The 115,343-nt window shown below is 38.7% G+C and carries 81 protein-coding genes (1 of these 81 running past the window's edge); 58 read left to right on the forward strand and 23 right to left on the reverse strand.

All coding sequences use genetic code 11. The features are described 5' to 3' along the window. The 3 genes from BM207_RS12380 to BM207_RS12390 form a co-directional block, all read left to right on the forward strand. The coding region (locus BM207_RS12380; RefSeq protein WP_218155055.1) for a transposase at window positions 1-419 on the forward strand (419 nt) is incomplete at its 5' end. Between the two features lie 29 nt (window positions 420-448). Then, a complete protein-coding gene (locus BM207_RS12385; protein WP_090992497.1) occupies window positions 449-1,339 on the forward strand; it encodes an IS3 family transposase in 891 nt (296 codons plus the stop codon). A gap of 333 nt (window positions 1,340-1,672) precedes the next feature. Further along, window positions 1,673-2,371 (forward strand): DUF1826 domain-containing protein, encoded by a 699-nt coding sequence (locus BM207_RS12390; protein ID WP_090994453.1) that lies wholly within the window; start codon window positions 1,673-1,675, stop codon window positions 2,369-2,371. Here BM207_RS12390 and BM207_RS12395 read toward each other — a convergent pair. Genes BM207_RS12395 through BM207_RS12405 form a run of 3 tightly spaced genes read right to left on the reverse strand, consistent with a single transcriptional unit; the run spans window position 2,328 to window position 5,808 of the window. Further along, window positions 2,328-3,119, reverse strand: coding sequence for a LytR/AlgR family response regulator transcription factor (locus tag BM207_RS12395; protein WP_090994455.1), 792 nt, complete (start codon window positions 3,117-3,119; stop codon window positions 2,328-2,330). The genes BM207_RS12390 and BM207_RS12395 overlap by 44 nt on opposite strands. After that, window positions 3,116-4,534: a sensor histidine kinase gene (locus BM207_RS12400; RefSeq protein WP_090994457.1), complete on the reverse strand. Its 1,419-nt coding sequence runs from the start codon at window positions 4,532-4,534 to the stop codon at window positions 3,116-3,118. Before BM207_RS12400 ends, BM207_RS12395 begins: the two co-directional genes overlap by 4 nt. A 32-nt stretch (window positions 4,535-4,566) precedes the next feature. Beyond that, window positions 4,567-5,808 (reverse strand): TlpA family protein disulfide reductase, encoded by a 1,242-nt coding sequence (locus BM207_RS12405; RefSeq protein WP_090994459.1) that lies wholly within the window; start codon window positions 5,806-5,808, stop codon window positions 4,567-4,569. Between the two features lie 183 nt (window positions 5,809-5,991). On the opposite strand from BM207_RS12405, the gene BM207_RS12410 reads away from it, so the two are divergent. Together BM207_RS12410 and cysM are read left to right on the forward strand one after the other, a co-directional pair. Continuing rightward, window positions 5,992-6,798: a serine O-acetyltransferase gene (locus BM207_RS12410; RefSeq protein ID WP_090994461.1), complete on the forward strand. Its 807-nt coding sequence runs from the start codon at window positions 5,992-5,994 to the stop codon at window positions 6,796-6,798. A gap of 8 nt (window positions 6,799-6,806) precedes the next feature. Beyond that, a complete protein-coding gene (cysM, locus tag BM207_RS12415; protein WP_090994464.1) occupies window positions 6,807-7,679 on the forward strand; it encodes a cysteine synthase CysM in 873 nt (290 codons plus the stop codon). A 2-nt stretch (window positions 7,680-7,681) separates the two neighbouring features. Here cysM and BM207_RS12420 read toward each other — a convergent pair whose 3' ends face one another. Next, window positions 7,682-8,443, reverse strand: a complete 762-nt coding sequence (locus BM207_RS12420; RefSeq protein ID WP_090994466.1) for a response regulator transcription factor — start codon at window positions 8,441-8,443, stop codon at window positions 7,682-7,684. Window positions 8,444-8,527: 84 nt separating this feature from the next. Here BM207_RS12420 and BM207_RS12425 point away from each other — a divergent pair, with 84 nt between their 5' ends. The 3 genes from BM207_RS12425 (at window position 8,528) to BM207_RS12435 (ending at window position 11,796) form a co-directional block, all read left to right on the forward strand. Further along, the gene (locus BM207_RS12425) at window positions 8,528-9,250 is read left to right on the forward strand and encodes a DUF3667 domain-containing protein (RefSeq protein ID WP_245768095.1); all 723 of its coding nucleotides are present in this window, start codon (window positions 8,528-8,530) and stop codon (window positions 9,248-9,250) included. 79 nt (window positions 9,251-9,329) lie between these two features. Beyond that, on the forward strand, window positions 9,330-10,136 hold the full coding sequence (locus BM207_RS12430) for a helix-turn-helix domain-containing protein (protein WP_090994468.1): 807 nt from the start codon (window positions 9,330-9,332) through the stop codon (window positions 10,134-10,136). Between the two features lie 67 nt (window positions 10,137-10,203). Continuing rightward, window positions 10,204-11,796, forward strand: a complete 1,593-nt coding sequence (locus BM207_RS12435) for a serine hydrolase domain-containing protein (protein ID WP_090994469.1) — start codon at window positions 10,204-10,206, stop codon at window positions 11,794-11,796. Window positions 11,797-11,807: 11 nt separating this feature from the next. On the opposite strand, the gene BM207_RS12440 is transcribed toward BM207_RS12435, so the two are convergent. Continuing rightward, complete coding sequence (locus BM207_RS12440; protein WP_090994471.1) at window positions 11,808-12,515, reverse strand: PRC-barrel domain-containing protein; 708 nt, start codon at window positions 12,513-12,515, stop codon at window positions 11,808-11,810. 185 nt (window positions 12,516-12,700) lie between these two features. Here BM207_RS12440 and infC point away from each other — a divergent pair, with 185 nt between their 5' ends. Together infC and BM207_RS12450 are read left to right on the forward strand one after the other, a co-directional pair. After that, window positions 12,701-13,270, forward strand: a complete 570-nt coding sequence (gene infC / locus BM207_RS12445; RefSeq protein WP_090994473.1) for a translation initiation factor IF-3 — start codon at window positions 12,701-12,703, stop codon at window positions 13,268-13,270. Window positions 13,271-13,299: 29 nt separating this feature from the next. Beyond that, entirely contained in the window at window positions 13,300-14,352 is a 1,053-nt protein-coding gene (locus BM207_RS12450) for a mechanosensitive ion channel family protein (protein WP_090994475.1), read from the forward strand. A gap of 3 nt (window positions 14,353-14,355) precedes the next feature. Here BM207_RS12450 and BM207_RS12455 read toward each other — a convergent pair whose 3' ends face one another. Then, a complete protein-coding gene (locus BM207_RS12455) occupies window positions 14,356-16,581 on the reverse strand; it encodes a bifunctional alpha,alpha-trehalose-phosphate synthase (UDP-forming)/trehalose-phosphatase (RefSeq protein WP_090994478.1) in 2,226 nt (741 codons plus the stop codon). Window positions 16,582-16,816: 235 nt separating this feature from the next. Here BM207_RS12455 and BM207_RS12460 point away from each other — a divergent pair, with 235 nt between their 5' ends. Further along, a complete protein-coding gene (locus tag BM207_RS12460; protein ID WP_143095954.1) occupies window positions 16,817-17,011 on the forward strand; it encodes a hypothetical protein in 195 nt (64 codons plus the stop codon). On the opposite strand, the gene BM207_RS12465 is transcribed toward BM207_RS12460, so the two are convergent. After that, window positions 16,998-18,119 (reverse strand): PepSY-associated TM helix domain-containing protein, encoded by a 1,122-nt coding sequence (locus tag BM207_RS12465; protein WP_177217114.1) that lies wholly within the window; start codon window positions 18,117-18,119, stop codon window positions 16,998-17,000. The two genes, BM207_RS12460 and BM207_RS12465, sit on opposite strands and share 14 nt — an antisense overlap. A 2-nt stretch (window positions 18,120-18,121) precedes the next feature. Next, window positions 18,122-20,581, reverse strand: a complete 2,460-nt coding sequence (locus BM207_RS12470; RefSeq protein WP_090994484.1) for a TonB-dependent receptor — start codon at window positions 20,579-20,581, stop codon at window positions 18,122-18,124. Window positions 20,582-20,778: 197 nt separating this feature from the next. On the opposite strand from BM207_RS12470, the gene BM207_RS12475 reads away from it, so the two are divergent. Then, the gene (locus BM207_RS12475) at window positions 20,779-22,794 is read left to right on the forward strand and encodes an FUSC family protein (RefSeq protein ID WP_177217115.1); all 2,016 of its coding nucleotides are present in this window, start codon (window positions 20,779-20,781) and stop codon (window positions 22,792-22,794) included. A 7-nt stretch (window positions 22,795-22,801) separates the two neighbouring features. On the opposite strand, the gene BM207_RS12480 is transcribed toward BM207_RS12475, so the two are convergent. Then, window positions 22,802-23,779 (reverse strand): GlxA family transcriptional regulator, encoded by a 978-nt coding sequence (locus tag BM207_RS12480; RefSeq protein ID WP_090994486.1) that lies wholly within the window; start codon window positions 23,777-23,779, stop codon window positions 22,802-22,804. Window positions 23,780-23,921: 142 nt separating this feature from the next. On the opposite strand from BM207_RS12480, the gene BM207_RS12485 reads away from it, so the two are divergent. From BM207_RS12485 to BM207_RS12500, 4 genes are read left to right on the forward strand one after another with little or no spacing between them, the layout of a single operon-like run. Further along, window positions 23,922-24,344: an SRPBCC family protein gene (locus BM207_RS12485; protein WP_090994487.1), complete on the forward strand. Its 423-nt coding sequence runs from the start codon at window positions 23,922-23,924 to the stop codon at window positions 24,342-24,344. 3 nt (window positions 24,345-24,347) lie between these two features. Further along, on the forward strand, window positions 24,348-24,746 hold the full coding sequence (locus tag BM207_RS12490) for a DoxX family protein (RefSeq protein ID WP_090994488.1): 399 nt from the start codon (window positions 24,348-24,350) through the stop codon (window positions 24,744-24,746). Between the two features lie 26 nt (window positions 24,747-24,772). Then, on the forward strand, window positions 24,773-25,219 hold the full coding sequence (locus tag BM207_RS12495) for an SRPBCC family protein (protein ID WP_090994489.1): 447 nt from the start codon (window positions 24,773-24,775) through the stop codon (window positions 25,217-25,219). A gap of 1 nt (window position 25,220) precedes the next feature. Continuing rightward, complete coding sequence (locus tag BM207_RS12500; protein ID WP_245768096.1) at window positions 25,221-25,604, forward strand: glyoxalase; 384 nt, start codon at window positions 25,221-25,223, stop codon at window positions 25,602-25,604. A gap of 6 nt (window positions 25,605-25,610) precedes the next feature. On the opposite strand, the gene BM207_RS12505 is transcribed toward BM207_RS12500, so the two are convergent. Further along, a complete protein-coding gene (locus BM207_RS12505) occupies window positions 25,611-26,456 on the reverse strand; it encodes a sugar phosphate isomerase/epimerase family protein (protein WP_090994491.1) in 846 nt (281 codons plus the stop codon). A 246-nt stretch (window positions 26,457-26,702) separates the two neighbouring features. Here BM207_RS12505 and BM207_RS12510 point away from each other — a divergent pair, with 246 nt between their 5' ends. From BM207_RS12510 to BM207_RS12550, 9 genes are all read left to right on the forward strand, one after another. Beyond that, entirely contained in the window at window positions 26,703-27,629 is a 927-nt protein-coding gene (locus BM207_RS12510; RefSeq protein WP_090994492.1) for a hydroxypyruvate isomerase family protein, read from the forward strand. 82 nt (window positions 27,630-27,711) lie between these two features. Next, a complete protein-coding gene (gene ligD / locus BM207_RS12515; RefSeq protein WP_090994493.1) occupies window positions 27,712-30,429 on the forward strand; it encodes a DNA ligase D in 2,718 nt (905 codons plus the stop codon). A gap of 90 nt (window positions 30,430-30,519) precedes the next feature. Further along, window positions 30,520-30,996: a GbsR/MarR family transcriptional regulator gene (locus BM207_RS12520; RefSeq protein ID WP_090994494.1), complete on the forward strand. Its 477-nt coding sequence runs from the start codon at window positions 30,520-30,522 to the stop codon at window positions 30,994-30,996. A gap of 99 nt (window positions 30,997-31,095) precedes the next feature. After that, complete coding sequence (locus BM207_RS12525) at window positions 31,096-31,719, forward strand: TetR/AcrR family transcriptional regulator (protein ID WP_090994495.1); 624 nt, start codon at window positions 31,096-31,098, stop codon at window positions 31,717-31,719. A gap of 21 nt (window positions 31,720-31,740) precedes the next feature. Next, complete coding sequence (locus BM207_RS12530) at window positions 31,741-33,084, forward strand: TolC family protein (protein WP_090994496.1); 1,344 nt, start codon at window positions 31,741-31,743, stop codon at window positions 33,082-33,084. Window positions 33,085-33,086: 2 nt separating this feature from the next. Then, window positions 33,087-34,154, forward strand: a complete 1,068-nt coding sequence (locus tag BM207_RS12535; RefSeq protein WP_090994497.1) for an efflux RND transporter periplasmic adaptor subunit — start codon at window positions 33,087-33,089, stop codon at window positions 34,152-34,154. A 25-nt stretch (window positions 34,155-34,179) separates the two neighbouring features. Continuing rightward, a complete protein-coding gene (locus BM207_RS12540) occupies window positions 34,180-37,371 on the forward strand; it encodes an efflux RND transporter permease subunit (protein ID WP_090994498.1) in 3,192 nt (1,063 codons plus the stop codon). Between the two features lie 122 nt (window positions 37,372-37,493). After that, the gene (locus tag BM207_RS12545) at window positions 37,494-40,421 is read left to right on the forward strand and encodes a DEAD/DEAH box helicase (protein WP_090994499.1); all 2,928 of its coding nucleotides are present in this window, start codon (window positions 37,494-37,496) and stop codon (window positions 40,419-40,421) included. A 54-nt stretch (window positions 40,422-40,475) separates the two neighbouring features. Continuing rightward, the gene (locus tag BM207_RS12550; RefSeq protein ID WP_090994500.1) at window positions 40,476-40,766 is read left to right on the forward strand and encodes a hypothetical protein; all 291 of its coding nucleotides are present in this window, start codon (window positions 40,476-40,478) and stop codon (window positions 40,764-40,766) included. 20 nt (window positions 40,767-40,786) lie between these two features. On the opposite strand, the gene BM207_RS12555 is transcribed toward BM207_RS12550, so the two are convergent. Together BM207_RS12555 and BM207_RS12560 are read right to left on the reverse strand one after the other, a co-directional pair. Next, on the reverse strand, window positions 40,787-43,204 hold the full coding sequence (locus BM207_RS12555; RefSeq protein ID WP_090994501.1) for an outer membrane beta-barrel family protein: 2,418 nt from the start codon (window positions 43,202-43,204) through the stop codon (window positions 40,787-40,789). 165 nt (window positions 43,205-43,369) lie between these two features. Then, window positions 43,370-44,764, reverse strand: a complete 1,395-nt coding sequence (locus BM207_RS12560) for an arginine decarboxylase (RefSeq protein ID WP_090994502.1) — start codon at window positions 44,762-44,764, stop codon at window positions 43,370-43,372. 125 nt (window positions 44,765-44,889) lie between these two features. On the opposite strand from BM207_RS12560, the gene BM207_RS12565 reads away from it, so the two are divergent. Then, window positions 44,890-45,921, forward strand: a complete 1,032-nt coding sequence (locus tag BM207_RS12565) for a GntR family transcriptional regulator (protein WP_090994503.1) — start codon at window positions 44,890-44,892, stop codon at window positions 45,919-45,921. Between the two features lie 15 nt (window positions 45,922-45,936). Here the strand turns inward: BM207_RS12565 and BM207_RS12570 are convergent, their stop codons facing one another. Together BM207_RS12570 and BM207_RS12575 are read right to left on the reverse strand one after the other, a co-directional pair. Next, entirely contained in the window at window positions 45,937-46,623 is a 687-nt protein-coding gene (locus tag BM207_RS12570) for an NUDIX hydrolase (RefSeq protein ID WP_090994504.1), read from the reverse strand. A gap of 2 nt (window positions 46,624-46,625) precedes the next feature. Further along, a complete protein-coding gene (locus tag BM207_RS12575; RefSeq protein ID WP_090994505.1) occupies window positions 46,626-47,297 on the reverse strand; it encodes an HAD family hydrolase in 672 nt (223 codons plus the stop codon). Between the two features lie 101 nt (window positions 47,298-47,398). On the opposite strand from BM207_RS12575, the gene BM207_RS12580 reads away from it, so the two are divergent. Continuing rightward, the gene (locus BM207_RS12580; protein ID WP_090994506.1) at window positions 47,399-48,547 is read left to right on the forward strand and encodes an aldose epimerase family protein; all 1,149 of its coding nucleotides are present in this window, start codon (window positions 47,399-47,401) and stop codon (window positions 48,545-48,547) included. Between the two features lie 88 nt (window positions 48,548-48,635). On the opposite strand, the gene BM207_RS12585 is transcribed toward BM207_RS12580, so the two are convergent. Genes BM207_RS12585 through BM207_RS12595 form a run of 3 tightly spaced genes read right to left on the reverse strand, consistent with a single transcriptional unit; the run spans window position 48,636 to window position 51,103 of the window. Further along, window positions 48,636-49,457, reverse strand: a complete 822-nt coding sequence (locus BM207_RS12585; RefSeq protein ID WP_090994507.1) for an amidohydrolase family protein — start codon at window positions 49,455-49,457, stop codon at window positions 48,636-48,638. 2 nt (window positions 49,458-49,459) lie between these two features. Further along, complete coding sequence (locus tag BM207_RS12590; RefSeq protein WP_090994508.1) at window positions 49,460-50,311, reverse strand: fumarylacetoacetate hydrolase family protein; 852 nt, start codon at window positions 50,309-50,311, stop codon at window positions 49,460-49,462. A 27-nt stretch (window positions 50,312-50,338) separates the two neighbouring features. Continuing rightward, the gene (locus BM207_RS12595) at window positions 50,339-51,103 is read right to left on the reverse strand and encodes an SDR family NAD(P)-dependent oxidoreductase (RefSeq protein WP_090994509.1); all 765 of its coding nucleotides are present in this window, start codon (window positions 51,101-51,103) and stop codon (window positions 50,339-50,341) included. A 453-nt stretch (window positions 51,104-51,556) separates the two neighbouring features. On the opposite strand from BM207_RS12595, the gene BM207_RS12600 reads away from it, so the two are divergent. The 7 genes from BM207_RS12600 (at window position 51,557) to BM207_RS12630 (ending at window position 66,288) form a co-directional block, all read left to right on the forward strand. Next, entirely contained in the window at window positions 51,557-54,313 is a 2,757-nt protein-coding gene (locus tag BM207_RS12600) for an alpha-d-galacturonidase (protein ID WP_090994510.1), read from the forward strand. Further along, on the forward strand, window positions 54,313-55,851 hold the full coding sequence (locus BM207_RS12605) for an MGH1-like glycoside hydrolase domain-containing protein (protein WP_177217116.1): 1,539 nt from the start codon (window positions 54,313-54,315) through the stop codon (window positions 55,849-55,851). Before BM207_RS12600 ends, BM207_RS12605 begins: the two co-directional genes overlap by 1 nt. An 8-nt stretch (window positions 55,852-55,859) precedes the next feature. After that, on the forward strand, window positions 55,860-57,425 hold the full coding sequence (locus tag BM207_RS12610; RefSeq protein ID WP_090994511.1) for a glycoside hydrolase family 28 protein: 1,566 nt from the start codon (window positions 55,860-55,862) through the stop codon (window positions 57,423-57,425). Then, window positions 57,425-60,232 carry a glycoside hydrolase family 95 protein gene (locus tag BM207_RS12615; protein WP_090994512.1) on the forward strand — a complete coding sequence of 936 codons (2,808 nt, stop codon included), beginning with the start codon at window positions 57,425-57,427 and terminating at the stop codon, window positions 60,230-60,232. Before BM207_RS12610 ends, BM207_RS12615 begins: the two co-directional genes overlap by 1 nt. Next, a complete protein-coding gene (locus BM207_RS12620) occupies window positions 60,229-63,669 on the forward strand; it encodes a malectin domain-containing carbohydrate-binding protein (RefSeq protein WP_090994513.1) in 3,441 nt (1,146 codons plus the stop codon). Before BM207_RS12615 ends, BM207_RS12620 begins: the two co-directional genes overlap by 4 nt. 98 nt (window positions 63,670-63,767) lie before the next feature. Next, a complete protein-coding gene (locus BM207_RS12625) occupies window positions 63,768-65,324 on the forward strand; it encodes a sodium:solute symporter family protein (RefSeq protein WP_090994515.1) in 1,557 nt (518 codons plus the stop codon). 31 nt (window positions 65,325-65,355) lie between these two features. Next, a complete protein-coding gene (locus BM207_RS12630) occupies window positions 65,356-66,288 on the forward strand; it encodes a dihydrodipicolinate synthase family protein (protein WP_090994516.1) in 933 nt (310 codons plus the stop codon). Here the strand turns inward: BM207_RS12630 and BM207_RS12635 are convergent. From BM207_RS12635 to BM207_RS12650, 5 genes are all read right to left on the reverse strand, one after another. After that, a complete protein-coding gene (locus BM207_RS12635) occupies window positions 66,279-67,031 on the reverse strand; it encodes a tetratricopeptide repeat protein (RefSeq protein ID WP_177217117.1) in 753 nt (250 codons plus the stop codon). The two genes, BM207_RS12630 and BM207_RS12635, sit on opposite strands and share 10 nt — an antisense overlap. A gap of 55 nt (window positions 67,032-67,086) precedes the next feature. Further along, window positions 67,087-67,521 carry a DUF1801 domain-containing protein gene (locus BM207_RS12640; RefSeq protein WP_090994519.1) on the reverse strand — a complete coding sequence of 145 codons (435 nt, stop codon included), beginning with the start codon at window positions 67,519-67,521 and terminating at the stop codon, window positions 67,087-67,089. Window positions 67,522-67,585: 64 nt separating this feature from the next. After that, window positions 67,586-67,717, reverse strand: a complete 132-nt coding sequence (locus tag BM207_RS19380) for a hypothetical protein (protein WP_262497207.1) — start codon at window positions 67,715-67,717, stop codon at window positions 67,586-67,588. 159 nt (window positions 67,718-67,876) lie between these two features. After that, entirely contained in the window at window positions 67,877-68,356 is a 480-nt protein-coding gene (locus BM207_RS12645; RefSeq protein ID WP_090994522.1) for an SRPBCC family protein, read from the reverse strand. Window positions 68,357-68,390: 34 nt separating this feature from the next. Continuing rightward, window positions 68,391-69,257: an AraC family transcriptional regulator gene (locus BM207_RS12650; protein ID WP_090994525.1), complete on the reverse strand. Its 867-nt coding sequence runs from the start codon at window positions 69,255-69,257 to the stop codon at window positions 68,391-68,393. A gap of 239 nt (window positions 69,258-69,496) precedes the next feature. Between BM207_RS12650 and BM207_RS12655 the strand changes: the two genes are divergently transcribed. From BM207_RS12655 to BM207_RS12750, 20 genes are all read left to right on the forward strand, one after another. Further along, entirely contained in the window at window positions 69,497-71,128 is a 1,632-nt protein-coding gene (locus tag BM207_RS12655; protein WP_090994527.1) for a fucose isomerase, read from the forward strand. A 55-nt stretch (window positions 71,129-71,183) separates the two neighbouring features. Further along, window positions 71,184-71,810, forward strand: a complete 627-nt coding sequence (locus BM207_RS12660; RefSeq protein WP_245768097.1) for a DUF3826 domain-containing protein — start codon at window positions 71,184-71,186, stop codon at window positions 71,808-71,810. A gap of 20 nt (window positions 71,811-71,830) precedes the next feature. After that, window positions 71,831-74,983, forward strand: a complete 3,153-nt coding sequence (locus BM207_RS12665) for a SusC/RagA family TonB-linked outer membrane protein (protein WP_245768098.1) — start codon at window positions 71,831-71,833, stop codon at window positions 74,981-74,983. Between the two features lie 12 nt (window positions 74,984-74,995). After that, window positions 74,996-76,807 (forward strand): RagB/SusD family nutrient uptake outer membrane protein, encoded by a 1,812-nt coding sequence (locus BM207_RS12670; RefSeq protein WP_090994533.1) that lies wholly within the window; start codon window positions 74,996-74,998, stop codon window positions 76,805-76,807. Window positions 76,808-76,829: 22 nt separating this feature from the next. Continuing rightward, complete coding sequence (locus BM207_RS12675) at window positions 76,830-78,353, forward strand: DUF5123 domain-containing protein (RefSeq protein WP_090994535.1); 1,524 nt, start codon at window positions 76,830-76,832, stop codon at window positions 78,351-78,353. A gap of 281 nt (window positions 78,354-78,634) precedes the next feature. Next, complete coding sequence (locus tag BM207_RS12680; protein ID WP_090994537.1) at window positions 78,635-80,287, forward strand: polysaccharide lyase; 1,653 nt, start codon at window positions 78,635-78,637, stop codon at window positions 80,285-80,287. Window positions 80,288-80,298: 11 nt separating this feature from the next. Next, a complete protein-coding gene (locus tag BM207_RS12685; RefSeq protein ID WP_245768099.1) occupies window positions 80,299-81,963 on the forward strand; it encodes a pectate lyase family protein in 1,665 nt (554 codons plus the stop codon). 177 nt (window positions 81,964-82,140) lie between these two features. After that, a complete protein-coding gene (locus BM207_RS12690; RefSeq protein WP_090994539.1) occupies window positions 82,141-85,320 on the forward strand; it encodes a DUF6298 domain-containing protein in 3,180 nt (1,059 codons plus the stop codon). A 2-nt stretch (window positions 85,321-85,322) separates the two neighbouring features. Next, window positions 85,323-86,726, forward strand: coding sequence for a glycoside hydrolase family 140 protein (locus BM207_RS12695; protein ID WP_090994541.1), 1,404 nt, complete (start codon window positions 85,323-85,325; stop codon window positions 86,724-86,726). Continuing rightward, the gene (locus tag BM207_RS12700; RefSeq protein ID WP_218155056.1) at window positions 86,723-87,655 is read left to right on the forward strand and encodes a glycoside hydrolase family 43 protein; all 933 of its coding nucleotides are present in this window, start codon (window positions 86,723-86,725) and stop codon (window positions 87,653-87,655) included. Before BM207_RS12695 ends, BM207_RS12700 begins: the two co-directional genes overlap by 4 nt. A gap of 150 nt (window positions 87,656-87,805) precedes the next feature. Further along, complete coding sequence (locus tag BM207_RS12705) at window positions 87,806-89,641, forward strand: sialidase/neuraminidase family protein (RefSeq protein ID WP_090994542.1); 1,836 nt, start codon at window positions 87,806-87,808, stop codon at window positions 89,639-89,641. Between the two features lie 38 nt (window positions 89,642-89,679). Further along, window positions 89,680-92,460, forward strand: a complete 2,781-nt coding sequence (locus BM207_RS12710) for a glycoside hydrolase family 2 protein (protein WP_090994544.1) — start codon at window positions 89,680-89,682, stop codon at window positions 92,458-92,460. An 8-nt stretch (window positions 92,461-92,468) separates the two neighbouring features. Beyond that, complete coding sequence (locus BM207_RS12715) at window positions 92,469-95,186, forward strand: glycoside hydrolase family 78 protein (protein WP_245768100.1); 2,718 nt, start codon at window positions 92,469-92,471, stop codon at window positions 95,184-95,186. Between the two features lie 19 nt (window positions 95,187-95,205). After that, a complete protein-coding gene (locus BM207_RS12720) occupies window positions 95,206-95,853 on the forward strand; it encodes a DUF3826 domain-containing protein (RefSeq protein ID WP_090994548.1) in 648 nt (215 codons plus the stop codon). Between the two features lie 4 nt (window positions 95,854-95,857). After that, complete coding sequence (locus BM207_RS12725; protein ID WP_090995032.1) at window positions 95,858-96,988, forward strand: sialidase family protein; 1,131 nt, start codon at window positions 95,858-95,860, stop codon at window positions 96,986-96,988. Next, window positions 96,985-99,258: a sugar phosphate isomerase/epimerase family protein gene (locus BM207_RS19280; RefSeq protein WP_245768101.1), complete on the forward strand. Its 2,274-nt coding sequence runs from the start codon at window positions 96,985-96,987 to the stop codon at window positions 99,256-99,258. The genes BM207_RS12725 and BM207_RS19280 overlap by 4 nt, the downstream gene beginning before the upstream one ends. Before the next feature lies 1 nt (window position 99,259). Beyond that, window positions 99,260-101,785: an L-rhamnose mutarotase gene (locus BM207_RS12735; RefSeq protein ID WP_090994550.1), complete on the forward strand. Its 2,526-nt coding sequence runs from the start codon at window positions 99,260-99,262 to the stop codon at window positions 101,783-101,785. Between the two features lie 62 nt (window positions 101,786-101,847). Continuing rightward, window positions 101,848-102,918 carry a Gfo/Idh/MocA family protein gene (locus BM207_RS12740; protein ID WP_090994552.1) on the forward strand — a complete coding sequence of 357 codons (1,071 nt, stop codon included), beginning with the start codon at window positions 101,848-101,850 and terminating at the stop codon, window positions 102,916-102,918. Between the two features lie 10 nt (window positions 102,919-102,928). Continuing rightward, window positions 102,929-104,515 carry a sodium:solute symporter family transporter gene (locus BM207_RS12745; protein WP_090994554.1) on the forward strand — a complete coding sequence of 529 codons (1,587 nt, stop codon included), beginning with the start codon at window positions 102,929-102,931 and terminating at the stop codon, window positions 104,513-104,515. Window positions 104,516-104,579: 64 nt separating this feature from the next. After that, on the forward strand, window positions 104,580-106,703 hold the full coding sequence (locus BM207_RS12750) for an alpha-L-rhamnosidase-related protein (protein WP_245768102.1): 2,124 nt from the start codon (window positions 104,580-104,582) through the stop codon (window positions 106,701-106,703). A gap of 6 nt (window positions 106,704-106,709) precedes the next feature. On the opposite strand, the gene BM207_RS12755 is transcribed toward BM207_RS12750, so the two are convergent. After that, window positions 106,710-107,498, reverse strand: a complete 789-nt coding sequence (locus BM207_RS12755) for an IclR family transcriptional regulator (protein WP_245768103.1) — start codon at window positions 107,496-107,498, stop codon at window positions 106,710-106,712. A gap of 235 nt (window positions 107,499-107,733) precedes the next feature. On the opposite strand from BM207_RS12755, the gene BM207_RS12760 reads away from it, so the two are divergent. The 4 genes in view from BM207_RS12760 to BM207_RS12775 are tightly spaced (at most 22 nt apart) and all read left to right on the forward strand, a layout consistent with a single transcriptional unit that may run on beyond the window. Further along, the gene (locus BM207_RS12760) at window positions 107,734-111,546 is read left to right on the forward strand and encodes a family 78 glycoside hydrolase catalytic domain (protein WP_245768104.1); all 3,813 of its coding nucleotides are present in this window, start codon (window positions 107,734-107,736) and stop codon (window positions 111,544-111,546) included. Window positions 111,547-111,550: 4 nt separating this feature from the next. Beyond that, a complete protein-coding gene (locus BM207_RS12765; protein WP_245768105.1) occupies window positions 111,551-114,049 on the forward strand; it encodes a glycoside hydrolase family 2 TIM barrel-domain containing protein in 2,499 nt (832 codons plus the stop codon). Between the two features lie 22 nt (window positions 114,050-114,071). Beyond that, a complete protein-coding gene (locus BM207_RS12770) occupies window positions 114,072-115,226 on the forward strand; it encodes an ABC transporter substrate-binding protein (RefSeq protein ID WP_245768106.1) in 1,155 nt (384 codons plus the stop codon). Continuing rightward, window positions 115,223-115,343, forward strand: partial view of a CaiB/BaiF CoA transferase family protein gene (locus BM207_RS12775; protein ID WP_090994653.1) — the start only. The gene runs 1,031 nt beyond the window's last position; the window shows 121 of its 1,152 coding nt (coding positions 1-121); its start codon is at window positions 115,223-115,225; the stop codon falls past the right edge of the window. The genes BM207_RS12770 and BM207_RS12775 overlap by 4 nt, the downstream gene beginning before the upstream one ends.

Genomic DNA, 115,343 nt, shown 5'->3' on the forward strand with positions numbered 1-115,343 from the left:
TGTCTTATCCGTCTATAGCTTTACAGTTTTTTTGGATACACCATTCACTGTCAATGAAAGAAGAAGCAATTGCAAGATTTGATTATCCTGAAGAACTTAAGGAAAAATTGGTAGAGCTGGTTGTTTACCAGAACTATTCAAAAGAAGAAGTAGCTAAAAAGTACGGTGTGGCAAATACCTACATCCTCACCAACTGGATTAATTTGTACAAGAAGAAATTAGAGAAAGGAGCCGTAACTTTAGCTCCTATGGAAAAGCCAAAGACTAAAGATGCCGCTGAGCTGAAGAATCGGATAAAGGATCTGGAGAAGGCATTGGAGAAGGCCAATGTACTTATCTACGGTCTGAACTCTATGATTGACCATGCTGAAAAGGCGCACAAAGTTCCCATTAGAAAAAAGGGTGGTACCAAACAGTAAAGCTGATCAAGGAGAAACGCATTACAAGGATGGGCGTCGGGCCACTTTGTAGACTGTTTGGTAAGAGCCGACAAGCATATTATGATCATCTCAGGCATTACTCCCGGCAGGAGGAGCAGGAAGAAATCGTCATTGAGATGGTCCATCAGGTTCGCAGGGAGCTCCCGGGATTGGGAGGTCATAAGCTCTATAAGTGCCTTTATACGCCCTTTCAGAGCCATGGGATAAAAATTGGAAGAGATAAGCTTTATACCATTTTGGGGAAACACAAGCTTTTGATAGATAGAAAAAGAAGAAGCCCCAGGACAACCCAGTCCAATCATTGGTTTAGACGATATCCCAATTTGATAAAGGAGATGGAGATAGTCCGTAGTAACCAGTTATGGGTCTCTGACATCACTTATATTTGCATAGGTTACGATTTCAATTACCTTTCGCTGATTACCGATGCCTATTCAAGAAAAATCATGGGCTATTGCCTTCATTCTTATCTGAATGCCCAAGGATCGGTGAATGCGCTGAAAATGGCCCTTAAAGATCGAAACTCGGAGGCTCCGCTGATCCATCACTCCGACAGGGGTGTGCAATACTGCAGCTATGATTACACATCATTGCTTCGAAATAATGATATTTCCATTAGTATGACCGAAAACGGAGAAGCATACGAAAACCCCATAGCCGAAAGAATAAATGGGATTCTTAAAACAGAGTTCAAGCTTAATAGGGTATTTCAATCCAGAACCCAGGCAATGTTGGAAGTAACCAAGAGTATTGAATCCTATAATCATCTTCGACCCCACATGAGCTGTAATTACCTCACACCAACTGTAGCGCATACAACTAAGGAACCGTTAATCAAGCGGTGGAAGAACTGTAGGAAAAAGTATAAAAGAACTAATAAAAAACTATTAACTTTATAATTATTAACCCTTCCAAAACTGTAAAGGGAAACCCGTATCAGACCAACTGTAAACCTATATTAGTAGAAGACACGCGAAAGTTCAATATTTTTTCTTTTTTTAACGCTTTCTCGCTAATATAATTTTTGCTTTTTTATTTAATTAGTAGTTAAATATTAAGCGTTGTTTTACAGACAGTTTTGAAGAGCATATCAAAGGCCTTTTGTAATCGTTTATGCTAAAATCGGTTGGCTTCCCGCTAGCCGGACAGTTGGTATTGTTGACAGGTCTATTTTCATAATGCTTTGTAATCTTCTCTTTTAAATTAATTGGTTAAATTGCAAGATTACAAATATGCACAACAAATTTACCGATAACAACCAAATTGGATTGGTTTCAACATTTGAAGAACTTGTAACAACAAAATTTGTGGGAGCCATAAACGCCATTTGCTGGCACAGAACGCTTGTTGGAGATTTCCAAGAAGTGGTTGCCAAACTTCAATTAAAAGAAAATGTTACAGACATTTCAGCAAAAACGCTTTTGGCCTTGCATTTATCTCAGGAAGGTAGCATAGCCAGAAATATTGTCTTAAACGACCTGAAATTATTGGAGGATTTTGGCGCATCACCTTCCCTTAATTTACTTAAAAGTTACGAACGCGATGAAGAATTTGATTTCATTTCCACTGATGTATATTCTTATCACGTAGATCGCTCACCCATTGCTGCCGATACCTTTTTATGTACCTATTACGGGGCTGCAAGCGAAATTTTACCTAACAACCAGGTTGAACAGAAAGTTTTAATTCCTGAAGTTCGGCAAAAGCTTTGGGATTTGTATAAGGGTTCGGAACCAGGATTTGAAGACTTTTTGAAAGAATATTTCTTCGATCTGCATTATCAGCCTACACCCCATGCTAATCCTTTAAATCTAGGAGTAGGTCATCTGTGGAAATTGGCAGTCGATCATCCCGAACAAAGTGTTTTACCATGTGTTCATCGGGCACCTAAAGAAAATGACGGTGAATATCGCCTGCTTTTGATTTGTTGACAATCAACGACTCTTTAACCTGTGCTTTTCTTTGCTTTGCAATGGGGATTTTTTTCGAGGTGAAACTCATCATTAAATAGCCTGAATCTTCATTTAAAATACTCAAAACATATGTTTTGTTTACCAAGTGGGATTGATGGCACCTGATAAACCCATAAGGTGATAGCATCTCATCATATTCATACAATGGCTTAGAAATTACGTGCGCTATACCATTGGTTAAAAAGAAAGTAGTGTAATTGTTGGATGATTCGCAGCGAACGATTTCATTAATCGGTACCAAATGCGTTTCCTTTTGAGTAGCCAAGGCTATTTTCTGGTCTTCATATGGTTGTGGATGCGCTAATAAATGTAGCAGATTGTCTAATTTTAAGTGCTGTTTTTTCGCAACTAGAGATTGCTTTATTTTTTTGACTGTATTTTTAAGCTCTTCAATGTTAATAGGTTTTAAGAGATAATCGAGCGCTGAAAATTTAACAGCGGCAATTCCATAAGAATCATAGGCGGTGACAAATACAACGGCAAAGTCTGGATTTTGAAAGGATTTGAGCAAATCAAAGCCATTTTTATCTGGCATTTCGATGTCTAAAAATACTACATCAGGTTTTAATGCTAAAATTTGCGACCTTGCTTCATCAACACTAGTGGCGGTATCAATTACCTTAATTTCTTTGCAATGCTTGGACAGCAATGCATTTAAATTGCTGTTATTGATAGGCTCGTCGTCAACTAGTATAGCAGTAATCATTGTTTGTCGATCCAGTTATAAAACGTTAAAATAGCACTTGTACCAATTTGTTTCTCGAAATGGAGCATAATTTTTTGACCATTTTTAATTTTGTTGACGGTAGCAATTCTCTCTTCAGTTAAAGAGAGTCCATAACCTGTCTTGTGTTTGTTTACCCAAGTACCGTTATCATTTACGGCAATTACAAAACTATTCTTTTTTTGTCCTGGCGCACAAACAATCTGCAATTTACCCTGATCTCCCATTTTAGCCAAACCATGCTTAATCGCATTTTCTATCAGCGGCTGTAATAATAAGGTAGGTATTTCGAGCTCTGCAGGGTTCAAGGCTTCGCTAACGGTTATCTCCCACGAGAAATTAAAACGGAAAGCTTCAATCTTCATATAGAGCCTCATCATTTCCAATTCTTGGTCAAGCGTAGTGTAAAGCTGCTTACTTTTAGTCAATGTTTGTCTTAATAGCGAACTAAATTCCTGAAGATATTGATTGGCCTCATCTATTCGTTCTGTATTCATCAAACCCTGGACAGTACTTAAAGCGTTAAAAGTAAAATGAGGATTGAGTAACGATTGTAAGCGAGTTGCCGCCTGTTCCAATTTCTGCTGCTCGTTTTGGGTAGATCTTATTTTCTTTTTAAGTGTTATGGTGAGCATTAAGATCCCAATGGCTGTGAGCAGGATTAAAAATATCACATAAGTAATGGGCGATTGATACCAATACGGTTTTACCTTGACGTAAATAGTGCACACACTTTCTTTCTGAGCAACATAGTTAAAACGAAGTTCATATGCTGTATTTGCTTCAAACTTTAAGTTTTTGAAGTTGTATTTGCTACTTCCTCTTTGGATACGCTTGGTTTTTAGGTTACGAAGGGAAAGCTCGACCTCCATGTCATTGAAATCCATAGGCTGAACTATGTCGAGCCTGATTTTTTCGCCGGGCGATAAATTTAATTCATTTTCAATCCCATCCGTTTTTGAGGTATAAAAATGATGGTTATGATCGTAAAATTTGATTTTAGGAAAAAGTATTGGTCGGCGAAGGATATATCGTTTAACTAGTTTTTGGGTGGACTGTTCAAATACATCAATAAAATATTCTTTTCCGGGTAAGAGGTACAGGCTTCCGTTAAAGTTTTTTCCCTCCTTTTTGTCATGATAATATGCATGGAAATTTAGGTCGCCCGTTCTTTTAAAGGCATCTGTAGGGTAAATGTTTACATACCCCCCTGTGGTAAAAACATTTTCGGTTTTGCCCTTTGTGAAAGTTGTAATTTGGCTGCCCGAAACGCCTTTAGCTTCAAATTCAAAGTAGGACGTTGAGTGCTGAGCGTAACCAGTTGAAATGCTAAAAAATAATAGCATGTAAACACACCGTATTATAGCTGTAACAGGTTTTGTCGAATTTGAACTCATGATGGAAGGCTAATATAATATTAATATAAAAATTATTGCGCTTTGGCAAGATTAATCATTGTTTCAAGCTCATTAATTAGTTCTGAGTCGGATAAATAGCCCTCAGTTACAAACCTTATTTTACCTTTCCTATCTATCACCACCTTCGTAGGAATACCTTTTATTAAATAAGCCGAGGCCGTCGTAGATGATGCATCCAGTAACACGTTAAGCGGAAATTTATTTGTATCTACGTAATTTCTCACTTTTGTAGTTGGGGCTATTCCTGTTTCCTGTGTGGCTATATATAAGAAAACTACTTCTGGGTGTCGACCACTAATTTCTTTCATTGCCGGCATAGAAGCAACGCAGGGAGCACACCATGTGGCCCAAAAATCGAGTACCACTATTTTTCCCTTAAAACTGTCAAGAGACACTGTTTTTTCATTCAAATCTAACAGCTTAAAAACAGGGGCAACTTTGTTGCTAATCATCTTTTGTGCGACTTCTAGTGCATACTGTTGCTTTATGGTGCGCTGTAGCGAATCCAGAAATACAGTTACTTTCCCATCACTACCTAATTTTTGTAAAGCCAGTTTCTTAAAGAGGGTAGTCATTTTTATACTCGCCTTTCCCATGGCTACCGTTTTTAAGAGTAGATCATACGCCTTATCAGTTTGTCCATCAGCTACCAATAAAGCACTATAAAGTTCAATAGATGATTGCAGGAGATTTTCATTTCCAAGTAAGGCCTTTTCTTCATAGAATAATGCTTTTTTGTATTGGCCTTTTTGATGGAGTACGGTTGCGTAGCTCTCGTAATAAGGGTAAGCTGCCATTTTCATAAATCTGTTCCAATCTTCGAGGGCGAAGTTATTCGGTTTAGCAGATGGGTCATCTTTATAGGATTCATATAACTCAATCGTTTTTTTTGCCAGAACTGCCGCATAATTAAAAGCCTCGATTTTTATCAGGTTGGAAACGGCCATATTGAGGAAGGAAGTTTGGTTGAACTTGTTTTTGATTTTTCGGATATAAGCTTCGAAATGAGTATAGTTACCGGCATTGAGGAATGATAAGGCGACGTTTCCCTTTAACAGATCTATCTCTTCCACATTCTTACCTGTATCTAATTTGAAAACTTTGATGATGTTATACATCGTATGGATGTTTTTTTGAGGATTTTTTTCTGCATGCATTAACTGAATGCGTTTATTTAAAGCCTCTGTTTGTTGTGCATTCGTCTGCAAAACAATGCAAAAGATGATGTTGAATATTAATGTGACGATTTTCATAAAGATTATTTGAAGGCAAAATTAACCAGCTTGTACCAGGAATAATTATGCAAATGTGAGCAGCTACCTTATGCCTGTGAATTTGGTGTAGTGTGCTTAATTTAAACTAGTTTTTATATTATTGAATACAAAGACTACCTTTATAGTAGTTTATTCGCAAGATCATTGCAAAAACAAACATACATGGACGACGATTTCTTTAAGTATCTATTTGATAAACAAGTAAAAGCAGTTAGGCTTCCGGCAAATGATTTCATATCAGAATGGGCAATCAGGCTTATTAACCTATTGTACCCAGAAAGTAGGAACAGCAATTTTGAAGAACTGAATGCCGTACAGGAACAAGGAGAGCAGCTCAAGTTAGAATTGGTCAACCTGCTTCGTGCCAGCAGCCAAACCATCAACTCCGATCAAATCGCTGAAGATTTTTTCGATGGACTTCAAGCATTATATCATATCCTTGATACAGATATTGCTGCAACCTATGATGGCGATCCAGCGGCTATTTCAAGATTGGAAATTATCCGTACTTATCCGGGTTTTTATGCCATATGTTTTTATCGGATTGCCCATTTACTTCACCAGCAAAATGTACCGTTAATTCCCCGGATTTTGACAGAACATGCACATAGTAGAACAGGAATAGACATTCATCCAGGTGCAACAATCGGAGAATATTTTCATATAGATCATGGAACAGGAGTAGTAATTGGTGAAACTACCAAAATTGGTCGCCATGTAAAAATTTATCAGGGGGTTACGTTAGGCGCATTAAGTGTTAACAAGGATTTAGCAGGGAAAAAACGGCATCCGACGGTGGAAGATGGAGTGGTTATCTATGCGGGTGCAACTATATTAGGGGGAGAAACAATTATAGGTCATGATAGTATAGTAGGTGGAAATGTATGGCTCACAGAAAGTATTCTCCCTTATGCGACGGTGTATCATTCTCCGGTTATTACTATTAGAAATATCAACGAACTTAACTAAATTCAAATATGGCAAGCCTAATCGAATTAATTGGAAATACTCCAATGGCAGAACTTCAAAAATTGAATCCCAATCCAAATGTTAGAATATTCGCCAAATTGGAAGGGAACAATCCAGGGGGTAGTGTTAAGGATAGAACATCCTTAAATATGATTCGTAGCGCAATGGAACGGGGTGAAATTAAACCTGGAACAAAATTAGTGGAAGCTACCAGTGGAAATACTGGAATAGCTTTGGCGATGATCTCCGGGCTTTATAATTTAGAAATTGAATTGGTGATGCCTGCTAATTCTACGCGAGAAAGGAAAGTAACCATGGAGGCCTATGGTGCTAAGGTAACTTTGCTGGAAAGCATTGAGGTTTGCCGCGACTATGCCTTAGAAAAAGGTGCACAATCTGGTTACTTCCTTCTTAATCAGTTTGCAAACAGTGATAATTATATGGCCCATTACAAGACCACTGGTCCAGAGATATGGAGAGATACGGCAGAAAAAATTACTCATTTTGTGAGCGCAATGGGTACCACTGGTACAATAATGGGCTGTTCGAGATTTTTTAAAGAAAAAAACTCCGCTATTGAAATTATAGGATGCCAGCCTACAGAAGGATCGTCTATTCCGGGAATACGTAGATGGCCGCCGGCATATCTGCCTGAGATTTTCGAGGCAGAAAGAGTAGATCGAGTAATGGATATTGCGGAAGAGGAAGCGGTGCAAATGGCCCGTAAACTGGCGAAAGAAGAGGGTATTTTTGCAGGAATGAGTTCTGGTGGCGCCTGTGCGGCGGCGGTTAAGCTTGCAAATGAAATTGATCAGGGAACAATTGTTTTTATCACTTGTGATAGAGGCGATAGGTATTTGAGCAGCGAACTTTTTGGGTAGTATTAAATTTGTTTACTGCTAACCGCATAGGAAAGTGCTTCTACCATATTGCTAACACCAAAGCGCTCAAAAATTCTCCTTCTATAGTATTTAACGGTATCGGTAGCTACAAATATTTTCTCAGCTATTTGATTAATGGTAAGTCCCTGGGCATGTAAACGCAAGATCTCTATTTCTCTTTTTGTAAGTTGTGGTTTTATAGACTTATGCCAAATGCTGGTTCCTAAACTTAACTCCCATTTTTGTTCAGAACCTTGTTTATAGATAACAACATGGCCGGCATTCTTATGATGCGAAATAGAAACGATACAGATCGCCTTCCACATTCTTCCATCACTTGTTAAAAAGAGTGGGGTTAGTTTATGATTTATCAAAATCTTTCTGCCATCCTTATTAACTAAATGAAAATCGTAAGTGATACTATATTGTCTTTTGTCACTAGCGGGCAGGTTCTTAAAAAAATCAAAACCTGCTTCATTTATCTGATCCAAGAGTTTTAAGTCCTGCTCTGGAACATGTTGAAAGTAAAATTGATACCCTAAGTTGAGTACTTCTGCAGCCGAATGTCCGCATAAGAACAATGGATTGTCTGAAACATATTCAAAAGCCATTTTTTCGTAATCGATCACATAAATGCTCTCGTAGGTTAATTGCGAAAACGCTTTTACAGCTTCGAGATAGTGAGTCTGTTGAACCCGATCTTCTTCCGGTACTTCTCTTACAATATTTTTGCTAAGCAGACTTGAGTCAATCTTATCTTTCATATCCTGTTCTAGCTAACAAAACTACACTAATGTGTAGGCTTTGAAAATAATTTTATAGAGATTTTTGTATAAATTTTTAAATACATGCCTAATACCACCATGAAATGCTCAAGCTGTAAAAATACAGTAAATGGTAATTTTTGTAGCAGTTGTGGTCAACCAACGCAGCTTAAGAGAATAGACCAGCACTATGTGCTACATGAAATTCAACATATTTTGCACTTTGAAAAAGGCATTCCCTACACCATCAAAGAGCTATTAATTGCTCCGGGCAAGAATGTTAAAGAATTTTTAAAAGAGAATAGAAGCAGACTGGTTAAGCCAATTCTTTTTCTCGTACTTAGCTCTTTAATGTACACAATCATTAATAACGTGTTTCATATAGAACAGGGATATGTAGATTTTAAGGAAGAGAAACATACAGCTTTAGGTTCAATTTTTTCTTGGATTCAAAATCATTACGGCTATGCGAACATCCTTATGGGAGTTTTTATTTCTGCATGGATAAAGGTGTTTTACAAAAAGTATGACTACAATTTTTTTGAAGTATTAATTCTGCAATGTTTCATTTTGGGAATTTCCATGCTGGTTATTTCTTTATTTGCGCTACTGGAAGGATTATTGCAAGTAAATTTAATGCAGATTTCTGGAATATTCAGTGTTGCTTATTGCATTTGGGGAACAGGACAGTTTTTTGATAAAAGCAGTGTAGCAAGCTATTTGAAAGCACTAATTTGTTATTTATTGGGAATGATTACCTTCCTTACGTTAGCAATAATGCTGGGGCTTTTTATTGATGCATTATAAGTTGAAACTTTCGTCTCTTTTTATACTGACTTTAATTATAACCTGTAACAACTCCCGCATTGATGATTCTAAATGAGGTATGGAAAAATTGGGTTCGGGAGAGTTCTTCGGCGTAACAAATCAAACACTGGAAACAGGTGGACTGATTTTAACGAATACCGCCTATACCCACGAGTATGTGGACTGGCACTACCATGAAAATGTGTATTTCACTTTTATGCTCAAAGGAAGAGTAATCGAAGGCAATAAAAAAGACAAACTTCACCTCTCGGCAGGAAGCTTGTTATTTCACAATGCTCAGGAATCCCATTATAATATCAAACCACCTGGAGAAACCAAAGGGATGCATCTTGAAATTGAAAACCGTTGGATTAGGGAAATATATCCTAATGCGGATATTAATGAGGGGAGCTATGAAGTGACTTGCCCTAAAACTAAAATCTTGTTTTATAGACTTCTAAAGGAAAGTCAGGTAGCCGATAATCTGACAATACTTGGGATTCAAAATTTGGTAATCGAAGCAGTTGATCCATTTTTTAAAAGCCAAGCTGAATCAAGGTCCAGACCTCCTTGGGTTGATAAAGCAGGCGAGCTGTTACAAGACATGTATCTCAGTCCTCCAGGACTTCGGGAAATGGCCTCAGAAATTGGTGTACATCCTGTCCATTTATCGAGATCGTTTACCAAGTACTACTGCTGTTCAATTGCCGAATATGTCCGGCTGTTAAAAGTTGAAAGAGCATTTTCCGAATTCTCGATAAGGGAAAATTCTCTTAGTACTATTGCCCACCGCTGTGGATTTGCAGATCAAAGTCATATGATAAGGTGTTTCAAGGAATTTAGCGGAAATACCCCATCATTTTTTAAACGACTTATTAATTCGTAGCTAGATGTTAATCTTGTTCTATTTTGTGCGATCATGCTGCTTTACCTTTGCATAAAACAAATTCATAATGCGAAAATTTTGTACAATAACCCTTCTTTTTTCACTAACACTTTTTAAGCTGCAATCCCATGCACAGAAAATGGCTTTTTTTGATTTCAGACCGCTAAGAGACAGTGTAAATAAACCTCTTGCCTTTTCTTATAATATCGGTTCAGATAAGGACCTGTATTTGTTATTATCACCCGATGTTTCTCTTCAGACTGAACTTGCTAAGTTAGCTCCACACATAAAAACCGAAGAACTTTTAGCTATTGGTAATTATAGTTTTGATTTTTATATAGATGGGAAAAAAGCTTATACCGAAAATCTGGGGCCAGGCGCTATCTTGCCACAAGATAAGGTTACTAATCGTCCATTGGATATTGTGTTAATCAGCTCAAACAGGTCGGGCTTATGGAGCATCAACCTCTGGGATCGTTTCATGGCAAATGCTGGGATGTCTCTCTTGGGTAGAGAGCCAAAAGTGCTGGAAATAGAAATCAGTGCGTATGTTAAGCAAAACGAAGTTAAATACAGTGGAAGGCTGGCAAAAACACAAATCAATATCACAAGGATTCCTAAGATAGTAGATCCGTTGAAAATGAAACCCCAGCTGATAGCTGAAGGAAGTGGTTTTAAACTTTCCAAAGCGAAGCTGAACAAAGAGTTGATTGTTAGGCTGAATACCAGGATCGCTGAACAGACCTATCGCATGATTAACGGTATAGTGGTGCTGAAGAATGGGGAATTACTTTTAGAACAGTATTATAACGGGGAAAAAAGGGAAACATTCCACGATCCAAGGTCAGTTACTAAATCTATCACCTCCACCCTTACTGGGATGGCAATTGACGATGGATTTATTAAGTCTGAAAACCAGATGCTAAAGGAATTTTATTCGCTTCAAAAATACGCTAACTATAGTACGAAGAAGGATAGTGTAAGACTTGTAGATTTATTGAGCATGAGTGCCGCATTTGATGGTGATGATGAAGTCGAAATCTCTCCCGGAAATGAAGAAAATATGTACCCTACGACTGATTATACAAAATTTACGCTTGATTTACCAATGGATCCAAATAGGAGAAATGGGGCAGGTTGGACCTATTTTACGGCGGGTACCAATTTAGTAATGGATGTGCTCGATAAAAATATACCGGGTGGTGTAGAGTTATATGCCAATAGAAAATTGTTTACGCCTTTGGGTATTGCTAAATTTGAATGGGCACGAACCCCACAAGGCAAGCCTTTTGGTGGTGGAGGGCTTCGGTTACGTGCACTAGATTTTGCAAAGTATGGTCAGCTTTATTCAAATGGGGGTATATTTAATGGCGAGCGGTTGGTTAAAAAGTCTTGGGTAGAAAAAAGTCTGTCGCCAATACAAGTTCTGCCGGCTGATAAAGCCGGGTTTTACGGACTTCTTTTTTGGAGTAAGACTTTTAAGGTAGCTGATAAATCGCACGAAGTTTATTATAGCAGTGGAAATGGCGGTAACAAGATCTATATATTTAAAAATCTGCCCATTGTGATAGTTATAACTGCGTCAGCATATGGCAAGGCATTCGCACATCTTCAAGCTGATGAGATTGTAGAAAAGTACCTACTGCCCGCAATTTTATGATTTATTTTATATTAAATTTTCCCCTCACTGTCATTTGAGAAGAATCCTTCCGCATTCATAATGGGGGCCTTCTTTAAATCTTCCTGACTATTAGCAATTTTTAACTTCGACGTAGGCCAATCGATAGAAAGGATATTGTTAGGGGTAATCACCACGCTCTCTTTAGCGGAAGTGAACACATCATCTATTAGTAAATAGGAAACAGACCAGTTGGATATGTCGATGCCTATATTCTTTACAAGTCCTACGCGGCCCTGTTGGTTGTGGACTTCGTATTTCGCAATTTGATGGAAACTTCGCAAATGTGGATCAAATTCTTGTTTAGGTTCTGCACTGCTAACCAAAGCTGACGCACCCTTTACCATTCCTGTTGTTGGCCAGCCCATACCGGCTCCACCAATCGAAGGCCAGGAATAATGGTCAAATAGACTTGATTCTTGTTGACGTGATACGGGTTTGTCCATGTCTATAGGAGGACTATTTTTAATTTGTTGTTTGGTAAGCTTAATGCTTAAAACGCTACTTGAGGTATCTTTAATAGCGCTAATAGCTGCCGGCGAAATTAGTACCTTGCGCTTAAAAAGCCAGTTCCCGGTTTCTATTACGAGGTACCTCACAACCCAGGAATGGTCGTCGAAATAAATATCCTTCACGGAACCTATTTCTCCATCTAAAGCAGCTATGGAGAATCCAAGAAGTTCTTTTGCATGTAGTAACATAATTCCTGTAGTTTACCTAAACAACAAAACCGAAAGAGGATTGTTGTAAATAGTTAAAATTCTCTCTGGATATCTAAGCGTAATGTCATCAAAACAACTTTATTGCTCAGTTTAGGGTAGAAAAGACTATCTTATGGCAAGCGCCGACTAAAAGGTGCATTTTGTTACACTAAAATTTTACGAATTTGGCATTAAAAAAAGCAGGATTTAACAGGGGATTACGTATGCCCTTCAAGAAAAAAGAACCAGAACATAAAATTAACCATTTCATAACTTCCAGTGAGGTGCGTGTATCTGGAGAGAACATTGAACCGGGAATTTATCCCCTAGCAAAGGCCATAGAACTGGCCGAAACACAATCGCTCGATTTGGTGGAGATAGCTCCAAAGGCAATTCCGCCAGTATGTAGGATTATCGACTACAGCAAATTTCTATACGAGCAGAAAAAAAAGCAGAAGGAAATCAAAGCAAACGCTAAACAGACAGTGATAAAAGATATTCGGTTTGGACCGAATACAGACGACCATGATTTTCAATTTAAGCTTAAGCATGCATCTTCATTTCTAGAAAGCGGCGAAAAAGTACGAGCATTTGTACATTTCAAGGGCCGCTCCATTGTTTACAAAGACAGAGGGGAGATTTTGCTGCTTAAATTTGCGCAGGCGCTTGAAGAAATAGGAAAAGTAGAACTTCTTCCAAAGCTTGAAGGCAAGCGTATGTTTTTGACACTCGCGCCAAAAACAACTAAAAAATAGCTTAGTTTATCTCATTCAAACACTTATAAATGAACAAATTTTCAGAAAGGCTCATTTGGGGAAATACAACCTCTGAATGGGCCATTGCCATTGCGATTATTCTTGGTCTTTTTATCCTCATTAAACTTTTTAAATCTGTTGTGCTACAACGCCTTAAAAAATGGACGAGTGGTACAGAAAACAATTGGGATGATTTTATAGTAACAATGGTAGAAAACTCCATTTTACCTCTTTTATACATCAGCTCTTTTTATTTCGGCATTAAAACTTTATCCCTTAATGATAAAGTAGACAACATAATCCATATTGCCTATCTGGCAGCATTTACCTTCTTCGTCCTCAAAATGATTAGTGCCGCATTCAGAAAATTTGTTTACTCATTTATTAAACGAGATGATAAGAGCGGTGACAAGGAGAAACAGGCGGGAGGATTAATAGTCATCGCTAATGTACTGATTTGGATTATTGGTTTGATCTTTTTCATAGATAATCTCGGCTACAACGTTACCACCCTGATTGCTGGTCTAGGAGTGGGAGGTATTGCGATTGCATTAGCTGCACAAACTGTGCTTGGTGATCTTTTTAGTTACTTTGTCATCTTTTTTGACCGTCCATTTGAAATCGGTGACTTTGTTGTCATAGGGGATAAGAATGGGACGATAGAGTACATTGGAATTAAGACCACGCGTATCAGAACCCTAAGTGGCGAACAGCTTATTTGCTCAAATACTGACCTAACAAATTCGAGACTACATAATTTCAAGAGAATGGAGCGTAGAAGAATTGTGTTTTCTCTGGGATTAACTTATCAGGCAACCAGTCAGCAGTTAAAAGAAGTGCCTGAGTTGGTAAAGGAGATTATCTCCACTAAACCGAAACTCCAGTTTGATAGAGGACATTTTTCTGGCTATGGTGATTTTAGTCTGAATTTTGAATTCGTCTATTTTGTTTTGGATTCGGATTACAATGTCTTTATGGATTATCAACAAGCTGTGTACCTTGATATTTTTACCGCATTTGAAGAACGTGGGATAGCATTTGCATACCCAACCCAAACTTTATTCATGGGCGACCAAAGTTAAAAATTATATCAGATGATCTCCTGTCTGAAACTGCATGGAGTCTAATAAGGAGGATACTAAGAACGGAGTACTGAGATTAAACTTTGCAAAGGAAGCTTGGTGGCCGACTTTAATGGTATATGCACCATTTACATTTGCTAAGATTTTAAACATATCTTCATCTGTCTGGTCGTCGCCTATGCACAAGATGAAGTCGTACACGGCCACATCTAAAAGTTTAGCAATAGCAATCCCCTTATTAACTCCACTATTCCTCACTTCAATAACTTTGTGTCCATTAAGTACATCTAATGGCATTTGTATGGTGTATTCTACGAGTTCTTCATGGAGATTTCTGGATCTCTTTTCGGCCAGATAAGGATCGGCATTGCGATAATGCCAGGCAATAGAAAAATCTTTTTCCTCTACAAATGTGTTCGGACTTCTGAATACGTAGTGGTCCATCATCTTTCTAATCTTCGTTTTCCAGGTAGTAGATTCAGCTAACGCTTGGTTTAGCCATTTACTGCCTTTATCACGGATTTTGGCTCCATGTTCGGCGATAAGCCCAATCGGTAAATGGCCCAACCATTTTTCAAGTGTATGGCTATCTCTACCGCTTACAATGTAGATGTCATTATTTTCAGATTCTGAGAGCTGTCTTAACAACTCAAGAAGTTCGCTATTGGGAGCAGCTTTGGCCGGATCTTTAGAAAAGTTGACCAACGTGCCATCGTAATCTAACAACAGTAGGTTTTTTTTGCTGGATGTATAATCAGAAAGTAATTCTTGACGAGCAAAGTTGTCAAGGAATTTTACTTCGAATTTCAATTGCTGGGATTTTATCTGGTTCAGTTTTTCAAAAAAATCAACAGTCCAGGTATTTATATCATAATTTTTAACAATGTTCCGAATATTCTTCATGCGCAAGCGCTGTTCATCGGAGGTCATTGCTAACCCTTGGGCAATTTTCTCTGTAATTTCATCAATATCGTTAGGATTTATAAGCAACGCATCTGTTAACTCTGCAGCTGCACCGGCCATTTCGCTTAAAATTAATACTCCCTGTTCATCCTTACGGCTAGCTACAAACTCCTTAGCTACTACATTCATGCCATCTCTGAGCGGAGTAACGAGTGCAATGTCACAAGCGGTATACAACCCACATAATTCATGAAAGTCTAAATGGTTATAATGATAAATAACGGGTTGCCAAGTGATGCTGCCTATCGTACTGTTCAGTTTTCCTATATATTCGTCGATCTTTTTTTTGCGTTCACTATATTTAGAACTAACATCCCGCGAAGGAACTATGATCAAAATGAAAACGATATGGCCAATATATGCTGGATTAAGATGAAGAAATTTCTCATAAGCGAGTAGCTGATTGTAAATTCCTTGGTGATAGTCGAGCTGGTCGACCGAAAACAGCATTTTGTTACTGCTTTTAAGTTTCAGGTAGTTTTGTCTGAATAAACCTACTTCCGGGTGAGTGTAAGCATTATTAAATCCATTGAAATCGATGCTCATAGGAAATGAATCCACTTGTACTTGGCGGTTTCCCCATTGGATATATTGGTTGTCATGTTCAACCTTAAGTGACATGTCGACTGTTTTAAGAAAATGTGCAACATACTCCGAGGTATGGAATCCAATTAGGTCTGCACCTAGCATCCCTTCTAAAATCTGTTTTTGCCATCGCTTGGGAATAATTCTGAACAATTCGTAAGATGGAAATGGAATATGTAGAAATAATCCGATAGTAATATTCGGGAATTTTGCCCTAAGCATTCCTGATAGGGGCAACAGGTGATAATCGTGTATCCAGATAACGTCTTCAGGGTGAATTATTCCGCTGAGTTCGTTTGCAAATGTCTCGTTTATCTTTTGATATGCTTCAAAAAAAGAAGGGTCATATTCAGCTAACGACGGCGAATAATGAAATAGAGGCCAAAGTAAAGAACTACAAAATCCTTTATCATATTTTTCATATTCTTGGTCATCTTTTGCAAATACGGGCAAATATTGATCATTAGACTGCCCTGTATCTAGTTTCTCCCAAGTTTTACGGTCGCAGTTTGGTGTGCCTATCCAAATGCGTTCAGAAAATACGCTACTCCCGCTACTTAATAGATAAGCTTCAACTGCCGAGATTATGCCGCCAGAGGATTGATGAGTAGTGTATGATCCATCTTGGTTTTCAATAGTTATAGGCAATTGGTTGGAGACTATCAGTAATCTTTTCTGCATAATTAAGGTGTTTTTCCTAGCGTGAGAGGCATAAATTTGCCAAGAGTAATTCTCTAGGACATTGGGAAAAATAATGTTTTCTGATTCTCAGAAGATGTTACAAAGTTATAAAAAATATTTTTAACCAGATTTTTGAAAAGGTTGAAGCGATGTAAACGACAGCCTGCTTAGTAGATAAATAAAATAAACATTTTTTTACCAAGCCTGTTTCTTAATGAGACTAAAATATCAAACAATGTCAAAGAAACAGCATACAACTGATCAGGTAACTCCTAGGGATGGACTCGATAATACAGGCACGCAGGGTTATGATTCATTAAGTGATGATGCCTTCACCGGGTCTTCCGAAAAACCACTCGAAAATCCCGATAACCATGAAAGTGGAACTGGAAGCTCCTCAGAAGATTTTCCTGATATTAAGGTTGAGTAAGTTGCTTTTTTTCCATTTTCTTCCCTTTTTTTAACCAGATGATTAAACCGGTTACCGGGAGTGCAGCGGCAATGAGGCTAACGATGAAAGCGACTAATTTCCCAACTAATCCAAAGGCAGTTCCTGTATGCAGGTCGTAGTTTAGTGCGATAAGTTTTGTGGTAATTTTGGAACTTGCAACAGGGCGGGCTGATTGGAGCAGTTTACCATTGTATTGATCAAAACGATATTGCATGCGGTCATAAAGGTGGTGGTGGTGTTGATACGCAGATAGGTTAACCGTGCCACTTTTTGCAGCTGGAAAATTATATAGAAAATATGCAGTTTTAGGAGCCTGATGTAAGGCTTGTTTTAATATATCATCTGCAGAAGCCTTGGTACTCAAAGTAGTATCTGAAAGTACTTTCGATTTTGCTTCAGTTGTGAGATCGAAAGACCAAGCTAAGCCGGTTAGGGCAATAATGAGCAGCAAAAGCATAGCGTAAAAACCTAGCACGTTATGTAGGTCGTAGTTCAACCTTTTAAACTTACTGTTCCATTTTATGGTGAGGCTTTTTTTAAGCTGCTTGTGTTTCCATTTTTTTGGCCACCAGAGCACAAGGCCAGATAGTAACAATATAACGAAGCATACAGTAGACCATTTTACTATAAAATGTCCCAGACCTTCTCCCAGCAGTAAATTCATATGAAGGGCAAGTACAACAGTAAAAAATTCTTGTGATGCGTCTTCCATAAATATAACCTTTCCTGTATATGGGTCAAGATATACTTTTAGATAATAATCGTAATAGTTCCAATAGCCAGTTGCTTTTTTATTAATTTTAAATGCACGAAACATAAAGCTCCGGGTAGGATCCTGCGAAATCTCGGCCCTGGTAATACGGTGTTCTTTACCAAGCGATTTCCGAGCTATCTCTAAAAGGGTGTCTAAAGGAAGTTTTTCACGATGAGGTACGGCACTTACAAAACGCCTGTCTTTATAAATCACATCTTTGATCTCATTAGAAAAGGCATAGATTGCGCCAGTGAGACCTAATATAAACACCACTAGCCCGGATGCTAATCCGAGCCAGAGGTGCAATTGTGTGATAAGTTTCTTAATTTTCAAGTTTAAAATTTAAAAGTTAAGCCCGCGGCAACTGTTCTTGGTGGCTGAGCAGTTAAAGTTCCCTGTCCGGTGAAGTAGCGCTCGTCCCTAAGATTGTCTACTTTCAAACCTATTCTATATTTTGGCCTGTCGTAGAAAAGGGTGGTGGTTATCAAAGTGTAACTAGGTAACGTAAATACACCTGTTACCGCCGAATTTCCAGTCATGTGCTTTCCGATGTAATTTACGCCTGTCCCCAAACCAAGCCCCTGAAGGCTACCCGTAGGAATTGTATAGCTGATCCAGGAATTGATCAGTGTAGCTGGACCGGCCGATGCGGGACGTCTTCCTTCTAGTGCAGCTGTAGATTTAGTAAGCTTGCTGTCGTTATAGCTATAACCTGCGATAACATTTAATCCGCTAACTGGGTTCGCAATCACTTCGAATTCTATCCCCTTACTTTGCTGAGTTCCATTCTGCACCGTTACTACATAATTTGTTCCACCCACGTTAACTTCTTCCGGACGGGTCATATTGCTGACTGAAATGTCGTAATAGCTGGCGGTGAAGCTCAGTTTTCCTTCGAAAAGATCTGTTTTTATCCCTCCTTCATACTGGTTGGCATGTTGTGGCTTAAGGGTTCCTGAAACATTTGAGCCTGCAGGTTGAGTTACGGGTTGGAGATTCGAGAAACCATTCATATAATTTCCGAATATGGAAATGCGATCTGGAAGAATTTGGTAAACGAGACCGAATTTTGGCGATATAGCGGTTTGCATATATTTTGAATTAGCTACAATACTGTTGCTTGCCTGATTTAAAGTGCCGCGGTTTTGAAAACGGTCTACACGAAGACTTAACATCCCCATTAACCGATCAGTGAAGTTCAGGACGTTGGAAGCATAGGCACTATAGATATTGCTCTTAGTACCGTTCTTAGTAGGTGCTGCCGCTGATGCCGCAAGCTTGCTTTCTACTGCAGTTCTAGAAATTTTTACATAATTAGGGTCGGCAGGATTGCGGCCACTAACATTATCGAAAACAATATATGGAGAGTTGTCATTATTAATAGTCTGGTTTAGATAGTCGAGCCCCACCACCATTCTATTGCGCAAGCCTAATACCTTAAAGTCGCCGATAAAGTTCTGTTGGAAATCTGTTGCTGTATTAACCGAATTTTGTAGGGATATGTTACGCTCGAGCATCTCATCTGTTGCAGCACCTCTTATGAATGAATAAAGATAGAACCCTTCCGAGCGACGGTTATTAGCTGAGTAGATTGTTTGCGAGGTCCAGCTATCTGATAGCTTATAGGTAATTTGCCCCTTCATATTCACTGTTGGGTTTTTCATCACCAGATCATTGCTGGTGTAAGAGCGCTTCCAGTTAAAGTTTAGTTCCGAAGGGTTAGTCGCAATATAAGGACGTACACGGTTAAGGAATATCGTTGAAGGACTGGTACCTTCAAGCGAGTAGAAGCTTGCGGTTAAGCTGATATTTAATCGCTCGCTGGCACGGTATTCTATGGTGGGTGCAACGAAAATAGATCTTTTGAAGCCTGCGTCTTGAAAGCTTCCTTGGTTCTGATAGGCCGTATTCAATCGGAAAAGTAATTTTTTGTCGTCATTTACCGGTCCATAAACATCAGCACTTAGTCGATTTAAGCCGTAGCTGCCAGTCGTAAAGTTCACCTCACCGCCAAGTGTATCAATAGGCTTTTTAGTAACGATGTTGATTAATCCTCCGAAAGAAACTACTGCACCGCCAAATAGCGTTCCAGAAGGGCCTTTGATCAATTCAACGCGCTCTATGTTAGCGGGTTCAATCTCGCCATTGGTTTGAGATGGAACACCGTCAACGAAAGCTGCTTCAGTCCTAAATCCACGCATGGCATAGAATGATGCGCCATCACTATTGATCCCTCTATTATTTTGGAGCTTATAAACCCCCGGAGAATTCTTCAGTGATAAACTGAATTCCGTTACCATTTGTTCGGTTAAAAGCGTTTTTGGAATGGTAGTGTAAATTTGTGGGTTCTCTAAGTTACCCAATGGCATTTTTGCCGAGGTTGTTGTCTTTTTTACAGAGAATTTGTTTGTACTTCCTCCATTAATTACCACCTCTTCTAATTGTTGGTTGCTCTCTGAAAGGGTAAAATCTTGGATTTGAGTTTCACCATCTCTTAAAACAATTTGACGTTGCTGTTCCCCTAATCCAACATAGCTGGTGATAAGTGTATAACTGCCTGCTTTTAGTTCCTTTAACGCGTAATGCCCCTTGGCATCCACCTGAGCGGTTTTGCCACCCTTAATGGCAACGGTTACAAATTCAGCCGGCTTTCCATCTTTTGTTTTAACAGTTCCACTAACTACGGCACTACCGGGACTTTGTTGGGCTTGTACGGTGAAATGGCCAATAACAAAACAAATGGCCATGAAGAGACTGAATGCTTTTTTTCTTTTTAAGGTACAAGATTTGTACATACTTTTGCAATTGTTAATTAATGATAAATTGGTTGACAATACTACCCGGTGTAAAGGTTTGGCGACTGAGCACCGGGTTTTTTAGTTTTTATTTCTTTTGCAAAAGTATAATTTTAATTGGACTCATTCTAAATAATAAAAAATTTTCTTTAATCGGTTTTTTGGTAAGCTCTGATTTAGTCCTACATTTGCGCGAGATGGCAAATAGGAAGGGCAAAGAGATTAGGTTATTTTTTGCGGAGCTTGGTGGCGAAGAGCTTAGTGATGCGTTGCGTAATACTATGGCTATCATAATGCCACTTTTGGTTTTCTTTTACCTAGGTATGCCTCAACTTGCCATCGGTATTGCAACTGGGACATTGTTAATTGCTAATGCCGACTTGCCTGGAAATCGAAGTGACAAGTTGCAAGGTGCCTGGTTAGCGATTCTACTATTTCCAACTGTAGCGATTGTTACCGTGTTATGCCTTTCACAGATTATCCTGCTTTCTGTATGGATTGGGCTTTTAACGTTTTCGTTAATGATGACAAGTGTTTTTGGACAACGCATCGGAGCCATAGGTTTGTTAAGTGTAATTTTAGCAACCTTCACCATCGGCTTGCATCCGGCTTCGGCATTGAACTATGGTTTCTATATCTTTCTTGGCGTAATCTGGTACCATTTGGTTAGCCTCACGCAAATTATGCTTCTGCCTTACCGATCATTGACGAGGGCATTACGAAAATGTACTAAGCAAACGGCTGCGCTCATGGAGCTTCGCGCAAGTGGTTATGATCCCACTGCTCCTTTAAGTGGTTTCAATGAACGAAACATTCGATTACATCTAAAAGTTAATGCAAGTCATGAATTAATTAGGCGGCTCCTTTTAAGCGATAATTTAGCCATGAGGGAAGAGAGCATTAAAGGTAAAAAGATGTTGGCGAAATCGATGGCGCTGATTGATCTATATGAACAAGCGAGCGCAGTGCACCATGATTATCCATATCTGAGAGCGACCTTAGCTGGCAGTAACGCCCTCGAACTAATAGGAGATTCTATTATTTGCCTAGCAAAACAACTTGATAAAGGCGTAACGGAAAATAAAGAATTATTGGACGATAAAATTGCAAAACTTGTAAGATTGTCTCAAGGTAGTGATGAAAAAAGCGAACTCATTGGCAAACTGCTTGCCAATCTACGTCAGACAAGGTTATTGGTTGAAAAGGTAAATGGCCAGAAACACACTGTTGGCGATCCGAGCATTCTACGGTTTCAAGAGTTTATTTCGGAAGAAGGTTTCAATTGGGAGCTATTGTTAAAAGAACTTAACATAGATTCGCCTATATTTAGGTTTGCTTTACGCTTAGCGATATTGCTTGCTTTTAGTATAGTAATTTTGTTTGTTTTTCCGGGCGACCGTTACGGGTATTGGTTGCCATTAACCCTCATAGTGGTTAGCAGACCTAGCTATGGCCCAACTAAAAAAAGGAATATAGAACGGATAGTGGGAACGTTAATCGGGCTTGTTGTTGGTTGGGGAGTGTTAGTAATGACTGATTCTAATACTTTTCAGTTGCTCTTTGCTGCAGCATTTCTGTATTCTTTTTTTGTATTCTTTAATTCTCGCTACTGGCTAAGTGCGATGGGAATCACTGCAGCTGTGGTACTAAGTCTTGCAGTTTATCACGGACATCCACTCAATATACTCTCAGATAGACTATTGTTTACACTAATGGGTTGCACAATGGGCGTATTCGCTACTTTTTTGTTTCCTATCTGGCAATCAGGAAGACTGAAAGACCTATTTGTGAAAGTGCTTATAGCCAATCGGGATTACCTATATCAAGTTTCTATTGCGGATGAAGAAAATGGAATGCATCAAGTGCGACTAGCTAGAAAGCGAGCCTATCAGACATTATCTGTATTGAGTGAAGCTATGTTGTTAAGTGCCACTGAACCAAAATGGAAAAGAGTAGAACTCGGTGCGGCACGACAAATTCAGCTGCTGTGTTTTCAATGTAATGGACTAATTGCAGCAATGAGCAGTGGAAAAGACAACAGAAGTGCCCCTTATGACCAGCATTTACTAGATGGGATGGATCAATGCATTGCGCAATGTATTAAGTCTGATTTGCCTAACTGGAAAGCAGTTGGTTACGCAACAACAGCATCAGAGCAACCTATGGAGATTAGCGGTGTTATTACAAAATTATATACCTGCTTCAGTAAATAACACTTAATTAAACTTCATTTGTGACCCTAGCAAATTTATTTCTATATTCAATGGGCGTAAGTCCGGTAATCTTTTTGAAGATATCCCTAAATGATTTCGTATCGGTATAGCCCACATCAAACATTATTTCTGATACGTTTTTTCTGGATGCTTCGAATTTCTTTTTCGCAGCCTCGATCCTTACTCTTTGTATATACTCTATAGAAGTATTGTTAGTAGCCTCTTTGAATCTCCTTTCAAAAGTTCTACGACCCGTATTGATTAAGCTTGCTAAAGATTCAATAGTTATTTTATCTTCATAATGTTTTTCAATATGATCTTGTACTTTTTGAATTTCCTCATCCCCATGGTTTCGCTGACCTCTGAATATAGCGAACTGGGACTGACTGTCTCTTCCGATATCTAGGGCAAAATATTTTGAAATCATGACAGCAGTTTCTCTATCAGCATACTTTTCAATTAGATATAATATTAAATTCCATAAACTGCTAGCCCCACCACTGCTATAAATATTATCATATTCTGTTATAATTGCCCCGTCTTCTACCTCCACTTCGGGATATCTTTCTCTAAACTCGTTGATATGAGCCCAATGTGTTGAGCATTTTTTGCCATTTAATAACCCTGTTTCAGCCAGAAGAAACGCACCGATACACAAGCTTGCAAGACTTGCACCTTTCTCATGTAACTTTTTAAAATAGGGTATAGCCTCTGCATTGGCCAGTATGCCTTTGCCGGTGTCGCCATAGGTAGGTGGAATAATAAGTAAATCCGTTTCCGTTACCTCTTTCAGCAACCGGTCGGTTTTTACCGTGTATTCACCATTGTTGGCTGGAACATATTGGTTTAAACCCACATACTCAACCTTAAAAATGGGTTCTTTATTGAAAGTAGTTAGAAACTCATTCGCAGTATTAAAACTTCTAAATGCCGGGGTAATTGCTTCAATTACACCATACTCAGGAACAAATACGGAGATTCTCATGTCAATTTATAAGATTAGACCATAAAGCTATAAAATAGTTGTCACAATCCACCTCTTATTTGTCGTGTTTACAATGTACCTATTTTTAAGTGTTGCTGTACTTTTGGATAGTTAAATCATTATAAACAAAAATCAAATAACAATGGACCAGTTAAAAAAAATTACGGTAAAGGCAACGATAAAAGCGCCTATCGCAGAGGTTTGGAAAACATGGAACACACCGGACGACATTATTAAATGGAATACTCCAGATCCAAGTTGGCATACTCCAACTAGCGAAAATGACCTACGGGTTGGTGGTAAATTTAAAAATAGGATGGAAGCGAAGGACGGTAGCTTCGGCTTTGACTTTGAAGGCACGTATGATACAGTAGATCTCCATAAAGAAATTACTTACACCATGGGTGATGGGAGACAAGCAACTACCACATTTGAAGAAAAAGATGGGGAAGCTATCGTACAAACCGTTTTTGATCCTGAAACAGAAAATGATCCTGAATTTCAGAAACAAGGATGGCAAGCTATCCTGAATAGTTTTGTAAAATATGTTGAATCAAATAACTAAATTATGAAAAAGAATAAAACCATCTTTTGGATAGCAACAATTATCTTAATACTTTGGGAAGGTGTAATGCCACTTGGTACCATACTTATGGCACCGGAGTACGTGAATGCGGGAACGAAACCTTTGGGATATCCGGATTATTTTGCCTACACGCTTATTGTTTGTAAAGTGTTAGGAGTTTTTGCTATTGCGTATGCTAAAACACCTGTTAAGTTAAGAGAATGGGCTTATGCCGGACTTACCTTTAATTTAATATTCGCTTTTATCAGTCATGCCTGCGTAGATCAGAACACGGGCTATATGTTGATGCCATTGGTAGTATTGGGTATTCTTGCAGTATCTTACGTGTATGGCAATAAAATAAGACATCAGGAACAAACTAATTATCAATCTATTGGTTAATATTATTTAATTTAAATTATAAGAAAATGGCAAATAGCGTTTCATTACATCGGATTATTAAAGCAAAGCCTGAGAAGGTATTTAAAGCATTTACAGACCCAGTTGCACATGCAACATGGATACCGCCCTACGGTTTTGTATGCACGGTTCAGGAAACGGATTTTAAAGTAGGCGGAAAGTTTAAAATGACCTTTTTAAATTTCAGTACTGGCAATGGGCACTCTTTCGGAGGGGAATACCTCGAAATTAAACCGAACGAATTGATCAAATATTGCGATCGGTTTGACGATCCGAGCCTGCCCGGAGAAATGATTACAACTGTATGGATGAGAAAGGTCTTGGTTGGTACAGAACTCAAAGTATTGCAAGAGGGGATTCCCGAAGCAATACCTGCCGAAATGTGCTACTTAGGTTGGCAAGAGTCGCTAGAAAAGTTGATTAAGCTTGTAGAACCTGAAATACCAGATGCTTAACATGGAGAAGACAGGTGCAATTTTTATCACCTTTTCTGGAAATTGTAAAGAGGCCCTCACGTTTTACCGAAACTGCTTTGGGGGCCAATTGCAATTTCAAACTTTTGAAAAGGAATTAGGAACTTACAAAGAACTGCCTGTGGTTACTGGCTCGCTGATTTCTGAGAGGGTGACCATTTATGGCTCAGACTTAGTGCACAACGAAGGAAGAAAACTCGGGAATTATATGGCTATTTTTTTGCAATGTCAAAATGCCAGAGATAGAAAACAGCTTATGGAGCAGTTGGATTTTAATAATAAGCCGATCTTCAGTGGGCAACTTGATCGCCAACAACTCATTGAGCTAACTGACCCTTTTGATGTAAGATGGGTATTGGGTGTTTAGTTCCCATTATCGTCCCGCGTCGCAAACACCTTTGAAATAACCAACCGATTCGGCTATCCCTGCTAGTGGGTCTTTCATGTCTTTTTCATATTCTAAACTACAAGAACCCTTATAGTTTACCTTTCTCAGCATTTTTACGAATGCTGGGATATCAATTATCCCACGACCAAGTTCACATGTACTACCATCTTTCGTAGCTGCGGTGACATTCTTTAAATGCATATCAAAAATTCGTTTAGCAAATTTTTGAAGATCAGCCACCGAATCCCGTCCATCTCTTTTGTTATGTCCCATGTCGAAGCATATTCCTACACGTTGATCCAGGTTTTTAATGAGCTTATAAATGCTTTCTGCATTAGGGTATAGCTTATCTTCCGGACCGTGGTTATGAATAGCATACCTAATGTTAAACTCTTTCGTTTTCTGGGCAACATATTCCAGATCGGCATGAGCTGGAATACCTATTATTAGGTCAACACCAACTCTTTTAGCATAATCAAAGGCATTGTCAATTTCTTCTTTTGTTTTAGTATATATAGGCCCAACTGCATAACCAGTTACCTCATATTCTTTTAGTTTAGCATGAAAAGCAGCAATTTCTGTTGCTGTACTTTTGTAGGGCAAATGGAAGTCTTTAATACAGAGATAATGAACATCCACCTTTTTCATCATTTTTAAGGAGGCATCAAGATTAAAATTAACAAAGCTATATCCTGCAATACCTAGTTTAAAGGCATCCGTTTGGGCAGCTGCCTGTTCAATCGGTTCAGCGAAAGCTGATGGAATACTTGTAAGTGTAACTGCAGTTACACCCAATATTCCTTTTTGCAAAAAATTTCTTCTTGTAGTCATGCTAATTTGATTTGTTGTCGAATTTAGTATTTAATCTATCCAGTTCAAACTTTATGGGATGAAATTTTGCGTAATTAAACAGCAAACGTTTGCGTAGTAAGTGCCTTTGTTTGAAATAATTTTGCTTTTTCTTTGGTCGAGATAAAAGATTTTATATTTCTATGCTTAATTTGCCTTATCTTCAAAAATAAAAAAGATGCTATTCAAAAATAGCAAAGGATTTTAGCTTTAAAATTATATAATTACATGAAAAGAAGTGAGTTTATTAGAAATGGTTTGTTAACTGCGGGTGCTATAACTGCAGGCATAGCAACTAAGGAAGCTGTTGCAGCAGAGAAACAAAATTTTGCTTTAACTGATAAAGTTTTCAATATGGATTATGCCCCACATCAGGGGATGTTTGGGAACCATGCTGGTAAAAATTTTCTAGATCAAATCCAATTCATGTATGATAGAGGCTTTCGTTCCATTGAAGATAACGGATACTTAAACAGACCAGTTGAAGAACAAGAGAAAATAGGTAGCTTACTGGCTAAGTTGGGTATGAGAATGGGAGTTTTTGTAGTTGATGGGGGCGACAACTGGAAAACATCGCTGACTACAGGTAAAAAGGAGTTTAAGGATAAATTTGTTCAAACCTGTAAACTGTCTGTTGAAGCCGCAAAGCGCTGTAATGCAAAATGGCTTACTGTGGTGCCGGGTTTTTACGAAAGAAATTTACCTTATGGAAATCAATTTGCCAACGTAATTGACGCGATGCGCGCCGGAGCCGAGATATTTGAGCCACACGGTTTGGTAATGGTGATTGAAACATTAAGTGATACACCGGAATTGTTCCTGCAAAAAACAAACGAAACTTACGCAGTTTGTAAAGCTGTTCAAAGTCCGTCTTGTAAAATACTTTATGATATTTATCATATGCAGCGCACGGAGGGCGATTTGATTAAAACTATGGATCGCTGTTGGGATGAAATTGCTTATATACAAATCGGAGATAATCCAGGCAGAAAAGAACCAACAACTGGCGAAATCAATTATAAGCACATTTTTAAGCATTTATACCAAAAAGGCTATAAAGGCGTAATGGGGATGGAGCATGGTAATGCAAAACCGGGCAAAGATGGAGAGCTCGCATTGATTTCTGCGTACCGATCTGTAGATGATTTTATGTAGTCTCTTTTTCCCGCTGCGCTGATCTAAAACCTTTTTGAACTAAAATGTGTTCCATTTTAAATGAAATAGCTAATCATTTATTATGGGACTACAGAAATACAATCAAAAACGTGATTTTTCAAAAACTAGCGAACCTAAAGCTGGAAGGAGTAAAGATAAAGGTAAGCTGTTGTTTGTTATACAGAAGCATGATGCAACCCGACTGCATTATGATTTTCGTTTAGAAATGGACGGCGTACTTAAAAGCTGGGCAGTTCCCAAAGGACCAGCTCTGGATCCTAAAACAAAGCGCTTAGCGATGATGGTAGAGGATCACCCATTTGATTACCGCAATTTCGAAGGACTTATTCCAAAAGGAGAATATGGGGGAGGAACAGTGATTGTATGGGATCAAGGCTGGTATGAAACCATAGAACCTATTAAAGGTAAAAAAGCGCAGGAGAAATATTTATTGGCCGAACTTAAAAAAGGTTCAGTAAAGATGAAGCTGCATGGAGAGAAACTTAAGGGAGAGTTTGCGCTAGTGCGAACCAATGGCATGGGCGAAAACTCATGGCTGCTAATTAAGCACGATGACGAGTTTGCCTCCAAAAAGGATGTCACCAAATTAGATAAGTCCATCATTTCGGGGAAAACTATTGAAGTGATGGAAAAAACCAGCGAGAAGATTTGGCAAAATAACCACGAAGAAAAAGTGAAAGCTAAGCTGCCAGACGTCAAGAAAAGTTCTAGCAAAAATATCCCTGCTGGAACAGAGGATCCAGAAGTGAGCAAAGATTCTCTTAAGCTTGATTCTGCTAAGCTTTTAAAATCTGCGCCTAAGTTGACGATACCCAAGGGAATTAAACCCATGCTTGCTACGTTAGTTGATGCCCCTTTCGATGATCCAGACTGGCAATACGAGGTTAAATGGGACGGATACCGCGCATTGGCTTTTGTAAATAAAGGGAAGGTGAATTTACTCTCACGCAATAACAAATCTTTTAATGATCAATTCTATCCTATCTACGATATTTTGAGTAAGTGGAAGCTTAATGCGGTTATAGATGGGGAAATTTTAGTGCTTAATGCGAAAGGGATCGCTAATTTTGGTGCACTACAAAATTGGCGTAGTGAGGCTGATGGAGAACTAATTTTCTACGCTTTTGACATCTTATGGTGTGAAGGAAAAGATCTCACTGGCTTAACGCTCGTAGAAAGGCAGGCGATTTTGAATGAAGTTATGCCAACAGATGATGATAGGGTTCGTATTTCTAACGTATTCGATGCGAGTGGGATCGATTTTTTCTCGGCAGCCGAAAGAATGGGGCTGGAAGGCATCATGGCCAAGCGCAAATCATCTACCTATGTGATTAACAACCGCTCTAAAGAATGGTTGAAAATTAAGGTGTCCAAAAGACAAGAAGTTATCATAGCAGGATTTACCCGTAATGCGGACACTTCAAAACTATTTAGTTCTTTAATTTTAGCTGTTTGGGAGGATAAAACACTAACTTATGTAGGTAAAGTAGGCACAGGGTTTTCTGATGCAGATCAGCGAAAGATGATGAAAGAATTTGAACCCTATATTACAGAGAAAAGCCCCTTTACGGTTGTCCCAGATGTTAATAAACTTTCTCGATTTCAACATAAACAATTAAATGCAAAGGCAACTTGGATGAAGCCAGAGCTGGTATGCGAGGTGAGTTTTACTGAGCTAACTGATGAAGGTATTTTCAGGCATCCTTCTTTCAAAGGAATGCGAGCAGATAAACGTGCCAAAGATGTTGTACGTGAAAAGGCGGCTGATGTGGATGAGGTAATAGAAGAAGTAGAGGCGAAGAGCCACCATGATTCGGCTATTCGTCCTCCAAAAAATGCTACTCCAAAAACGTTGCTAAACCCTAAAGACGAAACACAGATAAGAAAAGTTAATGGCAAAGAGCTCAAATTCACCCATCTTTCTAAATATTATTGGCCAGAAGACAAGGTTACAAAACGTGATATGTTCAATTATTATTATCAGGTAGCTGATTACATGTTGCCGTACTTAAAAGACAGACCGCAGTCGCTTAATCGTTTTCCAGGCGGGATCCATGGAAAGGGATTCTATCAGAAAGATGTGAAAGGGAAAGCTCCAGAATGGGCAAAGACCTTTCCATACTCAACGGGTGATGGTGAAGATAAGGAATATTTAGTAGGAGACGATCTGGCAACATTACTGTGGATGGCTTCTTTAGGTTGTATTGAGATTAACCCTTGGTTTTCTAGAATAAAGTCGCCGGATAACCCAGATTATTGTGTAATTGATCTTGACCCGGATAAACATCACTTTGATAAAGTAATAGAAGCCGCCAATGTGGTCAAGGAAGTATTAGATTCTATTGAGGTGCCTTGTTTTCCGAAGACCTCCGGCTCAACTGGGATCCATATTTATATCCCCTTGGGTGCAAAATATGACTATGATCAGAGCCAGCTCTTTGCGCAAATTATTGTAGGCATTGTAAATAAGCAAATTCCGAAGTTCACTTCGCTTGAACGTATGATTGCTGCAAGAAAGGGAAAGATGTACCTAGATTTTTTGCAAAATAGACCAGGTGCAACCATTGCCGGTCCCTATTCGCTCCGTCCAAAACCAGGAGCTACCGTTTCAATGCCAATAGAATGGGCTGAGATGAAACCTGGTTTAAAGATGAGAGACTTTACTATTTTTAACGCAATCGATAGGTTAAAAGAGAAGGGAGATATCTTTAAGGGCGTATTAGGAAAAGGAATTGATTTGGAAACAGCCATTTTAAAAGCAAAAGAGATTCACGGTTAGTTTGTTCAATGTCACGAACATAAATATCTGGTTCTTTTATTTGTGAACTAAAAAAACTTATCTATCTTTGTATCGCTAAATCAATTATCAATGTCAGAAAATAAGATATTACTTAGTCAGGACAAAATACAGCTTATTGAAGAGCTAGCGCATGTGAACGAAAGTTTAGGTCACCAACCTGCCATGTCGAAAATTCTTGCATTATTGACTGTATCGGATGAGACCGAACTTACTTTTGACCAGATTAAGGAGACCCTTGGGTTAAGTAAAAGTGCCGTAAGCCAGGCCTTAACCCAATTGGCCATGGTTAAGAAAATTGGCTACAAAACTCGGATTGGAGATCGTAAACGCTATTTTCACGTGAGAATGGCAGATTGGGATACGCAGATTTTAGCGCAATTTCAAGGGGTCGAATCTCTGGTTGCAATTTACAAAAAAGTGCTTGCAGCAAGGCCATCAAATACAAAAGAATTTAATGAGAAAATGGCAGAGATGACAGATTTCCTTTCCTTGGTGCATAACCAAGTAATTGCGCTTTATAAAAAATATCAAGAAGAGCATAAATAATTTTTTTGTCTAGTTGGTTCTTTATTTACAGAACTAACTAGTATTAACTGAAGATACAGACTCACTGGTAAGCTTAATAAGATTGAAGAAGGAAGTAGAATGGAAGAAGATAAATCAATATTAAAATCACATATAATTGCTGAAGCGGGATTGCTATTTAGGCAATATGGATTAAAAAGTGTTACAATGGATGATATTGCTAAGCACATAGGAATCTCTAAAAGGACTATCTATCAGCACTTAAACGATAAAGAAGAGTTAGTGAATAGTCTACTTGAAGCTAGATTAAGCGCTCATGAATATGAACTAAAAACAAATTCGAAAGCAGCGATAGATGCCATTCATGAAGTTGTTTTGGGCTTGGCCAACTGCAATGCCTGGTTAACTACTTTCAATGGAAAGGTATATTATGACCTTCAAAAGTATTTTTCAAGTGCCTGGGTAAAGTTAAAAGACTTTGAAGAGAGATGTTTATCTATAAGTATCAAGGCAAATTTGAAAAGGGGAATAGCAGAAGAGCTTTACCGAAAGGAAATCAACGTCGAGATTTTAACGTCACTTCGGTTACAGCAGGGTCAGTTCATTTCTGGCTTGCAACATGATCATCAACAATACAGCACAGCACACCTCATCGCCGAGATGACAGAGCATTTTCTTTATGGGGTATGCAACGTTAAGGGTGCCCGATTAATCGAAAAATATAAGCAAGTAACAAAGAATTAAACACAAATTATAATTATAAAAATGAAATCGAGAACAAAAATTGTTAAGCTGATGCTTATTGTGTTTGGAGTAATATCCCTACCGCAATTGGCAATTGCTCAGCAAAAAGTAACATTAGGGGAAGCACTAAGTTTTGCCTTAGAACATAATACCAAAGCCCGTAAAGCAAGGCTGGATATTGAAGGCGGAAAATACAAGGTTGATGAGGTTAGGTCACAAGCTTTACCTCAGCTAACGGGTACAGCAGGCTTAACGTACAATCCCATCATCGGCCAACAGGTGGTAGATTTTGGTGGAACAACACAGACCCTAAAGTTTGGTCAAAAGTGGAATTCGAATGCTGGTGTTCAGCTGTCACAGCAATTGTTTAATCAGCAAGTGTTTACAGGCTTAAAAGCAGCGAAATCAAGCGCAGAGTATTATGCCTTAACTGCGCAATTTACGGAAGAGCAGATTATCGAGATGGTCGCAAATAATTATTACCAAGTTTTGGTTACTAGGCAACAACTTAATGTAATAGATAACAACATTAAGAATGTAAAAGTAATTGAAAAAATTATAGCTAATCAATACAAAAATGGCTTGGCGAAGAAAATTGATGTGGATCGTATTAACGTTAACCTGACTAACCTTGAAACGCAGCGTGATCAAACCTCGAATTCGATTGTTCAGCTAGAAAATCAATTAAAATTCTCTATGGGAATGCCAGTTAGCAATGCGATAGTTTTACCAGAAACAGAGCTGACAGAGGTTAATCATTTGCCGCAGTTAACCGATACCGTTGCGCTCGCAAACAGAACAGAAATAAGGCTTTTAGACAATCAAGATAAGCTATTGAACTTACAACGAAAAGCATATGTTGCTGAGTATTATCCGACTTTAGGTTTAACAGGTAATTATACTTATTCTAGTCAGAGTGGTGGTTTTGATTTTTTGAGTTCTAATTCAAGCGCCATTGGTTTTGGATCGTCAGCTGTAGGTTTGACGTTGAAAGTGCCAATTTTCAATGGCTTTTTAACCAAGGCGAAAATTCGTCAGGCAGACGTGAATATTCAGAAAGCGAAAGAAGATAGAAATGAAACTACAAACGCTTTGAACTTGGCTTACGAGAATGCTAAAATTCAGTTAAAAAACAGTTTGAATACCATTAACTCACAAAGGAAAAATGCCGAACTCGCAGCAGAAATTTATAGGAGTACGCAAAACAACTATAATAATGGTCTGGCTAGTTTAACAGATTTGTTGGATACTGAAACTTCACTCACTCAAGCTCAAAACAGTTATACACAGGCCTTATTAAATTACAAAATTGCAGAAATACAATTAATCAAATCAAACGGAAACATCAAAACGCTAGTAAAATAAATATGAAAAGAATAATAACAACCCTGGTTATCTTAGTGATCGTAATTGGTGGTATCGCTTATGTATTGGGTGGAAATAAAAAGAAAAACCAAGAAAAAACAGACTTTGTGGCAAAAGGAAATGGTTCCATTGCAGTGAATGTCGCCATGGTTTCTAAAACAGTTCCTGAACTGGATTTTAATGTAAACGGAACTTTTATTCCCAATAAAGAGTTAAATTTCTTATCAGAAAATGCTGGCCGTGTAAAAGCCGTTTATGTAGAGGAAGGCGCTCGGGTTAGTAAAGGACAAGTTTTAGCTCGTATCGATGCAGAAATTATCAATACAGATAGAGAAACTGCTGAAGCTGCGTATCAAAATGCGTTAAAGGATGAGGCTAGATACCAAAGCTCTTATGCCACCGGCGGGGTAACGCAGCAACAATTAGATCAGGCAAAATTGACTACGAAAAATGCTAGGTTGCGTTTACAGGCATCTAGCAGAAGACTTAGTGACGCAAATATCAAATCGCCAATTAATGGCATTGTAAATAAAAAATATATTGAAGTTGGCTCATTTGTTACGGCACAGGGAACCCAACTATTTGAATTGGTTGATGTTTCTAAACTTAAATTGAAAGTAAATGTAAATGAAAGTCAGGTTGCTAACCTAAAAGTTGGCGATAAAGTAGCGATACAATCTACTGTTTATCCTGACGAGCAATTTACTGGAAAAATCTCTTTTATTGCAGCAAAGGCAGATGGTGCATTAAACTTTCCGATAGAAATTGAAGTTGCCAACAATATTAAAAATTCTCTAAGGGCAGGAATGTACGGCACTGCTGTGTTCGATTTCCCAAAACAGGCTTCAAGTATTTTAATTCCGCGTACTTCATTTGTAGGTAGTGTAAGTAGCAATCAAGTTTTCGTATTGGATAAAGCAAGTAACACCGCAAAAATAAGAAAAGTTGTTAGTGGCAGGATATTAGGCGAAAAGGTAGAGATTTTAAGTGGACTAACCGAGGGTGAAACTGTAATAACAAGCGGTCAAATCAATTTGGTTGATAACACTCCAGTAAGTATTGTGAAATAAATTATTCCTCAGAAGAAGCAAGAAAATGAAAATAGCAGAAATATCCATTAAAAGACCTTCATTGGTGATTGTAGTTTTTACTGCATTGACCCTGTTAGGCTTGTTAAGTTATTTCTCATTGGGCTATGAATTATTACCAAAATTCTCTCCAAATGTGGTATCGGTATCAACCATTTACCCTGGAGCATCGCCAAGTGAGGTAGAAAATACTGTAACTAAAAAAGTTGAAGACGCCGTTTCTTCAATGGAAAACGTAAAAAAAATCAACTCCACATCTTTAGAGGGTGTATCTATTGTAACCATTACGCTAACGGCTAGTGCCAATGTAGATCTATCCCTAAATGATGCGCAACGTAAAGTAAATGCCATCTTGGCAAATTTACCCGAAGACGTTAAAACGCCCTCTTTAAGTAAATTCTCGCTAGATGATATGCCAATTATCACCATCGCAGCAACTGCAAAAATCTCTGATATTGATCTGTACGATATCATCGACCAAAAGATTGCGCCAGAAATTTCTCGTGTACCTGGCGTGGCTCAAGTATCTATTATTGGAGGGGCTGAGCGAGAGGTGAAAGTAGGCATTGATGGCGCTAAGTTAAAGGGCTATGGCTTAACTATTGTTCAAGTACAACAATTAATACAAGGCGCCAACCTAGATTTCCCTACTGGTAGTGTAAAAGCAGATGGCCAAGATATCTTAGTTCGTTTATCAGGTAAATTTCAAAGTATTGAAGAATTGAGGAATTTGGTGGTTACTACCACACAAAATGGCGCGCAGGTGAGATTATCTGACTTTGCAGACGTACAGGAAACTTCTAAGGAGGCTGAGAAAATTGCCCGTATAGATAGATCGAACTCTTTAACTTTAAGCATTGTTAAACAAAGCGATGCTAATGCCGTAAGTGTAAGTGAAGGGATTAAGAAAGCAATTGCGAAAACAAATAGTGATTACGCAAAGATTAATGGTTTAAACCTCAAAATTGTCAACGATAGCTCTATCTATACGTTAGAATCAGCCGATGCAGTTATTCATGATTTAATGATTGCAGTTGTTTTGGTAGCTTTTGTAATGCTTTTCTTCTTGCACAGTTTAAGAAATGCGATTTTTGTCATGATTTCCATTCCAATATCCCTTATAGCTACTTTTATTGCCATAAGTTTATTTGGGTTTACACTAAACTTAATGTCTTTACTGGGTTTGTCTCTTGTAGTTGGTATTCTAGTAGATGACGCAATTGTGGTTTTAGAGAATATTCAACGCCACATGGAAATGGGTAAAAACAAATTTAGGGCAGCCTTTGATGCAACTAAAGAGATTGGTTTTACGGTAATTTCTATTACCTTGGTAATCGTGGTCGTATTCTTGCCAATTTCAATGAGCACAGGTTTAGTTGCAAATATTCTTCGTCAGTTCTGTATCGTCGTAATTATTGCAACCATTATGTCCTTAATTACATCCTTCACCATTGTACCGCTATTATTTTCCCGTTTTGGTAAATTAGAGCGTATAGAAGGGAAAAATGCGTTTGGGAGGTTTATATTGTGGTTCGAGAAACAACTCGCTAAATTTACAGGGTGGATCACAAACCTTTTAAACTGGACTTTAAATCATAAAGCAATTACTTTAATAGGGGTATTTATGCTGCTATTAAGTTCGTGTGGCCTGTTTGCAGGTAAATATATAGGTTTCGAATTTTTCCCTAAATCGGATAAAGGTGAATTTTTAGTTCAAATAGAACTGCCGAAGGATGCTTCATTAGAGTTGACCAACCAATATGCTTTACGTGCAGAAAACTATTTGAGCAAGAAAGCAGAAATTGATCAAATGATCACTACAGTTGGCCAGTCGAGTGGCGACATGGGAAGCTCGCAAGCTACTGCTTATAAGGCAGAAATAAACGTAAAGTTAGTAGATCGTAAATTAAGACCAGGAACTAGTAGCGACGTCTTAGCTAAAACATTCTCGAGAGAATTAACCAGAGAACTGGTAGGGGCAAATGTTAAAACGGTAAATATTTCCATTATGGGTACCGCAGAAAATGCGAATATTCAATTGGTAGTGATGGGACCAGAATTAGACAGCGCTTTACATTATGCAGAACAGGCGAAAGCTATCTTGGCAAAAATACCAGGGGCTGCAGAAACCAAGATTTCAGTAGAAAAAGGTACACCAGAAATCAATGTAAAGGTAGATCGAGACAAAATGGCTTCTTTAGGTCTAACCCTACAAACCGTTGGTGTAACAATGCAGTATGCATTTAGCGGTAACACAGATGCTAAATACCGCAAAGGGCAGTATGAGTACGATATTAATGTTCAGTTTCAAGATTTTGATAAGAAAAATATCGAGGATGTACGCAATTTAGCGTTCATCAATTCGAAGGGGCAGCAAATAAAATTAATGCAATTTGCAGAGATCAATGAGGGCTCTGGCCCATCACAACTTGAACGTTTAAATAAAACCACTTCTGTAACGGTTAAAGCACAATCCATAGGCAGGCCCACTGGTAGTATAGTGGAAGATTTTCAAAAGCAGCTTGATGAGCAGGAAAAAGAAGGAAAATTACATCGCCCCCTTGGCGTAAATTATGTGTGGGCAGGTGACCAAGAGAATCAAAGCGAGGGTTTCGGTACTTTAGGTATTGCTTTGCTGGCGTCCATTTTATTAGTGTACTTTATCATGGTTGGTTTGTATGACAGTTTTGTGTATCCATTAGTAGTTATGTTCTCTATTCCATTAGCAGTAATTGGTGCATTTTTAGCACTTGCTTTAACCAATAACAATTTGGGAATTTTTACAATTTTAGGTCTGATTATGTTAATTGGTCTAGTTGCAAAGAACGCGATTATTCTGGTCGATTTTACGAACCAAATGAAGGCAGAAGGTAAGGCTACGCGCGAAGCACTAATTTTAGCTAACCACGCTCGTTTACGCCCAATTTTAATGACAACCATAGCCATGGTAATTGGTATGTTACCTATTGCATTAGCCAGTGGCGCAGGTGCAGAATGGAAAAATGGTTTAGCATGGGTAATTATTGGTGGGTTGATCAGTTCGTTGTTCTTAACCTTAATTATTGTACCCGTAATGTACCAATGGTTTGATAACATTCTGCATTACTTTGGAATGGATAAAAAAAGTGCACCAATTGAAGAATTAATTGTAGAAAACTACGAGCACAAAGATGTTCATGAATATGATTTAAAACATTAAGCATTATTATAGAAGGCCTCAAACAAAGTTTGGGGCCTTCTGTATATTTTTCCAGATTAGTTAGGAACTATTGACTAAATAAGACGCTTTCTCCTATCTTTAGGGCTGGATAATATACGTTAATGAAAGAAATTGGTGACTACGAAGACGGAAAGTTTAATTATGAACGGCTGGCACCTATTCTGAAGGCAGTTAAGGCGGCGCGACTCCATTTAGGTCATCATCAGCCAACCAAAATGGCGCTAATTTTTAGTCGACATCGCTATTATAGGCATTTAGTGATTGAATTGGCAAGCATAAACACCAGTCTAAATGGTAAGTTAAAAAATCCACTTGTCTTTCTCGACCCATCCGACTTGATATGGAAAACTGAAAAGCAGGATGAGCTAAAGTTTTATAGTGGGGTAACCCGCTTTAAAAATAATTATAACGAAGGCTTTAGTGAATCTAATCTGGAGGCATTAAAGGCTATTTTACTTAATCCCTTAAAGCTGGATTTTTACACCCATGATGAAAAGGCTTCTTCCACCATCAATGCTGCTTCGGTTGTTCTAACACAAATTTCTGTTTTAAAGGTAAACCTTGAATTAAACGTCGATGAAAGAGGAGATTTTTTCGATATCTCCGGCCTGCTCCACCTTGATGGGAAAGCGATTGCAATGGAAGATTTAAAGCTATGTTATCATTACTTCGTTGAATTTAAGAATAGACTTTATCTAATCGAAAATCCCTATTTTCTAAATGCAATTGAGTTTTTTAAACAAAACCAGAACAATTTAATAATAACACGTTCGGAATACGAAGATTTTCAGCAAAACATACTGACGAAGTTAGAAGAGAAAATCAAGATTAATTACGCATACTTAAAACAGGCAACAAAAAAGCAGCGAATTGAGCAGGGTTTTGATCTAGAAAATGAACAAATAATTTACTTGTCAGAATCAGAAGACTTTGTATTGATCACACCAGTAATGAAGTATGGCAATTTAGAAATTCCGGTTATTTCTCAAAAGCAGATTAGGTCGAAAGATAAAAAAGGGCAACTTTTTACTGTTAATCGCAATGAGGAGCAAGAAATTCAGTTTATCAATACAATCGCTAAAATGCATCCTCAGTTTAAAGAGCAAATGGAAGAGTTTTCCTACCAAAGGCATGCCGATTGTTTTTACTTGCACCGCAAGCATTTTTTGCAGGCCGAATGGTTTTTGGAAGCATTTGAGGTTTGGAGGAGTAGGGGGATTGCTATTTTAGGCTTTAACGAATTAAAAGAAAACAAACTCAATCAATACAAAGCTGAAATTGCTATTCATGTAATTAGTGGGATCGATTGGTTTGAAACTGCGATAAAAGTTAAGTTCAATAAACAAGAGGTTTCTCTAAAGCATCTGCATAAATCTATCAGAAACAAAAGCAAATTTGTACAGCTTGATGATGGAACCTCTGGTATTTTGCCAGATGAATGGCTGGAAAAATTTGAACATTATTTTGCAGCAGGAGAGATTATTGGAGATTCACTGCATACCCCAAATATCAATTATGCCAAAGTTGAAGAATTATATGAAGAAGAGCTTTTAGATCTTGAAAGCAGAGAGCGTTTAAGTCTTTATAAATCAAAGTTCTCAGACTTCGAAAAAATTGAACATATAGAGGTATCCAAGGATTTGAATGCCACGTTACGGAGTTACCAACAAGAGGGACTTAACTGGCTGAATTTTTTGGATAGTTTCAATTTTGGAGGGTGTTTGGCAGACGATATGGGCCTGGGCAAAACGGTACAAGTATTAGCCTTTATTCTTTCTCAACGAGAGCGAGTTAAACATAATACAAATTTGGTAGTGGTGCCCGCCTCACTGGTCTTTAACTGGGAGCAAGAGATTCGAAAATTTGCTCCTTCATTAAAAGTGTTAACGGTTTATGGAGTTGCTAGAATCAAAGCAACTAACAATTTTGATCAGTATGAAATTGTGCTTACGTCCTATGGTACGTTATTGACGGACATTAAGTTACTCAAAAATTATCGATTCAATTATATTTTTTTAGACGAGTCTCAACTGATTAAAAATCCCGATTCCCAGAGATATAAAGCAGTTAGGCTGCTAAGTTCGCGCAACAAGATAGTAATGACTGGTACTCCAATTGAAAATAATACTTTCGATCTATATGGACAGTTTTCGTTTGCTTGCCCAGGATTGTTAGGAAGCCGAGAACAGTTTAGACAGTTGTATTCCGTTCCTATCGATCAATTTAAAGATGGTAAACGAGCCGAGGAATTGCACAAGAGGATTAATCCTTTTTTATTAAGGCGAACAAAAGAGCAGGTGGCTACTGAACTGCCAGATAAAACTGAAATGGTTATTTATTGTGAGATGGGTGAGCAGCAACGAGAAATTTACGAAAGTTGTCGCACCGAAATCAGAGATTATATTATGGGCACTGCCGAAGATGAGTTGACCAAAAGTAGCATGCATGTATTGCAAGGGATTACTAAGTTAAGGCAAATATGTGATTCGCCCACCATACTAAGTAAAGAGAAATATTATGGCAATGCATCTGCAAAAATGGATGTATTGATCGAACAGATAGAGAACAAAGCACCGTTTCACAAGATTTTGGTTTTTTCACAGTTCGTGAGTATGTTAGATCTTGTTAAGGCGGAACTTGTTGCTAGAGATATACCTTTTAATTATTTAACCGGTCAGACGAAAGATCGTGCAGCCGTTGTTAATTCTTTTCAAGACGATGAATCGGTTCGGGTCTTACTAATCAGTTTAAAGGCCGGGGGAGTGGGGCTTAATCTTACTCAAGCTGATTATGTATATCTTGTTGATCCATGGTGGAATCCTGCTGTTGAAAACCAAGCCATAGATAGGACATACCGTATTGGTCAGCATAAAAATGTGATGGCAGTACGATTAATTTGTCCGGATACTATTGAGGAAAAGATTATGTTAATGCAAGAAACGAAAAAGGGAATTGCAAGGGACCTCATTAAAACGGAAACATCCATTTTTAAATCGCTGTCCAAAAAAGACCTACTTGAACTGATATAGATGATAAAACAAAATTCCAAAAGCCAGTGTTCTTTAAGTAATAAGTAAAGAATTATGGAAGAGGACAAAAAGCATGAATCACTCCCGGTGATTAAGGAAAGTGACATTATAGGAGAAACTATCATTTTTGATATTCCCATCAAGCAGAAACTTGCACATGTTATCGTGACCAAAAGTGGTTCCCATTATCATATTAACCTGGATGGTGAAGACATAGGTAGTTTTCACAAAGAAAGCAATGGAGAAATTAATCGGTATGAACAGCCAAAGGGCGTTCATACCGATATTGATGAATATTTTAAACCGATTGAAGCGAAATTGGCGGAGCTAGAGCCGCCAATTTGAAAAACTTCACAAGTCAATTTTTAAAGGCTGGTTCCTTCCGATACATCATTATTATTAATGCCTTTTTTGTTTTTCTTAATTGCATCCTTCAATTTGCCAAACCGGTAATTTAGACTGGTGGTAAAGTTTCGCTGATAGTTTTGATTATAGGATTCTTGTGTGAAATTAGGTCCGTTTGTAAAATTTATTGCTTTTCTATATTTATCGAAAACATTATTAGCTGCAATAGAAAGGGTAAGTTTATTATCGAACAGTTCTTTATTAATGCTAAAAGAAGACGTTAAGAATGAATTTGTTGTGCCTTGGATAGATAAGTTCGGTCCATTATAATTCATGCTGGCAGTCCCTTGCCAAGTTTTACTGGGGCGGTAGGTCACTGATGTAAACGCACGTCTCATTAAGCCCTCTTTCTTGATCAAGATACCATTAATTTCTCCCTTAACTTTGCCATACATTGCCTGTGCACCAACTTGCGCCCTAAGTTTACTGTTAAATGGATAGTTCAAATTTACATTGGCTCCCATTAATGAACCGCTTCCCGTATTTGCAAAGCTGCTTCTTGTAATTTGAGTCACTGGATCGGTTACAGCGCTAGGCATAATTAAGTTTTCAAAGAGCATTCCCCTAGCACCAATATTTAAGGATACTTTTTTAAATCGACTGTAAGTAACTTCAAAGCTATTCCCAGTGGTCGGTTTTAGATCGGGATTTCCCGATGATTCAAAATTCGGATTAGAGCGGTCAACAAAAGGATTTAATTGATTAATGCCCGGACGCTGAATTCTCGATGTAAAACCAAAGTTAATGCTGCTCATGTTTTTAAACTTACGGTTAATCGAAATCGAGGGAATTAAGTTTAACGAAGTGTTGTTTAATTTTTGCGTACCTCCAGCGAAATTCGCATCAATTTCAGTTTGTTCTGCTCTTACACCCGCTTTTACCCCCCAATTCTTGATCATAAATTGATAGGTGTTATATACACCATAAACATTTTGTTGGTTGTCGAAAGTATTTGTTCTTAAGGGGTCTGCTTCGAAACTCCCTGAAGAGTTCATCGATGAAAATCGGAAATCACTGTTGTTATTTCTGAAAATTGCTTTTGCTCCCAATTCAATTGTCACCTTTTTAAGCGGATAAACGTAATCTATCTGAGCAGTTTCTTCTGTAGAGCCCCCCATATTATTTTGTCTATAATCGGCTAGATTGTAGGCTATAGGATTGTATATATCCACACTATTGAACTGATCATTGCTAAAGCGAAAATAACGATAAGAAAAGGTAAGTAAACGGTTCTTGTCTTTTTTAAATCCCAATTGGTAATTTAATGCGGCATCAAAGCCATTTCCGGAACCCTCAAGGTTGTTCTTAAGACCATAACTTTGGATAATCGAAGTGGAATTATAAAGGGTTGAGAGTTGTGTGGAAAGACTTTCATTCTTGTTTGCGTTGTAGTTCAATTGCCCCGATAACAAATTTAGACTATCAATTTCAAAGCTCAATTCTGTACCTACATACGCTGTTTTACCAGAGAAATCTCTCGTGCCTGTTTGGAACAAATCAGTAGGGTTGGTCCCTAAAGTTAACCTACTATTACTATTGTTAAGAAGTGGAGAGCTATTGAGATTTCCCCCTGCATTTGTTGCAATTCCAAATTTCCCTGATTTTAAGGTAAATGATCCTCCAACTCCGGGTCCCCCAACAGGGAAACGATGACTGGTATTAATGGTTCCATTTGTACCATTAACAGATTTTTTGAAGGTGATGATGTTGATTATTCCTGCAAGTCCCTCGCCATCATATTTCGCCGGCGGGGTAGTGATAACCTCAATTTTTTCAATACTAGCCGCCGGCATACTCCTTAAAATGTCCTTTGGATTTCTTTCCATCATGCCAGATGGACGGCCGTTAACTAAAATTTTATAGTTACTATTTCCCTGAAGCTGAATATTGTCATCTGCATCTACTGATAATAATGGTACTTTTCGCATCATTTCTAATACGTTATTTACCTTACTTTCGGGATCTGCTTTAACATCATAAGAAAGCCGATCTATTTCTTGTTTGATTAATGGTTTATCGCCGGAAACTGTTACCCCTTTAAGTTGAGTGGCTCCCATCGTTAAACCTATCGTACCTAAAATTTTAGAAGAACCTGCAAGGCTCACCATATGCATCTTTGTCTGATATCCTATATGTACGATGCTGACAGAATAAGTTCCGGTAACTAAATCATTAAGGACGAATGAGCCGTCTTTTGCCGTTAAAACTGATTGTATCTGTATTTTTTTATCGTTTTTTAAGATTACAGTAGCTAAGTTAATGGGTGTTTGAGCTACGGAATCGGTTACCGTTCCACTTATTTGCAGAGCAGTATTTGTTTGACTTTTTGCACTTAGGCTGAAACAAAAGAAACAAAGTAAAAAGAGTAAAGTTTTCATTTCGAATTAGTGTATTAGTGAATTAATACACAAGGATACGAATTATTTTTATTTCAAAAAATAAAATGTGACGAAAAGCTAAAAAATTGTGATGAATTTGTTTTTTACAAAAGAAGCCCGGGGATTTCTCCCCGGGCCTATATTTATTTTTCTCTGCTTTATTCTTTAAGATGTGTAACCTAGTATCTTCAGTACCTGCTTACTGTTTTGTTCCTCGCCGAATACCTCAAAATTGAAAGTTTCATCTCTATTTCTGCGGATGATTACATGTTTAGGGCTTGGAAGCAAACAATGATGAATACCTCCATAGCCACTTAGTACTTCCTGATAAGCTCCTGTATTAAAGAACCCAAGATATTGTACTTTACGTGTTTTTGGCATAAATACACTATTCATATGAGCTTCCTGGTTATAATAATCCTGCCCGTCACAAGTAATACCTCCTAAGTTTACACGCTCGTATTCAGAGTCCCAATTATTAATAGGTAACAGTACGTATTTTTGGTTCAATGCCCAAACATCGGGAAGGTTGGTGATAAATGAACCATCAAGCATTAGCCATTTTTCACGGTCATTCTGTTGTTTACGACCTAAAACCTTATATAAAATACCAGAAGCTTCTGCGACAGTATATTTTCCAAATTCGGTAATGATATCAGGCTCAATTACATCGTGTTCAGCACAAATTTCCTTAATTCGTTTTACAATTTCATTTACCATATACTCATAATCGAAATCAAAAACCAAGCTGTCTTTAAACGGCATTCCACCACCTATATCAAGCGTGTCTAACTCTGGATTAATTTTCTTGAATTTGCAGTATAAGGTAACATATTTTTCAAGCTCATTCCAATAATATGGAGAATCTGTAATTCCTGAATTGATGAAGAAGTGTAATAATTTAACTCTAAAATTAGGGTTTGCAGAAATTTTGCTATTATAGAAGTCTATCACATCCTCCATACGAACACCTAAACGAGAAGTATAGAATTGAGAGTCTGGCTGTTCTTCTGCGGCGATACGAATCCCCAAGTTGCAAGGCGTATCCATTTCTACCTCATCGTCGTAAAGATTAAATTCTTCTTTGTTATCTAACACTGGAATAATATTTCTATATCCATCATGCAACATATCTATAATATATTGCTTGTATTGATAAGTTTTAAACCCATTGCAGATAACTGTAATATCTTTTGTTAAAGCTCCTTTTTTCTCTAAGGCTTCTATCATCGGCATGTCAAATGCTGAGGAAGTTTCAAGGTGAATGCCATTTTTAAGGGCTTCTTCAACAATATGTCTAAAATGCGAACTCTTAGTGCAGTAGCAATATTTATAATCGCCACGATAATTGTTTTTAATAATAGCAGTTTGAAACAACAATTTTGCCTGCTGTATCTTTTTACTAACCATAGGTAAATAAGTGAAACGCAATGGCGTACCATAGGTTTCTATCATTTCCATTAAATTTAGATCCTGAAAATATAATTCATCGTCTATAACACTGTAACCTTCCTGAGGAAAACCAACGCTTAGATCAAGAAATTCGGAGTAACTCTGCATTTATTTCAACTATTTTTCTGCAAAAATGTAATTTTAAATCGAGAATTAAGGAGTATTGATAAATTTTTTACGCTAAGGTTGCGTTCTTATTTGCACACAATAAAAAATCCCTATCTTCGAAATACGTGAAACCAGAAGATTTAATTTTACTTTTAACTGTGGATGAGTATTCCTCTACCCCAAAATACAAGCAGTTAACGAATGCCATATTATCTGCTATTGAGAATGGTAAGCTTAAGAAAAACAGTCTTTTACCTTCAATTAATGAACTAAGTTTTAAGCTTGAAATTTCTAGGGATACAGCCGAAAAGGGATACCGTCATCTACGGAAATTAGGGGTAGTAGAATCAGTTCCTGGGAAGGGATATTTTATTACGAATACAGATTTTAATCAAAAATTAAAAATATGTTTGTTATTCAATAAGTTAAGCACGCACAAAAAAATTATCTATGATGCATTTAAGAAGGCAATTGGTGAACAAGCCCTGATCGATTTTTACATCTATAATAATGATTTCGCTCTATTCAAAAAATTAATTATCTCTAAGAAGGATGATTATTCTCATTATGTAATTATTCCTCATTTTATTGAAGGAGGCGAGAATGCTCAAGACATTATCAATACTATTCCGAAAGAGAAGCTCATTATTGTAGATAAACTATTGCCCGGAATAACGGGAGCCTATGGTGCGGTGTACGAGAATTTTTCCCAAGATATTTACGCTGCTTTAGAACAGGCTCTACCTCGCTTGGGGAAATATCATACCTTAAAGATTATATTTCCTAAAAACAGTTATTTTCCAAAAGAAATACTTACAGGTTTTTATCGGTTTTGTCAGCAATATGCATTTAACCATAAGGTAATCCATGAGATCGAATCAGAAGATATCAATGTAGGGGAAGTATATATAAATTTGATGGAAGATGATTTAGTTATATTAATTGAACGCTTAATTGCTTTAAAGATTAAAATTGGACGAGAAGTGGGTGTCATTTCTTATAATGAAACTCCTCTTAAGCGAATAATTTTAAATGGGTTAACTACAATTTCTACCGATTTTAAAGCTTTAGGTACACAAGCGGCAGAACTTATTCTAAATCATAAAACCGAAAAAATAGAAGTTCCTTTTTATTTAACTTTGAGAAAGTCTTTATAAGTTTCTGTCTCTATATTACTTGGGAATAAAATTTAAAAAAGATTGAAATTGTGATCGATGCTTTAATTTATCCAATTTAAAATAAAAAGCACCTCTTCTTGAGTTAGATTTATCTTTTTCATTTTGCTTAATCAGCATACCACTGGAAGTAATCTTACGAATAAAATTTCTGTTATCGATAGGTGAATCATACACCTGCTCATATAGCGCTTGGAGTTGGGGAATTGTAAATTTTTTGGGAAGTAATTCAAATAAAATAGGGTGTAAGGCAGCTTGATAGCGAATTTTATCTAACGCCGCCGTAACCATTTGGTTATGATCGAAAATGAGTTTAGGCACCTCTTTAAGTTTAAACCATTCAGCATGATAAAGATTGTTTAGCTGCTTGCTATATTTTTTGATGTCAATTAACGCAAAATAGGCAATTGAAATAGTCCGTTCCACAGAATCCCGTTTGGGATCACCGTAGGCGTGCAATTGTTCCAAATATACATCATGTAGTCCTGTTAATGATAAGAGAATTCTTTTAGCAGCACCGTTTAGGTCTTCGTTTTCTTCAACAAATCCGCCCATTAAACTCCATTGGTCGCGAATAGGTTCAATCGGTCTTTTGATGATCAAAAGTTTTAAGTCTTCTCCATCATATCCAAAAATGATACAATCTACAGCAACTAAGAGCTTTTTCTGATTAGCATACTTCATACCTAAAATAAATTGGTTAAAATAGGGTCATTATAATCCTTAATAAATCCCAAAATGTTAGGAAAGGACTTAAATTCTTCCTTGCGATGTGTGGTTGTCACTACGAAACACTTCATGCCAGCGCGATCGGCCGATTCAACGCCTTTAGGAACATCTTCAAATACAAGGCAGTGTTGCGGCTCAATTCCCAAAACTGCAGCTGCATTTAAAAAAGTCTCTGGATCTGGTTTGCTTAACTTCACGTCATTGGCACTTACAATCCCGTCAAAATACTGCCTGGCATTAAGTCCGTCAAGTACAAAGTCGATATTAAAGGGGATAGCTGCAGAACCGATGGCCATTTTAATGCCTGTCGTTTTAGCTGTGGCCAAAAAATCGTCTAAACCATCAATTAATTTTAAATCAGCCGCATAAGCTTCCTGATAACTTTTTTCTTTAGCCATCGAAATAGCTTCCACCTCTGCTGAGGTAAAATAATCAACTCCAAAAATGCGGATTAGAAGCTCCTCGTTTTTGCCGTACATTTCGTTTTTTACGGCTTCATAGGAAATAGCTAAACCAAGTCTTTTCGTAATAATGGCATACCACGCATCGGCATGATAGCTCATATCATTGATCATGGTTCCGTTCAAATCAAAAAGAAAAGCCTTAGGCTTAAAAATGATCTCTTGCATCTCGCTAAATTAGAAGATTTTTTTGGATTGAAAATATAATCGTTATGATAACGTTAATTTATTTTTCTTACATTAGCCTTTACCTTAACCAATATAAATTTATGAAATCACAAATTTTTAAATCTATTTTATTTCCTGCAATCTGTTTAGCGGTAGCTTTTACTGCTTGCAATTCCAATTCCTCAACATCCAACAATGACGAGGGCAAAGACGATTCGCCATATATTGCTTCTATCGATGGTAAGGAAGTTCAACTGTATACTTTAAAGAACAAGAACGGTGCTTCTGTTTCGATTACCAATTACGGGGGGCGTGTAGTTTCTATTCTGGTTCCGGATAAAGATAATAAGATGGTGGATGTTGCGCTAGGTTACGATAGCGTGAAATCTTATCAAAAAGAAGGAGAACCTTTTTTTGGGGCTTTAATAGGGAGATATGGAAACAGGATTGGGAAAGGTCGGTTTACTTTAGAAGGAAAACAATATCAACTCCAGCTAAACAATGGTCCGAATACATTGCATGGAGGAAATGATGGGTTTTTTAGTAAAGTCTGGGATGCGAAACAAGATGGACAAAAATTGGAACTAAGCTACGTCTCTAAAGATGGCGAAGCTGGTTATCCGGGAACATTAAATGTTAAAGTGGTCTATACTTTAACTGACGACAATGGGCTTCAAATTGATTATACGGCGACAACCGATAAAACTACCGTTGTGAATTTAACCAATCATACCTATTTTAATTTAAGCGGAGAGGGGAGTGGAACTATTTTGGATCATGAGTTAATGATCGCAGCAGATGCATATACGCCAGTAGATTCAACACTTATTCCAACTGGTAAAATCGCACCCGTAAAAGGAACCGCATTTGATTTTAACGTTGCCAAAGCAATTGGAAGGGACATTGAGCAGGCAGATGAACAGTTGAAATTTGGAAAAGGATATGACCATAATTTTGCGCTAGTTGAAAACAATGGAAAGACGCCGGTTGCGACTGTTAAAAGCCCTGTTACTGGGATCACAATGGAGGTTTATACAACTGAACCTGGCTTGCAGTTTTATTGTGGGAATTTTATGACAGGAATTGACAAAGACGGTAAAGGTGGCAAGTCATATCCTCATCGATCTGCATTTTGCCTAGAAACACAGCATTTCCCTGATGCTCCTAATCAGCCTAATTTTGCTTCAACTGTACTGAAACCAGGAGAAACCTATACAACAAGTACAACGTATAAATTTTTAAATAAATAATAAGTAGTTAGTATATAATCGTTAGTAGTTTGACAAGGTGCCCTAAGCATCATGTCTAACTATTAACGACTAACTGCTACGCAGCAAACTACAATTTATAAAACGCACTAGCATTGTCGTAAAAAATCATTCGCCGTTCTGCTTTACTAAATTGAGCGCAGTATTTTTGAACTAAGTTGAACCAATCTCCATAAGGTCTGCTCAATAAAACAACAGGCCAATCGCTCCCATACATTATTCTTTGGGTTCCAAAGTGCTTAAAGACAACATCAAAACAGTTGAAAATATCAGCTTCTTTCCAGTGAATCCAATCCGCTTCGGTAAATAAACCAGAAACTTTACAATATACGTTTTCATGCTGCGCCAACTCTGCGATATGCTCGCTCCATTGTTTTAAATTTCCGGTTTTGGCATCTGGTTTTCCGCAATGATCTAAAACCAAAGGCTGACCTGGTAACCGCTCAACAAGTTTAAGAATTGCTGGTAATTGGGAGTGAACACAAAGCAAATCGTAAGTATAATTATACCTGCTAAGTGCTTGAATACCTTTAGCTAAAGCAGGGTGGAGAATGAATTGCTCGTTTTCTGCTTGCAAAACATGCCGCCAACCTTTAATAAGTTTAAAATTCTGCCAATAAGCTAAACGCTCTTCCAAATCGGGATTTAATAAATCGATCCAGCCCACAATGCCATTGATGACTGGATGTTCTTTCGCTAATGAAAGGAGGAAATGGTTTTCGTCTTCTGATTGATCTGCTTGAACAGCAATACAGCCGGTAATAGGACTTGACTCAATGGCTTTTTTGAAATTAACAGGTAAGAAATTGCGACGGATAACCTCCATGTCTGGCGTAATCCAATTATCTCTAATGGGGTCAAAGTTCCAGAAATGTACATGAGTGTCGATCATAACTAGCCGTTATATGCAGTAATTATTTGTTTACTTGTTCCTAAACCGTCTATTCCTAATTCAACCACATCTCCAGCTTTTAAATACCATGGTTCTGGCTTTTGTCCGAGCCCCACACCCGCGGGTGTTCCGGTAGTAATCACATCTCCTGGTAAAAGTGTCATAAACTGACTTAAATAGGAAACTACGAAAGGAACATTAAAAATCAAATTGGAGGTATTTCCATCTTGAAGCATTTTCCCATTTACAGTAAGCCATAAACGTAAATTATGAACATCCTCAATTTCATCTGGTGTAGCAACAAAAGGGCCTATTGGGGCAAATGTATCGGCACTTTTTCCTTTTACCCATTGTCCATTACGTTCCAGTTGAAATTCGCGCTCACTATAATCATTGTGTAAAACATAACCTGCGATATGATCAAAGGCATGAGCCTCTGAAATATACTTTGCTTTTTTACCGATTACGATAGCCAGCTCTACTTCCCAGTCTGTTTTCTTGCTGTTTTTTGGAATTTCTACCGCATCATTCGGGCCAACTATGGCTGAAGTAGCTTTGAAAAATACAATTGGCTCTGCTGGTATGGGAGCATTAGTTTCTGCCGCGTGGTCTTTGTAATTTAAGCCAATGCAAATTAGTTTTGAAGGGCGTGCAAGGGCGGGACCGAGACGAGTACCTTTGTCAACTTTAATAAGTTCTGAAGTATTGATCGCTTTTTTTAATTGATCAATGCCATCTCCTGCAAAAAACTCTTCGTTATAATCGGTAACCAATGCAGATACGTCAAAGTATTCCTCGTTGATAATTACCCCTGGCTTTTCTTTTCCTGCGTCACCAAATCTTATTAATTTCATTTTTATGCTGATTTTAAAGGTTATGTTTTAAGTATTAAGGGTAGTAAATCCTCCATCGATGGGGTAGTCGCATCCGGTAATAAAGGAAGCTTCATCACTACACAAGAAAAGCGCTAAAGCACCAATCTCTTCAGGTTTGCCCATGCGACCAATGGGTTGGCTTTTCGAGAGCTTTTCGAACATTTCTGGAATGTTATCTGGATAATTCTTTGCTAAAAAACCGTCGACAAAAGGGGTATGGACCCTTGCCGGAGAAATAGAATTACATCGAATGTTTTCATTGAGGTAATCTTTAGCAACACTCATCGTCATGGCTTTAACCGCACCTTTTGCGGCACTATAGGCAAATCGGTCAGGTAAACCAACCAAAGAGGCAATCGACGCCATGTTAACAATAACACCGCCGCCCGATAATCGAAGCTGTGGAATAGCAGCATAAAGGCAATTATAAACCCCTTTAACATTTACGTTCATGATACGATCGAAATCATTTTCTGAAGTGGTATCAACTTTTCCAACATGTGCAATTCCGGCATTGTTAACCAAGATGTTAATGCTTCCAATTCGACTGAAGGTATCGATAACCTGTTGGTGATCTGATACGTCACAAGCATAACTAAAGGCTTTGCCCCCGCCATTTCCAATTTCTACCAAAGTTGACGCCGCCTGCTCCATATTGAGTTCTATTATATGAACTTCAGCGCCCTGTTTTGTCAATGCAAGTGCAATTGCCTTTCCAATTCCGCTACCCCCACCCGTAACGACCGCTTTTTTATTTTGTAATGAAAACATACATTAATTTTTTTGTTTAAGCAGCAATATCCTTCGAAAGATATGATTTTGCTTGCATTTATTCTATTTTTATACTGAGTAGAAAATTATTCTATTACAAATAAAACGGTTCTCCTATGCCGTTCATTCTATTTTATTACCTAATTAATGTGCTATCTTGGCATAGCACTGACTAATTTTAATTCCTATGCTCCATTTAAGACAATCGAAATGAATTTAAAAAGCATAACCAACAAAATAAATAAGTTTTTTTGATTGTTTAATCATTGCTGTAACTTTATTGGTAAATATATTATTTATTGGTGAATTATTTAGTATGTTTACGTTTAGGCTAATATGCTACATTAATTGGTAGATATATTATAGCAATAGCTAGCGCTCTGTAGTTAAATTTGAAATTGATTAACCAAATATGCCTTTTTGATTTTAGGCTATTTCCTGAAAACAAATTGAATGAGAAATTTACTAATTTTTATTTCCCTATTATTTTGCGCACCTATTATTGTAAATGGTGCTGGTAAGCGTAATGAAACCTATACTGTTTTTATTTCGACACAAATAAGTGTTCACCCTAGAATTGGCTATGGCGCCGAGAAATTAGTGAAAGAATTAATGCGGCTTGGTTACGATATAAAGCTAACGGGAGTTAGTTATAATGAAAAAATCAAACCGCTAAATAAAGCTATCGTTATTAGTGTGGTAGACGATGTTGTGTTGGGCAAATTGATTCCGCAAGAAATTAAGGATAAAGTTAATAGTGCAGGTAAGGAAGGGTTTACCTTGTCGACAACAAAGGATGGAACACTCTACATTGTTGGTGCCGATGCTTCCGGAACACTATATGGCTGTATGGAGATGTTGGATAGACTTGCAGCCGATTCTAAAATCCCTAGTCGACTTAGTCTGACAGATCGTCCGCAGATGGTGTTGAGGGGAACGTGTATTGGATTGCAGAAACCCGATTATTTACCTGGCAGAGATGTATATGAATACCCTTATACGCCTGAAAGTTTCCCTTGGTTTTATGACAAGGCATTATGGATAAAATATTTAGACATGATGGTTGCCAACCGCTATAACTCCCTTTATTTATGGAATGGGCATCCTTTTTCATCATTGATCAAATTAAAAGATTACCCCTATGCTGTCGAAGTTGATGAAGCAACCTTTAAAAAGAACGAAGATATTTTTAGATTTTTAACAAAGGAAGCTGATAAGCGAGGAATATGGGTAATTCAGATGTTTTATAATATCATTATTCCCAAGCCTTTTGCTGAAAAGCACGACCTAAAAACACAAGACCGGAATAGGCCTATTATTCCGTTAATTGCGGATTACACGCAGAAGTCTATTGCAGAGTTTGTGAGAAAATATCCTAACGTAGGGTTAATGGTGGCTTTAGGAGAAGCGATGGAGGGGGTAGGACAAGATGATGTTGATTGGTTTACCAAAACGATTATACCGGGGGTTAAAGATGGGTTAAGCGCTGCAGGAATTAAAACGGAACCGCCAATTGTGTTAAGGGCGCATGATACTGATGCGGCTATGGTGATGAAAGCCGCACTACCAATCTATAAAAATTTGTATACAGAGGCAAAATTCAATGGAGAAGCACTCACTACCTATGAGCCGAGAGGAAGTTGGGCTCAACTACACCGCAACTTAAGTGCAATTGGTACCGTTCACATTTCCAATGTGCATATATTGGCAAACCTGGAGCCTTTTCGCTATGGATCAGCAGATTTTATTCAGAAATCTGTTCAGGCAATGCATAAAATATACGGTTCAAATGGCTTACATCTATATCCGCAAGCCTCTTATTGGGATTGGCCTTATTCAGCAGATAATGTAAAGGGCAGGCAATTAGAAGTAGATCGCGATTGGATTTGGTATAAAACATGGGGACGTTATGCATGGAATGCTGATAGAGATAGAGCGGCAGAGATTGATTATTGGGGTAAACAGCTGGCAGCTACCTATGGTGCTAATTTAGCTGGTGGGAAAGCTATACTAAAGGCATATGAAGAATCTGGCGAAATTTCACCAAAATTGCTCAGGCGATATGGCATAACCGATGGGAATCGCCAAACTATGACGCTTGGCATGTTAATGACCCAGTTGATTAATCCATTTCGTTATGGTTTATTTACTTTAATGTACGAGTCTGAAGCTCCGGAAGGGGAAATGATTATTGAATATGCGGAAAAAGAATGGAACAAACAGCCGCATATTGGCGAAACTCCTGTGCAAGTAGCTAATGAAGTGGTCGAACATGGAAAAAAGGCATTGGCGGCTATTCATTCGGCATCCAAAGGTGTAACCAAGAACCAAGAAGAATTTGCACGCTTAAAGAATGATATGTACTGTTATAATGCCATGGCTAATGCATATGCGGAAAAAGTTAGGGCTGCCTTACACATCTTACGATATAAATATTCTAATGAGCTAAGCGATTTAGAAGCGGCATTACCTTTTCTGGAAAAAAGTTTAAGCCATTACGCAGAATTGGTTAAACTAACAGAAAATGATTATCTATATGCTAATAGCATGCAGACTAAACAACGCAAGATCCCGATGAGGGGAGTTGATAAAACTTTTATTACCTGGAAGGAAATGTTGCCTGTGTATACGGCAGAGCTTAATCACTTCAAAAAGAGTATTGACTCTTTAAAACATACTAAAGCAGGATCAGCAACGCAAATTGTACCCTTTAAGAATGCAGAAGTTGAATTGAATGCTTCCCATACGCTTTACAATCTCGCTAAATCAGCCAAAGTTTTTACCGATACCACAGTAAAAATTAAAGAAATTACAGAGAAGTTAATCGGTTTACAAGCTATATCCTTTGGTATATTGTCGCAAAATAAGGTGGGTACCGAAATTACTTTCTCGGCTAAAAAACCCGTAAAGCTATTAATAGGGTATTTCAATGAAAAAAATCCAAAGTACCTACCAGCGCCCCAGTTAGAAACCGATGCTAGTGCCAATAACTACGGACAAGCTGAAATTAAGATCTCCAATGCGATAATCGTAGAGGGTTTTCCACCTATCAATGTTCATACTTTTTCATTTGGAGTGGGTACACATACGCTTAACTTAGGAAAAGGGCAATGTTTGGTTTTAGGTTTTATTGACGATAAGGAAGAATTAAGAATTTTTAACGCCGGCCTCGATGGTCGTGGAAGAGATATAGATTGGTTATTTGAATAATGGTAAGAAGACTAATAATAACAACCCTGCTACTAACTAATTTAGCTTTTACAGGTTTCGCTCAGGATAAAAATGATAAGTTAGGTAAGTATGTAAGCTATTTTAATAGCATTGATACCGAGGCGGTGAAAAATTACATCCCAAATGGGAAAGCTTACCAGTGGCTCTCCGAAAATATTCCTTTATTAGAGTGTCCCGATCCAGTGATAGAGCAAAATTATTATTACCGATGGTGGACCTTTCGAAAGCATCTGGTAAAAACCCCACATGGTTTTATTTTTACGGAGTTTATAGAACCAGTAAAACACGCCGGGAAATTTAATGCCATAAGCTGCGCCTTGGGTCACCATCTTTATGAGGGAAGATGGTTAAAGAATAACAGCTATATACAAGATTATGTTAAATTTTGGTTATACAATGCAGATGTGGGTGAGACAAAACCGCGCTTCCACCAATTCAGCAGTTGGATTGACGACGCCGTGTATCAAAATCATTTAGTGAAACCTGATCAAGCTTTTCTAAAAGAAATTTTACCAGCATTAGATGCCGATTATGAAAAATGGGAGAGGGAAAGGCAACTTAAGAGTGGTTTATTCTGGCAGCACGATGTGAAAGACGGAATGGAAGAATCGGTAAGTGGTTCGAGAAAAGACGAAAATAGACGCCCAACCATCAACAGCTATATGTATGCAAATGCAAATGCATTAAATAAAATCGCTGGTCTTTCCAATAATGAAGTACTCAGCGACAAATATCGAGTTAAAGCTTTATCTATCAGGAAGCTGGTGTTAGATAGTTTGTGGGATACTTCAGCTTTCTTTTTTAAGACTAAGCATCCTAAGGGAGATCTTTCCCATGCGCGTGAAGCAATTGGCTTCATTCCCTGGGATTTTAATTTGCCAGTTGATAAACGCGAATATGCGAAAGCTTGGGATCAGTTACTAGATACTGGTGGATTTAACGCACCCTGGGGTTTAACAACAGCCGAGCGTAGAGAGCCGACGTTTAGAACCCGGGGTTCAGGACATGGCTGCGAATGGGATGGAGCTTTATGGCCTTTTGCCACTTCACAAACATTAAAGGCGCTTGCAAATCTTTTAACCAACTACAAAAACCACGGTAAAATGAATGCTGGAGTGTTTTATAAGGAATTACATAAATATGCATCATCACACACCAAAAATGGCAAACCATATATAGGCGAATACCAGGACGAGAAAACGGGCGAATGGCTTAAGGGCGATCATCCAAGGAGTAGTTTTTATAATCATTCTACTTTTAATGATTTGATAATTAATGATTTAATAGGCATAAAACCGAGGATTGATAATATTTTAGAAATCAACCCGCTAATTCCAAAGGGAGAATGGGACTGGTTTAAACTATCCAATGTCTCCTATCATGGGAAGACAATTATTATCGTTTGGGATAAAACAGGGAAAAAGTATAACCAAGGAAAAGGTTTTCAGGTTAGCGTAAATGGTAAACAGGTTTATAAGGGAAAAATGCTGAAAGCGATAACGGTTGATATGAAATAGAGATTAACATGAAACATAAGATAAGAACGCTAATTTTCACTTTAATAGTGGGCTACAGTTTTAACCTAAGTGCACAATCATATTACAATGTGCTTAACTACGGTGCAAAAAATGATAGTAGTAGATTAGCAACATTTGCCATTAAAAATGCCATCGATGCGGCTTCAAAAAAAGGCGGGGGCACTATTTATTTCCCTGCCGGAAAGTATTTAACTGGTCCGATCCATTTAAAGAGCAATATCACCATTTTCATTGATGCAGGTGCAGAACTTCATTTTAGTGATAATTTTGATCATTATTTACCAATGGTTAAAAGTAGATACGAAGGCGTGGACGTAACCAGTTTTTCGCCGCTATTTTATGCTTATAAGGCAGAAAATATAGCGATCATTGGAAGAGGCATTATCGATGGTCACGGTAAGAAATGGTGGGATTTCGTAGAGGGTTATAAAGAAGGTCAGCCTCGCTCAAAATGGCAGCATACTTTTGACGAATTAAATAAGGATATTCTTTTACCTGACGACCCTAAACAGATGAAACGAGGGTTTTTACGCCCGCCCTTCATTCAAACCATGTACTGTAATAATTTATTGATACAAGGTATAACCATACGCAATTCGCCATTTTGGACGGTTAACCCCGAGTTCTGCGAAAATGTAACCATTCATGCAGTAACCATTACCAATCCACATTCGCCAAATACAGATGGCATTAATCCTGAATCATGTAAAAATGTAAGAATCTCAGATTGCTATATTAGTGTAGGCGACGATTGTATCACCATTAAATCCGGTAAAGACGGTCCGGGCAGAAGGACAGCCGTTGCTGCCGAAAACTATACCATCACAAATTGCACCATGCTGTCCGGGCATGGTGGTGTCGTAATCGGAAGTGAAATGAGTGGGGATGTTCGAAAAATTACCATTTCCAATTGTGTTTTCGACGGAACAGACCGAGGCATCCGACTTAAAACGGCTAGAGGTAGAGGTGGGATTGTTGAAGAGATCAGGGTAAATAATATCATTATGAAGAATATTCGCGATCAAGCAATTGTGTTGGATATGCAGTATGCTAAAACTAATCCGGAGCCAGTTTCTGAACGTACACCTCGTTTTAGAAATATCCATTTTAGCAATATGACAGGGCAGACCAACCAAGCGGTTTATATAAATGGTTTAGAAGAGATGCCAATAGAAAATATTACTTTCAACAATATCAACTTAGATGCAAAGACAGGCTTTGACATAATCAATGCGAAAAACATAGCGCTACACAATGTTACGGTAAATACCCAAATTGGTGCAGCAATTAAAGCTACAAATGTCGACTACCTTGTATTAGATGGCATAAAAACATTTACACCGCTACCAAATGCCCCGACCATTAATCTGAAAAATGTGACTGATGCTTTTATTTATAACGCCTTTCCAGTTCAAAGCGAATCAAATTACCTCCAGGTAAGTGGATCAAAAACTAAAAATATTGCCTTAGGAATAAATAATTTCAGGAACGTCAAAAATCCAGTGAAACTTGAAGCTGACGTACCAGAGCAGCTTATCAAAATAGCACAATAATGTTTATCAAATCACTTAAAATTTCAATTATAGCGATTGTTTCTTTGGCGAATGCACATGCCTTTGCACAAGGCAATCAAGTTTTATGGTATAAAGAACCCGCTAAAATCTGGACAGATGCACTCCCTATTGGCAACGGCAGGTTGGGCGCTATGGTGTTTGCTGGAGTAGCAACAGATCGTATCCAATTTAATGAAGAAACGCTTTGGACAGGTAAACCTAGGAACTACAACAACCCAGGTGCCTCAAATTATTTAGCAGAGATCAGAAAGCTGCTAAACGAGGGTAAACAGCAAGAAGCAGAAGCTTTAGCCCAAGAAAAATTCATGGGACTAAAAAGCGAGGAGGGAGATCGTAAAAAATGGACTGCAGAAATGGCAAGCGCAAACAAACCTGCTATGCCCGATTTTGATGATAGAAGCTGGAAAATAATCCCTGTGCCTTCGTATGAAGGGTGGGAAACAGTTGGTTTAGCAAATTTAGATGGTGCAGTCTGGTTTCGAACCACCTTTGAATTGCCTTTGGAATGGAAAGGAAAAGACTTGGTGTTAGATTTAAATCGGATAAGAGATGAAGATTTCACCTACGTGAATGGTAAGTTAGTTGGTAATACAGATAATCTGAATTCCCGTAGATATAACATTTCGGCAAAAGACCTAAAGGTTGGCAAAAATACCCTGGCTATCCAAGTACTCAATTATTTTGATAAAGGTGGGATAGCAGGATATAAAGACACTCGTAGAAACATTGGCATTTATCCGGTTGGAGGAACAATTGAGCAGGGAATTTCCTTAGTAAAAGACTGGAAATATCATATCCAGAACAATGAACCCCCCGCTACAGCGCAATATCAGGAAAGCTATCAACCTTTCGGCGATTTGAAACTTTATTTTAAAGACCATCGTACTCAATTTAAGGATTATAAAAGATCACTCGACTTAAATACAGCCATCTCTACTACCACCTATACCCTTAATGGCATAAATTACCAACGAGAATATTTTGCAAGCGCACCAAATAATGCCATAGTAGTGAAACTCTCAGCAAATCAGCATAGCGCAATAAGTTTCGATGCAGAATTAAGTAGTCCGCATTTAAGTGCAAAAACTCAGGTTATAGACAATCGAACTATTGCTTTAAATGTAAAAGTAAAACATGGTGCGCTTGGCGGCGAAGCTCGATTGATAGCCGTTGTTAAAAATGGGAATACCCGAACAGCGGACAATAAAATAAGCATTAGGAATGCTGATGAGGTAACCTTGTATTTGATTGCAGCAACCAACTTTGTAAATGCTGATGATGTTTCTGGAGATGCTAAGAATACCCTTAATAAAGCTGTGAATAGTTTAAAAACCAAGACATACACTGCTATTAAAGAAGATCACGTAGCTGATTACCAGCGTTACTATAATGCCTTTACAGTCGACTTTGGAAAATCAGTAAATGAAAGTCTGCCTACTAATGAGCGGATTGAGCAATTCGCCAAAGCAGATGACGCTGCTTTTGCTGCGTTATATATGCAATACGGACGTTATCTTTTAATTTCCAGTTCTCGACCAGGCACACAACCTGCAAATCTGCAAGGCATTTGGAACGATCTCCTTAGTCCCCCTTGGGGAAGCAAGTATACAACCAATATTAATTTAGAGATGAATTATTGGCCTACTGAGATACTTAATCTGTCCGACTTAAACGAACCACTTTTCGCTAAAATTAAACAATTAGCTACAAAAGGCTCGGTAACCGCTAAAAATTATTACAATGCCAATGGGTGGGTTTTACATCATAACACAGATTTATGGAATGGTACGGCACCAATAAATGCATCAAATCATGGTATCTGGGTTGCAGGCGCTGCTTGGTTGAGCCATCACTTATGGGAACATTACCAATTTACAAAAGATCAGCAGTTTTTAGCAAAAGATGGTTATCCACTGATGAAGCAAGCAGCGTTATTTTTTGACGACTTCTTAATTCAAGATCCAAAAACGGGCTGGTTGATCAGTACGCCGAGTAATTCTCCCGAAAATGGAGGCTTAGTTGCTGGTCCGACTATGGATCACCAAATTATCAGAAGTTTATATAAAAGTTGTATCGCTGCTTCCCAAATTCTAGGAACTGATGAAGCTTTAAGAAGAACCTGGCAGAAAAAAATAGAGCAACTTGCACCAAATCAAATTGGTAAACACGGACAGTTGCAAGAATGGTTAACAGATGTAGATGATACTACCAATAAACACAGGCACGTATCGCATTTATGGGGAGTTTATCCTGGTAACGATATTACCTGGAATACACAGCCTAAAATGATGAGTGCGGCGAGGCAATCTTTGTTATATCGGGGCGATGAAGCGACCGGCTGGAGCTTAGCATGGAAAATTAATTTTTGGGCAAGGTTTAAAGATGGCGACCATGCGATGAAGATGATTAAGATGTTGCTAAAACCCGCAATTAATGGTAGTTCTGGTTCTTATGTTAACTTATTCGACGCGCACCCACCGTTTCAGATTGATGGAAATTTTGGCTCAGCAGCAGGAATTGCTGAACTAATTATTCAAAGTCACGACAGCTTTATTGAGCTTTTACCTGCTTTACCGTCTGCTATTCCGCTTGGGCAGGTTAAAGGCATTCAGGCCAGAGGTGGATTTGAATTCAACATTAAATGGGAAGGCGGTAAATTAATAGGATTGGAGCTAAAATCAAAAGTTGGGGGCAGTTGTAAATTAAGGTATAAGGATTTAACGCTTAACCTGGAAACTAAAGCTGGAGAAAAGTATGAGTTAAATGGAGATCTAAAGATCATATGAAAAAGCTGATTGTCCTGAATTTTGCGGTTCTCCTAGTTCTTCTTTGCCCCGCACTTTTTGCTCAGGAGGTAAGAAAGAACATTTCCTTAAACAATAATTGGTTAAGTAGAGCAGACGACAAGGGACCTTGGGAAAAGGTAAATGTCCCGCATAATTGGGATCAATATGAAGGGTATCAGCGTAAATTGCATGGCAATAGACATGGTTATGCCTGGTACCGTAAAACATTTAAAACAAACGAACTAAAAACAGGTAAACGCTTTTTTTTATATTTTGAAGGGGTAAGTTCTTATGCTACTATTTGGTTAAATAATAAAAAAGTAGGCTACCATGCAGGAGGGCGAACAACTTTTACAATTGACATAACTTCCGCTATCAAGTTAAATAACCAACAAAACGAATTAGCTGTTAAAGCAGATCATCCGGCAAATATTCAAGATTTACCCTGGGTTGATGGAGGTTGCTCAACTGAACGGGGTTTTTCTGAAGGGTCTCAGCCAATGGGTATTTTCAGACCGGTGCATCTCTTGGTTACTAACGACGTAAAAATTGAGCCATTTGGTATTCACATTTGGAATAACGATCAAGTTACTAAAAAGTCGGCCGAGTTAAATCTTAGTTCGAGAATCAAAAACTATACAACAACTGCCAAAAGTGTAACGGTTGTAAACCAAGTGCTCGATCAAAGTGGAAAAGTCATCAAAACTGTGAAAGAGGTAGCCAAAGTTTTACCTGGTAAAGAAGTAAAAGTAGAGCAGGTTACCGGAGCGCTAAAAAATGTGACATTATGGTCGGTTGATAACCCATACCTTTACAAGATTAAAACTTCCTTATGGGTAAATGAGGTGCTCAAAGACCAAATTATTACGCCATACGGGATTCGGTGGATTAGCTGGCCCATTGGGGATACGAAAAACAGCAAACAATTTTTGTTAAATGGTAAGCCGGTTTTTATCAATGGCATTGCAGAATATGAGCACTTATTGGGGCAGAGTCATGCATTTAGTAAGGAGCAGATCAAATCGAGGGTGATGCAAATTAAAGCTGCTGGCTTCAATTCCTTTAGAGACGCTCATCAGCCACATAATTTATTATATCAAACCTATTGGGATCAGTTAGGTATTTTAAGTTGGACGCAAATGGCCGCACATATCTGGTATGATACTCCCCAATTCAGAAAGAATTTTAAGGCATTGTTAACTGAATGGGTAATAGAACGTAGAAATAGTCCCTCGGTTGTGCTATGGGGTTTGGAAAACGAAAGCACCTTGCCGGAAGACTTTGCAAAAGAATGTACTGAATTAATTCGTCAGCTCGATCCAACTGCTTCCTCCCAGCGCAAAGTAACTACGTGTAACGGCGGGAAGGGTACCGATTGGGATGTGCCACAGAACTGGACGGGAACCTATGGTGGTAATCCGTTCACTTACGCAGAAGATCTGCAGAGACAGGTTTTGGTAGGGGAATATGGTGCATGGCGTACGCTTGATTTGCATGAAGTTGATTCGCTGGGCAAAGGCTATACAGAGAATCATATGACCAGTTTAATGGAAACAAAAGTTCGTTTAGCAGAATCTGTTAAAGATAAAGTTGCCGGACATTATTTTTGGTTATATAGCTCACATGATAACCCGGGCAGGGTTCAGGGGGGTGAGGGTTTACGGGATTTAGACAGAATTGGGCCGGTTAACTATAAAGGAATGTTTACCCCATGGGAAGAACCAACCGATGTATTTTATATGTTTAGGGCTAATTATGCACCAAAACAAACACAACCCATGGTGTATATCGTATCGCATACCTGGCCAATGAGGTGGAACAAGCCAGGAATTAAAGATAGCATTGTAGTTTATTCAAATTGTGATGAAGTTGAACTTTTCAATGATGTCAACGGTCAATCGCTTGGAAAAAGAAGCCGAGATGCTATCGGTACGCACTTTCAATGGAATAAACCCAACATTCAATATAATGTATTATATGCAGTTGGGTATGTAAATGGTAAGCCGGTAGCAAAGGATGAAATTGTGTTAAATAATCTGCCACAAGCCCCTCAATTCAATAAATTGTATCAAGGCAACGTTAGTTCAGCAACAAAAGAAGGCTATCATTATTTATATCGAGTAAATTGTGGCGGACCAGCATATACAGATAAGAGCGGTCATAAATGGTTGGCCGATAAGCAACTTTCTGGAAAAGATCGTTTTGGCTCAACTTCGTGGACGAAAAATTTCCCAGGGGTACCATCATTTTTTGCTAGTCAGCGCCGAACGTTTGACCCGATTAAAGGCACAACAGATTGGCCACTTTTTCAAAGCTTTAGATATGGCCGACAGCAATTGAAATATCATTTCCCATTAAAAGATGGAGACTATCTAGTGGAGCTTTACTTTATCGAACCATGGCTGGGAACGGGTGGCGGGATGGATGCAACAGGGATGCGCTTATTTGATGTGGCTATTAACGATAAATTGGTGTTGAACGATGTGGATATTTGGAAAGAAGTTGGTCATGATGCTTTGTTAAAGAAACTCATTAAAACAACAGTTAAAGGTGGTTTGTTGACTATTTCCTTCCCAGAAGTTAAAGTTGGCCAAGCAGTAATTTCTGCCATTGCAATTGCCAGTTTAAACAAACACCTCAAACCCGCATTAGAAAGTAAGTCCTTAATAGAAAGTAAAGTCCTTAAAGCTTCGACATGGTTGGATGTGGGAAACCTTCAATACCAGCAGAGCGATATTCAGTTTACCGCTCTCCCATCAAATTTGTATGGTGCCGAATGGATCCAGACTTCGTTAGAAAGCAATGCGGGCATTAATTTTAAAGTAACCGATTTAACGGATGTATTTATCGGTGTTAGCAGGCGATATCACAAGGAAATTCCACAAGGTTTTGAAGACACTAAAACCACTATTAAGAATAGCCTAAACGAAGAATTTTCCGTATTGCGTAAGCGCTTTGAAAAGGACCAAAATGTGGTATTGCCTAATAACGTGGCTGCTGTTGCAGTGTTGGCGCCCACACAGCTCGAGCCGGCTTATGATTTAAAAGCTGTAACCACTTATAAGGCTACGGATGCGGCTTTGAAGGGAAAGCATATCGTCAAGGAGGATTTGATGGGCAGACAGAGAGTTGTCTTTAAAGAGCAAACAGGAGATGTGCTGGAATGGTCTGTTACGGTGGGCGTAGCAGATACTTACTCTTTAACGTTAAAATTTCATAACCCCTTTCAAGATAACTTACAAGCAACGCTGGAACTTTTAAGCGCAGATGGAACGCTGATGAAAACTGAGGAAGTTGTTTTAACACCAACCAAAGAAGGAAAGTGGAATTATTTTTCGACTAACTCTGGCTCCATGATCAATGCCGGAACCTATAAAGTTAGGTTAACAGCTATCAATGCTAAGGGCTTATTTATTGATGCATTGGATGTTCAGTAATAAGATAATATACTACAATACCTAGGCAAAATCTAATATTAATATTATATATTCTGCATTGATATTTGTTTAATCCAATTATAAACGAGCAACCAAAAATGAAGGGTCTTCCAATTCTTGATCTTGCGATTATAGTCATTTACCTGATGGGAATGATTTTGGTTGGCGTGTATTTTTCCAGAAAAAATAAAAGCTCTGAGCAGTTTACCAAAGCAGCCGGACTCATCCCCGGATGGGCAATAGGTATGTCTATTTATGCCACCTTTTTAAGTAGCAATACATTTATAGGAGTGCCAGGAAAAGCATTCGGAGGTAACTGGAATGCGTTTGTGTTCAGTATTTCCATGCCCTTAGCCGCTTGGATCGCAGCTAAATATTTCGTTCCATTTTACCGAAACACCGGAGAGATCTCTGCTTATACTCATTTAGAAAACCGCTTCGGTTCTTGGGCTAGGGCCTATGCGGTGGTTTGTTTCCTGCTAACCCAGTTGGCGAGAATGGGCTCGATATTTTTCGGAATAGCGCTAAGTCTCCAGGCTTTAACGGGCTATTCTATGCAAATGATCATGATCGTAATGGGAATATGTATCATTATTTACACGGTAATGGGAGGTATTGAGGCGGTAATTTGGACAGAAGTAGTTCAGGCAGTTGTTATTACCCTAGGAGCACTTTTAATTTTATATCTCATCATTAGCAATATGGATGGAGGAATAGCCAAGGTGGTGGCAATAGGGGCAAAGGATGAGAAATTTAGTCTTGGAAGTCTTACACCCAATTTAACCATATCTTCCTTTTGGGTAGTACTGTTATATGGCTTTTTTATCAATCTTAATAATTTCGGTATGGACCAAAATTATGTACAACGTTATCATACAGCTTCTTCTAATAAAGCAGCTTCCAAATCCATTTGGCTTTGTGTATGGTTGTACATTCCGGCATCCTTGTTGTTTTTTATAATCGGTTCCTGTTTGTACGCTTATTATGAAGTTAACCCCGATTTAGTTTTGGCCGTTAAACATCAGGTTGCAGTTGAACGTTTACCCTCCGGTGCATCGACCGCAGAAATTTTAAAGTTGCAAAACTCTCTGGGTCCTGCCGACTACGGTGATAAAATTATGCCACATTTTATGGTTACAAAAATTCCAATAGGGGTGGTGGGATTGATAATTTCTGCGGTTTTATCTGCTGCGATGAGTACCATTAGCTCAGGAATGAATTCCTCGGCCACTGTTTTTTCAGTAGATATTTATAAAAGATATATTAAACCTGACGTAACCGAGCGGCAAAATTTGTCTCTCTTGCATATCGCAACTATAGCATTTGGCCTCTTAGGAATGATTGCCGGTATTGCGATGATCGGAGTGAAAAGCATTTTAGATGTATGGTGGGAATTGTCGGGTATTTTTGCAGCCGGTATGCTGGGATTGTTCTTATTGGGTATTATTAGTAGGCAAACTAAAAACCATGAAGCTATTACAGCAACAATTGTGGGAATTGTGGTAATTATTTGGATGACATTTTCTTATTTATTACCGCCCGCATATGAAACGTTCAGAAATCCACTCCACAAGAATATGATTATTGTGGTTGGTACTTTAACTATCTTCTTAACAGGTTTATTAATAACGAAAATGAAGAAACTAAAGGGTTAAATAACTAATTTTTATTATAGAGTTAAAAAGAATGGAAAACTCCCAAAAAGGGTTCATCCCGGTCATGCTCACGCCTTTTTTGAGCAACGGAAATATCGATTATAAAGCGTTAACACAGCTTACAGAAATTTATTTGCAAGCCGGGGCAGCGGGTTTATTCGCCAATTGTTTGTCGAGCGAAATGTTCGAGTTAAGCGACCTGGAACGGATCCAGGCTATCAAACATGTGATTAATGTTGTGGGTGGCGAAGTGCCTGTAATTGCAACTGGTACATTTGGAGGTGCGATTTCCAAACAGGCAGATTTCGTAAAAAAGGTGAATGAGGTAGGCGTAGAAGCTGTTATTGCCATTAGTAGTTTATTGGCGCAAGAACATGATAACGATGATGTTTTTGAAAACAATGTTTTTGAGTTGCTAAAGCAAACAGATCAGATCCCTATCGGTTTTTATGAATGTCCGGTGCCTTATAAAAGGGTTTTAAAACCTCAGCAACTTCAACAATTTGTACGAACAGGCAGGGTAATTTACCATAAAGATACCAGCTTAGAGCTGAGCCAGATTAAAGAAAAGATTAAATTAACTAAAGGCTATAAATTTGGCTTGTATGATGCGTATATGGTACATGCTGTCGACTCACTGAAGGCAGGGTCTGCAGGTTTATCTTGCATTCAAGGCAATTATTTCCCCGAGTTAATTGTGTGGTTATGCGATCATTATAATGATACAAATTTAGCCGAGGAAATAAGTATTGTTCAACAATTTATTATTGATAACATGGATGTGATGCATGATGTTTATCCAATAGTATCTAAATATTTCTTACAAAAAAGAGGTTTAAATATCTCCACTTTTACCAGAAGGGAGGTAGGTTCTTTTACACCCAAAGTTGTAAAAAAAGTTGAAAAACTGTTTGATGATTATACGGCTTTGCTAAGTGATATCAATATCCAGGTTTATATTTGATTTTCCGACTTCTGTTTATATTGATCTCCTTTAAATTTGTTGCCCATTAAATAATATACTTCACTTATATACTTGTAATATTTTATCAGATCCTTGTGACCTTCTCCTCTTTGAATGAGTTTGTTTTTCAATGCTCTTTCAAAATATCCCAAGGAGGTGCCATATTCTTTTTTCTCTCGATAGGCATTGCCTAAGCCTTCGTAAGATCCAATAATTTCGGCACTTGTTTCTCCCAAAATCTTCTCCCTTATCTTCAATGCTTCAAGATGAGCCGCTATGGATTTATCAATCTCCTTATTGTTTCGGTGAACGTTGCCTATGTTGCCGTAACTCGTTGCCACATCGGTATGGTAATCTCCTAGCTTTAGCCGTCGAATAGAAAGCGCCTTGTAATGATAAACTAAAGATTGGTCGTATTTTGCTAGCGCATTATAAATTACACCCAGACTAATATAAGTCGTAGCAATTGCTAAATTATTAGAATCAAGTGACTTCAACCCTTCACCTAAGGCTTTATCCAAATAAACTTTAGCTTTTTCATACGCGTCGCCCCGTGTTAGTATTACCCCAATCTGATTGTAAGAATCTACAAATTTTTCAATATTTCCGAGATTTTGAAATTGAACAGCAGCCTTTTCATAATAAATTAATGCACTGTCTGTTTTCATATTTTTCCGAAAATCAGCTGCTTTAATAAAATAGCTGTCGGCAACTGGGTTTCCTTGCCCATTTACACTATTCATAAGGGTGAATACGCTTATAATATTGCATCCGATCATAACTAGTTTTCGCATCGCTTTACTTGTTTGGATTGCTGTTTTGAACCCCATAGCTTATGGCAGCTTTAAGGATATCTATGTTAATATCTTTAAGCGTTTTAAATTTAATGCAATATCCGCTTACACTTGCCTTGCCAAGCGTTTTTCCAAAGGTAGCCGCTAAGTAATTCTTATCTTCAATCCCAAGAACATAAATTGAGATTCCAGTAGTATTTGCACTTAAACCGATCTGATAAAACTCTTTGGTTTTTCCATCAGCGTAGCGGATGGAATAAGCCCCATATCCAATACTTGGATTTGAAACAACTTTATTGTTGCTATCGGTGCCATCTAAAAACCATAATTTGCTTGTTGGTAATAATTTAAGAATACTATCGTGAAGCGCTAACATATCGCTACGCTTCGGTTCAGATTGACTATTGATATAATTTTGAATTTGTTCCTGTAGTTTCATCTCAATAGTAAGTATTTTAATTTAAGTACAATATAGTGATTTCAAACAATTGCTAAGGCAATTCTTACTGTGCTAATAGATTTTCCAAATAATCTAGTGTAGCCGTAAATCCTTCTTTGAAGCCCATTTCTATCATTTTCTCCATGCGTTCAAGTGAGTCGTTTTTGATAACAATACTAATAATGTGTATTTCCAAGGTATAATTCTTTTAAAGACGAGCTACAGTTCAAGTAGGCATCAAGTAGGCATCAAGTAGGTATCAAGTAGGTATCAAGTGGTCTTTCGCACTACATTAAACTTACTTGATACCTACTTGATGCCTACTTCATGCATAGTATCTTATCAACTTTTTTTACTATTGATTAATTATTAAGGACCGCCATTTGTCAGTTTCTGCAAATTCTTTGATAATGCTGTTCCTTTCTATTAACAATTTCCTCAAATAGTTAGTCAATACGAGTCTGTTAAACAACTGACCAAACACGCCGTATGGCGATTCGAATTCAAAAATGTCATGCATCATTACCTTACCTGAAACTTGTTCAAATTTATGCTCGTGATAAATCGATTTGAAAGCTCCATTTAGCTGCTCATCAACAAAATAATATGGTCTTTCAAAAGCGGTAATTTTTGAGGTGAGCTTTTGTTTAATTCCAAAATGAGTAGCTTGCCAGGTTACCACTTCATTTAAGCCTATTAGCCCAGAGGTTACGCCAGCAATCGCTTCTTCATTGGTTTTGGCTGTTGATATTTTGTGCAGGTCGATGCTACGGGCAAGGTCAAAGCAAACATCAATAGTGGATTCAATTGCTGTTACAAGTTCAATTTTCGGCATTCAGGATAGTTTAAATGTTTCTTTTCGATGGGTTCTAATTCAAATATTTCCTTTTGTAATCTAAGGGTGTCATTCCGGTAACTTTTTTAAAATGCCTATAAAAATTAGAAACATTATTAAATCCACAATTAAAGCAGATCATTTCGGTCGGGAGCTTGTTCTCAATTAAAAAACGGCAGGCGTGACTGACCCTTATTTCAATCAAAAAATCATAGTATGTTTTTTTTGTCATCAATTTAAAATACCTGCAAAACGAAGTTATACTTAAATTACTCAAAGACGCAACTTCTTCTAAGCTAATGTCTTTCTTGTAATTGGTTAAGGTATAGGTACAGATTTTATTAATACGGAGGGTTTCAGACTCGTTCGACTGGTAAAAGGTGCTTTTTGTAGTTATCGTTTCAAATTCATCTGTTTCCGCTAATGTCTTAAGAATGGTTAACAAAATGATCACTCGATCTAGATTGGTAGCATGTACCGCTGTCTCCATCAACGTGGCAAGTGTCTCCTTCGTTTTGCCGTGAATGACCATGCCGCTTTTTGCTCGTTCAAATAATTTAGGAATGAGATAGGCTTCAGGTAAATTTAACAAATGTTTGCCCAAACAATCGGGTAAAAAATGGATAACCATAGCCTCTACATTTAGCTCGGGATTGTTCTGGAAATATTCATCCTTACAACGCCAGGTATGCGGCAAGTTTTCGCCTAATAATACCATTTCATCCGAAGTGAAATTGCTGATGTTGTCGCCAATGAAACGTACGCCTTCGCCCTTAATATTATAATGCAATTCCAGCTCGGGATGGTAATGCCAAACTGTTCCAAAATCTGGTTTAATATCATGCCTGATGCTGAACGAACTTTGGAGCGTAACTGGAACTTTGTGAAAATGTGGTTTCATCTCTATTTATTAAAAAATAATAAATTTTTACTTTTGCGAACTCAATTGGCTTTGGCAAATCATAAATGTATTAAGATTAAAGATAGGGGGTTTTAAGATAACATCCTATATTAATTTGATAAATAAATAGAATAAATAGTGTTTTTGATTATTGAGTTTTGTATATAGCCTATTAGGCAACAACCAAAATATAAACCGACAAACTCTTTCTATATAAATTGTTTGTTCATTAATGAATTATGAACGCAGGTGTACAGACACAAATTGCATTAGTTTCAAGTGGGGATTTAAGGCTCTCGGCAAATCAGAATTGTTGGGCCGCACAACTCCAAATGGAAAGTCAATTAGCAACAGCAATTGAGAAGCTCGGTTGGTCTGTAAAACGTGCTCATTCCTATCACCCAACTAAAAAACATGGCTTTATAGATTCGCAGCGAATGGGCATGGATGTATTTCGCAATATCGATCCAGCGCAACCGCTAATTGTAGCCGAAAGTGTTTGGCAATATTCGCATCATGTATTAGCTGGTTTAACTACACATCGAGGTCCCATTTTAACAGTGGCTAATTGGAGCGGTCAATGGCCCGGCCTAGTTGGTATGCTGAATCTAAACGGCTGCTTAACAAAAGCCGAAATACCTTATAGTACTTTATGGAGCGAAAACTTTGAGGATGATTTTTTTGTAGATGGCTTGCAAGAATGGTTGTCGACAGGTAAAATAAGCTACGATCAAAGTCACGTGAAAAGCTTTAGCTTAAGTAAAATCCCTTTGGCCGACGAGAAAAAAGGAAGATCATTCGCTCGTGGTCTGAGAGACCGTAAAGTAATTATGGGTGTTTTTGACGAAGGCTGCATGGGCATGTACAATGCAATTATCCCTGATGAACTATTGCATAAAACAGGTTTCTTTAAAGAACGCTTAAGTCAATCGGCCTTATACGCAACCATGCTACAAGTTTCCGACCAGGAAGCAGAAGCAATATTAACCTGGTTGCTGAAAAGAAAAATGAAGTTTAATTGGGGAATCAACGAAGAAACCGAGTTAACTAGAGCGCAAACTTTACAGCAATGCAAAATGTACATTGCAGCATTACGCATTGCTGATGAATTTAGTTGTGATACCATTGGAATCCAATATCAACAGGGCTTAAAAGACCTAACGGTGGCGAGCGACTTGGTTGAGGGTCTGTTAAATAACAATGAGCGGCCTCCTGTGTTTTCAATCGATGGCAGAGAGCTATATCCGAAAAAAGCATTACCGCATTTTAATGAGGTAGATGAGTGCGCAGGTCTGGATGCGCTGGTTACTTATAAATTATGGAACGAGATGGGTATGACAGGTGAAAATACCTTGCATGACATTAGATGGGGAGAGCATTATAAAGGTGACGATATTGACCAATTTGTTTGGCTTTTCTTAATCTCGGGCGCTGCACCGCCTGCACATTTTATAGATGGTTATGCAGGAGCCAGCAGCGAGAGGCAACCTGCAATGTATTTTAAATTAGGGGGCGGGACTTTAAAAGGCGTTAGCAGGCCAGGTTTTATTGTATGGAGCAGGGTATATGTTTGTAACAATGAACTCCATTGTGATTTAGGAGTAGGGGAAGTTGTTTTCTTACCGAAAGATGAAACAAATAGAAGATGGAAGGAGACCACTTCAGAATGGCCAATTATGCATGCTGTTTTAAAAGGAGTAAACCGCGATCAGTTGATGGCAAGACACAAAGCAAATCATATACAGGTGGTATACGCAAATTATGAAGCCAATGCGCATGAAGCATGCCGAATTAAAGCGGCTGCGATGGATGAATTGGGGTTAAAAGTGCATTTTTGCGGCGATGTAAACTTAATTAAAAAGAGAAACTAATAAATTAAAGAAAATGAGACTTTCAGTTATCCTATTTTTGATACTAATAAACGTTATGAACACGTTTGCGCAGAGCAACGCAGTAGAAGATAAAGATGCTTATGTAAAAGTAATTACAGAACGTTCAAATAAACTGGTTGCAGGATTAAAATTGGAGAACGAATCTATCGCGCAAAAAGTAAGCTTTATTGTAAGAGATCAATATAGTAACCTGAACGACATTTACGCTGCTCGCGATTTAAATGTTAAAGCGATCAAAGAAAAGTACACAGATAAGGAAGAACTGAATGCGGCCTTAGCAAAAGAATACGCAAAGGTAGAGGCCGAGACTGGAAAACTGCACAAGGCTTATTTAAGTAAATTGTCTAAACAGCTAACACCTCAGCAAATTGAAGGAGTGAAAGACGGAATGACTTATGGGGTTTTGCCACTTACCTACAAAGCATATCAAGAGCAGATCCTTACTTTAACAGATGAGCAAAAGAAGCAAATTTTAACTTGGTTAACCGAAGCGAGAGAGCGTGCAATGGATGCAGAATCATCTGATAAAAAACATGCTTGGTTTGGAAAATATAAAGGAAAAATCAATAATTATTTATCAGCCGCAGGTTACGATTTAAAAAAGGAGGGAATAGCATGGCAAAAAAGGAGAGAAGCCGCGAAAGCAAATCAATCGAATTAAAAACTAACCAAATAATAAATATGAACTCAAAAATTTTACGTAAATTTTCATTGTCCTTGCTGGTGTTATTGCTGGCGAGCACAATTTCATTTGCTCAAGACCGAAAGGTGACGGGGAAGGTAACTGATCCAGATGGAGCACCTATTCCTGGAGTAAATGTAAGTCGGAAAGGCGAACCGAGTAATGTGAGTACCAATGCTAGCGGGGTGTACACAATCCAAGTTAAATCCGATCAGGACGTATTGGTTTTTTCCTACATTGGATTTGTGAGACAACAAGTTATAGTAGGTGATCAAGCTACAATCAATATCAAACTTTTATATGATCAAAGTGAATTGAGTGAGGTTGTGGTTGTAGGATATGGCCAACAAAAGAAAATATCTTCCACACACGCCTTGGAACCTGTTAATATGAAAGCTATCCAAGATTTACCAGTGGGAGGGTTAGCGGCTGCCTTAAGAGGTCAGATAGCCGGTTTAAGTGTTTCCGGCGGGCAATCTAGAACTGGCCAAAATGCATCTTTAATGGTCAGACAGCCGAGAATTTATTCAAAAGATGGTGGTACAACAGAGCCTCTCTATATAATTGATGACGTGATTAAAACTTCGGCAGAGTTTAACTATTTAGATCAAAGTGAAGTAGAAAGCATCACGGTGCTAAAAGATGCCGCAGCAGCGATTTACGGGGTAAATGGTAACCAAGGTGCTATACTTGTTAGAACAAAACGGGGGCAAGTTGGTGGACCAAAAATAACCTATAGTGGTTCCTTAGGTATTACGGATGCCGTTAAGATGCCGGAAATGATGAGCGGCTATGAACATGCAACATTCCTAAATTCTTATAACTATACAAATAATCCAGCCAATTTTTTAACCAATACATTAAGATATACCCCAGATGAACTGGCATATTTTAAAGAAAATAATTACGATTGGTTGGATATGGCTTGGAAAACTTCTACTATAAACCGACATACGTTAAACGTTAGTGGAGGAGCAGAGAAAGCAACTTATTTTGGAAGTGTGACCTATAATGCCCAAGATGCCAATCTGGAAGATATTTTTGCAGATAGATGGACCTATAGGGCGAGTGCTGATGTAAAATTAGCGACTGGTTTAAATTTAGGGATCCAACTAAGTGGCGATGTAGCGAATAATAGAGCCTATTGGTTAAAACAAGGTGGAGAAAGTATTGAAAAAGATGTGTTAGCGTTAATGCAAACCCCACAGTTTAACCCTCCATATATTAATGGTTTACCAGTAAACCTAACAAATGCAACAAATTCTACAACGGAAAATTTCCATTTCTTTGCGGTCCAAAAAAATGGCGATTATACCAGTTCTAGAAACGTGGGTATGAATATCAATTTAAATCTTAATTATGAAGTTCCCTTCATTAAAGGATTATCGGCCCGGGCTTTTTATAACCAAAGAAATAACAACGAGTTTGGAAAGCAATATGGTACGGCTTACGATGTGTATAGATTTACTATGCTAGGTGAAAACAAACATATTTATGGTGGTGATATACTAAGTAAAGCTTCTCTAAAAAATGGTTATATGTTGCGTTTCAATCCGGCATACAATAAAAACTACCAATTAAATGCAGGTTTAAATTATAACAGAAGTTTCGGAAAACATAGTATTTCCGCTTTAGCTATGGTAGAACAAAGAGAATCTTATGCAGATGGAGTCTCCACTTATATTGAAGATCCGATCATGGGCGGACTAGACAATATGAATTACTTTTACGGTACCTCAGTAATGCAGAGTGAGTCTGAGTCTGAGTCGGGATATTTATCTTATATCAGTAGATTGAATTACGGATTTGATGAAAAGTATCTATTTGAAATGACTTTAAGAGCAGATGCCTCTACAAATTTCGCACCTGAAAATAGATGGGGTTATTTTCCATCATTCTCAGCTGGTTGGGTGGTAAGTAACGAGAAATTCTTCCAAAATCATGTGCGATTCATGGATTTCCTTAAAATTAGATCGTCATTAGGATTTGTAGGGGGTGATAGAACAAGAGCTTATCAATGGTATAATAGATATAGAAAACAAACCCAAAGAAGCGCTGTGTTTGGCGGCGATGCAGACAGAACACTGATTTTTAATCAAAATGGTATCGCAAATAGAAATGTTGTTTGGGATGATGCTGTGAAATTTGGTGTGGGCATTGAAACTCGTTTTTTAAAAAACCGGTTGTCAGTAACATTGGATGGATATCAAGATAGATTCCATAATATGCTAACACAACTCTCATCATCTGTTTCTTTGTTGGTCGGTGAATCATTACCATCAGAGAATTTTTCAGAAATTAAGACTTTCGGTACGGAAATTAGTGTGGGATGGAACGATAAAATAAATAATAACCTATCTTATCGTGTAAATACTTTCTTTTCATGGTATGATGATAAAAACATCAAAAGAGACGTAAGCGCTGGCGATTTGGGTACCATGATGGATAATACAGGAAGATCAAGTGATTTAGGAATATATGGGTATAAATATACTGGTATGTTTAGGACACAGCAGGATGTAGATGCGTTTTTAGCAAAGAATCCAGGATATACACTTTTTGGTGCAGCGCCTAAGCCTGGTATGTTATATTATGAAGATATTTCTGGTCCTAGAACCGGGGGGGATTTAACAGCACCTGATGGGAAAATTACAGAAGCAGATCAAACCTATTTAACAAAAAAAGCTGATAATCATTTTAATACTGGTTTAAACTTTGGGTTAACCTATAAATCATTAAGCTTAAATGTTACTTCAGGAATTTCATGGGGTGGACAGGGAACAGTAGAAGGAGATGCTAGAAAGAGAGCCACTCCGACGCTTAATAGACCAGGGTTTTGGGCAGATCATTGGACAGAGCAAAATACAAACGCTAAGTACCCAAATCCATTCTACTATCAAACTTATGAGCCTTTATCTTCTTTCTGGTTTAGAAGCTCTACCACTATCAGAATAGCAAATATTAATATGTCATATAATTTGCCGGAGAAACTGAATGCCAGATTAGGTATTAGTAACGCTAGGCTTTTTGTGGTGGCAACCAATCCATTCAGCATCCATAATCCTTATAGCGATTATCGATATGAATCGGGATCATATAATGTTTACCCTGTATTAAAAACTTGGTCGTTCGGTTTGAATGTTGGATTTTAAAAAAGATTAATTATGAAATTATTTTATAAATTGTGTATAATGGTAGCTATCTTATTTAGTATAAGTAGTTGTCAAAAAGTGCTGGATAAGAAGGACTTATCTTCGCTTGATGGAGATTTGATCTTTAGCGACTCGACGCTGGCCTTCTTTAACCTAAGCTTTGTGTATGACCAGAATTTACCAGCGTGGTTCGGAAATACCGGAGGAGCAATAAACGGAAATGGAACTTTTTCTGACGAAGCTCAAGGTACTCATCTGTTCTTTCAAGGCCAAGTTATTTCTACTACGGTGGGTGACTTTGGTACTGGTTTGAGTAACTCAAACACATGGGGCAAGATTAGGAAAATCAATGAATTTATCAGAGACATTAAAAAGGGCACTTTGCCAGAGGCTACAAAAAACAAAATGTTAGCCGAAGCGATGTTTTTTAGAGCATTCAGATATTTCGATTTAGTTAGACTATATGGCGGAGTGCCTTTGGTGTTAGAGCCGATGGATCCGATAGGGGCAGAAAACAAAGAAAGTAATATGCTTCCTAGAAATTCAACTGCAGAATGTATCGCTCAAATTGTTTCGGATCTAGATTTTGGTATTCAAAATTTGCCTGGAAGATACAGCTCGAACGCTGATTGGGGAAGAATTACAAGGGGAGCAGCAGCAGCTTTTAAAGGGCGTGTATTGCTAACTTATGCTAGCCCTCAATTTAATCCGAGCGATTCACAGGCTAGATGGCAAGCAGCATATGATGCCAACTTAAATGCTAAAACACTGTTAGATGCGGCGGGCTTTGGCTTAAACACATCTTATTCAAATTTGTGGTTTCAAGAAGTAAATAACCCAGAAGCAGTACTTATAACAGGATATAATACTAAAAATGGAGATGTTTCGAAAAAGAACAATACCTATGATTTGCAAACCAGACCTACTTATTTAAGTAGCGGTAATGGCGGATCGAATGCGCCAACCTGGGATTTTGTAAGTGATTATCCAATGAAAGATGGTAAAAAGCCAGGAGTTTCTACAACATATCCTTATGATGTGAAACTCTTCTATAAAAATAGAGATCCTAGATTCGATCAGACTATAGCTTATAATGGAGCAACATGGCCAATTCTTGGCAATGCTAACTATAGATTGTGGACCTATTATACTTCTACAAATAATGGCTCAACTTGGACATCCTTCGAAACTAATGCAAGTAATACAGGCTTTTACCTGAGAAAGGCAGTTAGTCCGACAATTACGGTAGATCTATTGCCAAACTCTGGAACAGATTGGATTGAATTGAGATATGCCGAAGTGTTATTGAATCTTGCAGAAAGTGCCGCTGGTATTAATAGAACTAGTCAGGGCGAAGAGGCTTATCAAGGCTTAATTGCATTACGAAAAAGAGCAGGCATTGATCCTGGTGCTGACGGAATGTATGGCTTAACACCTGGCTTGCAGAGATCCGGTTTATTGGAAGCTATCTTATACGAGCGTAAAATCGAACTGGCTTTCGAAGGAAAACGTTTTTGGGATTTACGTAGATGGAAGAAATTCGAATCGGTGCTTAATGGAAAGAAAAGAACGGCTTTACGCGTGAAATTGAAAACAGGAGCAGGAATGCCAACCCCTGCTGAATTCTTAAATACCAGAAATAATTTAGACCTGGACAATGTTTATACCAGCTTTTTTGAGTTCGAAATTCAGGATAAAGATGGAGCAAATATTAATTGGAAGCCAGAGTATTACTTCTTTGCTATTCCTGATAACGCAATAAACAATAACAAAAAGCTAATTCAGAACAATACTTGGGGTGGTGCATTCAATCCTTTAAACTAAATCATTGTATAAATTAACTATTATGAATTCGAATAAATATAAATTAATGTGGGTATTGGGGCTGTTTTGCCTCTTCGCTTCCTGTAAAAAAGCAGATGGCCCAGATATGAACTATTATATCGACAAACCGACAGCTTTAAAGGTTACCGTAGATAAAACTACCATAAAAACGTCATGGGAATACCCGGGCAATGAACAATCCAGTTTTGTGGTGCAGGTTTCTTCTGCCGAAAATTTTGCCACTATCTTAAAAACAGATACAGTGTCAGGGGATACAAGATCATTAGATTTTGCAGATATGGGCTATTTTTCTGCTGCATATGTGAGAATTAGAGCGCTATCGAAGAACATTGTTCTGCATTCTGATTTTGTAACAGAAGCGCTAAAACCAGAAAGTATCTTAAAGGAATTAGCAAAAGCAGACATTGCTGTAACAACCGCAATCTTAAAGTGGAACGCACCCTCGAGTGGTACTTTAACAAATGTTATTGTAATCGATAATGAATCAAAAGCGGAAACCAATATACAACTTACTAGTAGCAATTTAACACAACAGCAAGTTGCTCTCAGCAATCTGGTTTCAGCTAAAAGTTATACCGCTGTTATTTTTGCAGGTGCAGAACGAAAAGGTGTCATTACGTTTACTACCAGAGATGTTAGAATGAGCATCACTATTAATGGCGACCCTACACTATATGACAGTATTCAGGAAGCTATTGATGCAGCAAACGCTGGAGATGTGATTACCATTGGAGGAGCAAAGTATGATTACGGCTCTGCTGCTATTAAAATAGATAAATCTATCACCATCAGGAAAATGGCCGGCGCTGATATGCCAGAAATAACATCAGGTAATATTGATCTTTTAAGTACAGCAAACATTACTTTACAAGATATTAAATTTATTGGTAAATCAGCCTATAATATCATCGCAACCAACTTAGTGGGTGTAGCTAATCTTGTTGTTGAAAGATGTGAATTTACAGGCCCAACTGCCGGATTTATTTATACTGCCGCAGGTGGAACCGGCGCAACTGTGGGGCTAATTGTAAGAAATTCATTCTTCTACAGATTTGGTTATACCGGTGGAGACTTTATTGACTTTAGAGCAGGTAAACTCAATAAAATTAGCTTCACAAACAGTACTTTCCACGACTTAGCGAGAGATTTTATGAGGATAGATAATCCAGTTGCTTATTATGATTCGAATGATCCTATCCTTTTCGAAAACTGTACTTTTGACAGAATCTGTAATTCAGGTAGATTTTATTATTTAAGGAGTCCATCGGTAGTTGTTCACTTTAAAAAGTCAATTTTCAGCAATAAAAAAACCAATACAGCTACCGGCGTTCAAAGTGGTGCTAAGGTGCTATTTACAGATAATAATTTCTTTGGAGATTTTAATACTTTATGGTATGGCAGTGCAACTGTTACAGGATCAAGTACACTTGACCCGCAGTATGCTGCTTTTGAGACTTTAAACTTTAAAATCGGAAACCCTGCCTTGAAAGCCCTAGGTTATGGAGATTCGAGGTGGTTGCAGTAGGTTAAACTAAATACGCGATGGGCACAATAATAAGTGTCTTGGAGATTTTAGTATATTTGGTAAAGGGATACGAAAGTATCCCTTTTTTTATTTATATTTATCAGTGAATTTATAATTTACTGATGAAATAAGAAGTAGCTTTGAAATAACATTGTTACGCATATTAGTGCACGATGATAAGATGGTATAGTATATTGAGAAAATTCTATATTAATGAGGCTCAATTAGCGTTTAAATTTGAAAGACATATACTTTCTAACCAAAATAAATAACTTCAAGATATGAACAATAGATTAATAGGCGTATTGCTTACGACCTCCTTAATACTCTCCTCAAATTACCTTTTTGCACAGTATCCTAAGATTCCGGCAGATGTTCAAAAGGCGTCAAATGAGATGATGCAGGAAGCAACCAGACAATCGGACATCGCCTGGGAAAAAGCAAAGGTAATCATTGCAAAGGAAGCCAGAGAAGGAAAACCATACATCCCTTTTGCCGGTCGCCCAACAGATTTGCCACAGTCAGAACTATTAGCGTTTCCGGGCGCTGAAGGAGGAGGAGCTTATAGCTTTGGCGGTCGTGGCGGAAAAGTAATCGTGGTAAAGAATTTAAACGATAGTGGTCCCGGTTCATTGAGAGATGCTTGTGAAGAAGGAGGTGCTAGAATAATCGTTTTTAATGTTGCCGGTATTATCCGTCTTAAAACACCCCTAATTATCCGCGCTCCTTATTTAACGATAGCGGGACAAACGGCTCCCGGTGATGGAGTTTGCATAGCTGGTGAATCAGTGTGGATCAATACGCATGATGTGGTGATCCGTTTTATGCGCTTTAGACGAGGGGAAACTTTTGTAGGGCGTAGAGATGACGCAATAGGTGGTAATCCGGTAGGTAACATCATGATCGACCATGTGTCTGCAAGTTGGGGATTGGACGAAAACATGTCGATGTATCGCCATATGTATAACGATAGTACGGGTAAGGCAGAAGTAAAGCTGGCAACAGTGAATATTACCATTCAAAACTCTATATTTTCTGAAGCGTTAGATACTTGGAACCATGCTTTTGGAAGCACCTTAGGAGGGGAAAATTGCACATTTATGCGTAACCTGTGGGCCGATAATGGTGCTAGAAATCCCTCTATTGGCTGGAATGGTATTTTTAATTTTGCAAACAATGTCATTTTTAATTGGAATAACCGGTCAACAGATGGCGGTGATTATACAGCATTGTACAACATCATTAATAATTATTATAAACCCGGACCAGTAACGAACTTAAAAGACCCCATTAGTTATCGTATTTTAAAACCTGAGTCGGGACGTAGCAAATTGCCTTATGTGGTGTTTGGCCGCGCTTATGTAGAAGGAAATGTGATCGAGGGCAATGCGAGGGTAACTAAGAATAATTGGGATGGTGGCGTTCAGGTAGAAGATAAAAAGGGCGAATTGATGTCATTCGAGAAAGCACAACCTTACTTCGCAGCCATGCGGGTTTTTAAGCCTTTTCCGATGGCTAAAATTACTATATTACCAACGCTCGAAGCGCACAAATATGTTTTAACAAACGTGGGTGCGAATTTACCAAAAAGAGACCCTGTAGACACACGTGTAATTGAGCAAGTTCGAACCGGCAAGATTGATTATATCGAAGGGGTAAAATTGCCAGAAAAGGATTTTGAACACCGACGCCTACCGAAAGATTCTTATAAACAAGGGATTATTACAGATATTAGTCAGGTAGGCGGTTATCCTGAATACAAGGGAACGCCCTATGTAGATACTGACAATGATGGTATGCCAGATGCTTATGAGGTTAAGGTGGGATTAAATCCTAAAGACGCCACAGATGCTGCGAAAATCTCAAAGAGCGGTTACGCTAATATCGAAGTTTACTTGAATAGCGTCGTTCCCTTAAGCACAGTTAAGCCCTAATTTATCGCAATATGAAGGCATTTATATTTGAATCTAAAGCACTTAACAAGTTACGCCCAGCGCTAATTATAGGGGTTATTTTAACCTCAGCGTTATCGTCAGCCTATGCGCAATACCCTGTAATTCCGGAAGCTATGGAGAAAAAGGCAGATTCTATCCTTAAAGAAATAGAAAGGAAGTCTGAACTGCAATTTCTCAAGGTGAAAGATAAAGTAGATTTAGATGCCAAAAACGGAAAACCCTATATTCCATGGGCAGCCAAACCGGGAGACTTACCACAATCAAATATACCCGCCTTTCCGGGTGCTGAAGGTGGGGGAGCTTATAGCTTTGGCGGTCGAGGCGGAAAAGTATATGTAGTAAACACGTTGAACGATGCAGGCCCTGGAAGTTTACGTGAAGCTTGTGAACAAGGGGGTGCGAGGATTATCGTGTTCAACGTTTCAGGGATTATCAGGTTAAAAACTCCTTTAATTATTAGAGCACCTTATATAACGATTGCGGGCCAGAGCGCACCAGGTGATGGCATATGTGTAGCAGGCGAATCAGTGTGGATAAACACGCATGATGTAGTCATCAGGTTCATGCGTTTTAGAAGGGGTGAAACGGACGTAACACGCCGTGATGATGCGATAGGTGGTAATCCAATAGGGAATATCATCATTGATCACGTATCTGCAAGCTGGGGATTGGATGAAAATATGTCGATGTACCGCCATATGTACGACCCCAAAGATGGTTCTAAGCCGCAAAAACTGCCAACCGTTAATATTACTATTCAAAATTCCATATTCTCAGAAGCGCTAGATACTTATAACCACGGCTTTGGAAGTACGATTGGTGGATTAAACAGTACATTTATGCGTAATTTATGGGCTTCAAACATTAGCCGTAATCCTTCGGTTGGTATGTATGGCGATTTTGGTTTTGCCAATAATGTAGTGTTTAATTGGTGGAACAGAAGCGCAGATGGGGGAGATAATGCCTCATTCTTCAATTTTATAAACAATTATTATAAACCGGGTCCGATTACGCCGCAAGGCCAACCCATTGCTTATCGTATTTTGAAACCAGAATCGGGTCGTGATGTAAAATTCAGGTCGGCCTTTGGTCGCGCCTACGTTCACGGGAACATCATTGAAGGTAACGACAGGGTAACGAAAGATAATTGGGATGGGGGCGTTCAACCAGAGTCGAAACAGGATAGAAAGAAGTTGCTAGATTCAATTCGTTCGGAAAAGCCACTTCCGATGGCGAAAATCAGCTTAATAGATGCAAAACTAGCTTACAGCTATGTGTTGGCGAATGCGGGCGCAACTTTGCCCATCAGAGATGCCGTAGATCAACGCATTATTGAGCAGGTTAAAACGGGGAAAATTGCACAAGTGGAGGATGGAGAATTGCCAGCCCAACAAAACTATGTAAAACGTCGCTTAAGCAACGACTCGTATAAAAAAGGAATTATCTCAGCTATTAGTCAAGTAGGTGGTTATCCGGTTTATAAGGGAAAACCGTATCTTGATACTGATAATGATGGTATCCCAGATGCCTGGGAGATAAAAAATGGCTTGAATGCCAAGGATGCCTCGGATGCTGCTAAGATTACGAAAAGTGGTTACGCAAATATTGAGGTGTATTTGAATAGTTTGGTAGCGGTTGGAAGTGTTAGTCCGTAATGTTATGCATTAATTCGTCATTGCGAGGTACGAAGCAATCTTACGAAAGGTAGGGTGCAAAACTTATAGCTTAAGATTGCTTCGTACCTCGCAATGACGACGCAATAAAAGAACCGCAATGACGGCGCAATAAAAAAGAACTGCAGTGACAAAGCAATAAAAAAATAAGTCCCAAGTATGAATTTGAAAAGTAAAATTAAAGAGAATGGATATGCATTTAAAGCGGTTTGCACTTTGCGCTTCACGCTATCTTTACTTTTTCTAACTTTTACCTTGTCAACCACTTTCGGTCAAACCAAAAAGCCGATTGAACCGCCTAAGCCAATTTTCAAAGGTAAAGATGGTAAACTACAGTACACGGCCGACTCACTGGGCAACCGTATTCCCGATTTTTCTTTTGCCGGCTATATGGGAGGTAATAAAACAATTCCCATGGCTGTTGTTAAGGTCACTGTTCCGGTAAAGGAAGGAGATGCTACTTTAAGAATCCAATCGGCACTAGACTATGTTGCAAAATTACCCTTGGATAAGGAAGGTTTACGAGGAGCTGTGTTATTGGAAAAAGGTACCTACAAGGTTGCTGGAACATTGAAAATCAAGGCCAATGGTGTGGTACTTCGTGGTAGTGGAATGGGAACAGGCGGCACCCTTATAATAGCGACTGGCCTAGATAGGATCGGAGTAATCAGGATTTTGGGGCTTGCGAACCGCTTAACCGAAGCAGAGCTAGCAATTAGCGATAATTATGTACCGGTAAACGCCACTCAATTTGCTTTAAAGGCCACCACTGGTCTTAAAGTCGGAGACGGAATTGTCATTAAAAGACCTTCTCCCAAGAACTGGATTGACGCCTTAGGAACAGATCACTTTGGTGGGGGCATTACTTCCTTAGGCTGGAAACCTAACCAGCGTAATGTTTTTTGGGATAGAAAAATAGTGGCAATTAACGGAAACAAAATTACAATCGATGCGCCAATTACTACGGCAATTGAAGCAAGATATGGCGGAGGAACCGTTGCGAAATATGAATGGGATGGTCGCATCACTCAAACTGGGATAGAAAATCTCAAAATTCAATCTACTTATAACAAAACGAATATAAAAGACGAGTACCACCGTTGGAATGCGATTAATCTGGAGAACGTGAGTGATTCTTGGGTACGGCAAGTAGTTTTTGAACATTTTGCAGGCTCTGCAGTATATGTTTCAGAATCCGCAAATAGAATAACGGTTGAAGATTGTAAGTCACTGTCTCCAGTCTCGGAAATTGCCGGCGAAAGGAGGAATACCTTTTTTACTACCGGTCAGCAAACACTGTTTCAACGTATTTATGCAGAACATGGAATGCATGATTTTGCAGTTGGCTACTGCGCTCCCGGACCGAATGTATTTGTACAATGTGAATCTTATTTGCCTTTTGGTTTTAGTGGTACGATAGATAGTTGGGCTTCTGGGGTGCTATTTGACATTGTAAACATAGATGGGCAGGCACTAAGCTATTTAAATCGTGGTCAGGATGGTCAGGGGGCGGGCTGGACAGCTGCCAATAGTGTTTTCTGGCAATGTAGCGCAGCCAGGGTCGATAATTATAGTCCGCCAGGCGCTCAAAATTGGGCCTTCGGTACTTGGGCACAGTTTGCTGGAAATGGGTATTGGGATATGTCAAATGAACAGATTCAACCTCGTAGTCTATATTACGCCCAACTAAAGGATAGGATGGGAGAAGTAAATCAGCGCGAAATTCTGTTCCCGATAGAAACAGAAGCCTCAAGTAGTCCGCCGGTCGACGTTGCACAGAAACTAACTAAACTAGCGGCAAAACCACTTTTAACATTAGCCGAGTTTATTGACCAGGCACCCAAACGATTGAAGATTTCTACCGAGACCAATGGTGCGAAAACTATTGATGAAATTGGTATCGCAAAGATGGAGACTCCCCTAAAAACAATGGCCGTGGAGGTTAAAAATGGATGGCTTGTTAGAGGGGATGAACTGGTATTGGGAAGCAGACAAGGTGTGCAGTGGTGGAATGGAAGTGCAAGGCCCCATGGAATCGCTGGGTCTAAATTCCATATCACCCGCTTTGTTCCGGGCAGGGAAGGAAAAGGTTTAACCGACGACTTAAATGCGATTACAGATAGCATGAAGGATGGTTTTGTGAAAATATTGGATCATAATTATGGTTTATGGTACGATCGCCGACGAGATGATCATGAGCGCATTAGGAGGATGGATGGAGAGGTTTGGGCTCCATTTTATGAATTGCCATTTGCTCGAAGTGGTATTGATAAAGCATGGGACGGTTTAAGTAAATATGATATTTTGAAATATAACTTATGGTATTGGGATAGGTTGAAGCAGTTTGCTAACCTGGCCGATCAAAAAGGTTTAATTCTATTGCATCAAAATTATTTCCAGCATAATATTATCGAAGCAGGAGCGCATTACGCTGACTTTCCTTGGCGAACGGCAAATAATATCAATAGTACGAGTTTTCCTGAGCCTGTACCCTATGCGGGCGACAAGCGGATTTTTATGGCCGAGCAATTTTATGATATCCATAATCCCGCCCGTCGGAAATTGCATATCGCTTATATTAGAAAATGCTTGGATAATTTTGCGACAAATGGATCGGTTATCCAATTAATCGGAGAGGAATTTACAGGTCCGCTTCATTTTGTCCAATTCTGGATCGATACCATTAAAGAGTGGGAAAAAGAAACTGGAAAACATCCAATTATTGCCTTGAGTGTAACGAAAGATGTGCAGGATGCGATATTGGCAGATCCAAATAGAGCAACGGTAATTGATGTAATCGATATCAAATACTGGCACTATCAAATAAATGAGGAGGCCTATGCACCAAAAGGTGAAGAGAATCTAGCTCCCAGACAACATGCCCGTTTATTAAAGCCTAAAAAAACTTCTTTTGAACAAGTTTATCGTGCAGTAGCGGAATACAAAAATAAGTTTCCTCAAAAGGCAGTTATTTACTCTGGAGATAACTTTGGCAGTTATGGATGGGCTATATTCATGGCAGGTGGTTCACTGTCAAATATATCGGCGGTCGATACAAAAACACTTTCAATAGCCGCTAATATGAAGCCGTTTTTGAAAGATGCACTTAAAACAAAGCAATATGGTTTAGCGAATCCAGGAAAGGCTTACCTGCTTTACAATGCGTCTGCCGATGCCCTGGAGTTAGACTTAAAGAACATCACGGGTACATTTAACCTAAAAATATTAAATCCGGAAAATGGTTCGGTGTTAAGAGAAGAAAAAATTAATGCAGGTGCTTTAATTAAAATCAATAAGAGCACCGCAAAGGATGAAGTAATCATCCTCCATAAAATTTAGACATGAAGGTACTACTCAAAAAATTAATCGTATTAATAGCCATCTGCCTTTCTCTTTTTGGCTGCGCAAAAAAGAAAGAAGTTGATCCTAAAAAATTGATGGTTTCCGAGAATGGTAGATACCTCATGACTGGAGATGGCAAGCCTTTCTTTTGGTTGGGCGATACAGGGTGGTTGTTATTCAATAAACTTACGCGGGAAGAAGCTGTTCAATACCTGGAAAATCGAAAGAAATTAGGCTTTAATGTGGTTCAGGCTATGTTATTACATGAGGTACCTTCCATAAATATTTATCTAGATTCTTCAGTGGTTAACGCAAATGTGGCTCAACCGGCGCTGACAGCAGGCAGCGACTATAAAGATTCCTTACAATATGATTATTGGGACCATGTAGATTATATCGTAGACAAAGCTGCAGAAAAAGGAATTTATATGGCCTTGGTACCGGTATGGGGCACCAATGTAAAAGATAAACGAGTTAATAACGCCCAAGCTGGTAAATATGCCAAGTTTTTAGCCAATAGGTATAAAGATAGGTGGAATATTATCTGGCTAAATGGAGGCGATATTCGGGGAAGTGAAGGAATGGCCGTTTGGAAAACCATTGGCAATACACTTCGCACAAATGATCCTAACCATTTAATCACTTTTCACCCACGGGGAAGAACTGCTTCATCTGATTGGTTCCATAACGCAAAATGGTTGGATTTTAATATGGTGCAGTCTGGTCACCGACGATACAGTCAGGACACTTCCAAGAACGAAAAGAACCATTATGGACAGGATAATTGGCGATACATTGAGGTAGACTATGCCTTGAAGCCTGTTAAGCCTACCATTGATGGCGAACCTTCGTATGAAGATATTCCGCACGGCTTGCATAATATTAATGAACAAAGGTGGACAGCAAGCGATGTAAGACGGTACGGCTATTGGTCGGTTTTTGCTGGTGCTTTTGGTTATACCTATGGACATAATTCGGTTATGCAGCTGTATAAACTAACGGATTTACAACCCGCTTACGGGGCTAAAGACGAATGGTTTAAAGCGATTAACGCGGAAGGGGCTACACAAATGATCTATCTGAAAAAGCTGATGTTGTCGCGCCCGTATTTCGATCGGATACCTGATCAGTCGCTCATAGCTGGTAATAATGGAAAGCAATACAATAAGTTAATCGCAACACGGGGAGATAATTATGCAATGGTATACACCTACAATGGGAATAAAATGCAGATAACCCTCGGAAAAATAAAGGGCGAAAAAGTGAAAGCTTCGTGGTTTAATCCCCGTAATGGAGAGACTACGGTAATCGCTGAATTTAAGAATCAGGGGGTTGGCGATTTTAATCCGCCAGGTGGCGAAAAGGAAGGTAATGATTGGGTTTTAATATTGGATAGTGTATGAGGAAAAGTGCAGAACATATAAAAATGGTGGGTTTTGCTTTTATGGGAATGATGCTCTGTGTTTTTAGTAGCTGCTCCAAAAAGGCCTATATTTTTACTTCTTTTCACGAACCAGCAAATGAAGGTCTGAGGCTTTTAACAAGTGAAGATGGCTACCACTGGAACGATTTGAATAAAGTATTTTTAAAACCAAACATAGGTACTCAAAAAATTTTGAGAGATCCTTCCATGGTGCAGGGACCGGATGGTGTTTTTCATTTGGTGTGGACTTGTAGTTGGAAGGGCGATCGGGGCTTCGGCTATGCAAGTTCCAAAGACTTGAAAAATTGGTCTGAGCAAAAGTTTATTTCCGTTTTAAATGATGAACCTACTACGGTAAACGTTTGGGCGCCTGAACTGTTTTATGATGATGAGAAGCAGGAATACATCATTATATGGGCATCTACCATTCCTTTTCGTTTTGCAAAAGGGATAGAAGAGGAAGATAATAACCATCGGATGTATGCGATTACCACCAAAGATTTTAATTCCTTTAGCTCGGCAAAGCTGTTCCTGAATCCGGGTTTTAGTGTAATTGATGCGGTAATTGTGAAGAGAAAGCCAGCCGACTATGTACTTGTACTGAAAGACAATACACGCCCCAACCGAAATTTAAAAGTTGCATTTAGTGATCAGGCTTTAGGCCCTTATACCGATGTTTCGCCAACTTTTAGTTCGAAGCTAACTGAAGGACCAACTGTGCTAAAGAACGGCAAGGAGTGGCTGATTTATTTTGATGCTTATGGGGATAAAAAATATGCGGCCGTAAAAACAAGTGATTTTAAAACGTTTAAAGATGTTTCCTCGGAAATAACGATACCAACAGGACATAAACATGGGACAATAGTAAAGGTTAAGAGAAAGATCATAAAAGCTTTGGCAAGTTTGTAGGGACTTCGTCTTGCGACGACTCGTTATTGTGACGAATCCGTCATGGCTACGACTCCGTCATTGGGAGGCACGAAGCAATCTTATCATCAGATTGCTTCGTGCCTCGCAATGACGGATTTATTCTCGCAATGACCGTAAAATAAAGATTAGATGAAAAAGTTAATACTGATTAAGATTTTATTTCTGGTGACGTTTTTACAAACAAACGCACAAGATACTGTTCGCTATATTGGCAAAACCTTGGTGAATGCCGATTATCACCACGGACAGTTATCGCCGGTTCTGGGTGTGCATAACATCCAAACCTTTCGTGCTAATAGGGAGCATCCGTCCTTGGCAGAAGGTTTTGGGTGGACATATAACCACGCTCCCATGTTAGCGTATTGGAATAATACCTTTTATCTGGAATATCTGAGCGATGAGCATGGAGAAAGCATCCCACCGGGACAAACATTTATTCAATCGTCAAAGGATGGGTATAGTTGGAAAAAACCCGAAGTTATTTTTCCTATTTATCGCATTCCAGATGGCACTAAAAAGGAAGGGAGAGAGAATATTGCAAAAAATTTAGATGCGGTGATGCATCAAAGAATGGGCTTCTTTGTGTCGACCAAAAACATCTGTTTAGTGCTAGGTTTTTATGCAATCAGCTTTGATGCTAAAGACGATCCAAATGATGGTAATGGAATTGGTAGAGCAGTTAGACAAATTATGCAAGATGGCAGTTATGGACCCATCTATTTTATTAGGTACAACCCCAAATGGTCTGAAGCGAATACTAGTTATCCTTTTTATACTAAAAGTAAAAGTAAGGCATTTGTTGAAGCTTGTAATGAATTGTTGGCTAATAAGTTAATGACCCAACAATGGAATGAAGAAGCAGATCGCAAAGACCCGACAATTACCTTGCAAAAACAATATAAGGCATTTAGCTATTACCATTTGTCCGACGGTAGAGTAGTAGGTTTATGGAAAAATGCGTTAACCGCCATTAGTACCGATCAGGGCAAAAGCTGGCCTGAAAATGCCACTAGAGCCCCAGGCTTTGTAAATAGCAATGCGAAAATATGGGGGCAAAAAACGGCAGATGGAAATTATGCAACAGTGTATAACCCGTCCGAATACAGGTGGCCCTTAGCCATCTCAACCAGTAAAAATGGATTGGATTATACCAATCTGTTACTGATTAACGGAGAGATTTCGCCTATGCGCTATGGAGGAAATTATAAGTCATACGGGCCACAATACGTGCGTGGAATTGTGGAAGGGAACGGGAATCCGCCCGATGGTAAATTATGGGTTACCTACAGTATGAACAAAGAAGATATGTGGGTTTCAGCTATTCCGCTTCCGGTAAGTGAAAAAGCAAATTCGCAAGTAGATGAAGATTTTAGTAAGCTGCCAGTTGGTAAGGAGTTATCCTTGTGGAATATATATAGTCCGCTTTGGGCCCAAGTAAAAGTAGAGCCTAATAACAATGAAAGGGTTTTAATGTTAAAAGATAAAGATCCGTACGACTATGCTAAAGCAGAAAGAATATTTCCCGCTGGGACTAAAGTAACCGCATCATTTGCGATTACTCCCAAGCAAGATAACCACGGACAAATGGATATTGAATTAGTAGATTCAAAGGGGATAGCAGGAGTTCGATTAACTTTCGACTCAACAGGGACTTTAAGTGGTAAAGCTGGGGCGCGTTATAAGAACTTCATGAAATATAAAGCAGGTGAAACCTATCATATCAGCATTAAGTTAAATACCGCAAATCGTTTTTATACGCTTACGGTAAATGGAAAGGATGTTTTAACGAGTTTGGCCTTTCAGCCCATTGCTGAGGTTTCGAGAATTGTATTTCGAACAGGAGAAGTGCGCCGCTTTCCTCATATCGATACACCGGCCGACCAAACTTATGATTTGCCGAAACCGGGTGAAATGGTCAAAGAAGCATCGTACGCTATCAAATATTTAAAGACAGGGACATTTTAGATGATAAAAACCGATAATCTTTTGCTAAATCACAACAAATGAAGAGGAATTTAACACTTTTCTTTTACGGATTAATGATGTTTTGCACCGTAAATGCCCAGCATACAGAGAAGATCTACCTTTCCGGTACTGGGAATGATCATACGGTAAATTGGGATTTCTACTGCACTAACGGCATGAACGCTGGAAAGTGGACGACTATTCCCGTGCCCTCTAATTGGGAATTGCAGGGCTTTGGTAAGTATGATTATGGTTTCGCAAAAGATAGCATAAGAGGAAAGGAAGAAGGACATTATAAATATCGATTCAAAGTTCCAGCAAATTGGAGTAATAAGCAGATTAATATCGTTTTTGAAGGCTCAATGACCGATACGGAAGTAAAAATTAATGGGGTACTGGCGGGAGAAATTCACCAAGGTGCATTTTATGTTTTTAAATACAATATCTCTAAGTTGCTGAAATATGGAACTGAGAATTTACTAGAAGTTAGGGTTTCCAAGCATTCTGCTAATCAATCGGTTAATGAAGCAGAGAGAAAGGCCGATTTTTGGATTTTTGGAGGGATCTTCAGACCAGTTTACTTAGAGGCTTTGCCCAATACGCATTTTGAAAGAATTCAGCTGGATGCAAAGGCAAATGGCTTACTTTCAGGGAAACTGGCAATATTGGGCAATGCGGATAAATTGGAGGTTCAGTTATATCAAAAAAATGGAGCAGTGTTTGGAGAAAAAATTATTGTCCCAATTAAATCAAATACATCGACTGCCTATTTCTCGAAACAATTTTCAGACCCGAAACTTTGGTCCTCGGAGTTCCCAAACTTGTACACAGCAAAGTTTAACTTATTTAAAGCTGGAAAAGTTGTTCATTCAACGGCTAAGAAAATCGGTTTTAGAACAATAGAGGTGAAAGAAAGAGATGGGATATTTGTAAATGGGGTAAAAATGAAGTTTAAGGGGGTAAATCGTCATTCATTTTATCCTTCATCAGGCAGAACTACCAGTAAAAAAATTAGCATTGCCGATGTGTTGTTAATGAAATCAATGAATATGAATGCCGTTCGGATGTCGCATTACCCACCAGATAGCCACTTTTTAGATGTCTGCGATTCATTAGGACTTTACGTGATGGATGAATTGGCCGGTTGGCATGGGAGTTATGACACAGCAACAGGAACTAAGCTGCTCAAAGAGATGATGGTCAATGATGAAAATCATCCCTCCATAGTAATTTGGGCGAATGGAAATGAAGGTGGACATAACAGAGACCTTGATCCGATATTTTTAGCAGAGGACTTCCAAAAGCGGGCAGTCATTCATCCTTGGGAAGTGTTTGGTGGCTTCGAAACTACGCATTACCGGGAGTTTAACTATGGTATTGGAAATTACGATCACGGACATAATATCATCATGCCAACGGAGTTTTTGCATGGAATGTTTGACGGCGGACATGGCGCTGGGATAGAGGACTATTGGAATGCGATGTGGCAAAATCCATTGTCTGCAGGAGGATTTTTGTGGGATTTCGCAGATCAAGGCGTAGTTCGTACAGATAGAAATGGAGAAATCGATACCGATGGCAATCGGGGCCCGGATGGCATCGTTGGCCCTTATCACGAAAAGGAAGGTAGCTATTACACAATCAAAGAAGTTTGGAGCCCGGTGTTTTTTGAGAAACGAGCAATCACCGCTGCCTTTGATGGCGTTTTTAATGTAGAAAATAGATATTCTTTCACCAATTTAAATCAGTGTTCATTTGAGTGGGAATTGAGGAAGTTTGGAAAACATCAAGATCTTAAAACCGGAAAGGCGATTTCGCCAAATGTAAAACCTTATGAAAAGGGGAAGGTAAAAGTTAATTTAATTGCAAACTGGCGCGATTACGATGTGTTGTATATTACCGCAAAATCGCCGGGCGATGAGCTGCTTTTTACCTGGAGCTTTCCGATTGTACTTCCAAAAGATGAAGCTGCTAAATTGTTGGATAAGGAGGCAAATACTGCAATTAAAAGTAACGAAACCGATAAAAATTTTGAAGTATCGGCCAACGGCATTCATTTGACCTTTAATAAGCTAAGTGGTATGCTTGAGAAAGTGGCCAACAACGGCTCTTCAATTCCATTTAACAATGGCCCTGTTTTACAAGAAGGTGTGAATAATTTTAAAGATTTTACTTTAAAGAAAAACGGTAATGAGGTGATAATTGCTTCAACGTTCAACCGTAAAGAAAGTTACAATACCTTACAGTGGATCATTTATCCTTCTGGGATTGTAAAAATGGAGGTAAATTACTTTCCTTCAGCGTATTTTACCACCTTTGTGGGGCTGAATTTCTCGTATCCTGAAACGGAGATTAAGGGCATCGAATATATGGGAAATGGACCTAATCGGGTTTGGAAGAATAGGATGAAAGGAAACAAGTTTGGCGTTTGGCTTAAAGATTACAACAACGCTGCAACTGGCGAAGTACCATTCAAATACCCAGAGTTTAAGGGGTATTATTCGAACCTATATTGGTGTAAAGTTATTGGAAAAACACATACATTTAAAGTGTTTACTGATCGTGAAGATGTTTTCCTACGCTTATTTACCCCAAAGAAGTCAAAAGATACGGAATGGGATAACATGAGCCCTACTTTTCCAAATGGCGATATCTCGTTCATGAATGGGATATCGGCCATCGGTACTAAAACCCAGAAACCCGAAACAACAGGCCCAATGGGCATGAAACATATATTTTACGATTTTGAAAAGGAACCCGCAAGAGCATTAAATATGACCTTGTATTTTGATTTTTCAGATGAATTAGCTCATCAATAATGAATTTAATGAAACAATTACTCATCACCCTGCTTTTGTTAACTCAACAGTTATTTGCACAAGTCACGTTGCAAAATACAACCTGTGAGATGTTAACTAATCCTATGGGAATTGATGCCGTAAAACCGCGGTTCGCCTGGCAGATTGTTTCCAACGAGCGAAATGTGATGCAAACGGCCTATCAGGTTATTGTGGCTTCTACTGTCGAAAAGCTGAATGCCAATGAAGGAGATCTATGGGATTCAGGTAAAACCAATTCACAAGAATCTATTCACATTCGGTATAACGGCAAAGCCTTGAAAAGCCGTATGCGTTGCTTTTGGAAAGTAAAAAACTGGACAACTGTAGGGGAGAGCTCATGGTCGGCAAACAATTCTTTTGCGATGGGACTCCTGTATTATAAAGATTGGCCTAAGGGGTGGATTGGTTTTGACCGCGCTTTCCCATGGGACAATGTTAAAACAGATTCACGTTTGTCTGCCAGATACTTTAGAAAGGAATTTCAAAGTACCAAAGAGATAAAGCATGCTACCGCCTCGATTATTGGTTTGGGCCTATACGAACTCTTCATCAATGGCAAAAAGGTGGGGAATGATGTGCTGGCACCAACGCCAACAGATTATACGCAGAATGTAAAATACAATACCTACGATGTTACCTCATACTTGCAAAATGGTAAAAATGCAGTAGGTGCCATGCTAGGAAATGGCCGCTTCTTTGCCATGCGGCAACATAATAAACCTTACAAGGTTAAGTCGTTCGGTTTTCCTAAAATGTTACTCAATATCAATATTGTTTATACTGATGGCACCACGGCTAATATCGATACCGATGAGAGTTGGAAAGGTACTGCAGATGGACCGATCAGGGCTAACAATGAATACGACGGTGAAGAATATGATGCTAATAAAGAAATGCAGGGGTGGAATAAAACGGGTTTCAATGATGCTAAATGGCTAAAGGCAGAGTTTGTTCAAGAACCAACCGGTACTTATGAAGCACAGATGAATGAGAACATGAAAGTGATGAATACACTTAAACCTATTTCAATTACCAAAATTTCAGGAGATCGGTATATTTTAGATATGGGGCAGAACATGGTTGGATGGCTGCAACTAAAAGTAAAAGGAATTAAAGGGCAGAAAATTAAACTTCGCTTTGCAGAATCTCTTCAGCCAAATGGTGAGCTTTTTACCGCAAACCTGCGGGATGCAAAATGTAGTGATTTATATATCTTAAAAGGGAATGTACCCGAAACATGGGAGCCGACTTTTGTTTATCGTGGGTTTCGATATGTGGAAATTAGCGGTTACACCTATAAACCATCAGTTAATGATTTTATCGGTAAAATGATTTATGATGATATTAAAACGATTGGCACTTTTGAAACATCAGATGCGCTAACGAACCAGATTTTTAAAAATGCCTGGTGGGGTATTGCAGGTAATTATAAGGGGATTCCGCTCGACTGTCCGCAACGTAACGAGCGACAGCCCTGGTTGGGAGATAGAGGCGCAGTTACTGTAGGCGAGAGTTTTGTATTTGATAACGGCAGGTTTTATACAAAATGGCTTCAGGATATTAGAAACTCTCAAAAGGAAGATGGCGCAATACCAGATGTAGCCCCTGCATTTTGGCGTTATTATAGCGATAATATGAGTTGGCCTGGAACACTTCTACTGGTTGCGGATATGGTTTACCAGCAAACAGGAGATGTTACCGCTGTACGAGATAATTATCCAGCGATGAAGAAATGGCTAAGTTACATGCGAGATCGCTACATGAATGATTACATTTTAACCAAAGATAGCTATGGCGACTGGTGTATGCCACCTATAACAATTGAAGCTGGAAGGGGCAAAAGCGCAGATAAAAAATATCCATCCGCATTGATATCTACGGCATACTATTATCATTTTATGCAATTGATGATGAAGTTTAGCAAGATAATAGGACAGCATGAAGATTTTAATGAATTCGAAGCATTAGGGGCGAACGTTAAACGGTCCTTTAATCAGAAATTTTATGATTATAAAGGTAATTATGGTACAAACTCATTAACAGATAACATCATTCCACTTTATTTCGGAATGGTTGAGCCTAATGAGGTGGAGAAGGTTTTTAAAAATATCGAATATATAATTGAAGTTAAAAATAGCGGGCATTTAAGTAATGGATTAGTGGGTGTTCAATGGCTGATGCGATGTTTAAATGATTATGGCAGATCGGATTTAGCTTATACCATTGCCACCAAAAAAACCTATCCAAGCTGGGGCTATATGATTGATAACGGAGCCACAACCATCTGGGAGTTATGGAATGGTAATACCGCCCACCCAAAGATGAATTCTCAAAATCATGTGATGATGCTGGGCGATTTGCTTATCTGGTATTATGAAAACTTGGCTGGCATAAAAGCCGAAAGCCCGGCCTTTAAAAAGATCATCATGAAACCGGAGGTAATCGATGGATTGAGTTCAGTAAGTGCAAGTTATAGGTCGCCCTACGGGCTGATAAAAAGTAGTTATAGTAAGGTGGATAAACAATTTACATGGAATTTAACGATACCAGCAAATGCAACCGCATTCGTATATGTTCCCGCCAGCGGAGAAGATAAAGTGATTGAAAAACTAGGGGATATAAAGGATTTAAAGTTTGTGAAAACAGAAAATGGCCGGGTTATCTATGAATTGGGATCGGGAAGTTATTCGTTCATGGTAAAGTAAGAGGTTAAAAAATTATAGTATGAAAAAATTATTTATAGTCATCATTATTGCCTGCATCAACATCACCGCACAAGCGCAGAACACTGCTGATGCCGAAGTTGTAAAGAAGGCTGCAGAATGGGTAGCTTCATTAGCGCTTAATGATGCTCAAAAAGATATGCGCATACAAAATGTAATCATTACGCATCTGTTAACTGTTCGCACTTGGCATAATGAACATCCGGCTTCAATGGTTCCGGAAGGAATAAACCCGGTTACGGGTAATAAATTGAGCGAACTAGATCGTTCTATCATTGCCGATTCAGCCATGCCTTCAAGCGTTCATCAGGCGCTAATGGATGGGTTAAAAAAGGATCTAACAACAGAACAGGTGGAAGCTGTTTTGGATAGGTACACCATCGGTAAAGTAGCCTTCACAATGAATGGATATAAATCAATTGTGCCCGATTTAACTGTCGATGAAGAAGCGAAGATATTGACTTTTTTAAAGCAGGCTAGAGAACAGGCAGTGGATTATAAGAATATGAAGCAGATCTCCGCAATCTTTGAGATTTATAAAACTAAATCTGAACAGTTTTTAAACAGTAATGGCCGTAATTGGAGAGCACTATATAGTGCTTACACTAAAAAAATAAAAGATGAAAAGGCTGCGAAAGCGAAACAATAATCAAATGAAGAGAATAGCAATAATTTTAATCTGTGGTGCGGTATTTAGTTTGAACGTGAATGCCCAGCTTGCCAAATGGCAATCAGGAATTGTTAAAGAAGAGTTCCTCTATGAGAAAGCTCCGTTCCCTTCCTGCCATTCTGCAACGTTGGTTGAAACACCGACTGGTTTGGTTGCAGCCTACTTTGGCGGTACAAAAGAACGTAATCCCGACGTAGAAATCTATATCAGTAGATGGGTAGATGGAAAATGGTTAGCGCCAGTTTCTGCGGCAGATGGTGTGCAGAAGGATGGAACGAGGCTTCCTACATGGAATCCGGTTTTATATCAGGTTCCGCAAGGAGAACTTCTCCTTTTTTACAAAATTGGCCCAAAACCCTCAGAGTGGTGGGGGATGATGAAAACTTCCAAAGATGGAGGTAAAACTTGGTCTGAAGCATTAAAAATGCCAGATGGGTACATAGGTCCGGTAAAAAACAAGCCTACTCTGTTAAGTAATGGTAATTTATTTGCAGCTTCGAGCAAGGAAGGCAACGGCTGGAAAATTCATTTTGAAGTAACAAATGACAATGGTAAAACTTGGAGAACTATTGGTCCGATAGCGGGAAATGGAATAAACGCAATTCAACCCAGCATTTTACAACACGGTAACGGTAAGCTACAAATTCTGGCTAGATCCCAAAGTAGAGCCATTGCCGAATCATGGTCTACAGATAACGGAGAAACGTGGTCGCCCTTAGCTAAAACGAGCTTACCAAATAATAATTCCGGTACGGATGCCCTGACCATGAAAAATGGGAAACACGTGCTGGTATATAACCACGTTCTGCCTCCGGGAGAATTAGCAAAAGGACCTAGAACCCCACTCAACGTTTCCATTTCAAAAGATGGTAAAAAATGGTTCGCAGCGCTAATTTTAGAGGACTCGCCAATCAGCCAATATTCCTATCCGGCCGTGATGCAAACAGCAGATGGTATGCTCCATTTTATTTATACCTGGAGAAGAGAAAAAATTAAACATGTAGTTGTTGATCCTTCGAAACTTAAATTGAAAAAGATCAAAAATGGCGTTTGGCCAGGTAAGAAAGGATATGAGGCTCCGATATTAACAGAAACGAAAAACGAAGAACCATGAGAAACGTCATTGCGAGGAGTTGCGAGGCACGAAGCAAAGCAATCTTAAAGCAAGCTAAAGTTAGCTATAAGGCCTGGGTATGTTGCCTGGTTTCTTGCTTGATCAGTTTTCAACTTTTTGCCCAACAAAATAGCGATAATCAGTATAAGCAGCCTCTAGTTGAAGTGCTTAAAGAAATAGAAGCCCGGTTTGGTGTGCAGATTAAATATAGTGAGCCCCAGGTTAGCGATAAATGGGTTAAATATGCTAACTGGCGTTTTAGGATAGATGTTGATGAAACATTAATGAATGTGTTGATGCCCTTGGACATGAAAGTGAACAAGGAAAAAGATAAGGTCTATAAATTAAAAGAATATGAATATTATCGGTGGGATGTAGAAGATGGCTGGGCATTTTTAGATCAATTAGCCACAAAGTATCACGATAAAACAAGTTGGGAAGTGCGGAAAATGTTACTTAAACCTGCACTTTACGAAGCTCTACAATTAGCTCCGCTACCTGTTAAACAAATTTCAAAACCAATCATTACCCAGAAGCGAATAATGGATGGTTATACGGTAGAGAACATAGCTATCGAGATTTTACCTGGTTTATATGTAAATGGTTCGCTTTACAAGCCACTGAAATTCAAGGGCAAAATCCCCTTGGTTTTAAGTCCAGATGGTCATTGGGAAAAACAACGTTACCGTGCAGATTGTCAGATTCGTTGCGCCATGATTGCTAAAATGGGCGCCATGGCCTTTAGCTACGATCTTTTCGCATGGGGAGAATCAATGCTTCAATTCAAATATGAAGATCATAGAAGAAGCCTCTCACAAACTGTACAAACACTTGGAGGAATAAGCATATTAGATTATTTCACCTCCTTGAAAGAGGTAGATACCGCAAGAATTGGAATTAGTGGAGGCTCTGGCGCCGGAAGCCACTCGATTTTAATGACGGCTCTAGATGATCGGATCAAATTGAGCGCTCCGGTAGTAGCGATGTCATCCTATTTTTATGGAGGTTGTCCATGCGAAAGCGGAATGCCGATCCATTTTTGTGGCGGTGGAACGAATAACGTAGAACTTGCAGCAATGGCCGCCCCTAAGCCCATGTTAATTGTATCAGATGGGGGCGACTGGACAGCAGAGACACCTCAGCATGATTTTCCTTATCTGCAAAAAATCTATGGCTATTATGGCGTTTCGGCGCATGTGGAAAATGTTCATTTGCCTACCGAGAGACACGACTTTGGGATGAATAAGCGAATTGCGTTATATGATTTTTTAGTTAAACACTTTAAATTAAACGCCACATCGGTAAAAGATAAAGCAGGGAAATACGATGAGGGAAATTGCACTGTTGAGCCCGAAAAAGCCATGTATGTATTTGGTGACAAAGGGGAGCTTTTACCGAAAAATGCCATCATGGGATTTGAGCAGTTGGAGAAATTATGGAATAAGCAAGTAAGTACCAATGTTCAGAAAGAAAGTCGTTATAAAGTTGCCGTTGTCGATCTAATGATTTTGAAACGGCAGAAATTAAGCGCTTTTCAACTTACTAAAGAAATAGGTGCCGACGGATTAGAATTAGATATGGGGGGCTTAGGTGACCGAGAAACATTTGATAATCAGTTAGCGGATGAAACGATCAGGGTACAATTTTTAACTAAAGCAAAAGAATTAAGCCTGGAAATCAGTTCGCTCGCTATGACTGGCTTTTATGCGCAATCTTTTGCTAAACGTCCGACCTATAAAAAAATGGTGCAAGATTGCATCAATACGATGCAGTTAATGAATGTTAAGGTAGGGTTTCTGCCATTGGGCGTTCAAGGAGATTTAGTCAAAAACCCCGAACTGAGAACGCCGATAATCGAACGGCTGAAGATAGTGGGTAAAATGGCCGAAAAAGCAGGAGTTGTGATCGGAATTGAAACAGCCTTGGATGCCACAGGTGAGCTTCAGCTGCTTAAAGAAGTGGGTTCCAAGTCTATTAAAAGTTATTTCAATTTCTCAAATGCACTAAAAAATGGAAGAGATTTACATAAAGAGCTTAGCATATTAGGGAAAGACAATATTATCCAAATTCACGCTACCAATGATGATGGGGTTTGGTTACAAGATGATCCGAAAATAGGTATGCTTAAGGTGAAGCAAACATTAGACGAGATGGGCTGGAGCGGTTGGCTGGTAGTCGAAAGATCGAGGGATGCCAATAATACTAAAGACGTGAAACGTAATTTTAGCACTAATACGGCTTACCTTAAAAAAATATTCCAAACCAATTAAAATGAGTAGAAAATCTTTTTTTTATTTGCTTGTATTTTTTAACGTTATGCTAACGGTTATCCCTGTTAGTGCTGCGGATATTTATGTTTCATTAATAGGAAGTGATTTGAATACCGGCACGAAAGAAAATCCCCTAGCTACGTTGCATGCTGCGCTGCGAAAAGCCAGAGAACTAAGAAGATTGAATGATGCAAGTATCAAAGAAGGAATAAGAATTATCATGCAAGCTGGGGTTTATGAATTAACGGAACCTATTGTCTTTCATCCAGAAGATGCTGGAACTCCAAAGAGCCCTACTTTAATAACTTCAGCCCCTAATGAAACGGTAGTACTGAGTGGCGGTATAAACGTTGGCAATTGGAAAAAATTAAATACGCCGATAGCCGGACTTCCAAAAAATACTCAAGGCCAAATTTGGGTAGCCGATGCGCCTACAATGGGTGCAAATACCTTACAATTTCGCCAATTATGGGTGAATGACAATAAAGCAACTCGTGCAAGAGATAGAAATGGAGATTCGATGAACAGGATTTTAGGTTGGGATTTTAAAAACCAAACTTGTCAGATTCCCTACACAAAAGGCATTAATTTCTCGAACTTTGAAGGCGTAGAAATGACTATTCATCAATGGTGGGCAATTGCAAATTTAAGAGTTAAGTCGGCAACGGTACAAGGCAATAGCGTAACGCTGGAATTTTTGCAGCCCGAAAGCAGGATCCAGTCCGAACATCCCTGGCCAGCTCCATGGCTCTCAAAAGAAACTGGCAACTCCGCATATTTCCTCAGCAATTCTGTACAATTCTTGGATGAACCCGGTGAATGGTTCGAAGATTTGAAAAATCACAAAATCTATTACTGGCCAAAAAGTGCGGAAAACATGTTAACAGCAAATGTTACCGTTCCAGTTTTAGAAACATTAGTCAGGGTAGAGGGGACCATAGACCGCCCAATAGGCTATATATCGTTTAAAGGCATTTCCTTTCAGCATTCATCTTGGCTTAGGCCATCCCATAAAGGTCATGTACCGCATCAAGCGGGAATGTATATGCTCGACGCCTACAAATTGAAGATTCCTGGCACAAGCGATAAAAAAACTTTAGAAAACCAAGCTTGGGTAGGGCGACCTCCGGCTGCGGTAGAGGTAAGTTACGCAAATTTTACTCAGTTTGATTCTTGCCGATTTGAACACCTGGCTGCCACAGGTTTAGATTATAAAAAAGGTACGCATAACAATGTCATTAAAGGAAATTTATTTAAAGATATTGGTGGGTCGGCCCTTTTAATCGGACAGTTTTCTGATGAAGCAACAGAAGTACATATCCCTTATAATCCTTCAGACATAAGAGAACTAGCTAGCAACGAAATCATAGAGAATAATCTTATCACTAACGTAACCAACGAAGATTGGGGTACTGTAGGTATAGGTGCAGGTTATGTAAACGGAATAAAAATTTTGCATAATGAAATTAACGAGGTTTCCTATAGTGGTATAAGCATGGGATGGGGCTGGACAAAGTCGAGTAACGCAATGAAAAATAATGTCATCAGTAGCAACAAGATTCATCATTTTGGTAAACATATGTATGATGTGGCTGGTATTTATACGCTTTCAGCTCAACCTAATTCTTTTATTACAAAGAATTATATTGATAGTATTTATGAGGCTCCTTACGCACATTTGCCCGATCATTGGTTCTACCTTTATACGGATGAAGGGTCTTCCTATTTCACAGTGGAAGACAATTGGACACCTTCTGGTAAATTCTTGCAAAATGCAAACGGCCCGGGGAATAAGTGGGTAAATAATGGCAATTTGGTCGCTGATAGCATTAAACTTAATGCGGGACTGGAACCCAAATACCATTACCTTTTAAAAGATAAAGCTCCTGGTTTAAAATCAAGGAAGATTAAGGAAGATGTGCTGCTTCAAAAATCAGTAATTATTGAACTAGTCTTTAAAACAGCTGGACCAGCTAACCTGGCTAAGTTGAAGACTTTTTGCACGGAGAACCAAATTCCGGCAAATTCCATTTACGCATGGAAAAACCGCTTGGTAGTTTATGCTTTTCATCCACAACCTGCCGCCTTGCAAAAAGCAATTGCCAATCGCTTTACTGAGGCCAAAGTTAAGCTTTACCATGACATCATCTACGATTTCAATCGAAAGAAGAACTGTGACTTACCCCTTGCCAAAGAATGGGATCATGTTATATTGTCTGCGAACTTGGTTGGTGATCCAATGCTCCAAAACGAATATCTAGAGCATCATCGTACGCAGTTTGAGCACTGGCCTGAGTTGTCCAAAGGATTTTGCAATGCAGATTTTCAACAGTTAGTTATTTATAAGGATGGCCCGCAATTAATGCTGGTTATTAGCATTCCCAAAGGGAAAGCACTAGATGAACTTAATCCTAAAACGACTGAGAACAATCCAAGGGTTGACGAATGGAATGTCTTAATGAAGAAGTATCAAGAAGGAATTGAAGGAACTAAGCCCGGCGAAGTTTGGGTATTTTTTGAAAAATAGCCGACTTCGTAAGTCGACCTCAAACTACCCGACTTACGAAGTCGGAATTAAAAATTAGTAATATGTTAAGACTAGGGATTTTAGGTTTAGGAGAAGGTAGAAGTACCATTGCTGCAGCATTAGCGAGCGATAAATATGAACTAGCTCATATTTGTGACACCAATTTGGAACTGTGCGAGCAACGGGCCAAAGAATTCGATTTCCCAAATTATACAACTAATTATCAGCAAATGCTGGATGATAAATCCATTGAGGTAATTGCGATTTATACTCCGGATCACTTGCATGCAGAAAATGTTAAACAAGCACTGTTACATGATAAACATGTGATTTGTACAAAACCATTTATTGATGATCTTACCAAAGCAAGTGAATTATTGGCCTTGGGTAAAGCGGTTAACAAAAAGGTCTTCATAGGTCAGAGTTCCCGATTTTTTGAACCAGCCATGCGCCAGCGTAAAGATTTTGCAGCAGGAGAGATTGGCGAATTGATTACCATAGAAGCACAATATCATGCCGATCATCGTTGGTTCTTGAGCAAAGATTGGTCGTTAAAACAGTCATTCAAATGGCTTTATGGGGGATTAAGCCACCCGGTAGATTTTATAAGATGGTATTTGCCGGAAATTGAAGAAGTAATGGGGTATGGGATGCTGAGCAGCAACGGCATAAAAGAGGGCTTAAAAAACCATGATACTATGCACTTTATTTTTAAAGCCAAAGATGGTAGAATTGCACGGGTAAGTGGTGCTTATACCGGACCAACACAACCAGCTTATCGCGATAGCGGTATGAGTACAATTTTAAGGGGAACTGAAGGTGCCAGTCAGGCCGATTACCATGAGCTTAGGTATTCGATTACCACAAAAACCGGAGAACAGAAAATAATTACTTGGGGCGATGCAACTTTAAAACATTATTTCAGGTTTGAAGGGCAAAGTCACCATGCCGGAGAATACCAGAACTATCTTGAATATTTCGCCGAGAGCATTGAGCATGATACCATAGCCCTTCCCGATCTAAAAGAAGGAATTGGTACGGTGGTACTTTTACAAGCAATGGACAAGTCATTAGAAACAGGAGTGCCAGTTAAAATAGATGACATTTTAGAAGCATACAACATACCTTGCTAATTAACCAGATATGAGTCAAATCAGTGCATTTTTAGAACCGGTTGATTATGCTGTTATTACAGCGTATTTAATGATACTCATCGCTTTTGGTTACTACATTTCCTTTGTAAAAAATAAGGCAACTAACGAAAATATCTTCTTAGCTAATAACACTTTAGGTTGGGCAAGCATCGGCTTAAATATGTGGGGTACAAATGTCGGCCCATCCATGCTCATCGCATCAGCAAGTGTGGGCTTTACGAGCGGTATTGTTGCTGGCAATTTTGCCTGGTATGCATTTATTTTCATACTCTTATTGGCAATGGTGTTTTCACCCCGCTATTTAGGCGCTAAAGTATTAACCCTGCCTGAGTTTATGGGAAAACGGTTCGGTGATTCCACTAGAAACATTTTAGCTTGGTATACTTTAATTACCATTTTAATTTCGTGGTTATCGCTCACGCTTTTTGCCGGCGGTATTTTAATCAAGCAGCTGTTGGCGATGCCGATGTATCTATCAGTTATTTTAATGGTGTTGTTGTCGGCTTTTTTCGCCGCCGCTGGGGGGTTAAAAGCCATAGCCTACACCAATGTTTTTCAAATGCTGTTACTCATAGCAGTGTCGGCCTTACTTGTAGTATTAGGCATCAATAAAGCTGGTGGCTTGGTTGCGATATATGAAAATACGCCGGGTTCTTATTGGAATTTATTGCTTCCCGCAAATGATAAAAATTATCCTTGGATCGCAATCTTATTAGGATATCCGATAATGGGCGTTTGGTTTTGGTGTACCGATCAGTCCATGGTACAATCTGTTTTGGGAGCTAAAAATTTAAAAGAAGGTCAGTTGGGAGCAAATTTTATCGGTTGGTTAAAGATTCTGGATGTTCCACTTTTTATACTACCTGGCATAGTTTGTTTCGTATTATATCCGCAGCTAAAAAACCCGGACGAGGCTTATCTTACAATGGTTACGCAATTATTCCCTGTGGGGTTGCGAGGATTGATTATCGTTGTATTGATTGCTGCATTAATTAGTACAATCGGCTCCGCTCTAAATTCTTTGAGCACTGTTTTTACGATGGATATCTATGTAAAAAAATATCAGCCAGCTGCTTCACAAACTAAGATTAAAAAAATAGGCAGATTGGCCGTACTAATTGGTTCTCTAATCTCCATCGTGATAACGTTGGGAATAGATAATATCAAAGGACTAAATTTATTTGATGTATTTCAGTCTGTGCTAGGTTTTATTGCTCCACCTATGGCTGTCGTGTTTCTATTTGGTGTTTTATGGAACAAAACAACAACGAGAGCTGCTAATTTTGTACTGATAATTGGTACTGTTATGAGTTTGGGAACTGGCGTTTTATATCTTTGGGTCTTTCCAAACAGCCTTTATAACTGGCCGCACTTTTTACTGCTATCATTTTATCTATTTGTTGTATTGTCAGCTTTAGCGTTTATAATCACGGTAGCGGATAAGGACGGACAAAAAGATCATCAAACTTTACTAAAAATAGATTCTTCAGCAAAGCCAGATCTAAAGGTAAAACTCCTATGGACTACACTCACAATCATCATGATTGCCCTATATATTTTCTTTAACGGACACTAATATGAAGTATATGCGTTTAAACACTCCCAAATTTTGCCTAATCTTATTGTTGTTTTGCTTTGGCATGCAAGAAGTCAATGCTCAAAAAGCTTCTTGGATATGGTATCCTGGCGATTTTGATATTTACATGAGCAATGTAATGCAGAATCGTAGAACAGAACGTGGCTCATTTTTTCCCCCATTTTGGAAGATGGATAGTCACTATGTACTCGTAGATTTTCATAAGGAATTTAATTTAGCTGCCGCAGAAAAGGTAAAGCTATATGTGGAAGGAGCGTATAATGTTAAAATCGATGGACAAGCTTTATTCGGTTTTCCTAAAACCATAACGATCCCGGCGGGGAAACATAAACTTAGCCTTAAAGTTTACGGACAAGCGAATGTACCAGCTATTTTTGTACAAGGGAAAACGGTGGTGTCAGACAATACTTGGTTAACTACATTCGAAGACAAAGAGTGGATCGACGCTAGTGGAAAAACATCAGATAAATCCGGAACGACTTTCGTAAATGCAGGAACGTGGAACCTAACAGACCCATTAACTCCTCCATCTAAGTTCAAATTACCCGTTACCCCCATGGCAGCGGTCAAAACAGAAAAGAATGGCGCTGGTTTTGTGTCCGACTTCGGAAAAGAAACCTTTGGCTTTGTGAAACTGCATGGGTTAAGGGGAAAGGGCAAATTGATGATCTACTACGGCGAATCAAAAGAAGAAGCCTTATCAACTGATAAATGCGAAACATTAGATGCATTGGAGATAGATCTATCAATGAAAAAGGACTCGGTGATAGGACTTTCTAAAGCTTTTAGGTATGTGAATTGTCAGCATGAAGGTAGTGTATCACTTGATTCCATATCGATGTTGTATGAATATGCTCCTGTGGCAGAAAAAGGTTCATTTAAAAGCTCTGACGTTGAGTTAAACAAAATTTATGACGTAGCTAAATATACTTTCCAACTCAATACAAGAGAGTTTTTTATTGATGGGATTAAACGCGACCGATGGGTATGGAGTGGAGATGCTTACCAAAGTTATTTAATGAATTACTATTCATTTTTTGATGCCCCAACAGTTAAACGAACTTTATGGGCGCAGCGTGGAAAAGATCCGGTAACAGCTCACATCAATACCATTATGGATTATTCGTTCTACTGGTTTTTGGGGATATATGACTATTATAAGTTTACCGGAGACGAAAAGTTTGTAAGCGAGATTTATCCACGAATGAAAAGCCTGATGAAATATATCAATGGCAGGCAGAATAAAAATGGTCTGTTAGAATGGATGCCAGGAGATTGGATTTTTATTGATTGGGCCGACAAATTAAGTAAAGAAGGCGAGGTGAGTTTTGAACAATTGCTATACTGCAGAAGCTTAGAGACCATGGCATTGTGTGCAAACCTAGCGGGAGATGTAGCAGGGGCAGCAGCTTATACTAAACACGCAGCAACATTACGTACCAAAATATTTGATCTGTACTGGAATAACGATAAACAGGCACTCGTTCACAGTCGCATCGATGGCCGACAAACCGATAATGTAACCCGATATGCAAATATGTTCGGCATATTTTTCGATTACTTTACACCAGCGCAAAAACTAGCGGTTAAACAGCATGTTCTGCTCAATGATAATATAAATAAGATAACCACGCCCTACATGCGTTTTTATGAGCTCGAAGCGCTATGTGCAATGGGAGAGCAGGCTTATGTGTTAAAGGAAATGAAAAGTTATTGGGGTGGTATGTTAAATTTAGGCGCTACTTCCTTTTGGGAAGAATACAATCCTGCTAAAAAGGATACCGCGCATTTAGCAATGTATGGCCGCCCATTTGGAAAAAGTCTATGCCACGCTTGGGGAGCTAGTCCGATTTATTTATTAGGAAAATACTATTTAGGTGTGAAACCATTAACGGCTGGTTATCAAACTTATATAATTGAACCGAGCTTAGGTGGTCTATCATGGATGGAAGGCAAAGTACCTACTCCAGAAGGAGATATTGAAGTGTACTGTAGTAACAAAGAAATTAAAATAAGCGCTGCGGTTGGCGAAGGTAAGTTGAGATTTAAAAGCAGCTCGAAACCTGTGGTTAAAAATGCAACGGTTACAGAAATTTCAAAAGGATTATACGAAATTGTGGTTAAAAAAGGAGTAGATTATTCTGTAAAATACGCTGCTGTGAAATAATTAAACTTATAGATTAATGCCGATCCGGTCTTCGATTTTCTTCACGCACTTGTAAGCCGCAGCTAGAATTTCGTCTGTCTTAATATTTTTACTGCTATCTAGCGTACTTAACATAGAAATAGTTAAACACGCAATGATTCCATCTTTATTTTGCTTTCCAATTGGAACCGATATATCTGAAACACCTTCGGCAAGGTCACTAGGCTTAAAATATGCTCCCGTGTCTTTAATGTTTTCGAGGGAGATTAAAAACTCATTACGTTTTTCCTTAGGATATTTTTTAAAGATGTCGTTGTTTCTTAACGTATTAATCTTTTCTTTTTCTGGTAAATAGGCTAAGATAACTTTGCCTGAAGCAGTAAGGGGTAAAGGAAAAAGATTTCCTTCTTCAATGGAAAGGGCAATGGGACCTGGACTTTTTGCATGTATAATTACCATCACCTGGTTCATGTATAAAATGCTCAAATGGCAAGATTGGCGAACATTATTAGCTAACTCTTCTAAGGGAAATTGCGCCGCTTTACGGAGTTCGTCGACCGGCGAGTGACGATGAGAAAGATGGAATAATTTTAACGATAACCTATACTTTCCCGAAACTTCATCCCTTAGAATGTAGCCACGACTTTCTAAGCTCATTAGCATTCTATATATTTCGTTTGGCGTTCTGCCAATTCCAGTAGCAATATCAGATTGTGAGAGTGGAATTGATTGCGCTGAAAGGTATTCCAATACATCAAGTCCTTTGTCCAATGCTGGTGCCTGATATTTTGATTCTTTTTCGTTCATCGTGCTCATTTGGGAAAGCGTTTAATAAATTCAAACATACAAAATGCTTTTTAACATCTATTGGGCAATTGTACTTTTATTTGAGCAAAATACTAATTTTTTAGCTAAATGTATGTTCATATTTAAAAAAAACATTTATATTTGAATATGTAGTAGGCGCTGTTTAACCATTTATAAACCAAATTTTGTTAACAAATTTCACCAATAGAAATACTAGCATAAATTACGCAAATTTAATTTCTTAATGAATAAATTGATTGTTTTTTCTTTGCTGTGCTTTTTAACTAGGTCTGTTTATGCTCAAGAGTTAAAGGTGGTCGACTTAACCTGTCAATATCAGGTAAATCCAACGGGCTTGGAAGTCCAAAACCCAGCCTTGAGTTGGAAGCTGCAGTCGACCCAAAATAATGTAGTACAAATTGCTTATCAAGTTTTAGTGGCCGAGAGTTTGAGCGATCTTAATAAAAATCTAGGAACCATATGGAACTCCAAAAAGGTAAGTACCGATCAGTCTATTCAAGTTAAATTTCAGGGTAAGAGATTAAGTTCAGGAAAAACCTATTTCTGGAAAGTTAAAGTTTGGGACAATAAAAATAATGCAGCCTGGAGTACTGCTTCAAAATGGCAAATGGGGCTCCTAACACCTGAGGACTGGAAAGGTGCAGATTGGATTGCCTATGAAAAATTAGCAGATTCTAATGTAAATGTTTTGCCAACAGATGGTAAAAAGGATAAATATACTGGAAGCAATGTTTTACCTCTTTTTAGGAAGGAATTTAAAGTAACTAAGACGATAAAGAGCGCAACTTTGTTCATCGCTGGTTTGGGGCACTTTGAAGCAAGCCTAAATGGCCAAAAAATCGGTGATCATTTTTTAGATGCAGGGTGGACAAAATACGATAAGCAGGCCTTGTACCTCACATTTGATGTAACCAAGCAGCTCATAAAAGGAGATAACGCTTTAGGTGTTATGCTTGGGAATGGCTTTTATTATGTTCCACCCGTAAAAAATAGGTATCGAAAATTGAAGGTCGCCTATGGCTACCCCAAAATGATCTGTAAGCTTAATATTGAATATAGTGACGGTACCACCGCCGTTATAAATAGTAACGAAACTTGGAAAACGGCACCATCTCCCATTATTTTCTCGAGTATTTATGGGGGAGAAGATTACGATGCAACTTTGGAGCAAAAGGGTTGGGATCGCATCGGCTTTAATTCGCAAGATTGGAAAACGCCTTTAAGCGTAAGCGGCCCTAAACTCAACGCTCAAAAAGAAGAAGCAGTTAAAGTTTTTGAAAATTTTGTTGCACGTACTATTCAGCCCGTGGCAAATAATGAATGGGTATATGACTTAGGTCAGAACGCCTCTGGAATTATCGAACTGAAAGTAAAGGGAAAAAGAGGAGATACGGTACGCATTAGGCCAGCCGAACTGCTAAAGGCTGATGGAACCGTAAATCAGAGTCCCGCTGGTAGCCCATTTTATTTTACCTACATTTTAAAAGGAGACGGTATTGAAACATGGAGACCCCGATTTACCTATTATGGGTTTCGTTATCTCCAGGTTAAAGGAGCATTGCCTGAAAGTAAAATAGAGTCAAATGCCTTAACTCCCAAGCCAATTATTTTGTCATTAAAAGGCCTGCACATAAGAAATGCAGCGAAACATGTAGGTAATTTTTCTAATTCAAACGAGTTATTCAATAAAACTTTTAATTTAATAGATTGGGCCATCAAAAGTAATATGGTGAGTGTGTTTACAGATTGCCCACAAAGAGAAAAGTTAGGCTGGTTAGAGCAGCTTCATTTAATGGGGAATTCTGTCCGTTATAACTACGATGCTGCCCCAATCTTTAGAAAAGCGCTGGAAGACATGAAGCATTCACAAACTGCTGAAGGTTTAATTCCAGAAATTGCACCTGAGTATGTTAAATTTGAATGGGGTGGCGACATGTTCAGAGACTCGCCAGAATGGGGGAGTAGTGGGATCATTATGCCTTGGTATTTGTACCAGTGGTATGGCGATAAACAGGTGTTAATAAACTATTATCCCATGATGCAGCGGTATATTGCTTATTTGGGCACAAAGGCAAAAAATCATATTTTATTGCAAGGCCTGGGGGACTGGTATGACCTGGGCCCCAATCCGCCAGGAGTTTCTCAATTAACCCCAATGGGCGTTACGGGAACGGCAATTTATTATTATGATTTGATGATTTTGCAGCAGATTGCCAGTATATTGGATAAGAAAGAAGAGGCAAAGTCCTATCAATCTTTAGCACAACAAGTTCGAAAATCTTTTAACCAAACGTTTTTTAATCTAGAAACTAAACAATATGCCTCTGGTAGTCAGACTGCCAATGCGATGGCTGTTTATATGGAACTAGTAGAACAAAAGGATAAAAGTGCCGTAGTAGAAAATATAATTAAAGATATTAAGAGCAGGAACAATGGATTAACCGCAGGAGATATTGGTTATCGATATCTGCTAAGAGTATTAGAAAAAGAAAATCATTCCGACGTAATTTTTGAGATGAATAGTCGGTCTGATGTGCCTGGATATGGAATGCAACTTGCAAAAGGAGCAACCGCTTTAACCGAATCTTGGGCAGGATTAACAACAGTTTCCAACAATCATTTTATGCTGGGCCATTTAATGGAATGGTTTTATAGCGGGGTTGGCGGGATCAGGCAAGCAGAAAATAGTTTGGCTTTCAAAGAAATTATCATCCATCCCGAAATAGTGGGAGATTTAACTTGGGCAAAAGCAAGTTACAATTGTCCGTACGGGCCAATTGCCACACATTGGGTAAAAACACCATCAGGCCTTGAGTTTAGTGTAACTATTCCAGCTAACACAACGGCTACGGTTTATCTCCCGGCGTCAGCAAATCAGGAGGTGTCAAATCTTGGTAGTTCGAGCTTTGAAGTTTTAGGCTTTGAAAACGGAAGAATGAGGATTGCTATTGGTTCGGGTACGTATAAATTTAAGGTTAAAGCTCAGCAAAAATCCAATACTGTTGGTCAAGATGTGATGAATAAGATCTATCAGGAGGTTAAAACGCCTTATAAATATGGACTGGTGATGGTTCCTAAGGATACTTTACATAAAATGGACTGCCCCAACATATTCCGTAAAGGAAAGTATTGGTATATGACCTATTTAATTTTTGGAGGGCGAGGCTACGAAACCTGGCTGGCAAAAAGCAAGGATTTATTAAACTGGGATAATTTAGGCCGAATTATGTCTTTTTCCGATACAACAGCATGGGATCAAAATCAAAAAGCAGGCTATAATGCACTTACAAACCCCAAATGGGGAGGTAATTATAAACTGGCCAAGTTTAAGGGTAAATACTGGATGTCTTATTTTGGCGGTAAAGAAAAGGGTTACGAAGTTGAGCCTTTATCGATCGGAATGGCTTATGTAGACCAACATCCCTCCATTGTTCAAGAATGGAAAAGATTGCCCAAACCGGTATTAACTTCTGCTGATAAGGATGTGAGATGGTGGGAAAATCGAAATAAGTTGTTTAAAAGCACAATCATAGCCGATAAAGAGAGGCTCACGGGACATCCTTTTGTAATGTACTATAATGCGGTAGGCGATTCATTGCCAAACAATAAGAAAACCCGTTGGTATGAACGTATAGGAATGGCCGTATCTGATGACATGGTAAACTGGCAAAGATTTTTAAACGACCCGGTAGTTCACCACCCAGTTGGAATTACGGGAGATGCGGTACTTCAAAAGATTGATAACACTTGGGTAATGTTTTATTTTGGGGCTTTTTGGCAAGATCGTAAAGGTGCTTTCAATCGATTCGCTGCCTCAAATGATCTGGTAAACTGGACAGATTGGACCGGAGAGAATTTAATTGAATCATCGGAGCCTTACGACGAACTATATGCACATAAATCTTTCGTATTAAAGCACAAAGGAATAGTCTATCATTTCTATTGTGCGGTGAATAAAAACGATGAGCGTGGAATAGCCGTGGCAACGTCTAAAGAGCTGGGGAAAAGTAAAATAAGTTTTGTAGGAAAAAAATAGAAGGATGCTAAAAATTGATATTAAATATGGAGTGCTAATCGTTTTCCTCGTTTGCTTTACAGCAATGGGTTATTGCGAAGAGTTGCGAAGCATGAAGCAAACCAATCTTAAAACGACAGAAACCAATCCCTCACCCCGTACAAGACTCAATTTCAATAAAGATTGGAAGTTCTTTTTAGGCGATGCCGCTAATGCAAATGCAATAGTTTTTGATGATACAAAATGGCGGAGATTAAACCTGCCTCATGATTGGAGCATAGAAGGCAAGTTTGATGAAAAAAACCCGGCAAAGCCAGAAGGAGGAGGACTGCCTACAGGGATCGGATGGTACAGAAAAGAGTTTATTGCGCCAGTTAATTTTAAAGATAGAATGATTACTATTGAGTTCGATGGGGTTTATAAGAACAGTGAAGTTTGGCTAAATGGGCACTTGCTAGGGAAACGACCCTTCGGTTATATTTCATTCTCTTACGAGCTAAATCAGTATTTACGCCCTGGTAAAAACATTATTTCGGTTAAAGTTGATAATTCAGCTCAGCCCGACTCGCGCTGGTACACAGGATCTGGTATTTACCGTAATGTTTGGCTTAAATCTACCGCTAAATTGGCCATTGAGCAATGGGGGGTAAAAATAGTAGCGACCGCCTCGAAAGATCAAAATATAGCATCGGTAAAAGTGAATACAACTATTATTAATAAATCATCGGGCACTCAACCGTTCATTTTAGTTAATTCAATTTACGATTCCCATGGAAAATTAATTCTTCACGGTCGACCGTTTATCATTAACTCAAACCACCCTAGTGTTAATTCAGAAAGCACTTTAAACTTTAAAAACCCAGATCTGTGGTCCATTGAAAGTCCTACACAATATAAGTTGGTTTCAAAAGTCTTTCAAAATAATAAGCTAATCGACCAACAGGAAACACTTTTTGGCATTCGCTACTTCAACTTTGATGCTAAGACCGGATTTTCATTGAATGGCAAGTCGCTCAAAATAAAAGGCGTTTGCCTACACCATGATTTAGGTGCATTGGGTGCAGCAGTAAATAGCAGGGCCATGGAACGTCAACTCGAAATCCTAAAGGAAATGGGTTGCAACGCCATTCGAACAGCCCATAATCCACCAGCACCTGAGTTCTTAGACCTCTGTGATAAAATGGGGTTTCTGGTGATGGATGAATCTTTCGATGTCTGGAAAAAGAAAAAAGTATCACATGATTACCATGTGAATTTCCCCGAATGGCATAGAAGAGACTTAGCAGATATGGTTAAACGTGACTTTAACCACCCCTCGATCATTTTATGGAGCATCGGAAACGAAATTCGGGAACAGTTTGATAGCACGGGCATTGCGCTTACCAAAGAACTGGTGAAAATTGTTAAAGATATAGATCAGTCTAGGCCTGTATTGGCAGCCCTGACTGAAACCAACGCAGCCAAAAATTTCATTTATCAAGCAGGTGCGCTAGATATATATGGCTTAAATTACAACCACAAGCTATATAAGGATTTTCCACTAAACTATCCGAACGAGAAATTCATAGGAACGGAAACAACCTCCGCATTAGCAACGAGAGGTTATTACGATACAGCAGATAGTATTCGCCGCTGGCCGAAAGATGGAAAAACTAAATTTAAGGAAGGAAATGCCTCTTGGGCAGCATCCTCCTATGATAATGTGTCGGCATATTGGGGTTCTACACATGAAGAAACCTTAAAGGAAGCGAAGAAATATGACCATGTTTCAGGTATTTTTGTGTGGACAGGCTTCGATTATCTCGGAGAGCCTTTGCCCTATGCCTGGCCAGCCAGAAGTTCTTATTTTGGAATTATTGATTTAGCAGGGTTCCCTAAAGACTCGTATTATCTGTACCAAAGCGAGTGGACTAATAAACCGGTATTACACCTTTTGCCGCATTGGAACTGGCCTGTGAATGGATTATTTACAGGAAGGCAGGAGAAGGTTATCGATGTTTGGGCCTACTATAACAATGCGGATGAGGTAGAATTGTATTTAAACGGTAAATCCTTAGGTAAACGAAGCAAACAAGGTGATGATTTGCATGTGCTGTGGCAAGTGAATTATGAACCTGGGACACTCAAAGCGATATCCCGCAAAAATGGTAAAGAGGTTTTAGTTAAAGAAGTGAAAACAGCCGGCAAGCCTGCTAAAATTCAACTGGTCGCCGACCGAAAAAATATCAAGGCCAATGGAACAGATTTGTCTTTTGTGACGGTTAAAATAACTGATGAAGCGGATAATATCGTCCCTTATGCGGATAATCTGGTTCAATTTAAAATTGAAGGGGAGGGCTTTATAGCGGGGGTCGACAATGGTTTTCAGGCCAGCTTAGAACCGTTCAAAGCGAATCACAGAAAAGCATACCATGGTTTGGCTTTAGCTATTATACAGGCAAAAGAAAAAGCGGGCATAATTAAGTTAACAGCAACTGCTGATGGCTTAAAAGAAAGTGAAATAATTATCAAGGTTGAAAAGTGAACAAGTTTTAATAATAGAGAAATTGAATAACATTACTTTAAAAGGAATAACGTGGAACCATAGTCGGGGATTATTACCGATGGTTGCCACTGCGCAGCGATTTTCAGAACTTCATCCACACGTTCATATTACCTGGGAGAAAAGAAGTCTGCAGGCCTTTGCCGATTTTTCTATTCAGGAATTGGCAGCACAATTCGATCTCTTGGTAATCGATCACCCCTGGGCAGGATTTGCTTCCAAAACAAAATCTATTATCCCAATAGATGATTATTTAAGCCCAGAATTTTTAAAAGATCAACAAGTAAATAGTGTAGGCGCTTCTTACGAAAGTTACACCTACGAAAATCATCAATGGGCGCTACCTATTGATGCGGCAACGCCGGTAGCTTCGAGCAGGCCTGATATACTGAAAGATAAGGGATTAAGTTTACCTAAAAATTTCGAAGAGCTTCTTGCCCTTGCTAGTCAGGGTCTGGTAGCGTTCGCAGGTATTCCTATTGATATTTTAATGAATTTTTATACGCTGTGTTGCTCTTTGGGTGAAGATCCTTGTCAGGCAGCGCATGAAGTCATCTCGCAAGAAATTGGCGTTAAAGCATTAACAATGTATCGGGAATTAGCTGGTAACATTGATCCGGCTAATTTTAGGAGAAACCCCATCCAGCTGTACGAAGCTATGACCGCAACAGATACAATTGCCTATTGCCCATTTGCATATGGCTATGCTAATTATGCAAGAAATGGATATGCCCGTAAATTATTACACTTTCACGATATGATTAGTCTTGATAGTAAAACTAATTTAAGAAGCACTTTGGGAGGTACAGGCCTGGCTATTTCTTCACAATGTGAGCATAAAGAACTTGCCGCTGCTTATGCCGCATTTGTAGGCTCCGAAAATTGTCAGCAAACATTATATTTCGAAAGCGGCGGTCAGCCAGGCCATTTAAGTGCCTGGAAAAATGAAGAAGTTAACCGGCAAAGCCACAATTATTTTAGCAATACCTTGCCTGCTTTGCAACGCGCATTTTTACGCCCTCGTTATCACGGTTCAATGTTTTTTCAAGATCACGCCGGTGATGTGGTTCGCGATTATGTGATGCATGGAGGCAGTGAGCACAAAGTATTAGCTGAACTGAATAAATTATATGTAGAATCCAAAACTTTACGCGCATGAGAAAACCATTAGAAGGTGTGTTGGTTTTAGAGTTCTGCCAATTTTTAGCGGGTCCTTCTGCCGGGCTAAAACTTGCAGATCTGGGCGCACGTGTCATTAAAATCGAGCGACCTATTC

The organism is Pedobacter insulae, assembly GCF_900113525.1.
GTDB lineage: Bacteria > Bacteroidota > Bacteroidia > Sphingobacteriales > Sphingobacteriaceae > Pedobacter > Pedobacter insulae.

What these genes read in the sequence shown, in the direction of transcription:
- BM207_RS12385 (WP_090992497.1), top strand. Translation starts at nt 449, where the DNA reads ATGGGCGTCGGGCCACTTTGTAGACTGTTTGGTAAGAGCCGACAAGCA.
- BM207_RS12390 (WP_090994453.1), top strand. Translation starts at nt 1,673, where the DNA reads ATGCACAACAAATTTACCGATAACAACCAAATTGGATTGGTTTCAACA.
- BM207_RS12395 (WP_090994455.1), bottom strand. Translation starts at nt 3,119, where the DNA reads ATGATTACTGCTATACTAGTTGACGACGAGCCTATCAATAACAGCAAT.
- BM207_RS12400 (WP_090994457.1), bottom strand. Translation starts at nt 4,534, where the DNA reads ATGAGTTCAAATTCGACAAAACCTGTTACAGCTATAATACGGTGTGTT.
- BM207_RS12405 (WP_090994459.1), bottom strand. Translation starts at nt 5,808, where the DNA reads ATGAAAATCGTCACATTAATATTCAACATCATCTTTTGCATTGTTTTG.
- BM207_RS12410 (WP_090994461.1), top strand. Translation starts at nt 5,992, where the DNA reads ATGGACGACGATTTCTTTAAGTATCTATTTGATAAACAAGTAAAAGCA.
- cysM (WP_090994464.1), top strand. Translation starts at nt 6,807, where the DNA reads ATGGCAAGCCTAATCGAATTAATTGGAAATACTCCAATGGCAGAACTT.
- BM207_RS12420 (WP_090994466.1), bottom strand. Translation starts at nt 8,443, where the DNA reads ATGAAAGATAAGATTGACTCAAGTCTGCTTAGCAAAAATATTGTAAGA.
- BM207_RS12425 (WP_245768095.1), top strand. Translation starts at nt 8,528, where the DNA reads ATGCCTAATACCACCATGAAATGCTCAAGCTGTAAAAATACAGTAAAT.
- BM207_RS12430 (WP_090994468.1), top strand. Translation starts at nt 9,330, where the DNA reads ATGGAAAAATTGGGTTCGGGAGAGTTCTTCGGCGTAACAAATCAAACA.
- BM207_RS12435 (WP_090994469.1), top strand. Translation starts at nt 10,204, where the DNA reads ATGCGAAAATTTTGTACAATAACCCTTCTTTTTTCACTAACACTTTTT.
- BM207_RS12440 (WP_090994471.1), bottom strand. Translation starts at nt 12,515, where the DNA reads ATGTTACTACATGCAAAAGAACTTCTTGGATTCTCCATAGCTGCTTTA.
- BM207_RS12450 (WP_090994475.1), top strand. Translation starts at nt 13,300, where the DNA reads ATGAACAAATTTTCAGAAAGGCTCATTTGGGGAAATACAACCTCTGAA.
- BM207_RS12455 (WP_090994478.1), bottom strand. Translation starts at nt 16,581, where the DNA reads ATGCAGAAAAGATTACTGATAGTCTCCAACCAATTGCCTATAACTATT.
- BM207_RS12460 (WP_143095954.1), top strand. Translation starts at nt 16,817, where the DNA reads ATGTCAAAGAAACAGCATACAACTGATCAGGTAACTCCTAGGGATGGA.
- BM207_RS12470 (WP_090994484.1), bottom strand. Translation starts at nt 20,581, where the DNA reads ATGTACAAATCTTGTACCTTAAAAAGAAAAAAAGCATTCAGTCTCTTC.
- BM207_RS12475 (WP_177217115.1), top strand. Translation starts at nt 20,779, where the DNA reads ATGGCAAATAGGAAGGGCAAAGAGATTAGGTTATTTTTTGCGGAGCTT.
- BM207_RS12480 (WP_090994486.1), bottom strand. Translation starts at nt 23,779, where the DNA reads ATGAGAATCTCCGTATTTGTTCCTGAGTATGGTGTAATTGAAGCAATT.
- BM207_RS12485 (WP_090994487.1), top strand. Translation starts at nt 23,922, where the DNA reads ATGGACCAGTTAAAAAAAATTACGGTAAAGGCAACGATAAAAGCGCCT.
- BM207_RS12490 (WP_090994488.1), top strand. Translation starts at nt 24,348, where the DNA reads ATGAAAAAGAATAAAACCATCTTTTGGATAGCAACAATTATCTTAATA.
- BM207_RS12495 (WP_090994489.1), top strand. Translation starts at nt 24,773, where the DNA reads ATGGCAAATAGCGTTTCATTACATCGGATTATTAAAGCAAAGCCTGAG.
- BM207_RS12500 (WP_245768096.1), top strand. Translation starts at nt 25,221, where the DNA reads ATGGAGAAGACAGGTGCAATTTTTATCACCTTTTCTGGAAATTGTAAA.
- BM207_RS12505 (WP_090994491.1), bottom strand. Translation starts at nt 26,456, where the DNA reads ATGACTACAAGAAGAAATTTTTTGCAAAAAGGAATATTGGGTGTAACT.
- BM207_RS12510 (WP_090994492.1), top strand. Translation starts at nt 26,703, where the DNA reads ATGAAAAGAAGTGAGTTTATTAGAAATGGTTTGTTAACTGCGGGTGCT.
- ligD (WP_090994493.1), top strand. Translation starts at nt 27,712, where the DNA reads ATGGGACTACAGAAATACAATCAAAAACGTGATTTTTCAAAAACTAGC.
- BM207_RS12520 (WP_090994494.1), top strand. Translation starts at nt 30,520, where the DNA reads ATGTCAGAAAATAAGATATTACTTAGTCAGGACAAAATACAGCTTATT.
- BM207_RS12525 (WP_090994495.1), top strand. Translation starts at nt 31,096, where the DNA reads ATGGAAGAAGATAAATCAATATTAAAATCACATATAATTGCTGAAGCG.
- BM207_RS12530 (WP_090994496.1), top strand. Translation starts at nt 31,741, where the DNA reads ATGAAATCGAGAACAAAAATTGTTAAGCTGATGCTTATTGTGTTTGGA.
- BM207_RS12535 (WP_090994497.1), top strand. Translation starts at nt 33,087, where the DNA reads ATGAAAAGAATAATAACAACCCTGGTTATCTTAGTGATCGTAATTGGT.
- BM207_RS12540 (WP_090994498.1), top strand. Translation starts at nt 34,180, where the DNA reads ATGAAAATAGCAGAAATATCCATTAAAAGACCTTCATTGGTGATTGTA.
- BM207_RS12545 (WP_090994499.1), top strand. Translation starts at nt 37,494, where the DNA reads ATGAAAGAAATTGGTGACTACGAAGACGGAAAGTTTAATTATGAACGG.
- BM207_RS12550 (WP_090994500.1), top strand. Translation starts at nt 40,476, where the DNA reads ATGGAAGAGGACAAAAAGCATGAATCACTCCCGGTGATTAAGGAAAGT.
- BM207_RS12555 (WP_090994501.1), bottom strand. Translation starts at nt 43,204, where the DNA reads ATGAAAACTTTACTCTTTTTACTTTGTTTCTTTTGTTTCAGCCTAAGT.
- BM207_RS12560 (WP_090994502.1), bottom strand. Translation starts at nt 44,764, where the DNA reads ATGCAGAGTTACTCCGAATTTCTTGATCTAAGCGTTGGTTTTCCTCAG.
- BM207_RS12570 (WP_090994504.1), bottom strand. Translation starts at nt 46,623, where the DNA reads ATGAAGTATGCTAATCAGAAAAAGCTCTTAGTTGCTGTAGATTGTATC.
- BM207_RS12575 (WP_090994505.1), bottom strand. Translation starts at nt 47,297, where the DNA reads ATGCAAGAGATCATTTTTAAGCCTAAGGCTTTTCTTTTTGATTTGAAC.
- BM207_RS12580 (WP_090994506.1), top strand. Translation starts at nt 47,399, where the DNA reads ATGAAATCACAAATTTTTAAATCTATTTTATTTCCTGCAATCTGTTTA.
- BM207_RS12585 (WP_090994507.1), bottom strand. Translation starts at nt 49,457, where the DNA reads ATGATCGACACTCATGTACATTTCTGGAACTTTGACCCCATTAGAGAT.
- BM207_RS12590 (WP_090994508.1), bottom strand. Translation starts at nt 50,311, where the DNA reads ATGAAATTAATAAGATTTGGTGACGCAGGAAAAGAAAAGCCAGGGGTA.
- BM207_RS12595 (WP_090994509.1), bottom strand. Translation starts at nt 51,103, where the DNA reads ATGTTTTCATTACAAAATAAAAAAGCGGTCGTTACGGGTGGGGGTAGC.
- BM207_RS12600 (WP_090994510.1), top strand. Translation starts at nt 51,557, where the DNA reads ATGAGAAATTTACTAATTTTTATTTCCCTATTATTTTGCGCACCTATT.
- BM207_RS12605 (WP_177217116.1), top strand. Translation starts at nt 54,313, where the DNA reads ATGGTAAGAAGACTAATAATAACAACCCTGCTACTAACTAATTTAGCT.
- BM207_RS12610 (WP_090994511.1), top strand. Translation starts at nt 55,860, where the DNA reads ATGAAACATAAGATAAGAACGCTAATTTTCACTTTAATAGTGGGCTAC.
- BM207_RS12615 (WP_090994512.1), top strand. Translation starts at nt 57,425, where the DNA reads ATGTTTATCAAATCACTTAAAATTTCAATTATAGCGATTGTTTCTTTG.
- BM207_RS12620 (WP_090994513.1), top strand. Translation starts at nt 60,229, where the DNA reads ATGAAAAAGCTGATTGTCCTGAATTTTGCGGTTCTCCTAGTTCTTCTT.
- BM207_RS12625 (WP_090994515.1), top strand. Translation starts at nt 63,768, where the DNA reads ATGAAGGGTCTTCCAATTCTTGATCTTGCGATTATAGTCATTTACCTG.
- BM207_RS12630 (WP_090994516.1), top strand. Translation starts at nt 65,356, where the DNA reads ATGGAAAACTCCCAAAAAGGGTTCATCCCGGTCATGCTCACGCCTTTT.
- BM207_RS12635 (WP_177217117.1), bottom strand. Translation starts at nt 67,031, where the DNA reads ATGAATAGTGTAAATGGGCAAGGAAACCCAGTTGCCGACAGCTATTTT.
- BM207_RS12640 (WP_090994519.1), bottom strand. Translation starts at nt 67,521, where the DNA reads ATGAAACTACAGGAACAAATTCAAAATTATATCAATAGTCAATCTGAA.
- BM207_RS12645 (WP_090994522.1), bottom strand. Translation starts at nt 68,356, where the DNA reads ATGCCGAAAATTGAACTTGTAACAGCAATTGAATCCACTATTGATGTT.
- BM207_RS12650 (WP_090994525.1), bottom strand. Translation starts at nt 69,257, where the DNA reads ATGAAACCACATTTTCACAAAGTTCCAGTTACGCTCCAAAGTTCGTTC.
- BM207_RS12655 (WP_090994527.1), top strand. Translation starts at nt 69,497, where the DNA reads ATGAACGCAGGTGTACAGACACAAATTGCATTAGTTTCAAGTGGGGAT.
- BM207_RS12660 (WP_245768097.1), top strand. Translation starts at nt 71,184, where the DNA reads ATGAACACGTTTGCGCAGAGCAACGCAGTAGAAGATAAAGATGCTTAT.
- BM207_RS12665 (WP_245768098.1), top strand. Translation starts at nt 71,831, where the DNA reads ATGAACTCAAAAATTTTACGTAAATTTTCATTGTCCTTGCTGGTGTTA.
- BM207_RS12670 (WP_090994533.1), top strand. Translation starts at nt 74,996, where the DNA reads ATGAAATTATTTTATAAATTGTGTATAATGGTAGCTATCTTATTTAGT.
- BM207_RS12675 (WP_090994535.1), top strand. Translation starts at nt 76,830, where the DNA reads ATGAATTCGAATAAATATAAATTAATGTGGGTATTGGGGCTGTTTTGC.
- BM207_RS12680 (WP_090994537.1), top strand. Translation starts at nt 78,635, where the DNA reads ATGAACAATAGATTAATAGGCGTATTGCTTACGACCTCCTTAATACTC.
- BM207_RS12685 (WP_245768099.1), top strand. Translation starts at nt 80,299, where the DNA reads ATGAAGGCATTTATATTTGAATCTAAAGCACTTAACAAGTTACGCCCA.
- BM207_RS12690 (WP_090994539.1), top strand. Translation starts at nt 82,141, where the DNA reads ATGAATTTGAAAAGTAAAATTAAAGAGAATGGATATGCATTTAAAGCG.
- BM207_RS12695 (WP_090994541.1), top strand. Translation starts at nt 85,323, where the DNA reads ATGAAGGTACTACTCAAAAAATTAATCGTATTAATAGCCATCTGCCTT.
- BM207_RS12700 (WP_218155056.1), top strand. Translation starts at nt 86,723, where the DNA reads ATGAGGAAAAGTGCAGAACATATAAAAATGGTGGGTTTTGCTTTTATG.
- BM207_RS12705 (WP_090994542.1), top strand. Translation starts at nt 87,806, where the DNA reads ATGAAAAAGTTAATACTGATTAAGATTTTATTTCTGGTGACGTTTTTA.
- BM207_RS12710 (WP_090994544.1), top strand. Translation starts at nt 89,680, where the DNA reads ATGAAGAGGAATTTAACACTTTTCTTTTACGGATTAATGATGTTTTGC.
- BM207_RS12715 (WP_245768100.1), top strand. Translation starts at nt 92,469, where the DNA reads ATGAAACAATTACTCATCACCCTGCTTTTGTTAACTCAACAGTTATTT.
- BM207_RS12720 (WP_090994548.1), top strand. Translation starts at nt 95,206, where the DNA reads ATGAAAAAATTATTTATAGTCATCATTATTGCCTGCATCAACATCACC.
- BM207_RS12725 (WP_090995032.1), top strand. Translation starts at nt 95,858, where the DNA reads ATGAAGAGAATAGCAATAATTTTAATCTGTGGTGCGGTATTTAGTTTG.
- BM207_RS19280 (WP_245768101.1), top strand. Translation starts at nt 96,985, where the DNA reads ATGAGAAACGTCATTGCGAGGAGTTGCGAGGCACGAAGCAAAGCAATC.
- BM207_RS12735 (WP_090994550.1), top strand. Translation starts at nt 99,260, where the DNA reads ATGAGTAGAAAATCTTTTTTTTATTTGCTTGTATTTTTTAACGTTATG.
- BM207_RS12740 (WP_090994552.1), top strand. Translation starts at nt 101,848, where the DNA reads ATGTTAAGACTAGGGATTTTAGGTTTAGGAGAAGGTAGAAGTACCATT.
- BM207_RS12745 (WP_090994554.1), top strand. Translation starts at nt 102,929, where the DNA reads ATGAGTCAAATCAGTGCATTTTTAGAACCGGTTGATTATGCTGTTATT.
- BM207_RS12750 (WP_245768102.1), top strand. Translation starts at nt 104,580, where the DNA reads ATGCAAGAAGTCAATGCTCAAAAAGCTTCTTGGATATGGTATCCTGGC.
- BM207_RS12755 (WP_245768103.1), bottom strand. Translation starts at nt 107,498, where the DNA reads ATGAGCACGATGAACGAAAAAGAATCAAAATATCAGGCACCAGCATTG.
- BM207_RS12760 (WP_245768104.1), top strand. Translation starts at nt 107,734, where the DNA reads ATGAATAAATTGATTGTTTTTTCTTTGCTGTGCTTTTTAACTAGGTCT.
- BM207_RS12765 (WP_245768105.1), top strand. Translation starts at nt 111,551, where the DNA reads ATGCTAAAAATTGATATTAAATATGGAGTGCTAATCGTTTTCCTCGTT.